The organism is Sphingobium cyanobacteriorum (genome assembly GCF_030580935.1).
Lineage (GTDB): Bacteria > Pseudomonadota > Alphaproteobacteria > Sphingomonadales > Sphingomonadaceae > Sphingobium > Sphingobium cyanobacteriorum.
The window spans coordinates 1-115,343 of sequence record NZ_JAUQOM010000003.1 but is presented as its reverse complement, the minus strand read 5'-3'; the positions used below and the strand labels follow the sequence as shown (position 1 = coordinate 115,343).

General features: G+C 61.4%; 94 protein-coding genes and 3 tRNA genes (1 of these 97 running past the window's edge). 51 read left to right on the top strand and 46 right to left on the bottom strand.

Translation table 11 applies throughout. The annotated features are described in order from the left end of the window. On the top strand, positions 1–296 hold the 3' portion of the coding sequence (locus Q4610_RS08975) for a hypothetical protein (RefSeq protein WP_125974194.1). It extends 250 nt beyond the left edge of the window; 296 of the gene's 546 nt are visible here — the last part of the coding sequence; the start codon falls outside the window, past its left edge; the stop codon is at positions 294–296. 51 nt (positions 297–347) lie between these two features. On the opposite strand, the gene qatD is transcribed toward Q4610_RS08975, so the two are convergent. The 4 genes from qatD to qatA all read right to left on the bottom strand — a co-directional run bounded on the left by qatD (position 348) and on the right by qatA (position 5,297). Then, complete coding sequence (gene qatD / locus Q4610_RS08970) at positions 348–1,100, bottom strand: Qat anti-phage system TatD family nuclease QatD (protein ID WP_125974196.1); 753 nt, start codon at positions 1,098–1,100, stop codon at positions 348–350. An 8-nt stretch (positions 1,101–1,108) separates the two neighbouring features. Beyond that, positions 1,109–2,365, bottom strand: a complete 1,257-nt coding sequence (qatC, locus tag Q4610_RS08965) for a Qat anti-phage system QueC-like protein QatC (RefSeq protein ID WP_304535859.1) — start codon at positions 2,363–2,365, stop codon at positions 1,109–1,111. Between the two features lie 89 nt (positions 2,366–2,454). Continuing rightward, positions 2,455–3,339 carry a Qat anti-phage system associated protein QatB gene (qatB, locus tag Q4610_RS08960; RefSeq protein ID WP_125974200.1) on the bottom strand — a complete coding sequence of 295 codons (885 nt, stop codon included), beginning with the start codon at positions 3,337–3,339 and terminating at the stop codon, positions 2,455–2,457. After that, entirely contained in the window at positions 3,339–5,297 is a 1,959-nt protein-coding gene (qatA, locus tag Q4610_RS08955) for a Qat anti-phage system ATPase QatA (RefSeq protein ID WP_125974202.1), read from the bottom strand. The genes qatB and qatA overlap by 1 nt, the downstream gene beginning before the upstream one ends. 259 nt (positions 5,298–5,556) lie before the next feature. Here qatA and Q4610_RS08950 point away from each other — a divergent pair, with 259 nt between their 5' ends. From Q4610_RS08950 to Q4610_RS08940, 3 genes are all read left to right on the top strand, one after another. Next, positions 5,557–5,883, top strand: a complete 327-nt coding sequence (locus Q4610_RS08950; RefSeq protein WP_125974204.1) for a type II toxin-antitoxin system PrlF family antitoxin — start codon at positions 5,557–5,559, stop codon at positions 5,881–5,883. Beyond that, positions 5,883–6,374 (top strand): type II toxin-antitoxin system YhaV family toxin, encoded by a 492-nt coding sequence (locus Q4610_RS08945; protein WP_125974206.1) that lies wholly within the window; start codon positions 5,883–5,885, stop codon positions 6,372–6,374. The genes Q4610_RS08950 and Q4610_RS08945 overlap by 1 nt, the downstream gene beginning before the upstream one ends. Positions 6,375–6,705: 331 nt before the next feature. Then, on the top strand, positions 6,706–8,406 hold the full coding sequence (locus Q4610_RS08940) for a recombinase family protein (RefSeq protein WP_304535858.1): 1,701 nt from the start codon (positions 6,706–6,708) through the stop codon (positions 8,404–8,406). Here Q4610_RS08940 and Q4610_RS08935 read toward each other — a convergent pair. Together Q4610_RS08935 and Q4610_RS08930 are read right to left on the bottom strand one after the other, a co-directional pair. Next, a tRNA-Arg gene (locus tag Q4610_RS08935) sits at positions 8,362–8,438 on the bottom strand. The genes Q4610_RS08940 and Q4610_RS08935 overlap by 45 nt on opposite strands. A 57-nt stretch (positions 8,439–8,495) precedes the next feature. Further along, a tRNA-Arg gene (locus Q4610_RS08930) sits at positions 8,496–8,572 on the bottom strand. A gap of 117 nt (positions 8,573–8,689) precedes the next feature. Between Q4610_RS08930 and Q4610_RS08925 the strand changes: the two genes are divergently transcribed. Next, positions 8,690–9,196 (top strand): hypothetical protein, encoded by a 507-nt coding sequence (locus Q4610_RS08925; protein ID WP_304535653.1) that lies wholly within the window; start codon positions 8,690–8,692, stop codon positions 9,194–9,196. A 53-nt stretch (positions 9,197–9,249) separates the two neighbouring features. Here Q4610_RS08925 and ppdK read toward each other — a convergent pair whose 3' ends face one another. From ppdK to Q4610_RS08910, 3 genes are all read right to left on the bottom strand, one after another. Then, the gene (gene ppdK / locus Q4610_RS08920) at positions 9,250–11,949 is read right to left on the bottom strand and encodes a pyruvate, phosphate dikinase (RefSeq protein ID WP_304535652.1); all 2,700 of its coding nucleotides are present in this window, start codon (positions 11,947–11,949) and stop codon (positions 9,250–9,252) included. A 137-nt stretch (positions 11,950–12,086) separates the two neighbouring features. Continuing rightward, on the bottom strand, positions 12,087–14,519 hold the full coding sequence (gene glyS, locus Q4610_RS08915; protein ID WP_304535651.1) for a glycine--tRNA ligase subunit beta: 2,433 nt from the start codon (positions 14,517–14,519) through the stop codon (positions 12,087–12,089). Continuing rightward, the gene (locus tag Q4610_RS08910; RefSeq protein WP_304535650.1) at positions 14,519–15,418 is read right to left on the bottom strand and encodes a glycine--tRNA ligase subunit alpha; all 900 of its coding nucleotides are present in this window, start codon (positions 15,416–15,418) and stop codon (positions 14,519–14,521) included. Before Q4610_RS08910 ends, glyS begins: the two co-directional genes overlap by 1 nt. A gap of 152 nt (positions 15,419–15,570) precedes the next feature. On the opposite strand from Q4610_RS08910, the gene Q4610_RS08905 reads away from it, so the two are divergent. From Q4610_RS08905 to Q4610_RS08880, 6 genes are all read left to right on the top strand, one after another. Continuing rightward, complete coding sequence (locus Q4610_RS08905) at positions 15,571–16,470, top strand: TraB/GumN family protein (protein WP_425262549.1); 900 nt, start codon at positions 15,571–15,573, stop codon at positions 16,468–16,470. Between the two features lie 7 nt (positions 16,471–16,477). Further along, positions 16,478–17,359, top strand: a complete 882-nt coding sequence (locus Q4610_RS08900; RefSeq protein ID WP_304535857.1) for a TraB/GumN family protein — start codon at positions 16,478–16,480, stop codon at positions 17,357–17,359. A gap of 111 nt (positions 17,360–17,470) precedes the next feature. Then, on the top strand, positions 17,471–18,088 hold the full coding sequence (locus tag Q4610_RS08895) for a 50S ribosomal protein L25/general stress protein Ctc (RefSeq protein WP_304535648.1): 618 nt from the start codon (positions 17,471–17,473) through the stop codon (positions 18,086–18,088). A gap of 81 nt (positions 18,089–18,169) precedes the next feature. Next, complete coding sequence (pth, locus tag Q4610_RS08890) at positions 18,170–18,739, top strand: aminoacyl-tRNA hydrolase (protein ID WP_304535647.1); 570 nt, start codon at positions 18,170–18,172, stop codon at positions 18,737–18,739. Between the two features lie 98 nt (positions 18,740–18,837). Continuing rightward, the gene (locus Q4610_RS08885; RefSeq protein ID WP_304535646.1) at positions 18,838–20,466 is read left to right on the top strand and encodes an alpha-D-glucose phosphate-specific phosphoglucomutase; all 1,629 of its coding nucleotides are present in this window, start codon (positions 18,838–18,840) and stop codon (positions 20,464–20,466) included. Between the two features lie 104 nt (positions 20,467–20,570). Beyond that, entirely contained in the window at positions 20,571–21,254 is a 684-nt protein-coding gene (locus Q4610_RS08880) for a DUF2490 domain-containing protein (protein ID WP_304535645.1), read from the top strand. A gap of 19 nt (positions 21,255–21,273) precedes the next feature. On the opposite strand, the gene Q4610_RS08875 is transcribed toward Q4610_RS08880, so the two are convergent. Beyond that, positions 21,274–21,717 carry a DUF983 domain-containing protein gene (locus tag Q4610_RS08875; protein ID WP_304535644.1) on the bottom strand — a complete coding sequence of 148 codons (444 nt, stop codon included), beginning with the start codon at positions 21,715–21,717 and terminating at the stop codon, positions 21,274–21,276. 133 nt (positions 21,718–21,850) lie between these two features. On the opposite strand from Q4610_RS08875, the gene ychF reads away from it, so the two are divergent. The 4 genes from ychF to Q4610_RS08855 all read left to right on the top strand — a co-directional run bounded on the left by ychF (position 21,851) and on the right by Q4610_RS08855 (position 25,664). Beyond that, positions 21,851–22,951: a redox-regulated ATPase YchF gene (gene ychF / locus Q4610_RS08870; protein ID WP_304535643.1), complete on the top strand. Its 1,101-nt coding sequence runs from the start codon at positions 21,851–21,853 to the stop codon at positions 22,949–22,951. Between the two features lie 53 nt (positions 22,952–23,004). After that, positions 23,005–23,499 carry a DNA-deoxyinosine glycosylase gene (locus Q4610_RS08865; protein ID WP_304535642.1) on the top strand — a complete coding sequence of 165 codons (495 nt, stop codon included), beginning with the start codon at positions 23,005–23,007 and terminating at the stop codon, positions 23,497–23,499. An 89-nt stretch (positions 23,500–23,588) separates the two neighbouring features. Beyond that, positions 23,589–25,139 (top strand): alkaline phosphatase D family protein, encoded by a 1,551-nt coding sequence (locus Q4610_RS08860; protein WP_304535641.1) that lies wholly within the window; start codon positions 23,589–23,591, stop codon positions 25,137–25,139. Positions 25,140–25,199: 60 nt separating this feature from the next. Beyond that, positions 25,200–25,664, top strand: coding sequence for a MaoC family dehydratase (locus Q4610_RS08855; protein ID WP_304535640.1), 465 nt, complete (start codon positions 25,200–25,202; stop codon positions 25,662–25,664). A gap of 12 nt (positions 25,665–25,676) precedes the next feature. Here the strand turns inward: Q4610_RS08855 and Q4610_RS08850 are convergent, their stop codons facing one another. Together Q4610_RS08850 and mutL are read right to left on the bottom strand one after the other, a co-directional pair. Then, positions 25,677–26,165 (bottom strand): hypothetical protein, encoded by a 489-nt coding sequence (locus tag Q4610_RS08850; protein ID WP_304535639.1) that lies wholly within the window; start codon positions 26,163–26,165, stop codon positions 25,677–25,679. Positions 26,166–26,830: 665 nt separating this feature from the next. Continuing rightward, positions 26,831–28,633, bottom strand: a complete 1,803-nt coding sequence (gene mutL, locus Q4610_RS08845) for a DNA mismatch repair endonuclease MutL (protein WP_304535638.1) — start codon at positions 28,631–28,633, stop codon at positions 26,831–26,833. Positions 28,634–28,791: 158 nt separating this feature from the next. On the opposite strand from mutL, the gene Q4610_RS08840 reads away from it, so the two are divergent. The 6 genes from Q4610_RS08840 (at position 28,792) to Q4610_RS08815 (ending at position 34,656) form a co-directional block, all read left to right on the top strand. Further along, positions 28,792–29,838: a rod shape-determining protein gene (locus Q4610_RS08840; protein ID WP_304535637.1), complete on the top strand. Its 1,047-nt coding sequence runs from the start codon at positions 28,792–28,794 to the stop codon at positions 29,836–29,838. Between the two features lie 17 nt (positions 29,839–29,855). Continuing rightward, the gene (gene mreC / locus Q4610_RS08835; protein WP_304535636.1) at positions 29,856–30,767 is read left to right on the top strand and encodes a rod shape-determining protein MreC; all 912 of its coding nucleotides are present in this window, start codon (positions 29,856–29,858) and stop codon (positions 30,765–30,767) included. Continuing rightward, positions 30,764–31,291 (top strand): rod shape-determining protein MreD, encoded by a 528-nt coding sequence (gene mreD, locus Q4610_RS08830; protein WP_304535635.1) that lies wholly within the window; start codon positions 30,764–30,766, stop codon positions 31,289–31,291. Before mreC ends, mreD begins: the two co-directional genes overlap by 4 nt. After that, positions 31,288–33,366 (top strand): penicillin-binding protein 2, encoded by a 2,079-nt coding sequence (mrdA, locus tag Q4610_RS08825; RefSeq protein WP_304535634.1) that lies wholly within the window; start codon positions 31,288–31,290, stop codon positions 33,364–33,366. Before mreD ends, mrdA begins: the two co-directional genes overlap by 4 nt. Then, the gene (gene rodA / locus Q4610_RS08820; RefSeq protein WP_304535633.1) at positions 33,363–34,475 is read left to right on the top strand and encodes a rod shape-determining protein RodA; all 1,113 of its coding nucleotides are present in this window, start codon (positions 33,363–33,365) and stop codon (positions 34,473–34,475) included. Before mrdA ends, rodA begins: the two co-directional genes overlap by 4 nt. Before the next feature lie 105 nt (positions 34,476–34,580). Further along, a tRNA-Lys gene (locus Q4610_RS08815) sits at positions 34,581–34,656 on the top strand. 298 nt (positions 34,657–34,954) lie between these two features. On the opposite strand, the gene Q4610_RS08810 is transcribed toward Q4610_RS08815, so the two are convergent. Continuing rightward, the gene (locus Q4610_RS08810; protein ID WP_304535632.1) at positions 34,955–35,566 is read right to left on the bottom strand and encodes a S24 family peptidase; all 612 of its coding nucleotides are present in this window, start codon (positions 35,564–35,566) and stop codon (positions 34,955–34,957) included. 119 nt (positions 35,567–35,685) lie between these two features. Here Q4610_RS08810 and Q4610_RS08805 point away from each other — a divergent pair, with 119 nt between their 5' ends. After that, a complete protein-coding gene (locus Q4610_RS08805) occupies positions 35,686–36,798 on the top strand; it encodes an IS110 family RNA-guided transposase (RefSeq protein WP_304535631.1) in 1,113 nt (370 codons plus the stop codon). Between the two features lie 196 nt (positions 36,799–36,994). Here the strand turns inward: Q4610_RS08805 and Q4610_RS08800 are convergent, their stop codons facing one another. The 13 genes from Q4610_RS08800 to Q4610_RS08740 all read right to left on the bottom strand — a co-directional run bounded on the left by Q4610_RS08800 (position 36,995) and on the right by Q4610_RS08740 (position 51,696). Further along, a complete protein-coding gene (locus Q4610_RS08800; protein ID WP_304535630.1) occupies positions 36,995–38,458 on the bottom strand; it encodes an ADP-ribosylglycohydrolase family protein in 1,464 nt (487 codons plus the stop codon). Between the two features lie 120 nt (positions 38,459–38,578). Beyond that, positions 38,579–39,355, bottom strand: coding sequence for an NYN domain-containing protein (locus tag Q4610_RS08795; RefSeq protein ID WP_304535629.1), 777 nt, complete (start codon positions 39,353–39,355; stop codon positions 38,579–38,581). 17 nt (positions 39,356–39,372) lie between these two features. Continuing rightward, a complete protein-coding gene (locus Q4610_RS08790; protein WP_304535628.1) occupies positions 39,373–41,046 on the bottom strand; it encodes a hypothetical protein in 1,674 nt (557 codons plus the stop codon). Then, a complete protein-coding gene (locus tag Q4610_RS08785) occupies positions 41,039–41,509 on the bottom strand; it encodes a hypothetical protein (protein ID WP_304535627.1) in 471 nt (156 codons plus the stop codon). The genes Q4610_RS08790 and Q4610_RS08785 overlap by 8 nt, the downstream gene beginning before the upstream one ends. 378 nt (positions 41,510–41,887) lie before the next feature. Next, positions 41,888–43,318 (bottom strand): ATP-binding protein, encoded by a 1,431-nt coding sequence (locus Q4610_RS08780; RefSeq protein WP_304535626.1) that lies wholly within the window; start codon positions 43,316–43,318, stop codon positions 41,888–41,890. Between the two features lie 2 nt (positions 43,319–43,320). Next, entirely contained in the window at positions 43,321–45,816 is a 2,496-nt protein-coding gene (locus tag Q4610_RS08775) for an Hsp70 family protein (protein ID WP_304535625.1), read from the bottom strand. After that, on the bottom strand, positions 45,813–46,187 hold the full coding sequence (locus Q4610_RS08770) for a hypothetical protein (RefSeq protein ID WP_304535624.1): 375 nt from the start codon (positions 46,185–46,187) through the stop codon (positions 45,813–45,815). Before Q4610_RS08770 ends, Q4610_RS08775 begins: the two co-directional genes overlap by 4 nt. Positions 46,188–46,299: 112 nt before the next feature. Next, a complete protein-coding gene (locus Q4610_RS08765; protein ID WP_304535623.1) occupies positions 46,300–46,959 on the bottom strand; it encodes a hypothetical protein in 660 nt (219 codons plus the stop codon). A 6-nt stretch (positions 46,960–46,965) separates the two neighbouring features. Next, complete coding sequence (locus Q4610_RS08760; protein ID WP_304535622.1) at positions 46,966–48,192, bottom strand: SHOCT domain-containing protein; 1,227 nt, start codon at positions 48,190–48,192, stop codon at positions 46,966–46,968. A gap of 48 nt (positions 48,193–48,240) precedes the next feature. Continuing rightward, a complete protein-coding gene (locus Q4610_RS08755; RefSeq protein ID WP_304535621.1) occupies positions 48,241–48,888 on the bottom strand; it encodes a hypothetical protein in 648 nt (215 codons plus the stop codon). Continuing rightward, positions 48,885–49,889, bottom strand: a complete 1,005-nt coding sequence (locus Q4610_RS08750; protein ID WP_304535620.1) for a helix-turn-helix transcriptional regulator — start codon at positions 49,887–49,889, stop codon at positions 48,885–48,887. The genes Q4610_RS08755 and Q4610_RS08750 overlap by 4 nt, the downstream gene beginning before the upstream one ends. Positions 49,890–49,897: 8 nt before the next feature. Next, positions 49,898–50,914: a hypothetical protein gene (locus tag Q4610_RS08745; RefSeq protein ID WP_304535619.1), complete on the bottom strand. Its 1,017-nt coding sequence runs from the start codon at positions 50,912–50,914 to the stop codon at positions 49,898–49,900. Beyond that, positions 50,911–51,696, bottom strand: coding sequence for a hypothetical protein (locus Q4610_RS08740; protein ID WP_304535618.1), 786 nt, complete (start codon positions 51,694–51,696; stop codon positions 50,911–50,913). Before Q4610_RS08740 ends, Q4610_RS08745 begins: the two co-directional genes overlap by 4 nt. A 205-nt stretch (positions 51,697–51,901) precedes the next feature. Here Q4610_RS08740 and Q4610_RS08735 point away from each other — a divergent pair, with 205 nt between their 5' ends. The 5 genes from Q4610_RS08735 to Q4610_RS08715 are packed head-to-tail and all read left to right on the top strand — an operon-like array spanning position 51,902 to position 64,107. Then, positions 51,902–54,511, top strand: a complete 2,610-nt coding sequence (locus Q4610_RS08735) for a PD-(D/E)XK nuclease family protein (RefSeq protein ID WP_304535617.1) — start codon at positions 51,902–51,904, stop codon at positions 54,509–54,511. Beyond that, positions 54,511–57,906 carry a UvrD-helicase domain-containing protein gene (locus tag Q4610_RS08730; RefSeq protein WP_304535616.1) on the top strand — a complete coding sequence of 1,132 codons (3,396 nt, stop codon included), beginning with the start codon at positions 54,511–54,513 and terminating at the stop codon, positions 57,904–57,906. Before Q4610_RS08735 ends, Q4610_RS08730 begins: the two co-directional genes overlap by 1 nt. A 60-nt stretch (positions 57,907–57,966) precedes the next feature. Beyond that, positions 57,967–59,133 carry a DUF6361 family protein gene (locus Q4610_RS08725; RefSeq protein WP_304535615.1) on the top strand — a complete coding sequence of 389 codons (1,167 nt, stop codon included), beginning with the start codon at positions 57,967–57,969 and terminating at the stop codon, positions 59,131–59,133. Beyond that, complete coding sequence (locus Q4610_RS08720) at positions 59,123–60,985, top strand: phospholipase D family protein (protein ID WP_304535614.1); 1,863 nt, start codon at positions 59,123–59,125, stop codon at positions 60,983–60,985. Before Q4610_RS08725 ends, Q4610_RS08720 begins: the two co-directional genes overlap by 11 nt. After that, on the top strand, positions 60,982–64,107 hold the full coding sequence (locus Q4610_RS08715) for a C-terminal helicase domain-containing protein (protein WP_304535613.1): 3,126 nt from the start codon (positions 60,982–60,984) through the stop codon (positions 64,105–64,107). The genes Q4610_RS08720 and Q4610_RS08715 overlap by 4 nt, the downstream gene beginning before the upstream one ends. Here the strand turns inward: Q4610_RS08715 and Q4610_RS08710 are convergent. The 3 genes from Q4610_RS08710 to Q4610_RS08700 are packed head-to-tail and all read right to left on the bottom strand — an operon-like array spanning position 64,089 to position 65,576. Beyond that, positions 64,089–64,781 (bottom strand): HEPN domain-containing protein, encoded by a 693-nt coding sequence (locus Q4610_RS08710; protein ID WP_304535612.1) that lies wholly within the window; start codon positions 64,779–64,781, stop codon positions 64,089–64,091. The genes Q4610_RS08715 and Q4610_RS08710 overlap by 19 nt on opposite strands. Before the next feature lie 48 nt (positions 64,782–64,829). Further along, complete coding sequence (locus Q4610_RS08705; protein ID WP_237229944.1) at positions 64,830–65,069, bottom strand: AlpA family phage regulatory protein; 240 nt, start codon at positions 65,067–65,069, stop codon at positions 64,830–64,832. 45 nt (positions 65,070–65,114) lie between these two features. After that, positions 65,115–65,576, bottom strand: a complete 462-nt coding sequence (locus Q4610_RS08700) for a hypothetical protein (protein ID WP_030089677.1) — start codon at positions 65,574–65,576, stop codon at positions 65,115–65,117. Positions 65,577–65,926: 350 nt separating this feature from the next. On the opposite strand from Q4610_RS08700, the gene Q4610_RS08695 reads away from it, so the two are divergent. Genes Q4610_RS08695 through Q4610_RS08610 form a run of 18 tightly spaced genes read left to right on the top strand, consistent with a single transcriptional unit; the run spans position 65,927 to position 84,010 of the window. Beyond that, positions 65,927–66,256: a hypothetical protein gene (locus tag Q4610_RS08695; protein WP_011445803.1), complete on the top strand. Its 330-nt coding sequence runs from the start codon at positions 65,927–65,929 to the stop codon at positions 66,254–66,256. A gap of 26 nt (positions 66,257–66,282) precedes the next feature. Further along, positions 66,283–66,570: a type IV conjugative transfer system protein TraL gene (traL, locus tag Q4610_RS08690; protein ID WP_020819170.1), complete on the top strand. Its 288-nt coding sequence runs from the start codon at positions 66,283–66,285 to the stop codon at positions 66,568–66,570. Between the two features lie 11 nt (positions 66,571–66,581). Next, complete coding sequence (locus Q4610_RS08685; RefSeq protein ID WP_066554251.1) at positions 66,582–67,154, top strand: type IV conjugative transfer system protein TraE; 573 nt, start codon at positions 66,582–66,584, stop codon at positions 67,152–67,154. Beyond that, positions 67,154–67,912 (top strand): type-F conjugative transfer system secretin TraK, encoded by a 759-nt coding sequence (locus Q4610_RS08680; protein WP_304535611.1) that lies wholly within the window; start codon positions 67,154–67,156, stop codon positions 67,910–67,912. Before Q4610_RS08685 ends, Q4610_RS08680 begins: the two co-directional genes overlap by 1 nt. After that, entirely contained in the window at positions 67,905–69,245 is a 1,341-nt protein-coding gene (locus Q4610_RS08675; protein WP_304535610.1) for a TraB/VirB10 family protein, read from the top strand. Before Q4610_RS08680 ends, Q4610_RS08675 begins: the two co-directional genes overlap by 8 nt. Further along, positions 69,242–70,156 (top strand): DsbC family protein, encoded by a 915-nt coding sequence (locus Q4610_RS08670; RefSeq protein WP_304535609.1) that lies wholly within the window; start codon positions 69,242–69,244, stop codon positions 70,154–70,156. The genes Q4610_RS08675 and Q4610_RS08670 overlap by 4 nt, the downstream gene beginning before the upstream one ends. Positions 70,157–70,160: 4 nt before the next feature. Further along, positions 70,161–70,970 carry a conjugal transfer protein TraV gene (locus Q4610_RS08665; RefSeq protein WP_304535608.1) on the top strand — a complete coding sequence of 270 codons (810 nt, stop codon included), beginning with the start codon at positions 70,161–70,163 and terminating at the stop codon, positions 70,968–70,970. Continuing rightward, entirely contained in the window at positions 70,970–73,513 is a 2,544-nt protein-coding gene (traC, locus tag Q4610_RS08660; RefSeq protein ID WP_304535607.1) for a type IV secretion system protein TraC, read from the top strand. Before Q4610_RS08665 ends, traC begins: the two co-directional genes overlap by 1 nt. Before the next feature lie 29 nt (positions 73,514–73,542). Continuing rightward, a complete protein-coding gene (locus Q4610_RS08655) occupies positions 73,543–73,935 on the top strand; it encodes a hypothetical protein (protein ID WP_291548993.1) in 393 nt (130 codons plus the stop codon). Next, on the top strand, positions 73,932–74,339 hold the full coding sequence (locus tag Q4610_RS08650) for a type-F conjugative transfer system protein TrbI (protein WP_304535606.1): 408 nt from the start codon (positions 73,932–73,934) through the stop codon (positions 74,337–74,339). Before Q4610_RS08655 ends, Q4610_RS08650 begins: the two co-directional genes overlap by 4 nt. Next, positions 74,326–74,850 carry a S26 family signal peptidase gene (locus tag Q4610_RS08645; protein ID WP_304535605.1) on the top strand — a complete coding sequence of 175 codons (525 nt, stop codon included), beginning with the start codon at positions 74,326–74,328 and terminating at the stop codon, positions 74,848–74,850. The genes Q4610_RS08650 and Q4610_RS08645 overlap by 14 nt, the downstream gene beginning before the upstream one ends. Next, positions 74,847–75,494: a type-F conjugative transfer system protein TraW gene (gene traW, locus Q4610_RS08640; RefSeq protein ID WP_304535604.1), complete on the top strand. Its 648-nt coding sequence runs from the start codon at positions 74,847–74,849 to the stop codon at positions 75,492–75,494. Before Q4610_RS08645 ends, traW begins: the two co-directional genes overlap by 4 nt. Beyond that, positions 75,491–76,519 (top strand): conjugal transfer pilus assembly protein TraU, encoded by a 1,029-nt coding sequence (traU, locus tag Q4610_RS08635; protein ID WP_304535603.1) that lies wholly within the window; start codon positions 75,491–75,493, stop codon positions 76,517–76,519. The genes traW and traU overlap by 4 nt, the downstream gene beginning before the upstream one ends. Continuing rightward, the gene (trbC, locus tag Q4610_RS08630; RefSeq protein WP_304535602.1) at positions 76,516–77,280 is read left to right on the top strand and encodes a type-F conjugative transfer system pilin assembly protein TrbC; all 765 of its coding nucleotides are present in this window, start codon (positions 76,516–76,518) and stop codon (positions 77,278–77,280) included. Before traU ends, trbC begins: the two co-directional genes overlap by 4 nt. Further along, positions 77,277–79,004, top strand: a complete 1,728-nt coding sequence (locus Q4610_RS08625) for a conjugal transfer protein TraN (protein WP_304535601.1) — start codon at positions 77,277–77,279, stop codon at positions 79,002–79,004. The genes trbC and Q4610_RS08625 overlap by 4 nt, the downstream gene beginning before the upstream one ends. Then, the gene (locus Q4610_RS08620) at positions 78,985–79,836 is read left to right on the top strand and encodes a conjugal transfer protein TraF (protein ID WP_030089663.1); all 852 of its coding nucleotides are present in this window, start codon (positions 78,985–78,987) and stop codon (positions 79,834–79,836) included. Before Q4610_RS08625 ends, Q4610_RS08620 begins: the two co-directional genes overlap by 20 nt. Position 79,837: 1 nt before the next feature. After that, positions 79,838–81,274 (top strand): conjugal transfer protein TraH, encoded by a 1,437-nt coding sequence (locus Q4610_RS08615; RefSeq protein ID WP_030089662.1) that lies wholly within the window; start codon positions 79,838–79,840, stop codon positions 81,272–81,274. 33 nt (positions 81,275–81,307) lie between these two features. Further along, the gene (locus tag Q4610_RS08610) at positions 81,308–84,010 is read left to right on the top strand and encodes a conjugal transfer protein TraG N-terminal domain-containing protein (RefSeq protein ID WP_304535600.1); all 2,703 of its coding nucleotides are present in this window, start codon (positions 81,308–81,310) and stop codon (positions 84,008–84,010) included. Positions 84,011–84,013: 3 nt separating this feature from the next. On the opposite strand, the gene Q4610_RS08605 is transcribed toward Q4610_RS08610, so the two are convergent. The 11 genes from Q4610_RS08605 to Q4610_RS08555 form a co-directional block, all read right to left on the bottom strand. Beyond that, positions 84,014–84,232: a hypothetical protein gene (locus tag Q4610_RS08605; RefSeq protein ID WP_030089660.1), complete on the bottom strand. Its 219-nt coding sequence runs from the start codon at positions 84,230–84,232 to the stop codon at positions 84,014–84,016. Positions 84,233–84,379: 147 nt separating this feature from the next. After that, positions 84,380–89,125 (bottom strand): DEAD/DEAH box helicase, encoded by a 4,746-nt coding sequence (locus tag Q4610_RS08600; protein WP_304535599.1) that lies wholly within the window; start codon positions 89,123–89,125, stop codon positions 84,380–84,382. A 110-nt stretch (positions 89,126–89,235) separates the two neighbouring features. Further along, positions 89,236–91,314 carry a BREX system Lon protease-like protein BrxL gene (brxL, locus tag Q4610_RS08595; RefSeq protein WP_304535598.1) on the bottom strand — a complete coding sequence of 693 codons (2,079 nt, stop codon included), beginning with the start codon at positions 91,312–91,314 and terminating at the stop codon, positions 89,236–89,238. A gap of 11 nt (positions 91,315–91,325) precedes the next feature. Beyond that, positions 91,326–93,827, bottom strand: a complete 2,502-nt coding sequence (pglZ, locus tag Q4610_RS08590) for a BREX-1 system phosphatase PglZ type A (protein ID WP_304535597.1) — start codon at positions 93,825–93,827, stop codon at positions 91,326–91,328. A 2-nt stretch (positions 93,828–93,829) separates the two neighbouring features. Beyond that, complete coding sequence (gene pglX / locus Q4610_RS08585) at positions 93,830–97,342, bottom strand: BREX-1 system adenine-specific DNA-methyltransferase PglX (RefSeq protein WP_304535596.1); 3,513 nt, start codon at positions 97,340–97,342, stop codon at positions 93,830–93,832. After that, on the bottom strand, positions 97,342–97,905 hold the full coding sequence (locus Q4610_RS08580) for a hypothetical protein (RefSeq protein WP_304535595.1): 564 nt from the start codon (positions 97,903–97,905) through the stop codon (positions 97,342–97,344). The genes pglX and Q4610_RS08580 overlap by 1 nt, the downstream gene beginning before the upstream one ends. Next, the gene (locus Q4610_RS08575; RefSeq protein WP_304535594.1) at positions 97,902–99,062 is read right to left on the bottom strand and encodes an AAA family ATPase; all 1,161 of its coding nucleotides are present in this window, start codon (positions 99,060–99,062) and stop codon (positions 97,902–97,904) included. Before Q4610_RS08575 ends, Q4610_RS08580 begins: the two co-directional genes overlap by 4 nt. Next, on the bottom strand, positions 99,062–102,631 hold the full coding sequence (gene brxC / locus Q4610_RS08570; protein WP_304535593.1) for a BREX system P-loop protein BrxC: 3,570 nt from the start codon (positions 102,629–102,631) through the stop codon (positions 99,062–99,064). The genes Q4610_RS08575 and brxC overlap by 1 nt, the downstream gene beginning before the upstream one ends. A gap of 10 nt (positions 102,632–102,641) precedes the next feature. Further along, positions 102,642–103,253 (bottom strand): DUF1788 domain-containing protein, encoded by a 612-nt coding sequence (locus tag Q4610_RS08565; protein WP_304535592.1) that lies wholly within the window; start codon positions 103,251–103,253, stop codon positions 102,642–102,644. Beyond that, entirely contained in the window at positions 103,253–103,876 is a 624-nt protein-coding gene (locus Q4610_RS08560) for a DUF1819 family protein (protein WP_304535591.1), read from the bottom strand. The genes Q4610_RS08565 and Q4610_RS08560 overlap by 1 nt, the downstream gene beginning before the upstream one ends. Then, entirely contained in the window at positions 103,873–104,745 is an 873-nt protein-coding gene (locus tag Q4610_RS08555; RefSeq protein ID WP_304535590.1) for a WYL domain-containing protein, read from the bottom strand. The genes Q4610_RS08560 and Q4610_RS08555 overlap by 4 nt, the downstream gene beginning before the upstream one ends. Positions 104,746–105,153: 408 nt before the next feature. Between Q4610_RS08555 and Q4610_RS08550 the strand changes: the two genes are divergently transcribed. Genes Q4610_RS08550 through Q4610_RS08535 form a run of 4 tightly spaced genes read left to right on the top strand, consistent with a single transcriptional unit; the run spans position 105,154 to position 106,732 of the window. Further along, on the top strand, positions 105,154–105,795 hold the full coding sequence (locus Q4610_RS08550; protein WP_007688341.1) for a S24 family peptidase: 642 nt from the start codon (positions 105,154–105,156) through the stop codon (positions 105,793–105,795). A 12-nt stretch (positions 105,796–105,807) separates the two neighbouring features. Beyond that, positions 105,808–106,233, top strand: coding sequence for a thermonuclease family protein (locus tag Q4610_RS08545; protein WP_304535589.1), 426 nt, complete (start codon positions 105,808–105,810; stop codon positions 106,231–106,233). Further along, complete coding sequence (locus tag Q4610_RS08540; protein WP_304535856.1) at positions 106,230–106,535, top strand: DUF5818 domain-containing protein; 306 nt, start codon at positions 106,230–106,232, stop codon at positions 106,533–106,535. The genes Q4610_RS08545 and Q4610_RS08540 overlap by 4 nt, the downstream gene beginning before the upstream one ends. Further along, on the top strand, positions 106,535–106,732 hold the full coding sequence (locus tag Q4610_RS08535; RefSeq protein WP_304535588.1) for a DUF6961 family protein: 198 nt from the start codon (positions 106,535–106,537) through the stop codon (positions 106,730–106,732). The genes Q4610_RS08540 and Q4610_RS08535 overlap by 1 nt, the downstream gene beginning before the upstream one ends. A gap of 23 nt (positions 106,733–106,755) precedes the next feature. Here the strand turns inward: Q4610_RS08535 and Q4610_RS08530 are convergent, their stop codons facing one another. The 4 genes from Q4610_RS08530 to Q4610_RS08515 all read right to left on the bottom strand — a co-directional run bounded on the left by Q4610_RS08530 (position 106,756) and on the right by Q4610_RS08515 (position 112,749). Then, entirely contained in the window at positions 106,756–106,995 is a 240-nt protein-coding gene (locus tag Q4610_RS08530) for a hypothetical protein (RefSeq protein WP_101794613.1), read from the bottom strand. Between the two features lie 70 nt (positions 106,996–107,065). After that, complete coding sequence (mobF, locus tag Q4610_RS08525; protein WP_304535587.1) at positions 107,066–109,993, bottom strand: MobF family relaxase; 2,928 nt, start codon at positions 109,991–109,993, stop codon at positions 107,066–107,068. 37 nt (positions 109,994–110,030) lie between these two features. Then, positions 110,031–112,427: a type IV secretion system DNA-binding domain-containing protein gene (locus Q4610_RS08520; protein WP_304535586.1), complete on the bottom strand. Its 2,397-nt coding sequence runs from the start codon at positions 112,425–112,427 to the stop codon at positions 110,031–110,033. After that, a complete protein-coding gene (locus Q4610_RS08515; protein ID WP_147161120.1) occupies positions 112,417–112,749 on the bottom strand; it encodes a hypothetical protein in 333 nt (110 codons plus the stop codon). The genes Q4610_RS08520 and Q4610_RS08515 overlap by 11 nt, the downstream gene beginning before the upstream one ends. A 440-nt stretch (positions 112,750–113,189) precedes the next feature. Here Q4610_RS08515 and Q4610_RS08510 point away from each other — a divergent pair, with 440 nt between their 5' ends. Beyond that, positions 113,190–113,384, top strand: coding sequence for a hypothetical protein (locus tag Q4610_RS08510; protein WP_196276513.1), 195 nt, complete (start codon positions 113,190–113,192; stop codon positions 113,382–113,384). A 102-nt stretch (positions 113,385–113,486) separates the two neighbouring features. Here Q4610_RS08510 and Q4610_RS08505 read toward each other — a convergent pair whose 3' ends face one another. After that, complete coding sequence (locus Q4610_RS08505) at positions 113,487–113,723, bottom strand: hypothetical protein (protein ID WP_007688359.1); 237 nt, start codon at positions 113,721–113,723, stop codon at positions 113,487–113,489. 323 nt (positions 113,724–114,046) lie between these two features. Here Q4610_RS08505 and Q4610_RS08500 point away from each other — a divergent pair, with 323 nt between their 5' ends. Beyond that, positions 114,047–114,277 carry a DUF6437 family protein gene (locus Q4610_RS08500; protein ID WP_234007349.1) on the top strand — a complete coding sequence of 77 codons (231 nt, stop codon included), beginning with the start codon at positions 114,047–114,049 and terminating at the stop codon, positions 114,275–114,277. A 115-nt stretch (positions 114,278–114,392) separates the two neighbouring features. Here the strand turns inward: Q4610_RS08500 and Q4610_RS08495 are convergent, their stop codons facing one another. Further along, positions 114,393–114,782 carry a single-stranded DNA-binding protein gene (locus Q4610_RS08495; RefSeq protein ID WP_304535585.1) on the bottom strand — a complete coding sequence of 130 codons (390 nt, stop codon included), beginning with the start codon at positions 114,780–114,782 and terminating at the stop codon, positions 114,393–114,395. Between the last annotated feature and the right edge of the window lie 561 nt (positions 114,783–115,343).

Sequence of the window (115,343 nt, the reverse complement as noted above, 5' to 3'; positions counted from 1 at the left end):
TGCCGATCGCGGAACATACAACGCGCAGCGTCCTCTATATAGACGAGGAACTGGGCGCCCATTGCACCGCGCTTTTCATGGGTGTGGAAGACCTGCGCGACCTGCCCGAAAGCGAACGTCAAGCGCGTCTCGCGCAGTTCCAACGGGATTGGAGAGAAACTCGCCGGATGATCCTTGAGGACTCTGGTGTCATCAAGGTCAATCGGCTGTTCCGCGACATCAATCGCCCCACGATCAGCTCACCCGTTATCGAGCGCATTAGAGAATTGCGGCGCGAGCAGGACAACGAAATCTGAGACGACCTCTACCCAGCCAGCGCGATAGAGCTTCGATCCTACGGGTGGCGTCTACGCTTGTTCTACAAGCAGGCTTTTGAGATTCCGCATTATCGTGGCGGACATATCAGCGGGCGGCGTTCCATGCAGACGCGCCATACCTTCGACAGCGATCCAGACATCGCTCGGCGTGGTCGGGCGGGCGTCGGTTTGAGTGAATGGCCCATCAGTCTCCGTCAGAACGCGATCCAACGGGAGCGCCTTGGTTATCGCCGCGCGCTTCTCATTCGCGAGCATCTCCGCGTTCACCGAAAAATAGCAGCCGAGATCGACTGCTCTCTTGGCCTCTGCTGCGGTGCCAGTGAACCAATGAAGCACCACGCGCCCACGCGGGGGCGGCATGTATTGCTCGATCATATCGAGGACGGCCTTGGTCGCGCGGACGCTATGCGTCGTGACGATCTTGTTCCCCGCCGCCGCACACAGCGTTAGCACGCGAGCGAAAATCTCCTTCTGCGTCTCGAACGACCTGTAGAACCGCGGGCCAGCGTCCAGCCCGACCTCGCCGACATAGCGGGTGCGCGGCAGCAATTCCTCCCATAGCCCGATCTCATGAGCGCGTTCGGCGACCAGTTGAGGATGCAGGCCGAGAGCCGCCCGAACATGACGCGTGGCGGACGCCACTTCGTGGTTTCGCGGCCAAGCCTTGGGCGTGGTGGTTACGGTGAGGGTGAAAACGCCATCGCGCTCGCAACGCTCCACCGCGGCCGCGTGGTCGGGGTAGAGATCGAGGTGACAATGAAAATCGACTAGACCCGATCGCATGGAGCCTCTTACGACGGTGCGGCGCGAACGCCAGTCAGCAAGCGCCCAACCTCCTCCAGTCCGCGGCGATAGACATCGGCCAGGCCATCGTGGCGGGTGGGATCATCATAGAGCGGCCCCGGCTTGTGGATGAGGGCTTTGGCGAGTTCCGGACGCTTCGATAGCCGCGCGATCGCGATCTGGAAGGATCGAACCTGCTGACCTTCGGCCTGCCTGGTGTCTAATGTGGCAGTCTTCAGGTCGGGCACGCCGTAAACTGTCGAATCCCTGCCTCGCAGAGAGGCCCGCCGAATGAGACATGGCAGGCAGTAACCGCAGTGCCCCTGCGGCTTCTTGGTCCAACGCCCCTTCGTCGGTGATGAACACGATAGCGACAGCGGGGCGAGCTGCTTCAACAGGGTCGGATTGGCGCACTCGGCGACCATTTCCCCCTTGGTCTTGTCCCAATAGGGATTCTCGACCTTCCCTTCGACACCAAGCGCACCGAGCAATTCGTTCCACCGGGCCATGTAGAAAGGATGCGTCGTTCGGGTGCTGAGCGCACCGAGCCGGAGCCGATCGAGCGGCACGTTGAGCGCGATCAGACCGTTCTCGGGAACCTTGAGCACGAAGGCGCGGCCGAGCGCGGTGCCGGCGGCGACACCCAGCGAGAAGAACAGGAAGGATCGACCGCGTGTGGTGTCCTCCGATCCGACATCCTCGACAAACCCGCTATCGAAGCTCATCCACACCCGCAGCCGATCGAAGGCAGATGCTTTATAAGCGGTTTTCAAACCGTCGAAGCACTGCTCCTGCGACTTGCTCACCAGTCCTTCGCCGGCATGGCTGACCAGAAGCGGCGTCTCGCCGGCATTCAAGCTGTCGATCGCGCCGATCAGGCTGTCCAAGCCACCGGAGAACAGACTCACGCCATCGAACGGGGCTGGAATAAGGGTGGGTGCCGCGACGGGAACCAGCGGCGCATAGCCCTTGGCCCGTTTGCGGAAACCCACATCCCATCTGTCGCCGGTCAGAAAGTTCAGGGCGCGGACCAGGATGGGCGCGGCGGCTGTCCATCGCACCGGATCGCTAACGGGGATGACCAGCCGAATCTCGCGCGTCCAGGCGTCCTGCGATTCCGTGGAGCGGGAGATGCGGGTGTCCGCCGCATGAACATGGGCCGCGACGACGAGCATGTCTGCGCCGATCTCGCTCGGGGTCAGGTGCAGCGCCTTAAGGTCGGACAAGGCGCGGCCGATCCCATGATCGAGACGCTTGCCCGCCACCAACTGCAAGGTCGATACAACCTCGTCGCGCGCCTTCGGGACGCGGGTCTTATCGTCCGGCCCGAAACGGCCGATGATGACATGGCGCCTCATTTCGCTGCCTCCCCGTCGCCCATCGTCTGCAACACGTCGAAGGCGGATTGATAGACGTCGGTCACGAAGCCCATCACCGCATCAGGGGTCAGCGACTGGATGTTGACCCCTGCGGCGTTGATCGCGTCGCTGACACCACGCTGGATGAAATCACGCAGTTGCGCCTGAACCCTCTCGGCCGCGCGCGGATCAGCGGGCAAGGTCACGACCTTGGTGCCGATGTCGTTGCAGATGCGGGCCTCGATCGCGTGGGTGGCGTATAGCTCGAAGACAGTCTGAATCTGGCCCGGCGTGAGAGCGTCGATGTCGGTGATGCCCGCGCCAGCGAGGTCGGCGATCGTCTCTACGAAGGCGTCTCGTGCGATGCCCTCGTCGATCGACCCGCCTTCGGGGCAGATATAGTCGGCGAGGCCGGCGAACACTTCCTCGATCGGCCGCCCGGCGAGGCTTTCCAGATTAAGCGTTCGCAGCGCTTCGCGAACGCCATTGGCGCTAGCGTCGTTGAGGAACCGGACGAGCCCGGCGCCGGCGCCGCGCGATGAGCCCATACGTTGCGCGGCCTGGCGCGAACCGCCTGCCGATTTGGACACATATTGCGAGACCGCGCGACCGAGGCTCCGACGGTCGCTGCCACCCGAGCTTGCGAAGCGAGTGAAATTGTTTCGCGCCGACGTGAACCGATCCGATGCACCTGCTGGCGCGGTGGGCCGAGGCGCTGGTGCTGGAGGAACTGCTGGGGGTGTTCCATCAGGTGACGACGGTAGCGCCCCGTCGCCATCCCCCGCGCCCGCGCCGGACCCGCCGTCGCCGTCACCCTGCAACCAACTCGGAATTAGCGGCGTGCCTCCGCCCGCACCCTCATAGGCGTTCGAGGTGCCCATCAGCGCCCACCTTTCCGCGTGCGAAGCGCGGCGCTCGCCGTCGGCTTCAAGAAGGACGAACCGGAGGTTGACCATCCCTGGAGTAGCTTCTCGAAGCGAACCACGGCGTCGGAATCCTTGACGACGCCCTCCCAACCCGACGCGGGCCACGGCCCGCACCGATCGGCCGGTAAGGCTTCTAGCAGGTCGAGAAGATTGGCTTGAAGCGTCGGATGCGCGCGAACCAGCACCGCGAGTCCGTCGATGCCGGGCGGCACGGTATCAAAGGCGTCTCCGCCCATGACGCGGCCGCGCAGCTCCTCGAAGACCTGCGCGGCCTCAGCCGGAACGAGTTGCTTGAGTTCACCTTCGAACGCCTGGACAGCGAGTTTCGGGCCGAGCAGCTTCTCGACCACAGCGGCGAGACGGCCGAGGACGGAGGCCGCGCCGAAATAGTCCTTTCGATCCTTGGTCACGAACAGATAGGGGCGCAGATCGACTTCGGCCAAGGCCGGTGACAGCCGCGCCCAGGCCCGTATCGCGTCGGCCGCCTTCCATTCCGTCAGGATAGCGCTGTCCTTAGAGTCCGGCACGGCGGTCGGCTTGGCGTCATCGGTGGAACTGATCTTAGGCCCGGCCCGCTTCGCCTTGGGGGCTGGCTTCTCCTCCGACGCAGCGGCTTCAAGCGCCGCCAAATCTACGCAGCGGCCGTCCGGATCGCGGGCGGCGGCGCTGGCGATCTGGTCAAACAATCTAGAGAGGAACCGTTCGGCCAGCATAAGCTTCGCCAGAACGGGCAGCTTCACCTCTTCTCCGAAGCCGCGGGCGAGCGCGGTCTGATGGCGTAGCAGCAGGGTGTTCAGGAAGCGCTTGATCTGCCGCGGATTGCCCTGAGTGCCGCTGGCCAGGATCGGACCGATCTGGTCGCTCAAGGTGAGCGCGTTCTGGACCTTGCTGGCTTTGTCGCCCAAGGCGGTCTTGACCGTCTGCGCGTCGAGCCCGGCTGTTTGCCAAGGCCGTTTGAGCAATTCACGCGCGACGGTGATGAGCGCCGAATAAGCGGGATCGTCCTCGCCCAGCTCGGCACCGATGAGCAACAGGGTGACGTAGATACGGGTTTCGGTCTCGCCCAAAGCCGGAATCCGGAACGGAATCTGGATCAGCTTTTCGAGATAGTTGCGCGCATAGTCGCGGGGTCCGGTCGTGTCCGGCAGTTCGGGGAAATGCTTACGCACCGAATATTCAATCATCGCCTCATCGGCCGCGACGATGAACGCGGTGCGGGCGGTGAAGACGAACAGCCGGACGGCTTCGAGCGTTTCGATCGCCGTGTCCGGCAGGCAGCGGTCGAGATCGTCGATGAGGACGATCAGTTGCTTGATACCCGCCTGCTTGAGCAGATCGTCAAAAGCTTTCCGGAATGCCTCGATCTCTTCCGGCACATTTTTCGACTCTCCTGGCTTCAGCAGACCTTGCACACCGTCGATCGCTTTGTCGTAATTCTCCTGCGTGGCGAGTTTTGAGGGATCGGAGAAGATCCCCTTCAAGGTGCCGACCACCGCGCCGATCTGATCGGCTGTGGGAATGCCAGTGAATGCGGTGAAAGCGAGTCCGCCCCCGTGCCGCGCGATCTTTAGCCAGTCGATCCGCCGGAAGATGTCTTTCACGGCTACGCCGGCTTGAGTGAGCAACGGGCGTTTTTCGATAAGCCCGGTGACGATGCCCTCGATCAGCGCGATTTTGGCGTCTTCGAATCCTTGAAAGCGCCATCCGTTGAATTTGATGCAGAGCACGTCCTCATCCGAACTGAGGCCGTTTTCGATCATCTCCAAAATGCTGGATTTGCCCGCACCCCAGTCGCCGTGAACGCCGATCGTCACGGCGCGCTCGGGCTTTTCGCGTAGCAGCTCGATGATAGTCTTGGCGATCGCCTCATTGTTGAGGAGGTCGACCCTTGTCTCATTGTCAGTGAGAATCATCCCGCCCCCGTCCTCCCCCGCGACTCGCAGCGGTTGTAATAGTGAAGCCCCCGCACGCAACACTGCCGGAAGAAGATAGGCTTCGCCATATGTTCTGCCCGGCCTTGGGCAAGTCCAACGAGACGCAACCAAGCAGTTCCTCTTCTATCGGACCTGCTTCACCGGGAAGGACTTTCAGGAGGATGTGATGCCGGTGGAAGGCTCCACCTTGACAATGTAATGCGTTTTCCTTACATTCAGCGGGCAGAGGAGATGAGCCATGCCCGCGCTGCTCGAAGAAATCAGCACCATCACCGCCAAGGGCCAGACGACGATTCCGAAGTCCGTCCGCCAGGCGCTCGGCGTCGATTACGGCGGCAAGATCGCTTTCCGCGTCGATGAGCATGGCGTGTCGGTGCATCGCGCCGATGCCGAGCATGACGATCCGGCGATCGACAGCTTTCTGACGTTTCTGGCCGAGGATATCAAACGCCGGCCCGAGGCGCTGACGGCGCTATCTCCCGCGCTGGCCCAGCGCATTGCGGCTCTGACGGAAGGCGTGAAGGTCGATCTCGACGCGCCGATCGACGGCGATGTCGATCTCTGATGATGACGGTCAACGGGTGGCAGCTCTTTGCCCATCCGCTGTTTCTCGATCAGTTCGAGAAGCTGGGGACGGCCGTTGCGCGCTCGCGGCAGAAAGACCCGCGCGGTTGGCGCAAGTCGGCCAATGCGAAACTGCTCGCCGCGCTGCGCCAGCTCGTATTCGAGACCATTCCCCAAGACCCCACGCGCCCGGAGTATCGCCAGGGCGGCACGCTTGGCGACGACCGCAAGCATTGGTTCCGGGCGAAGTTTGGCGGCGGCAGGTTCCGCTTGTTCTTCCGCTACAGCACCAGCGCGAAGATCATCATCTTTGCCTGGGTGAACGACGAGACGACCCTGCGCACGTATGGCGCGAAGTCGGACGCCTATGCCGTGTTCCGCAAGATGCTCGACAAGGGCAATCCACCCGATTCGTGGGAAGCGCTGCTGAAGGCGGCGAACGATACGAGCGCGCGCGAACGACTGGAGGCGGCGTCGCCGGACACGCCGTGAGCACTTATCTGCGCTACACCGTGTGGCGTCGTTTGCCCGAAGACCGCTCGTGCTGCACGGTCAGCACATGGCCCTTCCGCGTAAGCTCCGCCGGCGCGCGCCTCGTCGCTGGGCCGAAAGCCCGGATGACCTGCACGACTACATCAACCGCGTCACTCCGCGCCGTGCTTCGCGTCCGGTGCGCGAGGATGATGGGCCGATCGTCGTCACCGACGACTGGCCAGAGCAAGTTCCGATCGGCGACGCCGAGCTGCGCGCGATCGAAGGCCATATGCGGCAAGAGCTGGACAAGCTGTTCGGACCGCTGCCGTGAAGTGAGGAGTGAAGCGTCATGACCAGCGCCGCCCTGCGACGAGATGAGGATGAGGCGCCGGTCGTGGCGATCGCCCGCGCCGCGCTCTATCTCCGGGTCTCGACCGGCCGGCAGGCCGAGAGCGACCTGTCGATTCCCGACCAACGCCGCCAGATCGAAGGCTACTGCCTCTCGCGCGGCTGGGAAGTCGCGGCCGAGTTCGTCGAGCCGGGCAACACCGCGACGGACGATCGCCGACCTGCCTTTCAAGCGATGATCGACGCGGCGATGACGAAGCCGCCGACATTCACCGTCATCGTCGTCCACAGCTTCTCGCGGTTCTTCCGCGACCAGTTCCAGTTCGAGTTCTACGTCCGCAAGCTGGCGAAGAACGGGGTGAAGCTCGTCTCGATCACGCAGGACTTGGGCGACGATCCGATGAGCATCATGATGCGCCAGATCATGACGCTGTTCGACGAATATCAATCGAAGGAGAATGGCAAGCACACGCTGCGTGCGATGAAGGAGAACGCCCGGCAGGGCTTCTGGAACGGGGCGCGGGCGCCGATCGGCTACCGCGTGGTTGCAGCCGGGGAGCGCGGCGCGAAGATCAAGAAGAAGCTGGAGATCGACCCGATCCAGGCCGAGACGGTGCGGCGCATCTACCGCATGGCTTTGAATGGTGTCGGTGACCGGGGACCGATGGGGCTCAAGTCAATCGCGACGTGGCTCAACGAGAACAACATCCGCACGCGCGATGGCGGGCGATGGGGTCTCGGCGCGGTGCATATGGTGCTGACACGCACGACCTATATCGGCCAGCACCGCTTCAACACGCGCGATCACAAGACCAGGACGCCCAAGCCCGAGGCCGAGCACGCCGTCATGGAAGTGCCGGCGATCGTCTCGGAAGCGGAGTTCGAGGCGGTCCAGCGGTCGCTCAAGGCGCGCAGCCCGAAGATGATGGCGCCGATGGCGGTGGGTGGGCCGACGCTGCTCACCGGCATTTGCTTCTGCGCGTGCTGCGGCGGCGCGATGACGCTGCGCACAGGCACCAGCAGCGTCGGCCGGGAATATCGCTATTACACCTGCTCGACGAAGGCGCGGCAGGGCGCGACCGGCTGTCCTGGCATCACCGTGCCGATGGACCAGCTCAACAGGGCCGTGGTCGACCATCTCGAAGCGCGGCTGCTCGACCCGGCGCGGCTCGAAGCTCTGATGGATCAGATCCTCGAACGGCGCGACGAGTGGGTGAACCAGCGCCGCCAGCATGTCGCCGATCTTGAGCGGCGTGCGACCGAGGCGGAAGCGAAGCTCAAGCGGCTTTACGACGCGATCGAGAATGGCGTCATCGACGTAAGCGACCCGTCGCTCAAGGATCGCATCGCCGAGCTGACCGCGACGCGCGACCAGGCCAAGGGGGATGCCGAGCGCGCGGTGGCGCACATCGTAAAGATCGGCCCCGCGATCACGCCGGAAAGCCTGCGCGCCTTTGCGGCCGCCGTGCGCAAGAAGCTGCGGAACGGCGACGGCACGTTCGCCCGCGATCAGGTGCGGGCGGTTGCGCAACGTGTGGAAGTCGTGAGCCGAAAAGAGGTTCGCATCCGTGGGCTGCGGAGCGAGCTGCTCCGAACGCTAACCGCCGCCTCCGGCGTAGAGGCGGCGGTGCTAGGCGTTCGTGCCTTTGAACCGAAATGGCGCACCCGGAGCGATTCGAACGCCCGACCCTCAGATTCGTAGTCTGATGCTCTATCCAGCTGAGCTACGGGTGCGCAGGAAAGACGGTCGATCGCGGCTGCAAGCCAGACCCGATAGTCTTTCTGGAATAATGGTGCACCCGGAGCGATTCGAACGCCCGACCCTCAGATTCGTAGTCTGATGCTCTATCCAGCTGAGCTACGGGTGCGTGGAGACGCGCAGATAGAAGCGTCCGGCAGATTGGGCAAGCCCCTTTTTTTGCACTTTTGCGACCCGGCAACTTTTATCCCCTCTCCCTCGTTCAATCGCGCAGGAGGATGCGGAAATGAGCTTTACGCTGAACGAACTGGTGCTGCTGCTGATCGCGCTGGCGATCGGGTGGCTGCTAGGCCTGATGATGAGCGGGCGAGGCAAATATCGCCGCCTGTGGCGCGACGAACAGATCGCCCATCGCGAAGCGATCAAGGATCGGGACAGCCGGCTGGAGGCGGCCAATGCACGGATCGCCGAACTGGAGCGGCAGTCGGCCGGCCCTATCGGTCCCGGCACCGCCACGGCGGTTGCAGGGGCGGTCCATGGCCGCGACGATCTGAGCCGTATCACTGGCATCAGCCAGCCGCAGGAAATAGCGCTGAACGAGGCGGGCTATCACCGCTATGGCCAGATCGCGAGCCTGAACGCCGAACAGGAAGCGACACTGGAAGCCCGGCTGGGGCTGAAGCCCGGCACGATCGCGCATGAAGATTGGCGCGGTCAGGCCGCCGAACTGGACGCCGAGTTGAACAGGGGCCACAAGCGCGGCCTGTTCGGGCGCGTTACCACCCCGGTCTGACCGGGGCCGACTTGAACCGAAAAGGGCGGGAGTTGCCTCCCGCCCTGCCCGTCTTATTTCTTCGCCAGGGCGGCCTGCGCCGCCGCCAGGCGGGCGATCGGCACGCGATAGGGCGATGCGGATACATAATCGAGGCCGGTCGCTTCGCAGAAAGCGATGGAGGCCGGATCGCCGCCATGTTCGCCGCAGATGCCGAGCTTGATGTCGGGGCGGGTCTTGCGCCCACGTTCGGCGGCGAGCTGGATCAGTTCGCCCACACCCTCCACATCGATGCTGACGAACGGATCGCGGGCGAAAATGCCCTTGTCCACATATTGGGTCAGGAAACGGCCGGCATCGTCGCGGCTGATCCCGATCGTCGTCTGGGTAAGGTCGTTGGTGCCGAAGGAGAAGAATTCGCCGACTTCGGCGATTTCACCGGCCTTGAGCGCCGCACGCGGCAGTTCGATCATGGTGCCGACGAGATATTCGACCGAGGCGCCCTGCTCCGCGAACACTTCCTGCGCCGCCTTGTCGACAATCGCCTTCATCAGTTCCAGTTCCTTGCGCGTGGCAACGAGCGGGATCATGACTTCGGGGATCGGGGCTTCGCCACCCCGCGCCTTGACGATCAGCGCGGCTTCGAAGATCGCGCGCGCCTGCATCTCGTAGATTTCGGGATAGGTGACGCCAAGGCGGCATCCGCGATGGCCCAGCATCGGGTTGAATTCATGCAATTCGGCAGCGCGACGCTTGAGCGTGTCGACGCTGACGCCGGCACCCCTGGCCACTTCCTCGAACTCGGCTTCACCGTGCGGCAGGAATTCATGCAGCGGCGGATCGAGCAGCCGGATGGTGACAGGCAGGCCCGCCATCACCATGAAGATCTGCGCAAAATCGTCCCGCTGTTCGGGTAGCAGCTTGTCGAGCGCGGCACGGCGGCCCTTTTCGCTGTCGGCCAGGATCATTTCGCGCACGGCGGTGATGCGCGCCGCGTCGAAGAACATATGTTCGGTGCGGCACAGGCCGACGCCCTCCGCGCCGAATTCGCGCGCAACCTTGCAATCCTGCGGCGTTTCGGCGTTGGCGCGGACCTTGAGGCGACGGACCTTGTCGGCCCATTCCATCAGCACACCGAAGTCGCCGGCCAGTTCGGGCTGCACGGTCGGCACTTCGCCCGCCATCACTTCGCCGGTGGCGCCGTCGATGGTCAGGATGTCGCCTTCCTTCAACTCGCGATTGCCGATGCGCAAAATCTTGTTGGCATTGTCGATCGACAGGCTGCCCGCGCCGGACACGCAGGGGCGGCCCATGCCGCGCGCCACGACGGCGGCGTGGCTGGTCATGCCGCCACGCGCGGTCAGGATGCCCTTGGCCGCGTGCATACCGTGAATATCTTCGGGGCTGGTTTCGACGCGCACCAAGATGACGGCGTCGCCCAGTTCGTTGCGCCGCTCGGCTGTGTCGGCGTCGAACACGATCAGGCCGCTCGCCGCACCGGGCGAAGCGGGCAGCCCCTTGGTCAGCACGTCGCGCGGTGCCGTGGGATCGAGCGTGGGGTGGAGCAACTGGTCGAGCGCGGCGGGATCGACGCGGGCGACGGCTTCTTCCTGGGTGATCAGACCTTCATTGGCCATGTCGACCGCGATCTTGAGCGCGGCCTTGGCGGTGCGCTTGCCCGACCGGGTCTGGAGCATCCACAGCTTGCCCTGCTGCACCGTGAATTCGATGTCCTGCATGTCGCGATAATGTTTTTCGAGAATGTCGAACACCCGCGCCAGTTCGGCGTAGGTTTCGGGCATCGCCTCTTCCATCGACAGCGGCTTGGCCCCGGCGCGCTCCCGCGCGGCCAGCGTCAGATATTGCGGCGTGCGGATGCCCGCGACGACATCCTCGCCCTGCGCGTTGATCAGAAATTCGCCATAATAGACATTCTCGCCCGTCGCGGGATCGCGGGTGAAGGCAACGCCGGTCGCCGACGTGTCGCCCATGTTGCCGAACACCATCGCCTGCACATTGACGGCGGTGCCCCAGTCGCCGGGGATGGAATTCAGGCGGCGATAGACCTTCGCGCGGTCGGCCTGCCACGATCCGAACACGGCGTTGATCGCGCCCCAGAGCTGGTCATGCACATCCTGCGGGAAGGGCTTGTTCCACAGCTTCTGCACCAGCGCCTTATATTCGGCGACCAGCGCCTTCCAGTCGTCGGCAGTCAGTTCGGTGTCGAGCGTGTAGCCATTATCTTCCTTAGCGATCTCCAGCGCTTCCTCGAACGCGCCATGGTCGAGTTCCAGCACCACGTCCGAATACATCTGGATGAAGCGGCGATAGCTGTCCCAGGCGAACCGCTCGTCGCCGCTGGCGGCGGCCAGGCCCAGCACGGTTTCGTCGTTGAGGCCGAGGTTGAGGACCGTGTCCATCATGCCCGGCATGGAAATGCGCGCGCCCGACCGGACCGACACCAGCAGCGGGTCGGCGGCATCGCCGAATTTCTTGCCGGTCACGCTTTCGATATGGGCGATGCCGTTGGCGACTTCGCCGTTCAGGCTTTCGGGATATTGGCCGCCATCTTCATAATAGCGGGTGCACATTTCGGTCGTGATGGTGAAGCCCGGCGGCACCGGCAGGCCGATCGCGGCCATGCCGTCCAGATTGGCGCCCTTGCCGCCCAGCAGATTCTTGTCGCCCTTCCCTCCGTCATTCACGCCGCCGCCGAAGCGATAGACATAGCGGGTCACACTGCTGTTCATCTGGGCCTCTTCCGTCATAACCATTTACCGGCTCTCCCTGCACTGATTGCCGAATTTGTGCGCTGCAACAATATTGCCGCAATTAGCGGTGAAATGCACGATGGAATAGTTTTATCGCGCCTAACTTCTGATTTTTCGCGCTCAACCGAGGCTATAGCACGTCATCCCGCAATTTTCGAAAAGTCTGCCACATTGTGCACCGCGTCACGCACCCGCGCCAGCAGGGCCAGGCGGGCGGCGCGTTTGGCCGGATCGGCGTCGTTGACCGTCACCGTTTCAAAAAAGGCGTCGATCGGCGCACGCAGGGTCGCCAATGCGGCCATCGCCTCCTCGAACCGCTCGTCCGCCACCGCCTGCGCCGCGCGCGGTTCGGCCGCGTCGAGCGCGACGATCAGCGCGGCTTCGGCGGGTTCCTTCTCATATGTCATGCCAGCGGAGGCTGGCATCGCGAGCGGCGGCGCGTCACCGCCTGCGACCCCAGCCTTCGCTGGGGTGACGGATGTGGCTGTGGCTGGCGCGTCCTTCTTGAGGATATTGGCGGCGCGCTTGTAGCCCGCCAGCAGGTTCGCGCCGTCATCGGTCGCGACGAAGGACTGGAGCGCATGGACGCGGGCGAGCAGGCGGACGAGGTCATCTTCCCCGCCGAGCGCGAACACCGCGTCGATCAGGTCGTGGCGGACACCGGCTTCGCGTTGCTGGACTTTGAGGCGGTCGGCGAAGAAGTCGAGGAGAGAAGCCGCATCGGGTTCATCCCAATCGACCCCGTTATACAGGGCGCTGACGGGAGGGCCAGGGGTTACGTCAATGACCTTATCGCCATAGTATAAGATACGTCCTCGCTTCTCATATTCGACCCGGAAATTGCGATCATCCTCGACTTCCAACCCATATTTTGAATGCCAGTCGATATCACCCATCAAGGCAGTTAGGAAATGCGTGCCTTCGCTTTGGCCCAATGCCTTGTTGAGAGGAAGCCGTAGGTCACTTCTATTCAACAGAGACAATATACTCAAAGCCGCACGTCTCAGAGCGAACGGATCCCGCGAACCAGTCGGAGCCTCGTTGATGAGGAAAAAACCGCATAAAGTATCCAGCTTATCCGCCAAACTCACTGCTACCGTGACCGGCGCGGTCGGCACGTCGTCGCCCTGCCCGACCGGCTTGTAATGGTCGCGAATGGCGTCGGCCACCGCGTCGGGCAGGCCCTCGGCGCGGGCGTAGTAGCCGCCCATGATGCCTTGCAATTCGGGGAATTCACCGACCATTTCGGTGACGAGGTCGGCCTTGCACAGGCGCGCGGCCTGTTCGGCGAGGTCGGTCAATTCCTCTTTCGTCATGCCAGCGACGGCTGGCATCTCAGGCGTTGGCGCGCTGCCGCCTGCGACCCCAGCCTTCGCTGGGGTGACGGGGGTGGCCGGGGTGACGGTAAGGGCTGGGGTGACGGTAAGGGCCGGGGCGACGGTGGGGGAAGGCTTGACGATCCCCTCCTCCACCAGCCAGCGCGCCAGCTTTGCCACCCGCTCCACCTTGTCGGCGACTGTGCCCAGTTTTTCGTGGAAGGTGATGCGTTCCAGCTTGCGGGCGTGATCTTCCAGCCGCGTTTTCTTGTCCTGTTCCCAGAAAAAGCGCGCATCGCTCAGCCGCGCGGCCAGCACCTTGCGGTTGCCCGCGATGATCGCCGCGCCGCCGTCCTTCGCCTCGATATTGGCGGTGCAGATGAAGGCGGGAGCGAGTTTGCCCTCACCGTCCCGCAGCACGAAATATTTCTGGTTGATGCGCAGCGTCAACTGGATGACTTCGGGCGGCACCTCCAGGAAGGCCGGGTCGAAATCGCCCAGCAGCGGCACCGGCCATTCGGTGAGGCCCGCATTTTCCGCGACCAGCCCCTTGTCCTCGATGACGGTGTAGCCATGGGCGGCGGCGGCCTGTGCAGCCCTTTCCGCAATGATCGCCTGCCGCTCCGACGCGCTGACGATGACATGGCAGGCGCGCAGTTTTTCGACATAATCCTGCGCGCTGCCGATGGTGATCTCACCGGGATGGTGGAAGCGATGGCCGAGCGTGGCATAGCCGGACCGCACACCCTCTATCTCGATATCGACCAGTTGTTCGCCCAGAATCGCGACGATGCCCTGGAGCGGGCGGACCCAGCGCAGGCTTTCGGTGGTCTGGCTGGCGGCGCCCCAGCGCATCGACTTGGGCCAGGGGAAAGCGCGAACAACGAGTGGGACAGCTTGCGCCAGTACATCGGCGGTGGCGCGGCCGGGCTTGCTGACGACGCCGAACCAGACGCCGTCGCGGTCCTCCAACTGGTCCTGAGTCAGGCCGGTCTTGCGCAGGAAGCCGTCGAGCGCCTGCGCCGGGGCGCTGGTGCGCGGGCCTTTATGCTCCTCGCTCACCGCCGCGGTTTCCAGCGGCAGGCCGCGCGCGATCAGCGCGAGCCGGCGGGGCGTCACGAAACTGTCGATCGCGGCTGGCTTGAGGCCGGCCTTCGCCAGTTCCTCGGTGAAAAGCCGGGCAAGGTCGTCGGACGCTTTTAGCTGCATCCGCGCGGGAATCTCTTCGCACCGCAGTTCGAGGAGGAAGTCAGTCATTATGCGGTCCACCCCGGAAATTTCTCGCTCCAATCATCGGCGTTGCTGGCGATCCACGCTTCGCAACTGCCCTTCGCCATGTCGCGGACCTGGCCCATATAGCTGGCGCGTTCCTGCACGGAAATGACGCCGCGCGCCTGGAGCAGGTTGAAGGTGTGCGACGCCTTGATCGCCTGTTCGAACGCGGCGAGCGGCACATCATTGGCGATGCACTGGTCGTACTCAGCCTTGCAATCCTTGAACCAGCGGAACAGCTTTTCGGTATCTGCGACTTCGAAATTCCATTTCGACATCTGCCGCTCATTTTCATGGAACACGTCGCCATAGGTGACGCCCGCATCATTGAATTTCAGGTCATAGACGCTGTCGACGCCCTGAATATACATGGCGAGCCGTTCAAGCCCGTAGGTCAGTTCGCCCGCGACCGGCTTGCAGTCATAACCGCCCATCTGCTGGAAATAGGTGAACTGCGTGACTTCCATGCCGTCGCACCAGACCTCCCAGCCAAGCCCCCAGGCGCCCAGGGTCGGGCTTTCCCAGTCATCCTCGACAAAGCGTATGTCGTGGACCAGCGGGTCGATGCCGATTTCCACAAGGCTCCCCAGATAGAGTTCCTGAAGGTTCGCCGGGCTGGGCTTCATGATTACCTGATATTGGTAATAATGCTGGAGCCGGTTGGGGTTTTCGCCATAGCGGCCGTCCGTGGGCCGGCGGCTGGGCTGGACATAGGCGGCGTTCCAGGCGTTCGGCCCCAGCGCGCGCAGGGTGGTCGCGGGGTGGAAGGTGCCAGCGCCCACTTCCATGTCGAGCGGCTGGAGGATGACGCAGCCCTGCTTCCCCCAATAGGCATGGAGGGTCAGGATCAAGTCCTGGAAGGAAAGCATTTTGCCTTCGGCCACGGATAGTCCCTGTCAAATGATGGTGTCCAGATGTCGCGCGCCTTGGCGCATGGCACTGTCATGGTCAAGGGCATGGTCAAGGGAAAGCGGCGGAAAACAGGGTTAAGCGGCTTGCTCTTGGCCTCCACGCTCCCCATGGAAGGGGTATGACGATGCTTCCCGCCCTGTTTCGCGCGCTCGCGCCCGCTTTTGGCGCTGCCCTGCTGCTGCTCGGCGGCGCGGCGCAGGCCCGCCCCGCCCCGGTCGCCACCCCTGCCCTGTGGCACGTGAAGGACGCCGACACGACCATCTATCTGTTCGGCACCGTCCATGTGATGAAGCCGGGCGTCGACTGGTTCAACGGCAAGGTGAAGCGCGCCTTCGACAGGTCGGACGAGCTGGTGCTGGAGATCATCGAGCCGGACGATCCCAAGGCGATGGGCGCTACGCTGGCTCAGATGGCGCTGGCGAAGGACGGCGTTAAGCTGTCCGACCGGCTGACCCCGGAGGTGCGGGCGAAATATCAGGCGGCGATGGCGGCCAATGGCCTGCCCTGGCAGACGTTCGAGCCATTCAACCCGTGGATGGGCGGTATGGCGCTGTCGGTCGCGCCGCTGGAACGGCTGGGGTACAGGAGCGACATCGGCGCGGAAAAAATATTGCGCGCCGCCGCACAATCCGCCGGAAAGCGGGTCGAAGCGCTGGAGACGGTGGAACAGCAACTCGGCTTCTTCGCCAGCCTGCCGATGGCGCAGCAGGTACAGTTCCTGAACGCCACGGTCGACGGCCTGCCGGAGATGGAGAGCGAATTCGCCAAGCTGCTCACCTATTGGCAAGCCGGCCAGCCCGACAAGCTGGCCGCCATGATGAACGAATCGCTGGAGGCGACGCCGGAACTGGCGCAGGTGCTGCTGACCGGGCGCAATGCCAACTGGGCGAAATGGATCAGGGCGCGGCTGGACCGGCCCGGCACCGTCTTTGTCGCCGTGGGCGCGGGCCATCTGGCCGGCAAGGGCAGCGTGCAGGATCAGTTGAAGGCGCTGGGCATCGCCACGCGCCGTGTGAAGGAGTGACGTCGTGATGCGCAAGATAACCCGCTTTCTCGCTCTCCTCACCATCACAATCGCCGCTGCTTGCAGCAAGGCCCCCGAAGCACCGCCCGCGCAAAGCGGCCCGGCGCTGTGGCAGGTTCAGCGTGGCGCGATGAAAGGATGGCTGTTCGGCACGATCCATGTCCTGCCCAAGGGCGTCGCCTGGGACACCCCGGCGCTCAGGCAGGCGATGGCGGGCGCTGACCGGCTGATCCTGGAGGCCGCCGATTTGCAGGACGAGCAAAAGACGCTCGGCCTGTTTGAAAAAATGGGCCGCAGCCCCGGCCTGCCGCCGCTGGAACGGCGCGTGCCGGAAGAAGAGAAGGCCGCGCTCGACAAGGCGATGGCCGATGGCGGCACCAACAGCCAGTTGCTGTCGGGCTATGAAAGCTGGGCCGCGGCGATGCTGTTGTCCGCCGCCAGCCAGCAGAGCCTGGGCGTCAGCCAGGATGACGGCGTGGAGCCGGTGCTGATCGAAACATTCAAGGCCGCGAAAAAGCCGATCGGCGGGCTGGAAACGGTCGAGCGCCAGTTCGGCGCGTTCGACACGCTTCCCGAAGCCGCGCAATCGCGCCTGCTGGTCCAGACCGTGCATGAGGCCAAGGGGATGAAGGCCCTGTACGACCGCATCCTCAAAGCCTGGCTGAAGGGCGACATGGACGCGATCGCCAAGGAGGACGAGGTTGGCGAGCAGCCCGACCCGATGGTGGAGGAAGCCGTTCTGGTCGCGCGCAACCGCGACTGGGTGAAGGCGATCGAGCCGATGAAGGGCAAACCCTTCATCGCGGTGGGCGCGGGGCATCTGACGGGACGCGAAAATCTGATCGACCTGCTGGAGGCCAGGGGGTTTACGGTGACGCGGGTGCAGTGATGCAGCCTTCTTGCATTCCCGCCCTTTTCTGCTAAAGGGCCGCCTTCCCGCGATGGTCATCCCTGGAGGCGTGGCGGGAAAGTATATCAATTTTGCTTTTGGAGACACGCAATGAGCGAGCAGCTTACGCTGTCGGCCGAGGCACGCGATCGGGCAGGCAAGGGAGCCTCCCGCGCCCTCCGCCGTGAGGGCCGCGTACCCGCCGTCATCTATGGAATGAATGAAGAACCCCTGTCGATCCATGTCGAGGAAAAGCTCCTCAACAAGCAGCTTGGCACCGGCCACTTCTTCAATTCGGTCATCATGGTCGAAGTCGGCGGCAAGACCGTCCGCACGCTCGCCAAGGACGTGGCCTTCCACCCCGTCACCGACCGTCCGCTGCACGCCGATTTCCTGCGCGTTTCGGAACATGCCACCGTTCACGTCCATGTGCCTGTGCGCTTCGAAAATGAAGATGCCTCGCCGGGCCTGAAGAAGGGCGGCGTGCTGAACGTCGTGGCGCACGACATCGAACTGGTCGTCGACGCCGCCAACATTCCCGACGAAGTCGTGGTCGACCTGACCGGCCTGGAAGTCGGCGATTCGCTGCACATCAGCGCTGTCACCCTGCCAAAGGGCACGACTGCCCTGCACGCGGACACGGACTTCTCCATCGCGACCGTCGTTGCACCCTCCGCGCTCAAGAGCGCCGAAGGCGAAGCGGAAGCCGGGGCGGCCGAAGGCGAGTAAATCCCGCTTTCGCCTTCCGGGCTGGAAATTTCGATCCCGTCCGCCTACCCGGCGGGCGGGATTTTCTTTGGAGCGTGAACGATGCAAATCTGGGCCGGCCTGGGCAATCCGGGGCTGCAATATGCAATGCACCGGCACAATGTCGGCTTCATGGCGGCCGACCTGATCGCGGACCTGTATCGCTTCTCCCCGCCCAAAAAGCAGTTCCAGGGCTGGGTACAGGAAGGACGGATCGGCCCGGAGAAGATCCTGCTGATCAAGCCTGCCACCTTCATGAACGAAAGCGGCCGGTCGATCGGCGAGGCGATGCGCTTCTACAAGCTGACTCCGCAGGACGTCACGGTCTTTCACGACGAACTCGACCTTGTCCCCATGAAGGTCAAGGTGAAGCGCGGCGGCGGCAATGCGGGGCATAATGGCCTGCGCTCGACCGACGCCCATATCGGCAATGACTTTCGCCGCGTGCGGATCGGCATTGGCCATCCGGGGCACAAGGACAAGGTTCATGGCTATGTTCTGGGCAATTACGCCAAGAGCGAGATGGACCCGCTGGCCGACATGCTGGCCGCGATCGGTGCGGAAGCGGAATGGCTGGCGAAGAATGACGAGGCCCGCTTCATGAACGAGGTCGCTCTGCGGCTGGCGGACTGAACCAGCTCCCGGCTTAAGCGTTGTCCCCATCATGACGGCACGCCATAACAGGTGGGGCCATAACAGGTGGGGGCGTACAGCATGTCAGGGGCCTTTGCGTGATTTCAACTGTAAGCACGACGCCATTTTCGGACCAGCAGCCCGGCACATCGGGCCTGCGCAAGAAGGTTCGGGTCTTTCAGCAGCCCCATTATGCCGAAAATTTCGTCCAGTCGGTGTTCGACAGCCTGGACGGCCATGCGGGGCAGACGCTGGTGGTGGGCGGGGACGGCCGTTACCTGAACCGCGAAGTCATCCAGATCGTCCTTAAAATGGCGGCCGCCAACGGCTTTGGCCGGGCGCTGGTGGGTCAGGGCGGCATCCTGTCCACCCCCGCCGCCTCGCACCTGATCCGCACGTCCGGCGCATTCGGCGGCCTGATCCTGTCGGCCAGCCACAATCCGGGCGGGCCGGACGAGGATTTCGGGATCAAATATAATGTCGGCAATGGCGGCCCCGCGCCGGAGAAGGTGACGGACGCGATCGCCGCGCACGCGCTGGTCATCGACCGCTATAAAATCCTCGATGCGCGGGATGTGGACATAGACGCAATCGGAACGAGCCGGTTGGGCGACATGGCGATCGAAGTGGTCGATCCAGTGGCCGCCTATGCCGACCTGATGGAAAGCCTGTTCGACTTTCCCGCGATCCGCGCGCAGATCGCGGGCGGCTTCACCCTCGCCTTAGACAGCATGAGCGCTGTCACAGGCCCCTATGCGGTGGAGATTTTCGAGCGGCGTCTGGGCGCGCCCGCCGGCACGGTGCTGAACGGCACGCCACTCCCGGACTTCGGCCATCATCATCCCGATCCCAACCTGGTCCATGCCAGGGCGCTCCATGACCGGATGATGGCCCCCGACGCGCCCGATTTCGGCGCAGCGTCGGATGGCGATGGCGACCGCAACCTCATCATCGGGCGGCATTGCTATGTGACGCCTTCCGATTCGCTGGCCGTGCTGGCGGCCAACGCCCATCTCGCGCCGGGCTATGCCGCAGGATTGAAAGGCATCGCCCGGTCCATGCCGACCAGCGGCGCGGCCGACCGGGTCGCGGAAAAGCTGGGCATCCCGCTCTACGAAACGCCCACGGGTTGGAAATTCTTCGGCAATCTGCTCGACGCCGGCATGGCGACGATCTGCGGCGAGGAGAGCGCGGGGACCGGCTCCGACCATGTGCGCGAAAAGGACGGCATCTGGGCGGTGCTCTTGTGGCTCAACATCCTGGCCGTGCGCAAACAGAGCGTCGCGGCGATCATGGCGGACCATTGGGCGACCTATGGCCGCAACTATTATGCCCGTCACGATTATGAGGGGATAGACAAGGATTGCGCCGACGCGCTGATGGTGGCGCTGCGCGGAAAACTGGGCGCATTGCCGGGCACGCCCAACAGCGGCGGCACAGTGAAAAGCGCAGACGATTTCGCCTATGTCGATCCCACCGATCAGTCGGTCAGCCGCCAGCAGGGCATCCGCATCCTTTTCGACGACGGTTCGCGCATCATATTCCGCCTGTCGGGCACCGGCACGCAGGGGGCCACGTTGCGGGTCTATATCGAACGCTATGTCGGGCCGAAGGGCGAACTGGCACTGGCGACAGGCGACGCGCTCGCTCCCCTGATCGCGGCGGCGCAGGAGGTAGCGGACATTGCGGGACATACGGGCATGGACCGGCCGAGCGTCATCACCTGACATGTTGCCAAGGGGCAGGCGGGATATAAACTCACAACCGGGCAACAAGGCGGACATGCACCGGCGATAGGAAGGCCGCCTGTCCTTCCATCGCCGGGAACCCCATGCGCCGCCTTGCCCTCTGCCTGTCCGCCTGCCTCGCTATGCTTGCCCTGCCCGCGCGCGCCGCTACCCGTGAGGATGAGCAGCTCTGGATCAACCTGACCGCGATGGGATCGGTCAAAGGCAAGATCGTCTATTTCGCGGAAATCCAGCCGCGCATCGGCGATGGCGTGTCGCGGGTGGATCAGGCGCTGTTCCGTGGCGCGGTCGGCTGGAAATTCTCGCCCGCCATCACCCTCTATCAGGGTTTCGCCCATGTCGTCGTGCCGACCCAGGGCGGCAGGGATGTCAATGAAGAGCGCAGTTTCCAGCAACTCAACTGGACGCTGGGCAAGCCCTGGGGCGGCGAACTGTCATCGCGCACCCGGCTGGAGCAGCGCTGGCGATCGGACGGCGATGACATGGGCTGGCGGCTGCGGGAAATGCTGCGCTACGAAAAGCCGCTGACGGCTGGCAGCGATGCCGTCAATGCGCTGGTCTATGCCGAAGGGTTCGCGGCCCTGAACGATACCGATTGGGGGGCACGGGCCGGCTTCGACCAGCTACGCAGCTTCGTCGGCGCAGAGCTCGCCCTGCCCGGCGCATCGACCATCGAGGTCGGCTATCTCAACCAGGTCATCAACCAGCGCGCGGGCAACAGCCGCGTCAACCATGTCGCGTCGGTGACGCTTTTCTTCCGCCATTGATGGGCGGTCCAGGTCCGCCCTATTCCCGCCGGTCGTCCCCATGCAGCTTGGCCCAGAGCGCACTGGTCCCCGCCTCCTGCGCGCGGGTGGTGAACTGGGTGGCGATCAGCCAGCCCTTGATCGGGCGCATCGGCAGCAAGGTGGTCAGGATCAGCACCGGCACGCCGACCGCCAGATGGACCCAGAGCGGCGGCCGCGCCATGATTTCCAGCATCAGGATGAAGATGACGCCCGGCACGCAGGCGAACAGTTGGACGAACACGGCCGGGCCGTCGGCCGGATCGGCAAAGCTGTAATCCAGCCCGCAGACCTCGCAATGGTCGCGCATCGTCAGGAATCCGGTGAAGATATGCCCCTGGCCACAGCGCGGGCAGCGGCCGCGAACGCCCGTCTCATAGGCAGGACGCCTGGGCCAGCGGCGACCGGCCTGGTCAGTCCAGCATGCATCTTTCGGTTCGTCCATATCGCCTCCTGTTTCCCCGCCCCTGCGCCGTTCCGGCGTCCATGTCGATGGCGCCTTTTGTCCAAGGCTGGCCTTTGCGCGCACAAAGCGCTATCGGGCGCGCCAATCCTTCCGATCTTCATAAGGCAGTCAAATGGGTTTTCGTTGCGGTATCGTCGGCCTTCCCAATGTGGGCAAGTCCACCCTGTTCAATGCGCTCACCGAAACGCAGGCGGCGCAGGCGGCCAATTATCCCTTCTGCACGATCGAGCCGAATGAAGGCCGCGTCGCCGTACCCGACGAACGGCTCCAGACCATCGCGAAGATCGGCGGCAGCGCGAAGATCATCGAAACGCAGCTCAGCTTCGTCGACATTGCCGGCCTGGTGCGCGGCGCATCGAAGGGCGAAGGGCTGGGCAACCAGTTCCTCGCCAATATCCGCGAAACCGATGCCATCGTCCATGTGCTGCGCTGTTTCGAGGATGGCGACATCACCCATGTCGAGGGCAAGGTCGATCCGATTGCCGACGCCGAGACGGTCGAGACCGAATTGATGCTGGCGGATCTGGAAAGCCTTGAAAAGCGCGTGCCCAATCTCGCCAAGAAGGCGGCGCAGGGCGACAAGGAGGCCAAGGCGGCCGCCGCCGTGCTCGGCCAGGCGCTCGACCTGCTGCGCGATGGCAAGCCCGCCCGCCTGACCGTTCCGCGCGACGTGGAGGAAGAACGCCTGTTCGCGCAGGCGCAGTTGCTCACCGCCAAGCCGGTCCTTTACGTCTGCAATGTCGAGGAGGACAGCGCCTCCACCGGCAACGCCCATTCGGCCCGCGTGTTCGAAAAGGCGGCCGCCGAAAATGCCAAGGCGGTGATCGTGTCCGCCGCGATCGAGGCGGAACTTGTTACCATGCCGGTCGAGGAACGCGCCGAATATCTTGACGCGCTGGGCCTGACCGAAGCCGGTCTCGCCCGCATCATCCGCGCCGGCTACGAACTGCTGGGCCTCATCACCTTCTTCACCGTCGGGCCGAAGGAAGCCCGCGCCTGGACCGTGCACAAGGGGTCCAAGGCGCCCCAGGCCGCCGGCGCGATCCACACCGATTTCGAAAAGGGCTTCATCCGCGCCGAAACCATGGCCTATGCCGACTATGTCCAGTTCAATGGCGAGGCCGGGGCCAAGGAAGCGGGCAAGTGGCGTTCGGAAGGCAAGGATTATGTGACGCAGGACGGCGATATCATGCTGTTCCGGTTCAACGTCTGACTATCGCCGCCTGAGATGCCAGCCTGCGCTGGCATGACCTGCAAGGAGGCCATTTGCCGCTCAAATCCGCCTTCCCGCCCAGCGTCGACGCGAACACGCGATTGCTGATCCTGGGCAGCCTGCCGGGCGATGCGTCGATCCGGCAGGGCGAATATTATGCCCATCGCGGCAATGCGTTCTGGGACTTGCTGGGCGATGTGCTGGACGAGAATCTGCGCGGCCAGCCCTATGCCATGCGGCTGAAACGGCTGCGCGTGCTGGGCATCGGGCTGTGGGACGTGATCGAAAGCGCGGAACGGCCCGGCAGTCTGGACAGCAGCATCCGGGGCGCTGAACTGCGTGATCTGGGCCTCTTCGTCGGGCGGCTCCCCATGCTCCGGGCGGTCGCCTTCAACGGCAAGACCGCCGCACGGCACGGCCGGCGGCAACTGGGCGATCGGCCGGGGCTGACCCTCATCGACCTGCCCTCCTCCAGCGGCGCCTATGCCAGCCTGTCGCGGGAGAAGAAGGTGGAAGCGTGGCGCGCCCTGCGCGCCTGTATCACCTGACCGCGTGCGTCGTCCTGTCATATTGCACCGCTAGAGCAGGTGACTAAGAGACTATTGTACAACCGCCCGATTACAAGGTCGCCGCCGTCATGCTCACCCGTCGCCAGATCCTGACCACTGCTCTTGCCACCCCTATGATCGGTGCGCCCGCCATCGTGTCGGCGCAACGCTGGTTCGCGGCTTATCCCTTCGCGCTGGGCGTCACGTCCGGCGACCCTGCGGCCGATGGCTTCGTCATCTGGACCAAGCTCGCCCCTCAACCGTTCGAGCCGCACGGCGGGATGCCGATGACGCCGTTGCCGGTGAAATGGGATGTCGCCAGCGACGATCGTTTCAAGACCATCGTTGCCAGCGGAGACGCGATCGCGCGCCCGGAAGTGGGCCATAGTGTCCATGTCGAGGTGACGGGGCTTCAGCCTGATCGCCCCTATTGGTATCGCTTCACGCTGGGCAGCGACCAGTCGCCGCGCGGCCGCGCCCGCACCCTGCCACTGGCGTCCGCCAGCCCGGTTGCGCTGAAATTCGGCGTTGCGGGCTGCCAGAATTATGAGGACGGCCTGTTCACCGCTTTCCGCCACCTTGCGCGGGAGGAGGACCTGGCCTTTGTCTATCATTATGGCGACTTCATCTACGAATATAAGCAGCGCGGCCCGGATCATGACAAGGACGGCCTGCCCGTGCCGCAGGTGCGCCAGCATATCGGCCAGGATTGTTTCGACCTGGCCGACTATCGCCTGCGCTACGCCCAGTATCTGAGCGACCATGACCTTCAGGCCGCGCGCGCGCAGCACACATGGTTCCCGACCTTTGACGATCATGAGGTAGAAAATAACTGGGTCGGCGATGCCAACTGGAAAAATGTGCCGGCGGAGATTTTCCGCCTGCGTCGCCAGGCGGGGTTGCAGGCCTGGTATGAATATATGCCGGTCCGCGCCGCCATGCTGCCCCGCAACGGCATCATCACCGACATGTATCGCGAAGCGCGCTTCGGCGATCTTCTGTCGATCGATTTCCTCGACACCCGCTCTTTCCGATCCGACCAGCCGTGCGACGACGGGTTCAAACCCTATTGCACCGGCATTGACGATCCCAAGGCGCAGGTCATATCGCCGCAGGAGGAAAGCTGGCTGGCGCGCAACCTGGCGCGCGGGCAGACGAAATGGAATTGCGTGGCGCAGCAGGTGATGATGATGTCGCTCGACCGTCGCCGCTATGCCGACGAAAAGCAGAAAATCTATAATCTCGACAGTTGGGCCGGCTATGCGGCGCAGCGGAACCGCCTGCTCGCAAAGATGCGCGGGCTGGACAATGTCGTCGTGCTGACCGGCGACGAGCATCAGAATTTCGCCGGGCTGCTGGAAAGCGAGGGCAAGCCGGTGGCTGTCGAGTTCGTGTCGACCTCCATCGCATCGGGCGGCGATGGGTCGGACCTGCGCACCGGCAGCGACGTGATGATGCAGAACAGCCCGGAACTGAAGTTCATCAACGACCAGCGCGGCTATCTGGTCTGTGACGTGACGCCCGATGCCTGGACCACGCGCTTCCGCGTGATGGATCAGGTATCGACGCCGGGCGGCACGATCAGCACCCGCGCCAGCATCACCGTGCCGCGCGGCCAGCCGTCGCTCAGCATCGCCTGACATTGACGTAAACGGAAACCATGCCTACAGCTATACCGTTGCAATAGGAGACGGATAGCGATGGAAGAAATTGTCTATTTCGAGGACATCGCGATCGGCGACAGCTTCGACTTCGGACCGCTGACCGTTTCGCGCGAAGAGACGGTCGCCTTTGCGGCGGAATTCGACCCCCAGCCCTTCCACCTGTCCGACGAAGCGGCCGCGACCACGCATTTCGGCACCATCTCTGGCAGCGGCTGGCACACGACCGCCCTGTTCATGAAGATGTTCGTCGCCAAAATGCAGCAGCATCCCGGCCGCCAGGCGGCCAGCCTGGGCGCGATGGGCGTTGACGAACTGCGCTGGCTGCGCCCGCTTCGCCCCGGCGACACGCTGCGGGGCAAGAGCGAAGTGATCGACAAGAAGGCGTCGCAGAGCCGCCCGGAAATGGGCATCGTGCGTAGCAAGGTGACGATCCTGAACCAGGACGACCAGCCGGTGCTGACGATGATCCCGATCGCCATGTGGCGGACACGGCCGCAGTAGTTGCGGGCTTCGTTACAGCGGCTGGTTCGCCGTTGCGTCCGCCGCCATGATATGGATGCTCCGGTCTTTCGCGCCAGCCACCTGAACGATGTGCCGCCCAGCAGGCAGGTCGAACCAGACGATCTTGCGGATGCCCGAACAGTCCGGCCCATGGCCATGCGCGACCGAGGCGACGACAGCATTGCCCGTTACGACATCCACCCAGGCCGGCCCCGACAGCGCGATGCCCACGCGCGCCGCCTGTTTGAGCGACAGGCTGAACAGCCCGCCATGGCCTTCCTTGGCGCCCTTGCCTAGCACAACCGGAAACTGGACATGGGCGGCGGGGGTCAGATCGGCGGTCAGGGGCTTGCCCAGGATCAGCGCCGGCGCGCCCTGCGCCAATATGCCGGCCTTCGCCTGCCCGCTCTGGCGCCAACTGGTCCAGGGTTCGGCCAGGGGCGCGGGGGCGGCGCAGACGGGATTGGCGGCCGCCAGCAACAGCGCGGCAAGGGTTATCATCGGCTCATTTCCTTCCGAACAGTTTCTCTATGTCGCCATGGCCAAGTTTCACCAAGGTTGAGTCACAAAACAACCGCAGAAAGCGGACGTTTCGAACCTCCACGTCAATGTCTGGCATGGATAGCTAGCTGCCGTTCGGCTCTGCCACCCGGAATGGATGGTGCGGGTTGCGCCGGATAAAGTCCTCGACCTCCCTCAGACGCTCTGGAAATGCCTCAGCGTCTCGCCAGCGTGTGTGGTTCACGAATCGAAAGCCAGCAAACCAAAGGGCACGGACTTTGGCCCACTGCTCGCTATCTGACTTCTTGGGCACTTTGAACGCGCGCCCCATCGAATGAAGAGGGCCGCTACATTCCGGGCATTTACCTGTGGCTTCGTCGGGCAGCTTCCATGATTTTCGGCAATCAAAACAGGCGTGCGGCCAAAGGCAGGCTGGCCCGCGATGATAAGCCACCGATGTCATCACAGGTAACGATCTGGTCCCCGTTGCGCGACGAAGTTCCATTCGGTCTGACTTGGACGGAGGCTGAGACATCTTCACGTTATGCGACCGCGCAGCGAGTGTTCGCAAGTGGTCGTTCGATGATATTGCCGTTTGTGCACCAACCTACTGGATTGCTCAGAAAAGTTCACCGCCGCCAATATATTTTATCTATACATTTTAATTATTTACGTCCAAAAAGTTTCTCGATTTCTGGATGCGATAGTTTCACCCAGGTCGGTCGCCCATGATTGCACTGGCCCGATCGCGGCGTGACTTCCATCTCGCGCAGCAGGGCGTTCATCTCGGCGACGCTCAGCACCCGGCCCGCGCGGACCGATCCGTGGCAGGCCATCGTCGCGGCGACGAGATCGAGCCGTTCCTTGAGCGACAATGCACTGTCATAGGCGGCGAGATCGTCGGCCAGGTCCGTCACCAGTCCCTGCGCGTCCGCCTGCCCCAGCATCGCCGGGACCGACCGGACCAGCATCGCCGACGGACCGAACCGCTCCAGTTCCAGCCCGAAGTCGCGCAGTTCGGCGATCCGCGCCTCCAGCCGGTCGCAGGCCGGTTCGTCCAGTTCCACCACTTCGGGCAACAGCAGCGCCTGACTTGCGACACGATTGCCGTTGTCCTGGCCCTCCATCGCACGGCGCATCCGCTCCAGCGTCAGCCGTTCATGCGCCGCGTGCTGGTCCACGATCACCAGCCCATCCTCCGCTTCCGCCACGATATAGGTGCGCGCCACCTGCCCCCGCGCGACGCCCAGCGGAAAGCTGTTGCCCTCCGGCGCCGGGGCGGCGGCCGGTTCGGCGCGGGCCTGCGGCGGGGGCGTGAGGAAAGAGGCGCGGCGATCGGCGAGCGCGGACGGCGCGAACTGACTGTAGCTTGCGGGCGTGGCCGCCACCGCGTCGAAGATCGGCATCGCCCCGATCGGGGTGGGCGACACCGGCTCCGGCCGCCATGCCGCCAATCCGGCGGCATCGGCATGCTGCACCGCACGAAAGCCTTCGGCATCCAGCGCGCGGCGCAGGCCGGACACGATCATGCCGCGGATCAGCGCCGGATCGCGGAAGCGCACCTCGGTCTTGGCGGGGTGGACATTCACGTCCACCTCCTGCGCGGGCACGTCCAGGAACAGCGCCACGACCGGATGCCGGTCGCGCGCGAGCATGTCGGCATAGGCGCCGCGCAGTGCGCCGATCAGCAGCCGGTCCTTCACCGGGCGGCCATTGACGAACAGATATTGATGATCGCCAACGCCCCGGTTGTAGGTCGGCAGCGATGCGACGCCCGACAGGCGGATGCCTTCGCGTTCCAGCGACACGATGACATGATTGTCGGCCAATTGCCGGTCGGTCAGCGCGGCGACCCGGTCCTCGCGCGCTTCGTCCCCCTGCACGCCCAGCACCCGCCGCCCGTCATGCTCGACCGAGAAAGCCACGGCAGGATGTGCCATTGCGAGACGCCGGACGATGTCGAGGCAGGCGGCATATTCAGCCTTGGCCGAGCGCAGGAATTTGCGGCGCGCGGGCACTTTGGCGAACAGTTGCTCCACGGTGACGCGGGTGCCGGGGGGCAGCGCCGCCGGCCCCTCCGCCACCAGCCGGCCATTGTCGACCGTGCGGTTCCAGCCATCGGCCCCGCGCACGCGACTGTCGATCGACAGGCGCGCGACGCTGGCGATCGATGGCAGCGCTTCCCCCCGAAACCCCAATGTCGCCACATTTTCAATCGCATCGTCGGGCAGCTTGGACGTGGCATGGCGTTCCAGCGCCAGCGCCATGTCGGCCGAATCCATGCCACAGCCATCGTCACTCACCTCGATCCGGTCCAGCCCGCCATTCGACAGGCGGATCGCGATGCGAGTCGCGCCCGCATCCAAAGCGTTTTCGACAATCTCCTTGAGCGCGCTGGCGGGTCTTTCGACCACTTCACCGGCAGCGATACGATTGACCAGATGTTCGGGCAGGCGGCGTATTGACATTGATTAGGGACTAGCCCAAGCGAGCGCTTTCCGCGAGCCGCGAACCCGATATTTTTTGCGCTGCAAGGGGCAAGGAAGAAGGAAGCAACGGACGGGCAAAACCGCTTTCCGACGATCCCCATCGCGTCGCGGGGACGGCGGGCGAAACAGGATAAGGCATGTCGATCTTCTCGCGTCTCTTCAAATTCTCCTCGCAGGATATGGCCATCGACCTCGGCACCGCCAACACGGTGGTCTATGTGCGCGGTCGCGGCATCGTGCTGAACGAACCGTCGGTGGTCGCCGTCGAGACGATCAACGGTGTCAAGCGGGTGAAGGCGGTCGGCGTCGACGCGAAGCTGATGATGGGCAAGACCCCGGATTCGATCGAGGCCATCCGCCCGCTGCGGGACGGCGTGATCGCCGACATCGATGTCGCCGAACAGATGATCAAGCATTTCATTACCAAGGTGCATGGCGGCAAGCACAGCCCCTGGCGCGCGCCTGAAATCGTGATCTGCGTGCCCAGCGGCTCCACCAGCGTCGAACGCCGCGCCATCCGCGACGCCGCCAGCAATGCCGGCGCCAGCCAGGTGTTCCTGATCGAGGAACCGATGGCCGCCGCGATCGGCGCCGACATGCCCGTGACGGAGCCGATCGGTTCGATGGTGGTCGACATTGGCGGCGGCACCACCGAAGTCGCCGTGCTCTCGCTGCGCGGCCTTGCCTACACCACCTCCGTCCGCGTCGGCGGCGACAAGATGGACGAGGCGATCGTCTCCTTCGTCCGCCGCCACCACAATCTGCTGATCGGCGAAGCGACGGCCGAGCGGATCAAGAAGCAATATGGCGTCGCCCAGCCGCCCGAAGATGGCGTCGGCGAAACCATCCATATCAAGGGCCGCGACCTGGTGAACGGGGTGCCCAAGGAAATCTCGATCAACCAGGGCCAGATTGCGGACGCGCTGGCCGAACCGATCAGCACCATCGTCGAAGGCGTGCGGATCGCGCTGGAAAATACCGCGCCCGAACTGGCGGCCGACATTGTCGACCAGGGCATCGTCCTGACCGGCGGCGGTGCCCTGCTCAAGGGGCTGGACGATGAGCTGCGCGACGAAACCGGCCTGCCCGTCACCATCGCCGAAGATCCGCTGACCTGCGTGGCCATCGGCACCGGCCGCGCGATGGAAGACCCGATCTTCCGGGGCGTGCTGCAAACCGCCTGATCGAGAAGGACGATTAGATGGCGCGGCCACCCAGCCGACGCCCCGGCATCAACCGGAGGGCGCAATATAGCCTGTTCGCCAGCTATGTCGTGGCGGTTGCCGGCGCGGCCATAGGCTTGTTGCTGGTGGTGGTCGCCATGTTCGATCCCACCGGCTTTGCCGCCCTGCGCATCGCCGCGTCCGAAATCAGCCGCCCGATGTCCGTCACCATGAAATCGATGGTCAGCGGCGTCGGCTCTGTCGATGAAGTGCTGGCCGCCTACTGGCGTGCGGGATCGCAGAATGTCAGCCTGCGCCGCCAGGTGGAGGCCGACCGCAACCGCATCATCGAAGCCAAGGCCGTCGCGCAGGAAAATCTGCGCCTCAAGAAACTGCTGAAGCTGGTGGATGAGGACAGCAGCGACCTGCTGACCGCCCGGCTGATCGCCTCCTCCGCCAGCAGCGCGCGGCGCTTTGCGCGCCTGAACGCCGGCCGTTGGCAGGGGGTGCGGCCGGGGATGCCGGTGCGCGCGCCCGAAGGGCTGATCGGCCGCATCCATATCACCAGCCCCAACAGCGCCGACGTGCTGCTGCTGACCGACACCAGCAATATCGTGCCGGTGCGCCGCGCGAATGACAATATCCCGGCCATCTCGACCGGGCTGGGCGACGGATCCGTGGAAATCCGCGCGCTGACCGCAGGCCGCAATCCCTTCAAGCCGGGCGACCTGCTCGTCACATCGGGGATTGGCGGCGTCTATCAGCCCAATATCCCGGTCGCGGTCGTGGTCCGCGCGCAAGGCGAGATCGCCTATGGCGTGCCCCTCGCCAACCCCGCCCGCGTCGACGCCGTGGTGGTGGAGCGCATTTTCGAGGAAGCCGTGACCCGGCCCGGCCCGGTCGCCCCTGTCGGCGAAGAGGCGCAGGCCGGCAACGCCGTCGCGCCATGATCGACCCGCATCTGCATCATGTGCCGCGGCTGGGGCGCTATCCCTCTCGCTTCCGGCTGGCCGGCACGCCGGTCGCCACCGTGATGCTGGGGTCTTTCCTGACGGCGCTGCCGGTCATTGCCCAGACCGCGATCCTGCCGCCCTTCGGCCTGCTGATCCTGTTGTCCTGGCGATTGTTGCGGCCCGAATTGTGGCGCGCATGGATCGGCCTGCCGCTCGGCCTGTTCGACGACATGATGAGCGGCCAGCCGATCGGCTCTGCCATGTTCCTGTGGACCGTCGCGCTGATCGGCATCGACTGGATCGAACATCGGATGGTGTGGCGCAGCTACCGGCAGGACTGGCTAATCGCCGCACTCGCCATTATCTTCTGCATTTCCGGTGGCCTGTTCTTCGCCCGGATCACCGGCGGAGGTTCCGTGCGCTTCATCCTGGTCACGCCCCAGATCGTCTGGACGATCCTGCTGTTTCCGTTCGTTGTCCGCCAGTGCGCGCGGATCGACCGCTGGCGCGTCATGGCATGAAATTCCTGTTCCCCAAGCGCAAGATCGTCACCGAAGCCACCCAGTCCTTCACCTTTTCGCGGCGCGCGATGGTGGTCGGCGGGTTGCAGGGCGCGATCGGCGCGGTGCTGGTCGGGCGGATGGCGTGGATCAGTATCGTCCAGAATGAGAAATACAGCCTCCTTTCGGAAAGCAATCGTGTCAACCTGACGCTGATCCCGCCACGCCGGGGCTGGATCATCGATCGCAACGGGCGGCCGCTGGCCAACAACCGCACCGATTTCCGCGTTGACCTGATCCCGCAACGGGTGATCGACCCTGAAGGCACCATCACGCGCCTCGCCCAACTTTTGAAGCTGGAACCGGACGAGGTGGATCGCATACGCGAGGATCTGGAAAAGTCCGCTGGCTTCCGCCCGGTACAGGTTGCCGACAAGCTGACCTATGACCAATATGCCGCCATCAGCGTGCGTCTGCCCGACCTGCCGGGTGTTGCGCCCAGCCAGGGCTTTTCGCGCTACTACCCCGCTGGCGCCACGGTCGGCCATCTGCTGGGCTATGTCGGCCCGGCGACGGCGGAGGACTATAAGGCGCGCAAAGACCCGCTGCTCATCACACCGGGTTTCAAGGTCGGCAAGGATGGCCTTGAAAAGGCGTTCGATCGCCCCTTGACCGGCAAGCCCGGCGCCAAGCGTGTGGAAGTCACCGCGCGCGGCAAGATCATGCAGGAACTGACGACGCGCCAGGACACGCCCGGTCGCTCGATCAAGCTCACCATCGACGCGGGCCTTCAGGAATATGCCGGGCGGCGGCTGGCGACCCAGAGCGGATCGGTGGTGGTGATCGACTGCCATAATGGCGATGTGCTGGCGCTCGCCTCCATGCCCAGCTTCGATCCCAACAGCTTTTCCGACGGCATCAGCCATCTGGAATATGAAATGCTGTCGAAGGACGATCATGTCCCCCTGCGCAACAAGACGTTGCAGGGCCTTTATCCGCCCGGATCGACCGTGAAGCCCATGGTGGCGCTGGCGCTGCTGGAAGCGGGCATATCACCCGCCGAAACGGTCAGTTGCGGCGGCGCGATCCGGGTAGGCAACACGCTGTTCCATTGCCACAAGCGGCGTGGCCATGGCCCGCTCAACATGCGCGGCGCGATCGCGCAGAGCTGCGATATCTATTTTTACCAGATGGCCCAGCGGATCGGCATGGACCGGATCGCCAGCATGGCGCACCGCGTCGGCATGGGCCAGAAATTCGATCTGCCCTTCCCCAGCCAGAGTTATGGCACTGTACCAGACCCGGCGTGGAAGGAACGGAAATATAACCAGAAATGGCAGGTGTACGATACCGTGAATGCCACCATCGGTCAGGGCTATATGCTCATCAACCCGCTACAAATGGCGGTGATGGCGGCGCGGCTGGCGACCGGCAAGCAGTTGATGCCGAACTTCATCTTCGGTGCGCCACGGGCGGAACCCGCGCCGGTCGGGTCGACCGAGGAGCATCTGGTCGTCATCCGCGACGCGATGAACGCAGTGGTCAATGGCGGCGGCACCGGCGGCGCGGCGCGCAGTTCGATCCCTGGCGTCATGATCGCGGGCAAGACCGGCACGGCGCAGGTCCGCCGCATCACCATGGCGGAACGTGCGGGCGGCGTGCGCGGCAATGCCGGCCTGCCCTTCAAGCTGCGCGACCACGCCCTGTTCCAGGGTTTCGCCCCGTTCGACAATCCCCGCTACGCCATCGCCTGTATCATCGAACATGGTGGCCACACCATCCGCAACGAGGACGCGCCGATGATCGCCAGCGATACGCTGTCCTACCTGTTCGATCCGGCCAAGGCGATGGAGAAGCTGGAAACGCTGGAAAAGGGCTGGGGCGGCCCCCCGGCCGAGCGGCAGGCGCGGCAGATGGCCGCTTTCCGCCTGGCCAAGGCGATCGAAAAGGGCGAAGTCGCTCCACCCGCCGACAATGCGGCGGACAATGCCGCCAATGCGTCAGCCCCCGCGCCACCTGCCCCTGCCCCTCCCCCGCCGTCACCAGCCGAGGAGGAGGATGTTCCGCCGCCCGCCAACCGCGCGAGCGCGCCATGAGCGTCGTGCCCAAAGCCCTGACCGAATTTCCCTGGCGCATCCTGGGCCTTCTGCTGGCGATCGCGGGATTCGGGACGATCGTCCTCTACAGCGCGGCAAACGGCCACATCTTCCCCTGGGCGGTCAACCAGAGCGTCCGCTTCGTCATCTTCTCCGCCATGGCGCTGGCGCTCAGCCGTGTGCCTATCGAGATATTCGCCCGCTTCGCCTTTCCCGCCTATGGCGCGGTCCTGGCGGCCCTGTTCCTGGTCGAACTGATCGGTGGTGTCGCGGGGGGCAGCCAGCGCTGGATCAACCTCGGCTTCATGCAGCTTCAGCCATCGGAATTCATGAAGCCCATCATCGTTCTGACGGTCGCCCGCTTTTACGCGATGCTGCCGGTGGGGGAAATACGGCGCTGGAACGCGGTCTGGCCTGCGCTGGTGCTGATCGGCGTGCCATGGGCGCTGGTCCTGATCCAGCCGGACCTGGGCACCGCAACGATGATCGCGGCGGGTGGTGTCACCGTGATGTTCCTTGCCGGGCTGCCGCTGCGCCTTTTCGTCGGCACGGGCCTGGCCGGTTGCGCGATCATTCCGATCGCCTTCAGTTTCCTGCACGATTATCAGAAAAATCGTGTCCTCATCTTCCTTGATCCCGAAAGCGATCCGCTGGGTGCGGGCTATCATATCAGCCAGTCGAAGATCGCGATCGGTTCCGGCGGCCTGTGGGGCAAGGGCTTCCTCAACGGCACCCAGAGCCATCTCGACTATCTGCCCGAAGGCCATACCGATTTCGTATTCGCCACCATGGCGGAGGAATGGGGACTGCTGGGCGGTACGCTGCTGATCCTGGCCTTCATGCTGCTGTTCCGCTGGGGCATCCGCGTGGCGATGCGGACGCAGGACAAATTTGCCCGCATGGCGGCGGCGGGGCTGACCACCACCATCTTCTTCTATGTCGCGATCAACCTGATGATGGTGATGGGCCTGGCCCCGGTGGTCGGCATCCCCCTGCCCTTCATGTCCTATGGCGGATCGTCGATGCTGACGGTGATGCTGTGCGTGGGCATCATCATGGCAATCGACCGCGCCGGCAAGCGCCAGTCGGGGCCACGAAACTGGGCGTGAAATCCCGGTTTTTAGAAAAAATGCCGGCCGGGATGATTTCCTGTTTGCAAAGTCTCGGCCGACTGCTAACAGCCCGCCCACGCCGGATCCGTTTCCAACCGGCATGGACGCATAGCTCAGTTGGTAGAGCAGCTGACTCTTAATCAGCGGGTCCTAGGTTCGAGCCCTAGTGCGTCCACCACTTTCTCCCCATTTTTCAAATGGTTAAAGATCTGACAAAGTGCGGCGGATGCCGGGATCTGCGTGCTAGGTAGCTCTCTAGGTAGCAGCACGCGATTCCACCATCGAGCATGGTCAAGCGCTACGCTCCAGCGCCCCAGGAGCCGGACTGCGGGCGAGCGAGGGGGACCTCAGGACTTAAGCGAGTCGTGACCACACCTGCCGACCATTGCGACGGCTAATTCCACTCTGCTTCGAACCAGCATGCTACCTTTGAATGGCCACCACGAGCCTCTGGCTCCGCAGGGATGTAGGGGCCGCTAGGGCACACGAGCTCCGATCCAGATCACCCGCCCTACAACGTCGACGCCCTTACGTTGAATACCGTGCCAGCTTGGATATGCGGGATGGTCGGTGAGAACGGTCAAACGGTTCTTCGTGGGGTCGAGTGCTATCCGCCTCACGAAAATCTCAGACGAGCCTCGGATGGCATAAAGGCCTTCACGCAAGCCCTCCTGGTTTCGCATTCGTCCAATCATCACCTCGTCGCCATTGCAGAGAGCGGGCTCCATAGCCTCGCCGACTATTGGAAGGATTGCGACGCTGGCTGGTTGATCACTCAACCGAGCTAACCAATCCGCATCGACTAGGCGCCATGATGGGCGTGAGCCACTATCCTTCCCGCTCAGCACAGGGACTTTGACGATGGAACGCTGCCCGACTGTCGGCCCGTCCCTTCCGCCAAGCACTTCCGGGGGAACGTCAAAATGCGACGCCAGCAGAGCTATATCACTTTGCTCAAGGCGGACCGGTGAGCCTCGTTTGATGAACTGTTGGATGTATGCCGAGTTTCTTCCGAGAAGCCGCGATATCGACGCGTAGGTCTCGCCTCGCTCGGCAATCAAGCCATCCAACGCATCACGCGGCTCCATCCTATCATCTCCTTCGATTTCCTACGGCTATATCACGTTGGTGAGGACGATTCCTAGTCGGCCAGCGCACGGAAGCTCATTACGAGAGCCGAGAGAAACGAAATTCGCATTGGAATAGAATGCCACGGTACCAGCGCTACTGGGTCGGCCTCGACGCCGGACACCTCGAGACCGCCATCTGCCTTGTTAATTCCGATGGCCACGCTTTCTTCGAGGCTAAGACTGAAACCCGCGCCGCTCCCATCCGGGACATCCTTCGGCGGTTTGGCGTCGAGCCAGTCCAGTCCGTTACAATCGAGGCCGGTGTCGGCACTCAGATGGTTCGGGATCTCCGTTCGTACGGCTTTCCTGTTCAAGTCGTGGACGTACGCAAATCAAGCAAGTTCCTCGCGATCCGACGGCAGAAGACTGATGCAAATGACGCCAAAGGTCTCGCTGACCTTGGCCGACTGGCCCAGGCAACTGGCACTCAGGTTTACGTCAAGCCTATAGAGCATCAGGACATCCGGATCATGATCAACATCCGTCGAACCCTGCTGAAGCACCGAGCCAAGATAGATGCCCTGCTCCAGTCCATATTCAGATTACATGGCGGCAGCCTCAAACTCCTGAACGGGCGAGGCTCGCTTGCGGCTGAGGTCGCGAAGCAACAGAGGCTCTTACGCATGAGTGGTGTGACCATTGGTATCGACCTGGATCCTTTGGTCAGCATGGGCGAAGCCCTGCGATCACATATTGCAGATATGGACCGCGAGATGCGCACGATGGCCGCTACCATCCCGGCATGCGCTGGATTTCAGACAATTCCTGGCGTTGGCCCAATCACGTCGCTGTCGTTTTACAGCGCTGTCGGAGACCCATACCGTTTCAAGCACAACAGGGATGTTGGGCCTTATCTCGGCCTCACGCCAACGCTCTATCAGTCCGGCGTCACCGCGCGCCGCGGCCGGATCAGCCGACACGGGAATAAACTGACCAGAACGCATCTAGTCACAGCCGCCACTGTGCTGCTTTGTAGCATTCAAGCCGAAAGTTCATTGCGCTCCTGGGGGCTTCAGCTGGCAACAAAGATCGGGTTCCTCAAGGCTCGGGTTGCCGTTGCAAGGAAACTCGCCGTCCTCATGATAACCATGTGGAAGACTGGCGAGCCGTTTGCGCCAGACTATCGCAGACCTCGGTTCCTCCAACCGGAGGAGGCAGGCTTGGACCCCGTGCAGATTTCTGGGGCCTAGATCCCGTTGTAGGTAATTGGGCCAAGCCTGCCGTCAGGTTTCACACTCACTCCCGGCAGTTGCTCATAATGTTGCAAATTCAGATCATTATCCGCCATTTCAGAGTTAGGGGGTCAAAAATGAGACATTATGGACCCATGCAGCGCATGGCGGACCCGCGACAACGCTGGTTTTCCGTGGAGTGCATCGGCCGAAGTTAGTTTGAGAGCGCGACTGCCGGGAAAGCCAGATTGCGTGCTAGAGCCTCGATTTCGTCACGCCAAGCCAGCTTTTCTAGCCATGATCGGCGGATCGAGGATGCTCCGTAAATTGCACCAGCCAACTGCCCGGCAATTGCGGCAGTATTGTCGGCATCGTCACCGAGGTTTGCAGCCAGCAGGACCGCATCATCAAAGCTAGCCGTGTTTGCCACAGACCAGATCGCTGCTTCGAGGCTGTGTGCTACGAAACCGCTGCTAGAAATCTGATCACGGGTCTTGCCGCGCCAGCTACCGGCAATGATTGGCCCGATTTCAGGTCCATATCCGCCCGGAGCAACTGCCAGGGCTTCGTCAAGGTCGGCACCTAAGATGGCAGCCCGCAAGACCAGTGCGTATGCTTCACAGGCGTCAAGGCACGCGTCTGCAGCGTGCGTGGTCATGCTCTGTCGGCGGGCAACTCGCGTTACTACGGCGGGATTCTCCCGGATCCCCCAGATTGCGACAGGCGCAAGTCTCATCAATGAACCGTTCCCTGCTGAGTACGGGTCGGTCGATCCTGCGATCGGGTCGCCGGTCTCTTCGAACCGGGAAAGGGCTTGGCGGGTTGCCATCCCGATATCGAAACAACTGCCTGTTGGACTGAAGGCGCCGTTTCTCCACCAATCGACGAAGCGTCGCTGTGCTTCTTCCGGCTCAAAGGCCGAGCCCCTGGCTGCGCTGGCAAGGAGAGCTTCTCCAAGCGCGAGAGCCATCGAGGTGTCATCGGTCCAGGTACCCGCATCCAAACTGAACGGCCCTCCCCCGACCATGTCAGTGATGTGGGGATAAGTGTCGCGGGGCTTGAACTCGAGTGTCGTCCCCAACGCGTCACCGACCGCCAGACCAACGAGACATCCACGGGACCGATCGTAAATGCGCTCGATCTCTCGAAGGTGATCCTCCTGTGCCTTTGTCTCGATAGCGCCCGGCCTGACCTCTCGCACTTGGGCGATTGCGCTATTGGCGTCCGTGACGCCGAGTTCGATGAGTAGTCTCGCTGCTACTGTGCCAGCTCGGCCCAGCCCTCCTCGGCAATGGATAAAGAAGCTTTGCCCGCTAGTGAGCAGGCCGCGCAGCCGAGTTCCGGCCGTGCGCCATCTTTGTTCAAATTCTTCCCCCGGAGCCGCGCCGTCAGGGATCGGTAGATGAAGCCATTCCATCCCGCGTGCAGCAACCGCAGTCTCTAGATCTGATACCCCCAGCATATTGATCTCATGCGTCTCAATCAGAGAAACAACGGCAGTTGCCCCCCATTCACGCACGGCGTTCAAGTCGACCGAGATATCACGCTTCCACTCGAAACCTGCGAGCGCAGGTCCCTGCTTACCGGGACAGAACGAGATTCCGATCCGGCCTGGGTTAGCCGAAAGTGTTGGGATCTGGATCGGGTCAGTTATGCTGGTTCGAAGGTTTCTGCTCATCGTGCTTGAATATGCCCCACCTACGACATTAACGGTCGCATGCCATGCCGCCGCGGCTCGCCCATAAACGATCAGTTTTCTTTCTTTGGCCGTTTGGTGAGCCGGAGCGATTCTGGACTATCATCCGTTCTTTGCCGGTTTAGCTTTTGCGAGGCTTGCCTTTCCAGACGGAATATCGCGGATCTGCAAGTGACCGGTTTCGGTTCTCCGAGATTCGAAGCCTCCAGCTTTGTCGACCAAGTCGCTCAGCTTTGCTTGACCGTAGGTGCGAGGATCAAAGTCAGACGCGAGTGCTGCAAGACGTTGGCCCACTCGCCCAAGTGGCACCCAACCTCCTTCATCATCAAGCTGTGAGATAGCAGTTCGGATCAGTGGCGCCGCAGCGGTCGGCGGCTTCGTGACGTTAGCTGGACGGGCGTCCTGTCGCTCTGGCTCATCTGGAGTTGGTGCTTCTGGCAGCAGGTTCTCAGTATAGATGAAACGGCGACAAGCTTGCCGGAAGCTCTCGGGCGTTTTCTGCTCTCCGAAACCGTAGACATCAACGCCCTGCTCACGGATTCGCGAGGCCAGCCCAGTAAAATCGCTATCGGAAGACACAAGGCAAAACCCGTCGAAACGACCGGTATGCAGAAGGTCCATCGCGTCAATGACCAAAGCGATGTCCGAGGCATTCTTGCCGCTCGTATAGGCAAAGTTCTGATGCGCCTTGATCGCATGGGTTGCGAGAACGTCTGCCCAAGATTTCAAGCGAGAACCTGAAAAGTCGCCATAAATGCGACGAACGCTGGCCTCGCCGATTTTGGCGATTTCCTCAAATAGGCGAGTAGCAATGCGCGACGATGCATTATCCGCATCAATCAGGACGGCAAGGCGCGGAGTTCGCGGATCGGCAGCCATATTCGGATTGAGCCCTGTCAGTTCATGTTGAAGATGAGCAGTGCAATAAGGCAAAGGGAAATTCCAATATGCCACTTGTCAAAATCGCGCAGAGGACCTTTGCCAAGGAATTGATATCGCGTTCCATCGCTTGTGACCCTGTATCTCGAGATTGGGAATATCGGTAGGAACAGGAAGACGAAGTAATAGGTCGCCATGTAGGACCCATCGTGCCGGGCGTCAGTTGATCCATAAAGCTTGAACCCGATACCGTTGATGGTCGAAAGAGATGGGGCCGAATTGATAGGCTCAAGATCCCCAAGCCTTTCGTCGTTGGATTTGACGATCTCCAAGTTCTTTTGAATGCGCTGGGTCAGCTCCTCATCGCTCGCAAGTTGCCTCGCCTGCTGCAGCAAAGTCAGGCACGTCTTCCACTTCGAAGTAGCATTGCCATATGCCACCGCACATTGCATGACCGTCGCGGCCATGAGATCGCGCGCGTCCTGGTAGGTAGGCGATGTCCGTTGGATAGGTGCCCCGTTGAGAAGAACTGCGCCATCCTTCAACAGCCTTGAGGCCTCCTGATCTGCCCGAGCAGGCTGTCGCTCAATGACCCTGGAGATCTCCCGACACAATTCGCGGACAGGATCGATAGCTGCGGATTCTTCACGGCGTTGCGAAATTTCCGACAATGCGTGATTGTCCTCTTGCACCCGATCATGCACATCGGGGATCTCGGAGAAGAGGTCGAGCAGTAGTTTTGTCAGTCTCTCGGATTGCTCGAGGAGGTCATGCTCATTGAACAACTCGATCGCGAGGCTACGAATCTTGAATGCTACCGAGCGGCTGGGCTCATGATCAAGACCGCGTGCTTTTGCACTGAGCTGAATAGGCTGAGCAGCCATGTCCCAGTTTCGCGCAACGATTTCAATCTTGTCGATCAGAGGAAGTATCGCACTTTCGCCGCTGTGAGCGGCATTGAGGGCCGCATCCACGAGGCGAGCGATGTTGTCGGCCTCCTTGTCGAGAAATCCCTTGGTCTCAACTTCGTATGAATCGACAAGATCGTCTATCAGTTCAGGAGCATGCGCCTGCCCCGCGCTCGTTGCTGTTTCGACTGCAATCGTCATCGCTGTCACCAGCTTGTCAGCGGGCATCCGATCGAGCGCATCCCGAATACAGTTGCGGACATGCCGCTTACGCTCGGCAAGTTCCGCTTCAACTTGATCAAGAGCCCGCACTTCCGCGAATCCCGATACTGCCCGATCTTCGTTGATATCGCGCGCCACATCCGCTGGATCGAGCCGCTCGACCAAATTCGAGATCTCGATGATGAAATCGGCAATATCGGCAGGATCGATGACTTCGCCAGCGCTAGCAAAAGCCGCTACTGCGAGGTTCAAGTTCGCCAGAGTAGGCAGGCCCGATGCTCGTCGAAGCGAAAGCGGAGCCCTCTCCAACGTACTGAGAAGGTCGGCCGCCTTACGCGGCGAAATGCCAGGAAGCCAAGCGATCTCAGCGGTCAAGCGTTGACGCGGGGACGTCAACTGGGAGCGAGCCTTCTGGCAAGCATCGTCATCGATCTCCAATGATCGCTGATCGGCCAGCTCAAGGATTTTTCGGCGATCATCTCGGGTCGATGCGCCGAGAACAAAGAAAGGATTTTGGTGGATTTGCGTCGCTGTCGCACCAACGGTCACGGTCTCAGTCATCTTGGCCCCCGCCATCCTCAGTCACCCCACTCTCGTCGCCGGACGCCGATCCATCGGCTCCAGCATTGAGCGGGTCGGACGCGTCCAGTCCTCTATATGGCACCACGCCAGGATTCGACCCGGTGATAGTGCTGCTCGTATCGGTTGAAACACTCGGCTGAGCGATACCGCCGACACTTTTGATGAGGTCACGTCCCGCTTGCTCCAGTTCCGCTCGATGCGCCTCCACATCACTGCGCGCGAGATTCATTGAACTATCGAGATAGCGATACTGACCGCATCGACTGTTGTAGTCCGACACCATTGCATTGAAGCGGTCGACCTGAGCTGAGTTGTAGCCATTGACGACAGGCTCGGCTGCCGAAATTCGGATCTTCTCAGCAAGGCAGTACCTGATCTGCCCGACGCTGTGTTCCAGACCGTAGCCGACCGGCGGCCGCTCTTCGCTCAGCGCTTGGGACACCGCGGGAGCTTGACCCTCAACGGTTATCTCTGGGGGCGATTGCTCATCTGCATATTCCGCTGGAGGCGAAGAGCTGGCAGGGCCTGTTCCTGATTGGCTGGCGAACCATATGACACCGAGAATTGCTGCGCCGATCCCCCACCAAACAACCGGTTTGACAGAACTTGCGGAGTTTGCTGGCGATTGGTCCTCGGGCTGCTGGTCTAGCCGCAATGGCCGTTCGGAACGCCCAGCACCCTGCACAACAGGGCTCGGGACCGGAGCCAAACTATTGGCATGAGCGATCTCAGCATCGATGTCTGAGACTTGGCTCGACAAGCCAGCGAATCCCTTGTGCGACCGGTCGTTGCCACTTTTTTCATCTGAAGACATGCGGAATCAGTTCCAGACAAAGCCAATGCGCCGCTCATGATCGCCATCTCCACTGCGCGACGGAGTAGCCTTGAGAGCCGCGGTCAGATGTTCTTGCTCGATGCGGTCCTTGCCGCCGCGGGCTGCCAGGCGGGCCCCTTCCCTGATAACGAATGCGACGTCGGACAATGGTCGCCCGCTCAGCTCCTTCGCCAAGGTCGTGCCATCGACATCTTCGGCGGTCGGCAGCTTCATCAGCAAGGTTGCGACAAGGGCCAGGATTTCCGCTTCGCTCGCATGCGTCACTTCAACCACGTGATCAAAGCGTCCGCGCCGCAAGATTGCCGGGTCGATCATCTCGATCCGATTGGTCATCCCGATTACCAGGACTTCATGCTGAGCGGCTTCGGGGATCCTTCTCAAGAACTCCGCCATTTCCTCGACGCGGTGATGGCCGGACCCCATTTCTCGATCTGCAAGAAATGCCTCCATCTCATCGATCACGATCACTGACGGGCCATTCTGCATGGCCTTGTCAAAGACCTCCGCAACCTTCTTGCTCGTTTCGTGAATATACGGGCTTGCGACACTCGAGGCGTCAACCTGAAAGCTCGGCCAGCCCAGAAAATCGATCAAGCGCTCGACCGCGAAAGTCTTGCCGCATCCTGGGGGGCCATGGAGGATGACCGCTGAAGGAAAGTCGATGCCGAGAGCCTTGTAGCGCTCCCGGTGATTCACGATGTCAACCACATGCTCGTTGAAGAAGGCAGCCAGAACCGGCCTTCCTGGCAACTCAAAGACCTTCCCGCCTGGATCCTCGGCGGATTTACCATTTTCGGCACCGTTCTCTCCCAACTGTCGGGCTGCTTCCCGTTTCCTGGACGAGGGAACCACTTCGGAAACGGCGAATCCTGCGGCTTCGATGACTTCCTTCAGGTCTGTTGGCGCGAGCCAGCCCATGGCCTGGCGCATACGGCGAAATGATGAGGCCGAGATCTCGATACCCCCGGTCAACCAGAACCCAGCCACCATCTCGGCCGGCGTTTCGGGACCAAGCATATAGGTGGGAAGCAACCTGCTGATCTTCTCCACATAGATCGCGTCCTGGAGTGGCAGGGAATCGGCGACCTCCCTCGTCGAACGCATAGCGATCGCAAAAGCGATAGCTTCGGCCTTGTTCTTCGGGGCTGGTCCGTCTCCGATCGGGCAAAGCAGTTGGCTGGCGCCCGATGACATTTGGCCGAGACGCCGATTGTCGAACTCGAAGCCCTGGAAGAGCCCATCCGTGATCAGGCCATCGTCCAGCCATTTTTGGATCAGCCGCTCTTCCGCAACGAGAACCCGGCCACCCCCGATTGACTCAAGGATTTGCCATTCGCGGCCAGCGTGGAGCACTGTCCTCGTCTTCGCCCCGTCTGGCATCTTGAACCCAATCGGGAGCCAAGCCTCCTTCACCATGATCAGCTCCCACGAAGAATGTTTGCGCCTGCCAGCATCTCGTCTTCGCCACTTGTCGCAAAGCGAATGCTATCCATTAGCGCGACAACATCGCGAAGGTTGTCTATTTCGTTCGTTTTGAGCGCCTCGCTGCCGAGCACGACAAGTCTGGCGTGCTCATGCCCGTCAGAGAAAAGGTGACTCGCGCTGGCGAGCCATTTGAAACGCTCGACGACGAACCAATCCTGACGCCAAAGGATGGCAAAGTTTTTGCCGCGCAGCTCGTCAAGGTGGGCTTCAAAATCGGCGGAATTGCTGTCGATCGAGCGCTGCGCTGTGCGGGTGAGATTGTCGAAAACAGTCGCCTCGGTCGGCCGTGCGAACTCTCTGATGTATGTGTTAAAATGCGCAACCAGCCGATCGAGCTCAATCTGACGGATGATTTTGAGGTGATCCTTGCGGGCCAATGCCAGCAATCGTTTCGCTTCTTGAACCTTGTCCAAGGCCTGCTTTGCAACTTCAGGATCCGTTTCGCCCGCATGGACCATGTCCGCTTGGTCAAGCTTTTCACGCGCCTGGTCGAGCCGTGGATCATCGACGTGCGCCTCGATCTCCTCCAATCGGCTTCGGGCGGCCGAGGACTGTTCCTCCACCAGTTGGGCCGCCTTGGAATAGTCAATCTGCCCTTCTTGGCGAGAATAGAAGTTTCGGCCCGAGTGGAACGATCCGCCGATGGACGGCACGGAGACCTCGAGAATGATATTGCCCGAATCCAGCACTTCATACTCGCAGATGAGATCCGCGCCGGCAGCGATCACCCCGTCCTCGATATCGGAACCACTGATTTTCAGCGTACCGATTGGACGATTGTCGTGAACGGGATCCTGGATGTCTCCCTCCCAGAGTTTGATCCGGATAGCTCCTGGGCTCCCCGCCTTGAGGGATTCTGCGGCCTTGTAGGTCTTCTTTCCCTTCTTGGGCAGTTGGTCACCTTCTTTGACCAAGTAATCAATCGCCGATTTACCGCCAATCCTGTCCAGGACTTCGACAAAAACGGAGTGGGATGCGGGTATGGCATCGATGCTCGCTGCCGTCCGGGAAATTGTAATCTTGTCCTCGGCAAGCCTGATCGCTCCACCAGCACCATCGAAAACGAAAACCTTGAAGACGTTTTCTCCCGGCTTCAGGAGCGAAACCTCGACCGAAGCTCCATTTCGCAATGCGATCCGCCCTGAGGACCAGCCCGTGTCGAGGCTATCAATCTGAAATTCGCTTCCAGGGTTTGGTTCGCCACCGAGATTAATAAGAACCTTCGCTTTGGAATCCGGGGTGCGCGCGATGTAATTGAGGGACACATCCAGCGCCCCTCCAGCGCTAATGGAACCGCGCGAACTTTTCCGACCACGACTTTGCGACGCCCAGTCGATCGATTCAGCAAACACTGCTGCACCTTCGGCCACGGCCGTCATCGGATTGACATCCGTCGAGGCAGCAATCCCAAGTTCGAACGCTACCTTGTCACGCAGGGGGCGGTAATGCGTCGGCCCACCAACAAAGACGATTCGCTCGACATCGTGAGGGCCCAGGCCGGCCTTTTCCAAGGTCTCCCTTGTAGCTTGTATAGACTCATCGAGCTTCGCTGCGATCAAAGCGTTGAACTGGTCGCGGCTTATCTCAATGTCGAGATAGATGTCCTCGCCCGAACGATCCCGGACTCCCAAGAGGGAGTCATCCAGACTGATGACAGCGTCGTCGCGTTGTGAAAGTTCAATTTTGGCCTTCTCGGCGGCCCATTCGCTGATGCGTTTCAGCTTCTGAAACTGAGGAAATTCATTGAGATTCTCAGGAAGGTCGAAATGCTCGAGCAGCCAAGGCTTGATCACATTGTCGAACAGCATCCTATCAAAGTCCCGCCCGCCGCACATAGCGATGCCGCCATGCGCGAGCAGACTCACACGGCCAGCAGTGCTCTCCGCAATGGCAATGTCCAAGGTGCCGCCGCCAAGGTCGTAGATCAGGAAAATGCCGTCGCTCTTTCGCAACCGCATCACGCTCATGACCGCAGCTACCGGCTCTTGCATGAGGGCTACACGACCTATGCCGGCGCCAATGGCCGCCGCCATCGTAGCATCTTTCTGCATCTGATTGAACGCGGCCGGCACCGTGATGACGGCGCCGGTCTCCTCGTCATTCCGAATTTCCTCGGGCAGATAGGAGTAGAGCACCCTGAGCACCTCGGTCGAGCACTCCTCCGGCGTCATCACGAGATCGACGGCGGCCAACTTGATCGGGGTACTCGTGCCCATGTGCCGCTTGAACAGCGTCGCGACATTCTCGGGATTCCGGGCAGAATCATTATATGCCCTCGCTCCCACATATTTCTTCCCGCGCTTATCCATAAAAATTGCGGATGGCGTTACATCGTGCTGTTCCGGGCTCTTATAGAGACGGACATTTTCACCGTCGAAAGAGCAGATTGCACTGTTGGTGGTTCCGAGATCGATGCCAACGTATTTCACAGATTCACCTTGCCGACCATCACGGTTCCCTGGCGCTTCAAACCTTCCGGACCCATGATAATGGGCTCAATCATCTGACTTATGATCAACTTATCTTCCGCATCGAAGTCAGCAATATTCAAAGCGGTCGCGGCCATCCCCTGATCGAAGACCTGACCTTCCACGTTTACAAGCTTCATATCCAGGCGCTCCAGATTCTCTTCGATGCGCTTTTGAAAATACCGCAGCTGATTGACATACCGATTGGCTTCGCCCGCATCCAACTTGGAGATGACCCGAGAAAACAGCCGCGAAAATCGCCAACCCTCGACTGCCATGTCGATCACCGACTGCTCGTAACCAGAAAAGTCATCTTCCATAGAACCACTCATCAGGACCTCTTAAAGCCGACATGTAGCATCAATTCGCATTATTTTTCTGTTATTCCCGTGCCGTTTAGGCTAACAATCTGGTGATCGTCCAGAAGCGTCGCAGTAGGGCAGTTTACGGCGCGCGAAATATCCCCAGCCGCCGAGCGACAACGGCCTGGTCCTCAGACGTTCTCAGGAGACGCTTGGCCCTGTCATGGGCAAATTCATCCACCTCGAGAATGACGAACGCGTAGCCGTGCTTCGGCAACAAATCGCGGCGGCGCTCGTCATATCGCCTGCGTTGCTCTCCGCGGGGCACTACGGAAACCGTCGGCTTGTCATCAAAAAATCCGACGCGTTCGCGATGCTGGCGCTCATGATATTCCACGACAAGGTTGAGACCCGGATAAAAACCATCGACAGGCAAAGGCTTCCGGCACCCGCGCCGATCGGGATCTCCGGTCAGAAACGGAAAGCAATGCTGGCGGACGGCCTTCAATTCGAGAAACTCGTCGCAGAGATCGAGAATATAGTGCTCGTCGCGTCCCGAAGCCCTCGGATCGGCGCGTGCAGGCTTCATGGCCGACCGCAGGTTGAAGCCCCCTCCGCCAAGCCGGGCCATGACCATTTCCATGTCCTTATGCTGACTACTCCCGCGCAGGACCTCCCAACGGCCATTGTGCGGATGCCAACCCAAGCCAGCAGCGCGGAGGGCCGCGCGAAAACGCTTTGGATCAATTCCGCTCGCGATCGCCATATCGACGGCGGTGATAAGCTGGCTTGGAACCGTCATGGTCTACTACTGCCCTGAGGTGCCAAGCAGTCGCTGTTTGGCAGCCTGAAATTCCGCTTCGCTCAGGGCACCGCTATTCTTGAGATCGACCAGCTTTCTCAACTCGTCGGCGATTGACGCCGCTTGCGCAGGCTGGGATACCCCTGCTCCGGCAAGCTCGCGCTGCGGCGGAGGCAGATACTTGACGGAACCATTGCACTGGCTCGTGACAAAGTCGAAGTCCCGCGCTTCGCCCATGTCCACGAACTGGACAAAACCGTTAGCGTCAAGGACGACCACAAACGACGTGCTGCCGGTATAGCCTCCCATGCGATTGCGAGCATTGATCGAGCCGCAGGTCCAGTAACCTTCGACACGCTTCGACAGGATCGGCTTCCAGGTCCCATAGGTAAAGCCATAGGGCCACTCGATCCGCGCAGAATCCGGATCGATCAGCCTCGCGCGAAGCGAAGCCTCGGAATTGCGTCGAAACAAGGCCCAATCAGGGGCCGATGCCTCGAACATGCGCTCGCCCCCAGGCCAAGACCGTGTCACAGCGACCAGCTCCTGAAAACGTGCAATTCCCAGCCCCTGGGTAATGAGGCTCTCGCTCGCGCGCAGTCGCCGGATGACGTCGGATCGCATCGACGGCGCCCACCGCGCATCTTCGACCAGCGACTGCATGGCCTCGAAGGTAAATTGCGCAAGATTATACCGCCCGGGATTGCGTGAGAGGGCGGCGCACTGGACCTTGATCGTGGCGCCATAGGTCCCGAGATCATCGCGTTGCCCAAAGGCGGAGACGCATTCGTCGAACTTGCCATTGGCAGCAAGGTTGAGGCCGCTCATCAAAGCTTCCGTGGCGGGGCGAGCGTTCGAGCAGCTCACATCCACATCCATGGGCTGCCCACCCCGCTCGACGCGCACCGGGATCACTGCCGTCGGGCCAGTCCCGCGCAAGACTGCAATGATGTCTTCGGCCCGCTTGCCAGATACGTCCACACGATTGATTGAGATGAGATGGTCTCCCGGTTTGAGAGCAGAGCCCGAGAAAGTGCGCGTCACGAGACCGCCTTCCCCGACAAAGGCTCCCATCGAACACCGATCTCTGGGCTCGCCCTGGCCCTGAAGCTGGGCGGTTGAGGCCTTGGCCTGATTGCGAAACGCATCCTTGTCCTGGGCATAGGCGATGGACGGCAGAGTCAGCGCGCTCGATACGATGACGGCGAATGCCCGAAGGCGCGAATGCTTCATAGTCCCCCTACTTTCTAATGATATGCAGCGCGAATGCCCGATGCCCATTCAGGCAAGCCCGCGGACCATTGCTCCCTCGATGCCAGCCCAATCCTGCTCGTGTGATCCGGAATTGTTCGGCATGCCTACCTTGGTCAAACAGCCCTTCGGATAGGTATAGCTGTCGATTCGTCGTTCCGGCTCCTCGCACCAAGCAATGTTCACGGCCCAGAATTTCGGGAAGAAATAGAGACTCGAATAGGGCAGGTGATCGTGGATCCACCAGGCAAGCTTTCGCCAATCCCCCTCTGCCTGGAATGCGTCCCAGAATGCCGGGATCACGACGCAGGCCGTGGCCCCCATCCGGCCTTTGGCATCGCGTCGATCCCAAATATGCCCGCCGAAATTGGCTTCGTTCGAAGCACAATTGTACCCGCTCTTCCCCGCCGCTTGCATCTCGTTGCCCAGCCCGTTCACTTCGCACGAGCGAAACGCGGAGCGGACGGCGATGCGACCGAACCTATCCTGCAAAGGCTCGAGCAGTTCCTCGCAAAGCCTGGTTCCTGCAGCGATCGCCAGATCAGGGTCGTCGGGCACGTTGCTCAGGCCATGTACCGCTGCAATGTCGGAGAACAGGAAATCGCGCATGAAGAACGACTTCGACAACCGAACGCGGCCGAAATCAGCGAGCGCAGCAACAGAATCGGGTTTTCTCATGTTTCTGCCCTAACGTCGCGCTGCGTCAAAAGCGGTCGTAGGCATGCGCTGGCCGCCTCCAGTCGCTCCCGCATAACCGCTTGGAGCGCGTCGGGGCCTTCGATCACAACCTCCCCGCCCCATGTAAAAAGATGCTCGGCAATTTCTCGGAGACCGCCAGCCCTGAACCTTACGATTAGGCCGTCAGCCATTTCTTCCAGCTCCTGAGCGGGATGGAAGCGCCATTGCCTTGCGCGTTCGACGGAGGATGGGAGTACGCGCAACACGACTGCGTGATCTTCCTCCCGCCAGATGCCAAAGCTCTGTGACAGCCACCGGTCGAGGTCCCAGTCTTCTGGAGGCAGTCCCGACGTGTTGGCCGCACGCACGTTTTTCATCCGATCCAGACGGAAGGGCACAGGGTCGGCATCTCGATCGGGCATTTTGCCGATCAAGTATGTGATCGGACCATGCACAAGGCCAAAGGGTATCACGCGGCGCCATCGTGAGATATCAGCCCCGTCAGCGCGATAATCGAATTCCACACATTGCCCTGCCATGATGGCGCCCTGGATAGCGGCCAGATTTTCCGGGTCGGCGACGACGGCCGGCCCGGCGGGAACCCTGCTGCGCTGAAGGCGGACCAAGGCTTCCAGGTCCGGATCGACCCTTCGCTTCTCGCGATCATCCAATGCAGCTTTTGTCTTGTCGAGCAGGCTGGAGAGCAGTGCTGCCTGAGGTGCCATCTCGCGATTGCGAGCGTCGGCTTCAGCCTGGAGTGCCGCGATCTCGGCAGCCGTGGGACGCGTGTACACCCGCCTCAGCGCGTCTCGAATGCGAAACCGTTTGGTTCGTCCATCGCTGTCCTCGACGACATCGAAATGAAGCGCGATCACGTCGCGCAAGCGCTCGGCGGTTCGCCTGGTAACCCCAAGCCCGGCAGCCATCTCGTCCAGGGTCAGGCCTTCCCCGCTGTCGCACAGCATATGAACGAGCTTCAGCGTGCGATCGAGCTTGGCCATCCTCGGGGTCACTGTGTTTCCCCCTGCAGTTCGAAGGGCCCTACCGGCAGGAACAGCAGAGGACTGCTGTCCTCGGATCGCGACGCTTCCAGCCAGTCGCGTCCGGAGATCTCCTGCCTTGCCAATTCTTCCAGCGTCTCCACGCTGGCGGCCGCGGCGAGTTCGCGTTCGCGCACTGATTTGACGATCGTGCGAAAGTCTTCGGTTCGCCGATCCATTCGCTCTTGCCACTGCGGCGTAGCCGCCAGGTCAGCCTCTGGCTCAGCGGCGAGGGCTAACCGGGCGAGCCGCACGGGCTCGCCAAGTGCAAGAAGCGTATGGGTACGAGCCGTCGCAGCCTGACGCGCCATGTCATCCTGGCCGGCGGCCAACCTCGCGGTGATGCGAAGTCCCGAGGCCAATGCGTATGCATCCGCGAAGGGTTCGCCACAAAGACGATCACCGGCATCGCCAAGGTCACGGGCACGGCGTTCGAAGCTGTCTGCGAGAAAGTGGGAATCACGGGCAATAGCCATCCATTCGGTGTTGGTGGCAGATGGTAGCCACGCTTCCTCGACCTGGTCGGCCAGAGTGCGAAGCCGCGTGAAATCTTCCGCAATTCGCTCGGTTCGCAAACCCTCAATCCCTCGTGCAATTGCTGCTAGACCGGGAAGGATGGCATCGACCTTCTGCTCAACGCGTGCGATCCGACGAGCAAGCAGGGCGGTTCCCGCAATCGACACCCCAATCGATATGCCGCTCAATGCAAGGTTGGCGACCTGCAGCGACTGAACCACCGCGATCGCAGCCTTGATCTGTTCGTTCTGGACGACGCTCACAGCCTCGAACGCCAACTGGGGCAACGCCAGGGGGCCGGAGCTCAGCAACGAAGAGAGCGCCGAGGTCTCTTGCAAATGCCCGACGATCCTTCCCGAGGTGACGGACTGGATGATGGAGCCGGAGACGCGGTATTCGCCCGAGGCAACACCGGCCAGAAGGTGACCGGGGATCTCGCGCAGCAGCGTGTTGGCAAGCGAGCCGATCATAGGGACTTCGCTCGCTTGGCGGCTCGGTTAAATTCGGTCGCGAGTTGCTGCAGGATTGCAGGAGACTGTTCGCTTCCGTCGATCAGCGAGGCGACGATGAACCCTCGCACCCGCTTTCGCAGACGGACTAACGTGCGATCGCGTATCTTAGCTGTGTTGAAAACGCCGGTAGCAAGACCCAATCCGGCAAGGGCACCGCCACCCAGCACCACCGGCCAACTTATTGCTGTGGTGGTCACCAACCCGAGCCACGCCGTTGTGGTCGTCACGGCTGCGAATGGAAGGGCAGCAGCGGTAGCCACCCCCGCGGCCAACGGAACCGCGGCCGCCGCGACATCCCTTGCCCCCTCGAAGGCACCTTCCGGTTCCTCCTCGTGCTCTGGCCCCCGCACCCAAACGGCCTGCTCCTCAACCAGTTCAAGGAGAGCCGTGTTCGCCTCGTCGAGGATCTCGATGGCGACGGGTTCCGCCACCGACCGCACCATTGGCGCAATACGCTCCTGGATGAAGGTCGCTTGGTTGAACAGCCCGTCCTTCAGACTGACCTTGGCGATCTCTTCTTCGGCAGACACGATTAGGTCGGCCGCAACTTGATTTAGCGTTCTCGCAGCGACAAGGGCGTAATTGGACGCCCACTCGTCGATCCGTTGACCGGCAAAGACTCGGTTAAACAATCCCATGAATATCTCCGCCGCCCCTCGGTCGAATCTGAAACTGCTGCAAAGACCTTGCTCTACACCTTCTACGACAGAACCGGTCGCAGCAAGCGTGGAGTAGATCATAAGGTGACCGCGATGTCTTGCATCCGATCATCAAAACGCTTGTATAGACTGAGCTCGACGGGGGCTGCGAATAGTCACTAGCTTCATGATTCTTTTCGCCAAGTGGGCGTCAACAGATCGTGCAGGCTGCTGACTCCTTGCAAGAGGGAAATGGATTGTGACTGCCGCATCGCGCTCAACTATCGTGTGCCACGGAAGACATGCCATGCGCTGCGAGCGTCTGCACGCTGCACGCGATCGGCATCATGGCACCCAGATCATGTCCTTCGAGCAGGCAGCTGTGCGGTTGGCCGGAGGCTTCATCAAGCCAATTGACGACGAAACGCTTCGTTCGACGTTGCAGTCAGTGCTTCCCAATACGCCGCTCGGTGAGTTGGAAAACATCAAGTCACTCCCCGGTATGGTCAACGCTGCGGCCGATACTCTTCACAAGGTTTGGCGGGCTGGGATCGACCTTTCCGCACGCGCAGGAGACCATCCCAGGCTAGAGGCGCTGGCCCACCTCGAAGCTGCTGTTTTGGCCGAACTTCCCGCGGGAATGCTAAGGCCAATGGATATCGTCGCCTGCGCGCGGAGCCGGATTCATCATTCTCAGAAGGTGCTCGGCGCCCTGACCGTTGAGGGATTGACCGAGCTATCGCCGTGCTGGCGCCCATTGCTGATCGAGCTCGCGACCGAGATTCCCGTGACGTGGAGTGCCGGGCCGCGCCGGATTCCGGCCTGGTTGGTGGGATCCGCGATAAAGGTAGTTGAAGTTCCGGCCCAGCATCCCGAGGTCAGAGTCGCAAGCGCCGCCTCGGGTCTCCACGAGGCTATCGAGGCGTTGCGCTGGGTACGATCCCTTCTGGCATCCGGCGATGTCGCCCCGCACGAAATCGCAATCGCAGCGGCTTCGACTGCTGAATATGACGATCATTTCCTGGCGCTGCGGTCTGATGCGAACATCGACCTGCACTTTGTCCATGGCGTTCCGACAGTCACGACCCGCGATGGTCAGGCCGCTGCGGCATTGGCCGACATTCTCGTTCGCGGCCTTTCGCAGACCCGTATACGGCGCCTCGCCGCACTCTGTTCTGATGGGGCCGCGTTCTCAGCCCTGCCCGAAGGTTGGCTGCGCGTCTTGCCGACTGATGCGCCAATGGCGACGTCCGCTGCGTGGAACCGGCTGTTGTCGGGTCTCGCAGCCGAAGATTGGCCGGATGGAAGCGACCATTCACCTGCTCTGAAGTTCGCGATCGAACTGCTCGCGAAAGGAGCCGACGCTGCCGATGAAATCGGCCCGGCCTTTCTTTCAGGCCGCGCGCTCGCGATTTGGCGCAAGGCACTCATGGCCGGCCCGGCCGCATCGATTGACACTTCGCTGGAAAACCTGAAGCAGGATGACGGCCTCGACTCCTGCGTCTCGGTTGCGTGGATGCCAGCAAGTGCCCTTGCCGCCTCACCGCGCCGGTTTGTCCGGCTAATTGGCCTGAATTCCTCGCGTTGGCCGCGTGGCATTTCTGAAGACCGCTTGATCCCCGATCACATCATCCCAACCCATGTGCTCGATCCACTTCCGATCAACCAGGCGGATAGGCGCGATTTCGAGACTATTATGGCAACGACATCCGGCCAGCTCGTACTTTCTCGTGCCCGCCGCGACAGCGATGGCCGGCTCCTCGGACGTAGTCCGCTGCTCGCCGGACTTGGCACCGAGATGTATCTTCGTCGCAATGCGGTTCCGCTTCATGCTTTCAGCGAGACCGATCGGTTGATGGCAAGAACGCAAGAGTTTGGCACCAATCCCCAAGCGGTCAGCGCCTTGGCCTGCTGGCGAGATTGGAAGCGAGAGGAGATTACCGCCCACGATGGTAAGGTGCGGCCAGACCATCCCCTGATTCAAGCCGTTCTTGGTCGAACGCAGTCGGCCAGTTCGCTGCGACGCTTGCTTCGCAACCCCCTCGGCTTTGTCTGGGTTTATGGACTCCACTGGAGCGCCCCTAACGCAGGGGCCGAACCGTTGGTACTCGATCCCTTGGAAATGGGCGACCTTGTCCACATGGTACTCGACTTCGCGCTTCAGAGCATCGAGGCCGCGGGCGGCCTCGGCGGCGCAACCGCGCAAGTCATCGACGAGCTGGTCTATAATGCCGCAGCCCGAGTGGCGGCCGATTGGGAAAGTGAACGTCCGGTGCCGCCGGCGATCATCTGGACGCGCACGCTCTCAGATGCTCGAGTGACCGCAAGCAATGCGCTGTCCTATGGCAATCAGGAACTGGCGGGAGCGCAAAGCTATGCCGAGGTGCCGTTCGGTGGTTCTACGCCGAAATCGGACGGGGCCATTCCTTGGGATCCAAGCAGAAGGGTCGAAATTCCTGGCGCAGGGTTTGCGATCAAGGGCTACATCGACCGCCTCGACATTCTCGACGATGGCAAGCGCGCCATTGTGCGAGACTATAAAACGGGACGCGCACCAAGGTCAGCCATTCGCCTCAACGGGGGCAAAGAGCTGCAGCGCTGTCTCTATGGCTTCGCCGTTAAATCCTTGCTGGGCGAGGATGTAAGCATAACAGCTTCACTGTTGTATCCCCGGGAGAACCTAGACCTCCAGCTCGACGATCCGGACGCCGTCTTGTCCGAGGTCGCCGGCTATCTCGTCGCCGCCCGGTCAAACCTGCAATCGGGGCTGGCGATTCCTGGCCCCGATACCGGCGATGATTACGACGATCTCGCCTTCGCCCTGCCCGCAAACGCCGGCCCAACCTACTGCAAACGCAAGCGTCCAATCGCGGCAGCAATGCTCGGCGATGCGGCTCAGGTGTGGGAGGCGGAGTGATGACGACCATGTCTGCTCAACTGAAGGACGACGGTGCCCGCTTCGATGCAATTGGTCGGCATACCCGCTCGATCCTTGTCGAGGCCGGCGCAGGCTCGGGAAAAACCGCGGTAATGGCGGGGCGTATCGCCGTAATGCTCGCGGAGGGAACCTCTCCGCGCGCCATCGCGGCGGTGACATTTACCGAACTTGCGGCAAGCGAATTGGTGTCGCGGGTCAGGGAGTTTGTCGCCGAGTTGAGCGAAGGCCGGATCGCGCCAGAGCTGAAAGTCGCGCTTCCCGATGGCCTCAGCGATGCCCAGCGCAACAATCTCGTTACCGCGAGCGCGGCGATCGATGAAGTCACCTGCTCCACGATTCACGGCTTCTGCCAGCGCCTCATCAAGCCCTACCCGGCTGAGGCAGACATCGATCCTGGCGCGACGGTCATGGATCGGAATCTGGCTGACCTTGCGTTTCTCGAAATCGTTGATGGCTGGCTGCGAGAGCGGCTATCCGGTGAGCACGGCGGCATCATTGCCGAAATGGTGCTCTACAATCCGAAGAGCACGGTCGAGCTGCTTCACAAGATCGCGGCCAATTTGCGGAGTAGGCGAACTCTCAAGGCACCAGCGCCCTCCCCGTTTGCTCCACTCATGGATGAATTCCAACAGGCGGCCACGGCCTTGGGCGACTTCATCGACAATGCTTCGGCCCACGAGCCCGAGACGGCCACCTATGCAGCAGGCTTCGCACAGATGGCAGAAGCGGTAGCCGCGGTTGCCGAACCCCAATCACCCGCGGGCCTTGTTCAGTTGCTGGTTGCGCGCCCCCATCCGGACGTTTGCACCAAGACCGGTGGATTTGCCGCTTATCGCAAGAAAGGGAAGTGGGTCGAAGCGGCGAAGCAGGCCGGTTTGTCCAAAGCCGATGGTGAGCAGCTCAACATCGCCGCTGACGATCTCTACGCGAAATGCTGCGCGACGTGGGCTGCGATGCAGCAGGCGATTGCCGGCCACGTTCTGGCTGCGCTTGTCTCAGAAGCCGCTCCAATCCTCGAGCGTTACCGCAATTACAAGCGTTCCAGCGCGCAGCTCGATTTCGACGATCTGATCTATGCCGCGCGTGACCTGTTGCGCAGTCATGAGGCGGTACGCCAGGCGCTGGGCAAGCGTTTTGCCCACGTCCTCGTCGATGAGTTCCAGGACACCGATCCGCTCCAGACCGAGATCTTCTGGCGGCTGTGCGGTGATCCGCAGCATGACGGCGACGATTGGGCGGCTTTCCGAATCCGTCCTGGCGCGCTGTTTCTCGTGGGCGATCCGAAGCAGGCGATCTACCGCTTTCGCGGCGCCGACGTCGGTGCCTACGTACAGGCTCGCAGCGCGTTCATCGCGCACGGTCAGGACAGCTTGCTTTCCATCTCGACCAACTTCCGGTCGTGCGCTTCCATTCTGACTTTCGTCAACGCGCGCTTCGAAGCGGTACTGTCTGCCGATGGTCAGCCGGGCTTCACGGCCCTCGATGCCTTCCACTCCGATCCCGCCGAAGGCATTTGCGTAGCCGCCCTCGACGTCGCGGTTGCAGGCGAGGATGGTAAAGCGAAGGTGGAGCAGCAACGAGACGGTGAAGCCGAAGCTGTTGCCGACCTTTGCGCCCGGCTGATCGGCGGGCAGGAAATTGTCGACCGCCGGACAGGTACTCCGCGCGTCTGCCAACCGGGGGACATCGCCTTGCTCGCGCCGACAGGCGCCGAACTTTGGCGATACGAAGAAGCTTTGGAACGCCGCGGTATCCCGGTTGCGACCCAAGCCGGGAAAGGGCTCTTCCGTCGTCAGGAAATCCAGGATTTGATCGCGGTCACTCGTGTCCTTGCTGATCGTCGCGACACCTTGGCGCTGGGCGCACTGCTCCGTGGGCCATTGGTCGGCCTTACGGATGAAGAATTGCTCGATATTGTCTGGGCGCTCCCGCGCAATGAGAGCGAACCCGACCGTATCCCGCGTCTGACCCTGTCAGTCGATGCTGACACCGTCACGCACGATCTGGCGCGCGCGGTCCTGGTGAAACTCCAAGCTCTTGCGCGGCGCGCAAACAGCACCACGCCGCATGAGCTCCTGTCACAGGCCATTGATGTCCTGCGCATCAGGCCCATTCTCGTCGAGCGCCATCGCGGTCAGGCGGAACGCGCGCTCGCCAATGTCGACCTCTACCTCAATCTCGCGACCGCATATGCGGTGCGCGGCCTGCGGTCATTTTCTGAGGCGATGACGACTGCGTGGGAGGATGAGGCCCGAGCCGTCGAAGGTCGGCCCGACGCGCAAGAGGAAGCCATTTCGCTGTTCACGATGCACGCGGCGAAGGGCCTCGAATGGCCTATTGTCATTCCAATCAACACCATGACGGGCGTCATGGGTCCCGATAGCGCGGTGACAGATCGCCAGTCGGACACATTCTATTGCCCGATCTTCGGCGTGCCCCCCGAGGGCCATGAAGCGGCGATCGAGGCTGAGAAGCTGGAGCTGGATCGGGAACGGATACGTCTGTGGTACGTGGCGGCCACGCGGGCACGGCAATTGCTGATTCTTCCTCGTCTTGATGTCTCACCATCGAAGTCGGCATGGATAAGCCTGCTCGACCTTTCGCTTGCCGAGCTTCCATCCATCGATCCCGGCGAATTGCCAGAGCGCGTGCCATCACCAGCAGAGGAAGCGGGCAATACGCAGACGCGAGAGACATTCGCGGCGGAAGCTGACCAAATCTTGCGGCGAAAGGTGCAGCTGACCTGGCTCACCCCAAGCCGCAGCGAAGAGATCTCCGGCCCCGTCATCGTCGCGGAGGAACCAGATCTCTGGACAGATGCCGAAGACCAGCAGCAGCAGGAACTCCCGCCGAAGCTCGCTATTCAAGGCAGCCGCGAACGGGGCCTGATCCTCCACAAGTTGATGGAAGAGGTTCTGACGGGCGAAACTTTCGACAACCTCGGTTCGCTGACCGAGCGAGCGAAGGAATTGATCGTTCAGTTCGGCCGAACTGCGGTTAGCGATCCCGCGACGGGCCTATCCGCCGAAGAGCTGGCGAGTTGCATCGACAAGACACTCAGACTTGATCCGATTGCCGCAGTACGCGGCGAGCTGATAGCCGAATTCCCGGTGTTTGCGTGCCACACCACGGACGGGCATGAATATGCAACCTCCGGAATTGCTGACGCCCTCACCCTGACGCCCGAGGGCAAGCCGGGTACGATTGTGGATTGGAAGAGCGATGTAGCGCCCGATGCCGCGTCGCTCGAGCACTACAGAGGTCAGGTGCAGGCCTATCTCGACATGACTGGTGCCGAACGGGGCATGATCGTCCTGATGACGAGGGGTGAGATCATCGAGGTCTCACCATCCAGCGTCGGAGCGTCGCCGTGATGAGGTGGAGGATCTGACCTCTCTGCCCCGCCCCACCAAGCACGTCCCGAAGATGCATTCATGTCTTATCTCGCCTGGATTGATTTTGACCCCGAAGAGCGTCGCCGCGCTCAAACCCTGATCGACCTGTTCAAACAGCCTGAGGCGCGCGACGAACTCGGCCTCGGCACGGTTCGTGACGGACTGGCCGATCTGCTCTTTCCCGGTACCAGCACAATCCAGACGCGGCTGCGCTACATGCTTTTCATCCCGTGGATCTATCTGGAGGCGCAGGGGCGCAAGGCTACACAGGCAGAACGTATTGTAATCGCTCGTGATCTGGAATTCCAGTTGAGCGAAGCGCTGCTACGGGGAGGAGAGACGATCGGGGTGATCGGTCGAGACGCGGGCCAAAACCTCAAGCGCCTTGCATCAAGCGTCTATTGGGCCGGCCTGAACACTTTGGGGATCCGAACATTGGCGGGAAGCCATTCGACATTCATGTCCTATGGACCGGAGAGCTTGAAGGACCACGATCTCAAACTTTGGTCGTCGAACCTGCCAAAGCCGCCCGCAGATTTCTTGGTCGAAACGTGTTTTGCCTTAACTGAAGGCGAAGCCGCCTTTCTGCGGGACCGCATCGAAAGTCATGCAGGCGCAAGTCTGCTCAATGAGCTGGCTCGCAAGGGCAAAACGTTCACGGAGGATTGGCCTTGGCAGGTCAGCGAAGACACAATCTCAGACGCCAATCGTGCGATACTGCGCCACGCTGAACGATTTTCCGGCGTCATGTACGGAGCAAGCCTGTTCTATAATCTCCTGCTGGCACTTCGTGCTGCAGATCGGCCAAATGCCAAGAAACATGCCGATGCGGGCAGCTTGGCGGCTGACTATCGCTCACGCCTAGAGGTTTGGAAGGCGGAGCTCGATCACCTGGCGTTGGGCGACTGGGATCTCGACGACCTTTTTGGGCTGATTGGCAGGACTAGCCACAACCTCACCAAGTCATCGCGGGATTTCATTCGGGGGTGGGTAACAATCGCCCGAGATGGCACTGGTCCGGTTGAGGCTGATCACCACGCCATAGAACTGCTCAAGCAGCGGGAGCATGGGCTGAAACGCATGAAGGCACGGCTCCTTCACGATGCGCCGCTTGAACGCTGGTCAGGGGCTTCTGGGGACGCGCGGCTCGATTTCAGATGGGGCATCGCCAGCCGCTATCTCGGGGAGCTTGCCGATGCCGGTTGACCCCGCCTTCGACCCTGAAAATCGCGAACTATACACGTCGCTCATGCGCTCGCCGGACGGCTATAAGTTCGACCACGCCGTAGCTACCACCTATTCGCTCGATTTCGAAACCGCCCTCGCGATCCCGATCGCCATCGTATTTCGCGATGCGGAGAATCGCGACGAGATGCTGCGCAGCCCCCTGGCTCTGTTGCAAAGCGTCGAACGGATGGCGGGCCGGATGGCCATTTACTGCGATCGGGGCCGCATCAAGGAGGCGCGCCCGAATGCAGCGCGCCTGATGGCCCTCTATGAGAAAACCATTACCGAAGTTGCGGCGCCGGGAGGCGGAGCGTTTCATCCTAAATTGTGGTGCATTCGCTTCCAACCGGAACGCAAGGGCATGCCCATCCGCATGCGGCTGGCGATTCTTTCGCGTAACCTGACCAATGATCGGTGCTGGGATTTGGCGCTTTGCCTCGATGGCACGGTCGCCGACGATATTTGCGAAGGTAATGAGCCCGTCGTCGGGCTCTTACGCGCTCTTCCGGGACTGGCGAACGCGGCCAATCGGCCGACGGCGCCAAAGTTTCTCCCGTCACTGCTGCGCGATCTCGCCTGCTGCTGGTGGGACGATCTTCCCGCCGGGGCAACCAAGATCCGCTTCGCCGTCAATGGCCTGGAAGCGGGCGCTTGGACGCCGCAAAAGGGGGAGCGCCTCGCTATCCTGTCCCCCTTTGTAAGCGGGGATGCGCTCAAGCAACTGGCTTCGGGATACGACGATCCCGCATCTTGCCAGCTCGTCGCCCGGGCCGAGGAACTCGACTGCATCAAACCGGCCATCCGCAGTATGTTTGAGATACAAACGCTCGACGAGCGCGCCACCGAATACGAGCAAGAAGATCGCGAGGAGGCATGCTCGGCCGATCTCGAGGGACTTCATGCCAAAGCCTATGTCGTCGAGCGCGGCTCGCGCCTGCATATCCACCTCGGTTCAGCCAATGCGACGACGGCTGCGCTTGTGCCGACGCGCGGAGGACGGACGCAAAACGTAGAGATCATGGCCACGCTCGATGGCCCGAAATCCCGGATGGGAACGATTGAGGATGCGGTGTTCTCGGAAGGATTTCGCCGCCTCCTGGCTCCTTATACACCATCCGAGCCGCCCGACCAGGACGCTGCGGCGGCAGCCGAAAAGGCGCTGGAGAAACTGCGCATCAAAATCGCGGCGCTCGCGCTCGACCTTCATTGCACCCAACTGACGGATACCATCGCGCTGGAGGTCGAGATTGCCGGCAAAGCCCCATCCCTCGATCTACCGGAGGGCATAAGCTGTTTCATGCGCGCAATCACCGTTGCGAACGAACGGGGATACGATGCTGCGGAGTTGCTCTCGAAAGCACAGTCTCGAATGACGCTTGGTTCGGTGCCATTGAGCGATGTCACCCGCTGGTTGGGTATCCGCCTTCGCGACGAGCAGACTGGCGTGGAAGTTGCCTTCACCCTTGGTGCGCGGCTTGTCGGGGTCCCTGATGGGCGCGACGCCGCCGTGCTGCGAGCGCACATTGCGAATGTCGAGAATTTCTTTCGATATTTGAGCTTGCTCCTCGGAAGTCTGGGCGAAGGTAGTTTCCTCGAGAGCGAGGCCGCCGGCGAAGGGCAATGGCTGCGCCGGCTCGGTCAGGGCGGAACATCGCTTCTCGAACCGATGGTCCGTGCTCTAAGTCTCGATGGCGGCGAGCTCGCCGAGATCGATCAGCTCATCAAGCGCCTCGAAGATCCGGATGGCGGCGCGAACATAGTGCCGCCAGAGTTTCTCGCGCTTTGGGCAAGTTTTGCGCCGCTCCTGACCACCAAGGGAGCGCGGCAGTGACCTATCGGGCGAACGACCATCTGGAACTCCTGAAGCCCTTCCAGCGCGCCACGGTCGACTATGTCTTCCAGCGCCTGTTCACGGATACCTCGCCCACGCGTCAGTTCCTTGTTGCCGACGAAGTCGGCTTGGGAAAGACCATGGTTGCGCGCGGCGTTATCGCCAAGACGATCGAACAACTTGCAGGAAAGGTTGACCGGATTGACGTGGTTTACATCTGCTCGAACCAGGCGATAGCCGAGCAAAATATCAAGTCACTCAATGTTATCGGATCAGCAACCAAACCACTGAACACCCGCCTCACGCTCCTGCCGCTTGAGATCGAGCAGGAAGGAGGGATCGCATTCAGGCCCATAAATCTCATCAGCCTGACACCGGGAACGGCGCTCGATCTCAAGTCATCGTTGGGCACGGCAAAAGAGCGCGCTCTCATTTATGAAATGCTGAGAAAAAGGCTCGGCATCCGGCATGGTGGCGTGCAGCGCATTTTTCGCGGCGGAGTTACGCCTGAGAACTGGCCCGGCTGGACAGACTGGATGCGCAGCCAGTCGATTTCGAAGGAGATATCCGAGAAATTCAACGAAGCTATCGGGGATGACTTCATCCAGCGCATTCGCGCGGCATCGGAGCTGGCACGGAACAAGAAAAGTCCGGACTACCCACCCGACCAGCGCCCGGCCTCGATAATCGGGGAACTTCGCCGCATCCTGGCACGGATATGCGTCGACGCACTTACCCCGGATCTCATCATCCTGGACGAGTTCCAGCGGTTTGCCGAATTGCTGCATGAGCACGATGAGAGTCTTGCGCCCGAAAAAGCAGCGGCTGCGGAGCTTGCCCGGGCCCTGTTTTCCTACTCCGGCCCGGATGGTTCGTCGGCACGCCTGCTGTTGCTGTCCGCTACGCCATACCGAATGCTCACCTTGAGCAGCGACGATCCGGAAGAAGGCGATCACTACAGCGATTTCCTGCGAACCATGCGCTTCCTCTTCGGCGACGTGGACGGCGAGGCGCGTGTCAGGGAACTCGAGAATGAGCTCTCGCAATTCCGGCGTGCGTTGCAGGCGATGCCTGCGTCAAGATCCGCCGCGCGTATCCAGCGGGACCGCGTGCATCACATCCTCAGCCAGGTCATAGCCCGGACGGAGCGCGTAGACTCCACTGCGGACCGCAATTCTCTTGTGAGGGAATTGAAGCCCCCGCTGACGATTGCAACGGACGATCTAAGGGAGGCGAAAGCGGTCTCGCAGGTGGCCGAACTCGTCAGTGCGCCTGGCATTGTCGAATATTGGAAGTCGTCGCCGTACCTTCTCAATTTCATGCGTGGGTACAAGCTGCGAGAACGCCTGCAGGCAGTCAAATTGCGGCCGGCCAAGGAGTTGCGCACCGCGATTAGAGCCGCGGCTCCGTACATCATCGACAAGGCACAGGTCGAAAACTTCGCAGAGATTCCACTTCGCAACGGACGAATGCGCGCGCTCGCTGAAACAGCCTTCCAACACGGCCTTGATCGTGCGCTGTGGATCCCGCCTTCCCGTCCTTCATTCGGAGAGCCTGTTCCGGCGACCAAGACGCTGGTCTTCTCGGACTGGTCGATGGTCCCGGACGCGATTGCGGCACTCCTCTCGCACGAGGCGAGCCGGCGCATGAATATGTCACCGGATCTGGTGGGGCGCACAAGCCGTCCAATCGGCGTCGAGGAAATGATGCCGATGTTGTGTCCATCTCCGACCCTTGCCGGTTGGGTGGATCCCTTGCAGTTAGAACAGCGCCACGGACGAGCGACCACTTATGCTGAACTGCTTGTCCAGGTTCGTCAGGTTCTTGGGGAACGCCTCGATCCGGCGTGTCTTTCCCGACTTGCCGAGCGATCCGACCGTCTGCTGCCCCTTACCATCGAGGCCGAACTGGGCCGAGGTGTGGATTGGGGCCGCGTCGGCGCCATCGAGCACGAGGCGCATGACGAACATGGCGCGATGGCACGGACGATCGAAGCGATTGGGCAAGCATTGGCTTCCGACGATCAACACGGCGACCCCGATCCAAGGGACATAGTCGACAAGCTGGCGGAATTTGCGCTCGGCTCGCCTGCGACCTGCGCGCTTCGCGCTCTTGCTCGCCTTTGCCCCGAGTTACAGATCGATGATCCGGCACTTATTGGCGCGGCGATCGTAATCGCCCTTGGGTTTCGTAGCCTGTACAACCAACCGGAGAGCCGCGCTCTACTGAAAGAAGCCTCGCCCCTGAACTATTGGCGCCAGGTCAATGCACACTCGGCGCAACACGATCTTGCCGCGGTGCTGGATGAGTATCTCCATCTCGTCCTGGAAAGTGAACGCGCCGAGCAAGTCGATGCGGTCGAACGAGCACGGCTCATCGCCATGAAGGTGGTCGAGGTTGTCGCACTGCGGCCCGCTCAGATAACGCTGGATCACTGGACGGCCGGCCGAGCGCGATTGCAGGACCAGACTTTCGAAATCCGTGCGCGGTTCGCCATGCGCTTCGCGACCAAAGCCGAAGAGGAAAAGGGCGTTCGCCGAACCACTCTCGTCCAGGCTGCTTTCAAATCGCCATTTCGCCCATTCGTCCTGGCATCCACGTCAATCGGACAGGAGGGCCTTGATTTTCACCCATACTGCTCGCGTATCGTCCACTGGAATCTTCCGCGCAATCCGGTCGACATCGAGCAGCGCGAAGGACGCGTCCATCGCTTTAAAAATCATGCTGTGCGCCGAAATATCGCGGCGGATTTTGGCAATCGCGCTTCAGCGCTTGTGGGCATCGAAGCACCTTGGACCGCAATGTTCAAAGCCGCGGAGGATCTGCAAACTGTCAATGGGTGTGACGGCGATATCGTGCCCTACTGGATCTATCCTGGTGAGGCGAAAATCGAACGTATGGTGCTCATGCTTCCTTTCAGCCGTGAGCTCGAACGCTACGAGAACCTGAAGAAATCGCTCGCGACCTACCGACTTGCCTTTGGGCAGCCACGACAGGACGAACTGATCGAACTTTTCTCGGGGATGAGCGAAGACATCGTGAGCGAGCTGGCCGAGTTTCAGATTTCGCTCAGACCCGTCGCACGCTCAAGGGCATTACCAGATCATTCAACGACGGGATAATTTGGCATTGGCCATTCGTACCCAGGATTATCCATCATCAGGTCAATGAATATGGGCAGCAGGCATCCGAGCAGCGACGCCCCATCCCTCACTTGGTCGCGATTGACATCGCTGTTCCAGGTGGCGCCGCCATGTACCAACTGATTCCTCAGAACATAGAGCCGATCGAACAAGATCGAGAGGATCCGGGCGGTGTCATGATCGCGCAAGGCATGCTTGATCGCGGTTCGGCTGCGTTCAAGCTTCTGCTCCCAATCCGCATTGCCAGCGACCCCATTCTGGTGCTGCCAGAACGGGTGATAGACATAGCGATTGTCCAGCAACAGCCGTATTTCCTGGCTGAACCGCTCCCAAACAGCATCGTAGACCCGATGGCGCGCGTCGAACTTTACCAAGGTCGAGAAGAATGCCTGGAACAGTCCGCGTTCGCCTTCCGGTGCAGAGCTACTGGCTGAAGCCTCAACATCACCGGCATAGGCCGCGTTGAACCCGATCCAGAGAAGAATGAAGCGGACGTCATGGTCCTGATCCTCGGCTTCCGCTCGCCGAAGCCAGGATAGCGCGCGATGAACGCGCAGTGCCAAGGGGGTCTGAAAGCCCTCGCGCAGCGAGCGCTGCTTCTCTTTCAAGGCTTCGGGATGGAGAGAATTGCCAAGGGGGTAACGGTAAACCATTGGCACAGCTTAGCGCTGGAAATCCTAACCGAATAGATCACAGCGACATCAGCTTGGAATTTGGGAGACGGCGCGGATCCATTCATCGATCTCGGCTTCAACCCAAACTGCGCATTTCGGCCCCAGCGATCGCGATCTCGGGAACCGCCCCTCGCTCATACGCTGATAGATGGCGGAGCGGCGCAGTCCGACGCGGGCTATCACTTCCGGCAGGCGCAAAAGCCTCGCCGGCGGCGCTGCTTCGGGCGGTTGAGGCATGTGCATTTCATCTGGTGTTGCATGCGGCATTGTTGATCTCATTTGCTTGGGTTCGGTCCCCTCCGAACTCTCAGGCTACCGCGACAGTGACATCGTGATGTCTCGGCCCACGAAATCATCGATGTGCTTGGCAAGCATTCGTGCCACGAGCTGTGAGGTGCCGTTGGCCCACCGAGGCCGCAGATCCTCAATCCGCCGCCCCAGGGTCCGCTGAAGATGGACTGGGAGGCTGGTGAAGAACTCTTCGAGAAATTCGCCCATCTCGCCATGCATCCACTCGCAAGCGAGCTCTTCTTGCCCGGCAAGAGCAAGGATAATGGTCGCGCGGGGGTGCGCTCCACAGGCGGCGAGCACTAGTGCCGCTTCGTCGAGCCCGATAGGCCGCTCGCCACGCGCTACGCGAAGCAGGGTCTCGCGGTGCATCCCGCATTCACTGGCAATCCTGTGGCGGGGTTTGCCGCCGGCATCGATCGCATGGGCGAGCACGCGAGCCAGACTTTGATTAGCCGGTCTGGCAACGGTGGTTGGATGGTGCATGGCTGTCTCCTTGCATCTGCACTGATGCGATTCGCAGGCATATCGCGAAGCATCCCATGTAGGAAAATGAAAAGAACATACATGGAACATCTCGTTTAGAGGCGAATCAGTTCCTCTATCCGAGTCGTCGCCAAATCCCGGCTGCCGTGACGGCGTTCACCGACACAAAAAGACTGATTTTACGTCCTTATCGTCGATTTTATGCGTTGAGCTGGAAAAGATGCGTCCGCATCCTTCCACCTCCAGACGGTATTGCTGCTGAACACTTTCCTACCAACATTTCCTAGATGCATGTGGAACACACAGCGAACGCAAGAACGCTGTGACCACCCCTCCAACCGGAGCTTCACATGCAGTCTCTCACCCTCCCCCGGCGCGCCAGCGTCAAGGGTCTCGGCAAGACCCTCAACATTGCCATCCCGGTCGCAATCGCGGCGCTTGCGGCGAGCGCCGCCTATGCCGGCGCTGACACGACCTTCACCCCTGCCCTCACGAAGTTCACCGACTTTCTGGAAGGCTCGGGCGGCAAGATCATCACGGTTCTCAGCCTCGCTGGCGGCCTGATCGGTCTGGCATCCGGGCGTTTTTCGCTCGGCCAGGTCGCCGTTCCGGTGGGTGTCGGCATCGGTGTCGGCACGGGTGTTCCGATCGTCACCTCGGTTGTGACCGCGGTCATCTGAGCGCGGCAAGGGAAGGCGGCGTCGCCATGGCAGACCCTTACATCATTCCTCGGCGGCTCGATGACCCGGAGCTTATCGGCTTCTGGACCATCGACGAGTTCGCGGGAATGCTGGCCCCCTTCACCTGGGGAATCCTCACCCAGCATATCTTTATCGGCATCATAGTCGCCTTCGGCGCCTGGTTCGCATTGCGAAAGGCAAAAGCAGGACGCGCCAGCTCCTGGGTAGCCCACGCCGCATACTGGTATCTGCCTGCAGGATTTCTGGGCCTCAAGGCAACGCCGCCTTCTCACTGCCGACTACTCGCCGGTTGAGGGGCACTTCCATGTATTCCGACATATCCCACGAACGGCAGCAATCGCTGCTGCGCCAGCGGAACCTCTTTGCGCTCACCAGTGCCGGCCTTGGCCTTGCACTGGTCGTCGCCGGGAGCCTTGCCGCCACCCGCGACCGCGAAGTGGTGCTGGTTCCGACCGTTCCCAAAGCGCTCACCGTGAGCAGTGCCGGGGTCGAGGCCGATTATCTCGAGCTCGTCACCCGCGATGCGGCCCTTGTTCTTCTCAATCGCAGTCCGGAAGGCCTCGATTACTGGATGAACGAGATCCTGAAGCTCGCTGATCCTGCAAGCTATGGCCGCCTCAAGGCCGAGCTCGTCCGGATCGTCGAAGAGCAGCGGGGCTCGGATGTCACCCAGGCATTCGTGATCCGGTCAATGACGGTCGATCCCAATGGCCTCACCTCGGATGTGACCGGCACGCTCAAGACCTTCGTCGGCGCGCAGGTGATTGCCAGTGACGAACGCCGCTTCCGTTTCAGCTGGACTTACCGCGGCCTGCGCCTCGCGCTCTCCGGGTTTGCGCAGCTCCCCCCACAGGACAAATCCAAGGAGGCCCAGTGATGGCTTACCGACCAGCGGCCCACGCACGGGTCCTACTTCTGAGCGCGGCCGCGCTGCTCGCCGTAGCAACTACCTCCGCCCATGCGGCCGACCAGTTCAAACAGGGCGCCGATGGCGCGGCGATCGAATGCAGCGTTTCAGCGCGCGAGCTGACCCGCTTCGCCTTGGTCGACGACCAGTTCGCCAGCGTCTCGAAGATCTCGACCGGCACTCCGTACAATGACTTTGCCGTGACGAACGAGCCGGTGCGCGGCGACATATACGTGTCCGTGCCCGAAACCTACGCGGCGCGGGCCATCAGCTTCTTCGCCACCACCAAAAGGGGTTTCGTCTACAAGGTTGCGTGCCGGGTCGAGCAGATCCCGGCAGCGCAGATCTTTGTGACCAACCCGGCGATCGCGAAAACCAAAGCCGCTGACTGGGAAAGCCAGACCCCGCTCGAGACAAGCGCCGTCCGGCTCATCCAGGCGATGGCCAATGACCGTTCGGTCGATGGCTTCGAGGTCCGCCAGGCTACCGCAATGCCCGCACGGGTCGGCGATCTCGAGCTCCAGCTCATCGCCGATTATCGCGGCGCCAGCCTCACTGGGAAGGTCGTCCGCATCCACAATCGCGGATTGAAGAGCGTGACGCTCGCCGAACGCGATCTCGCACCACGCGACACGCTCGCTGTCTCGATCACCGAGCCAAAGCTCGAACCCGGGGCCAGCACCACGGCCTTTGTTGTCGGCGCAAGCGGGGAGACCGGCCATGACTGATGCAACCCATACGCCAGGCACTGCCCCTTTGCAGGCCGAGAGCGCGGCTTCGTCCGAACTTTCCGGGCTCAACGCTCGCACCGCGCGCCGTCAGAAGCTGCTGCTGGGGGCGCTGGGAGCACTCGCCCTCATCGGCGGAAGCTGGTTCATCCTTGGCGGCGACGACAAGGACAAGACCGGCGATCCCAATGCGGCGCAGACGATCGACACGGCAGGCCTGGTCAACCGCGACCTGTCGCAGCGCGAGTTCGTCGCGACCTACGGCAACAGGCTCGATGCGGTCACCCGCGAGCAAAAGGCGCTGAAGGATGGGAGCATCCCGCGGACGGAGATCGAGGCGCAGCTGGCGGCTCTCAAGGCCGAGAACCAGGCCATGCGTGTCGATGGACAGGCTGCGATCGATGCTATCTCGGCAGAGAACGCCGAGCTCAAGACCCGGCTTGCCGCGCAGCCTGCATCACCGGCACCGGCTGTGCCGCCACCGGCTTATGGGCCGCAGGCAGGCGGCTATGACGCAAGGGCCCGGTCACCTCAAACCAGTACCGGCGCCGCAGCAGGCGATCCGCAGGGCGGCATGATCCCTTCGCCTGGCGAGGTGAAGCTGATGAGCTTCAGCTCCGACAAGGCAGCGACCAATGGCCTCCGTGTGGGCCGACCCGATGCGCCACCGGTCGTCGTCGAGGATTCGCCCGATTATCTGCCGCCCAACTCCTACGCTCCGGCACGAGTAATCGTCGGCGTCGATGCCTCGGCAGGTGTCGCCAGCCAGACCGATCCGCTGCCTGTGGTGCTTCGGATTACCGGCCCTGCTCGTTCGGTGATGCAGAACGGAAGGGTTCTGACCACCCGGATCCAGGGCTGCGTCGTCAACGGCGCGGCACGCGGGGATCTCAGCAGTGAGAAGGTCTATGTGAAGCTCGCCCGGATGACCTGCGATCAGCCTGGCGGCAGGGTTGCAGTGAGCGAGGTCAAAGGCTTCATCAGCTTCGCTGGCAAGTCCGGGGTCCGCGGCCGCGTCGTAAGCCGCGAAGGCAGCCTCGTCAGCCAGGCCCTGCTGGCCGGGATCGTCGGCGGCTTCGGGCGCGGCTTCTCGGCCAATGCCAACAGCGTCTTTTCCGGCGTCACGACCAACCCCGACGGCAGTCGCTCCAAGCTATCGGCGGGCGACATTCTCGGTGGCGGGCTTGGCCAAGGCGCCGCCGACGCTGCCGACACGGTCAGCAAATACCTGATCGAACGCGCCGAACAGTACCAACCCGTCGTCGAGATGCCGACCGGCATCGATGTCGAGATCGTGTTTCTCGACGGCGTCTACGTGAGGAACTCCCAATGATCGAAAATACTCTCCTCGAGCAGGACATTGGTCGGCGCCGCTGGTTGCGTGCCAGCGCCGGACTGACGGCGATCATCGCCGTGTCGGCCGCGACGGGATGGGGTGTGGCAAGCCTTGCAGCCCCTGCTGCCGCTCCGGACACGGCGAAAGTTCGAGATGCGCTCAAGCTGCGCCTGCCCAAGACGCCGATCGACGCGATCAACTGCAAGGGCCTTGGTGGCCTGTGCGAGGTCGCGTCCAAATCGACGCTCTTCTACGTCGACCGGGCCGCAAAGTATCTGGTGATCGGCCGGGTCTACGACATGGAAGCCCGTCAGGATCTGACGGCTGCCCGGTTGCTTGCCCTCAATCCGGACCTGCTGGCAGCAGGGGCAGCGCGGCGCAGCAATCCCGAGACGCAATCGGAAGGCGGTCCGAGCGCAGCCGCAGCTTCAGATCGAAACGCGGCACCGCGACATGTCCCGCTCGGCAATCTTCCCGCCAAAGGCGCGATCACCTGGGGGCCGGCCGATGGTCCGCGTGTCGTCGTCTTTTCGGACTTCCACTGCGGCTATTGCAAGAAGCTCGAGGCCGAATTGAAGGCGATCGGGGCGCGGGTTGAAGAGCGGCCGATCTCGATCTTCGGGGCCGAAAGCCGGCGCGATGCCGAACGGGTGCTGTGCTCGCCGCGGCCTAAGCTGGCGCTGCATATGGCCTATTCGGGTCTGGCGCTCGCCAATCCCAAACCCTGCGACACAAGCGGGCTCGATGCCAACGAGGCCTTCGCGCGCGCCCACGGCTTTGGCGGCACACCTGTGATCGTGCGCCCCGCCGATGGCGCTGTTCTCGAAGGCTTCCGGCCTGCCGCCGTGCTCCGGGACTTCCTGCGCGCTGGCCCCAACCGGGCCCCCACCCCTGCTCCCAAAGGATAGACCCATGCGTTTTCCGACACGTCTCCTTGCCTGCGCCTGTCTGGCCGGTCTTGCCAGTGGCTGCGCCACGTTCGGCACCAACGTCGAGGGCGATTTCACCTGCCGCGCGCCGAAGGGCGACTGCGCACCGGCTCACGTCATCGATGCCAAGGCGACGGACAATCTGTCGAACGGCACGCTGCTCCATGCTGACGCGCGGCAGAAGTCAGGCGTCGTGGATGCCGACACCAGCCGCACAGCGGAACGCACCTTGCGCGTCGTCTTCCCCGCTCATGTCGATGAAGCTGGAACGCTGCATGACGAAGCGGTCGCCTGGACCGTCGTCGAAAATCCGCGCTGGGCCACCGAGCTGCGCCGCAAGGCGGGCGAGGGCCAGGGCGGATCCCTGATGCGCCAGGTCCGTCGGCAGCTGAAGGCCGCTCAGAGAGCCCCAGCACCGGACGGCGCGGAGGGAGGCCCGAACGCACCTGACGAGGCGTCGCCCTTCTCGTCTGCACGCGACGACGCGGGTCAGGCTGGCGTCATCTCGGACGCCGATGCCCCCAGTCCCTTCAACGAAACTTCAGATGCCTCGCCGCTGGTCCTCCCCTCCACGGCGCGCGAGGCCGTTGCCGGTGCCAAGGCACCGGCGGTCGAGGGGTTCGACACGTCGCCTCCCCCGCGTGATCGAGCCCCTCGGCCTGAGGCGGGGCAGAGCGCTCCGCTGTTCCCGAGCGCAGCGGCGATTGAAGCCGCGAAAGCTGCAATCCGCCCGGCAGTCAGAACCGGCGAACAGCCCATCGTCAGCACCTCCCAGCCGAAGGAGCCCAAGTGATGGCCGAACAACTCAAGACCGTCGTCGATCGGCTGCTCAGTGGATTGCTGGGTGATGCCGAGCACGCCGACAGAGCCCGCCCGCAGCTCATGGTCGACATGCTCTCCGACTGGCTCCCCTACCGGGTCTACGATCCGGCAACCCGCCTTTACTTCAACGCACGCTCGAAGGGCTTTGTCCTTTCGGTTACGCCGCTGATCGGAGCCGACGAGCGCACCGGGGAAATCCTGGGACAGTTCTTCTCGGAAGGACTGCCAGCAGGCGCCTGCCTTCAGGTACTCCACCTTGCAAGCCCGCGCATCAGTAGGATCATCGCCCCGTGGTTCGCCCCACGATACATCCAGGGCGGCGTGTACGAGGCAATTGCCCGGCACCGGGCGCGGCGGCTCTATTCGCTCGTATGGGAGTCCGGCTCGCCGGACGCGCCCTTCCATGCGCGGCATCACCAGGTGATCGTCTCGGTCGGGGTGCCGACCTCCAAGTCGGTCAGCAATGAGGATCTCAAGCAGACCCGCGATGGCCTGGTGGCGATGCTCAAGTCGCTCAATCTCGGCGTGGTCGAAGTCGGGCCGGAAGCGCTCATCGCTGTCATCGATGATCTGACTTCGCCCACCACCGCTCCGCAGGACGATGCGGTGCCCTACAACCCGAATGATCCAATCGCATCCCAGGCGATCCGCCACGACATCGAACTGGTGGTGGCTGAAGACCGCATGCGGCTCGTCACCGAGCGTTTCCGTCCCACTGGCAAGGTCAATGACGGCGTGCCCGAGATCGGGACCGTCTATCCCGATGCCTTCGATGTCCGGCATTTTGCCGTACGCAACATGCCATCGCGCTGGGCCCCGTGGGAATGCGCGCGGCTGATCGGCGACCTGTTCACCGACAAGCTGCGCTTCCCCTGCCCCGCCGCCACCATGCTGTGTCTCGTCTATCCGGACCAGGAGGCTGCATCGGCGAAGGCCGGATTCAAGTTCATGCGGACGACCAGCCTCGCCGGGACCCGCAGCGCGCGGTTCCTGCCTCGGATCGGCGAACAGGCCGCCGAGTGGCAGCATGTTCAGGCCGAGCTCCAGGAAGGCCGCCGTCTCGTGCGGGTCTTCTACGGTGTCACGACCTATTCACCGCTGGGCCAGGGAGATCGCCACGAACGCGCGATCAAATCGATCTACAAGGCGGCGGGCTGGGACCTTACCGACGAGCGCTACCTCCAGATCCAGGGATTGCTCGCCGCGATGCCGCTCACCCTGGCTGACGGGCTCGGCACCGACATGGAGCGGCTGAAGCGGTTCAAGACTGTGTTGTCGACGACCGCAGCTAATATCGCGCCCATGCAGGGCGAGTATCTCGGCAGCGCCCACCCCCACCTGCTGTTCGTCGGGCGGCGCGGCCAGCCCTTCTTCTGGTCCCCGTTCGAGAACGAGGCCGGCAACCACAATGTCGCGATCTGCGGCAAGTCGGGATCGGGCAAGTCGGTGCTGCTCCAGGAGATGTGCGCCGCGCTGCGCGGTGCCGGCGCACAGGTTGTCGTGATCGACGATGGCCGCAGCTTCGAGCATTCGGTCAAGCTGCAGGGCGGCCGCTTTGTCGAGTTCACGATTGCAGCGGGCTTCTGCCTCAACCCGTTCTCGATGATCGATGCGACCCGCGCCGCCGAAGACGAGGACTACCGCCTCGACTGCTTCGGGATGATCAAGGCCATCGTCGGGCAAATGGCTCGCCACAGCGCGAAGCTGACGGATACCGAGCGCGGATTGATCGACCGGGCGGTCAACCTCGTCTGGGCGCAGCACGGCGCGGCTGCCACAGTTACGACTGTAGGCGAGATGCTGGCCAGTCTCGGCCATGACACTGCCGCTGATATCGCAACCGCGCTTGCCCCCTACATGGCGGGCGGAACTTACGGCGCCTTCTTCGAAGGCCAGGCAAGCCTCGACCTCGATGCGGACTTCACGGTCTTCGAGATGTCCGACCTTGCGAGCCGGGAGGATCTGCGCAGCGTCGTGCTCTCAGCCATCATGTTCATGACCAGCCAAGCCATGACGCGAAGCCCAAGGTCACTGCGCAAGCTTCTGCTGATCGATGAAGCCTGGTCGATGCTCAAGGGCGGTTCGATGGGTGAATTCGTCGAAACCTACGCCCGCACCTGCCGCAAGTATGGCGGCGCGCTGGCGACCGCTACCCAGTCGCTCAACGACTACTACAAGTCCGACGGGGCAACGGCGGCGCTCGAGAACAGCGACTGGATGCTGATCCTGCAGCAGAAGCCGGAGACGATCGCCGATTTCAAGGCGAGCAAGCGCCTCGATATGGACGATCGCACCGAGACGCTGATCCGCAGTCTCAAGCGCTCCGGGAGCGACTATTCCGAGGTGTTCATCAAGGGGCCGGAGACCGAGGCGATCGGGCGGCTCGTGCTCGATGACTATTCGGCAACGCTCTTCTCGAGTTCGCCCCAAACCTTCGCCGCCATCGATGCCGAGATCGCGCGCGGGCACCAGCTCGCCGATGCCATCGAGCGCATCGCTCATCCCAACCGCTGACACCCCATCACCAAAGGATCCCTATCTCCATGCCTCTCCATCTCGTCACCCCGTTCGACCGGACCGACCCGTCCGAAGACGAACAGCCCGTCAGCCCGCAGGTGCAGACCTTGCGCTCGCGCATGGCCGATGGCTGCTACATCCTGCTTCGCGGCTGCCTGTTTCTCGGCTCATCCTACCTGATGGCGCTGGGTCTGCCGCTGCTGTTCTTCCTGCTGTTGTCAGGCGGCAGTCCCGATGCCTTCTTCGCCCATGTCGCCAATCTCGGTGACCGCTTCCTGGCGGCCGACCTCGCACGGCGCGTGACATTCCTCGGCCAGTGCAAGTTCGTTCTGATCGGTCTCGCGACGCTCGTCGTCGTGTGGCGCATGCCGCGCTTCATCCGTGATCTCGACCGCGAACTTTCGGGAGAAAAGCTGTGAAGAACATTCTGGCAACATCAAGCCTGCGCGGGCGGCTTTCAGCGATCAATCTCACCACTGTCGTGGTCGGCGCCGGCATGATCGGTCAGGTGCTGTGGGGTGTCTGGGCGACGGACAAGCTGCTCACCCTGGAAAAACGCGAGGTCGTCACGGTCCAGCTGAGTCGGATCATGGGCGACTTCATCGAAGCCGAAGCACGTGCCGGTCGGCCGCCTGAAGAAACCAGACTGCGCGTCCAGGCCTACCTCAAGGCCGTGGAAGCCTCGGTGCAGAAGCTCGGCCGCGAAGGCCGGACAGTTCTGGTTGCCGAAGCTGTGGTCGCCGGAAGCACGCCCGACCTGACGCAATCTGTGCGTGCCGACGTCGTGCGCCGCATGGGAGCCATTCCCAATGCAGCCCGCTGATCTCTTGATCCGCTCAGCTTTGGCGCGCCGGCTCGTGCTTTGGGGCGGGCTCGGTGCTGGGGCGCTGGCGCTCTCCTCGCTTGCCGCCTTTGCGCAGGGCCATGCATTCATGATCAACGTGAGTCCCAGCCTGCCCTACTGGGCCATCTGGGTCACCCGGGGGGCACCCGTGCACCGCGGGGACATCATCCTGTTCGACCCGCCCACCTCGCCTTTGTTATCCAAACATTTCGGGGCGAAGCCCAAGCCGTTCGGCAAGCGGGTGAGCGGTGTTCCGGGCGACATCATCACCGAGCAAAACCGCATCTACTTCGTCAACGGTGAGGCCGTAGCCAAGGCCAAGCTTGAGAGCCGCTTCGGCGAACCGCTGGCGCTTGGACCTACGGGGCGCGTGCCGCAAGGCTGCTATTTCGTCACCAGCGAACACAAGGATGGCTTCGACAGTCGCTATGCCGCGATCGGTTGGATCTGTGGACCGCGCATACTCGGGGTCGGGAGGCCAATCCTGTGAGGCTCCTCACTTTGCCCGTATGCGCCACTTCGCTGGCGCTGGCCATCGCACCACAGGCAATGGCTCGCGATTACGGCCAGCACGGCGCGGTATGGCCGGTCATCGAACCGGACCTGCTTCAGCAGATCCATGCGAGGCTCACCCAGCTTGAGAAGACCGGCGAAACGGCCCGTCTCAACGAAGAGCTGAAGCGGCGGACAATCGCCCGGGTCAACCGGCCAGAACCGGTCGCGGGCGTTACCCTCGCAGCGGCGCTGCGCAGCTGGCGCTTCGATCCGACGATCACCGCCCCGCGCGATATTGCCGACGACAAAGGCCGGGTCATCATTGCCGCAGGCACGCGGGTCAATCCGCTCGATACCGTGCCGCTCCGGGCTCCGCTCGTCTTTCTCGATGGGGACGACCCGGCACAGCTCGCCTGGGCCACCCGTCGCTATGCCAGCACCAAGGCAAAGCTCATCCTCGTGCGGGGTGCGCCGCTCGAACTCATGAAGGCCCGTCAGCGGCGCTTCTACTTCGATCAGGGCGGCACGCTGGTGAAACACTTCGGCATTCGCGCGGTGCCCACAACCGTCGAGCAGCAGGGCCGCGCGCTCCTCATCACCGAACAGCCCGTGCCTCCCAAGGAGCGTGCGCCGTCATGAGCAAGAAAAAACGCCTTCTTTCATGGCTTTGCGGAGCACTTCTGCTCACCAGCCTGAGCGTCGTGTCCATTGCTCCAGCCCAGGCTGCGGCCGGCCCCGGGCGCTGCACTGGCAAGTTCGTCAATCCGATCACGGACATCTGCTGGTCGTGCCTGTTTCCGATCTCGATCGGTGGCCTGAAGATCTGGCCGTCGAGCCGTCCCGATACCAGCAACCCGGCTCTCCCCGTTTGCCTCTGCGGTTTGCGGCCCGGCATCGCGATGGGGTTCTGGGAGCCGGTGCGGCTCGCCGATGTCAGCATGAAGCCATGGTGCTTCGTCAATCTCGGCGGGATGAAGCTCGATCCGGGGTTCGACATCGGCTTCAAGTCGATGGCGGGGCCATCGGCCGTCGGCGGCGCCACGCAGTACAACTCGCAGTGGCATGTCCACTGGTATGCCTATCCGCTGATCTACTGGATGGAGATCGTCGCCGATTTCCTGTGCCTCGAGTCCGGCTCGATCGACATCCTCTACATCACCGAGATTGATCCGCTGTGGCAGGACAGCGAGCTAACCGCGATCATCAATCCCGAGGCGGTCCTCTTCGCCAATCCCTTGGCGCTTGCCGCCTGTGCAGCGGACTGCGTGGCGGCAACGGCCAAGCTGCCGACCGATGAACTGTTCTGGTGCGCGGGCTGCCAGGGCACGATGTATCCGCTCAACGGCAATGTCTCGGCAACGATCGGCCATGTGCAGGCATCGCGGCTCGCGCTCGCTCGCTTCTCCTACAAGCTCCACCGCGAGCTCGTCGCCTGGGGGACGATGGGCAGCAAAGGGCTTTGCGGCAAGTACCTGATGCCGGTGATGCGCAAGCAGCAGTACCGCTTCCAGGCCACCAATCCCAATCCGCAGACCAAGGGCCGCTACGCCTGCGCAGCCCTCGGTGCCTCCACCACCTTCATGTCGGCAGGCCAGGTCTATCCCGCCATTGGCGAGGACATGGGCTACCTGGTCTGGCGCAAGCGGAATTGCTGCGCGCTATGAACAAACTTCCTCATCTTCTTGTAGTCGCATCGCTTTCTAGCCTTGCTGCTTTGGCTGGCGCCTCGGCGCAGACGGCCGAACCGGACCTTGATCTGGCCGCTATTCGGGCTCGGGCCAGTGCTGGTGCCCCCGATGCCGACGCGCTGTCTGCCAATGCCCGCGCCAGAGCCGAAGCCCTCGCGCGGGAAGCGAGGACCAGCTCCGACGAGGCCGAGGCGCACGCCCGCCGCTACAACCGTGAGGCTGCAGCGAACGCGAAGCCTGGTGAGGCCAGCACGTTCGATTTTGACCGGATGGTGGCCGATGCCGGCGCCATGACCAGCGAAGGCATGGGCGAGGCGCCGAGGTTCATCGCCTTTGCTTCACTATCGATGCCGCCTGCAGCGCTGCGTGCGATGATCGACGACGTGACCAAGGCTGGCGGTGTTGTTGCATTGCGCGGGCTGCCCGGCAACAGCGCCAAGGCTCTCACGGCGGCATTGGCCAAAGTTGCCAAGCCCGGCGAGCAGCTGGACGGCGTCGGTATCGACCCGCGGCTGTTCCGCGCCTTCGGGATCGAGGCGGTGCCCACCTACGTCGTCACCAGCAGCGACTTCGATCTGTGCGACGGGTTCGATTGCCGGACGCAGGTTCCGCCGCACGACCGGATGAGCGGCAATGTCAGCGCAGCTTACGCGCTCGAGACCTTCGCGCGCGGAGGCGGCCCCGGTGCTTTGCTCGCCGCCCAGCACCTCGCCCGTCTTGAAAGGCAGGTTCCATGAAACGATCGGTCCTCTCTCTCGCTGGCGTGGGCGCGCTTCTACTCACCCTCGTCGGCCCGCTCCACGCCCAAACCACAACCGATGCTGCCAAGGCCGACGGCAAGGCTTTCGGGCGGGACAAGGCAGCCTCGGCGCAAAGCGCGGCAACGACGAACCCGGATGCGAGCCGCATTCCCAATTTCGGCAGCACGCCAAGCCAGTCGAGTTACTTCGACGATCCTGACCGGATGAGCCGCGAAGCGGCGAGCCAGGCGACGACCAACACAGGCTACAAGGCCATGCGGGATTCGATGGATCGGCGCGCCCGGTTTGCGCCGCAGGATCTCGACGCAACGATCGCGCGCAGCAATGTGATCAGCGATGACCCGCTCGCCTATACGAGCGGAATGGCCATCGGCGGTTCACAAGGGCGGTGCGTGCCCTTGCCGCCGGCCAGCGGAACCGCGGCGCGCTACATGGCGACCTGCAATGTCGGCTATACGGCGACACAGGAAACGCGGACCTGCCCCGTGACGTTGACCGCGCGTGTCGAGCAGCGGCAGGTCTACGGCTACTATTGCGTAGGCGGCAGCGGGGTCGATCCGGCTTCGGTCTACAACTGCAACCGCTACCCCGCGCCGCAATGCACGGTCACGCAGTCCTATCCGATCAACCTGTGCGATCCTTATTTCGGGATCTACTGGGGCTGTAACTCGGGCGATCTCAGGGTCGATCTCGTCAGTTGCACGGCGCCGGTCGATGGCGCGACGCCCTACACGGTGACAGGCGAGAACGTCGTCACGACCACGCGCGATGAAAGCCAGTGTGCTGGTCTTGCGGCTGATACCTCGTGCCAGCAGGACACCGAGACATGCACGGACAGCGATCCCGTGACCCGCATCGTCGATGGCATCGCCGTGACGCAGCCTTGCTGGGCATGGAGCCGCAGTTACAGCTGCGCGCAGTTCACCGAGGCACAGGACTGTCAGACACTTGAGGCCACTCCGGGCTGCAAGCTCGTGCGCGAAGACTGCCTCGCGGGGGAGCCCTGCCGCACCTGGGAGCGGGTCTATGATTGCCCGGTTCCAGACCAGCCTGCAACGACCGGCCAGTTCATCTGCGACGGCGACGTCTACTGCATCGATGGCTCGTGCGAGACCATCCAGCGCGAGGCCAACGACGAGTTCAAGGACGCGGCCGTCGCCTTGAACGCGATGAACCAGGCGCGCCGCGAATTCGATCCAGACAACCTCACTCTGTTCAAGGGGACCCGAGAAAGCTGCTCGTCCAAGGTCTTCGGCGTGCTCAACTGCTGCAAGGGCAAGGGCTTCCCGCTTATCCCGGGCATCCAGCTGCTCGTGGCGCTGGGCTGCAGCCGCGAGGAGATGCTGCTGCATCAGAAGGATGCGCAGGGTCTGTGCGCCTACGTCGGCACCTATTGCTCGTCCTCGTTCCTTGGCGTGTGCCTGACCAAGCGCAAGGTCTACTGCTGCTTTGAATCCAAGCTTTCGCGGATCCTGCAGGAACAGGGCCGCCAGCAGCTGAACAAGCCCTGGGGCAAGCCGAAGACCGAGCAATGCCAGGGTTTCACCATCGACGAGTTTGCCCGGCTCGACCTCTCGAAAATGGACTTCAGCGAGGTCTACGCCGAGTTTACCGACGCCGCCCGCCTGCCTGACGAGCTGCAGGCAACTCAAGACATCCAACAGAAGATCGAGGACTACTATGCCCGCGCCCGCCAGTAAGGTCGCGTGGCGGCTGCTTGCCGCCTGCGCGATTGCCAATTCCGTTTGCCAGTTGTCTCCGGCGACCGCCCAGTCGGTCGCAAGCCGGACCGATGCGCCGCCCAGCGCACAATCGGCCGAGCGCCAAGATAGCTTCTATTGCGAGGAACGGCGGCTCGGATACTGGTTTTACTGCGAGCGGCCCAAGACGCCGGGCCAGAATTCGCCCTCGCCAGCACCTACGTCCAGCGCGACCAGCCAACTTGACGCGATCACGGCGACGTTGCGCGAACTGAAGGCCAAGGCGATCCTCGAGCCGACGCCAGCAAATGTGACGGCCTATATTCGGTTCCAGCGCGCCCAGCTCGACCGGGCATCGCTCTTCAGCGACGTCTGGCAGCGGGCGATCTGGCAGGATCCCGAGCTCGACTACACGCTGCAGCGCCCGGTCTCGACGCTTGGCAAGCGCCAGTGGCAGGATTCGCGAAGCGCGGAACGGAACGCCGCGATGGCCCAGCTTTCCGAGCGTTACGGGCTCTTCTACTTCTTCGCCCAGAGCTGCGGCGCTTGCGAAGTCATGTCGCCGATCGTGCAGAGCGTTGCCTCGACCTGGCATATCGCGGTGCGCGCGATTTCGACCGATGGCGGCCCGTCGCGGCATTTCCCGAACTACACGGTCGAGACCAACCAGCGCAGCCGCATGGGGCTCGAGCCCAAGATCACGCCAGCGGTCGTGCTCTGGGACGCGCGGACCGGCCGCCCCATTCCGATCGGCTACGGCGTCATGAGCGCCGACGAGCTTCAGGACCGGATTTACCTCCTCACATCGAAGGAAGCTGGACGTGACTACTAGGATGAAAAGAGCCGTCGCTGCGCTTCTTGCAGCCGCCCTCCCCTTCGCCCTCCCTCTGTCTGGCGCATCGGCCGACGTCGGCAGTTCGATGGACTCGTTTCTGAACGACGTCGGGGGCGCTGCCAACGTCAACGGACCGACCGCATTCCAGGGGCAATCTGCCGGCTATTACAGCCTCGGCAATGTCTGGACGCGGTTCCCGCAGAAGACCACCAACATCGCCAATCTACAGCTGCCGCGCGCCCGCGCCGGTTGCGGCGGCATCGACATCTTTGCCGGGTCCTTCAGCTTCATCAACGCGAGCGAGATCGTCGCGATGCTGAAGGCAGTCGCGAACAACGCTGTCGGTTTTGCCTTCAGCCTGGCGATCGACACGGTCTGCCCGGAATGCTCGAAGATCATGCAGGAGTTCAGCCAGAAGGCTCAGCTCATGAACAACCTCAACATCAACTCCTGCGAAATGGCGCAGGGTCTGGTGGGCGGGATCTGGCCGAAGGGCGACCTTGCCGACAAGGCGATCTGCGAAGCGATCGGCAACTCCGAAGGGATTTTCACCGACTATGCCGCGGCCAAGCATGGTTGCGGTACAAGGGGGCAGCGATCGAGCACGACCGCGCAAGGCTCGGGCAAGTATGACGACGTCAATCCCGGGGTGCCGCGAAACTACACCTGGACGATCCTCAAGAAGTCGGCGTTCTTCTCGCCAGGCGGCCGGTTCGACGAAGAGCTCGCCGAATATGCGATGACGCTGCTCGGCACGATAATATACGTGCCCCCAAAGGACGATGAGCCGGGCAAGTTCGTGCCAATCGTCGGCGAAGCCTCGTCCACCCTCGTGACTTCGCTGCTGGATGGCACGGCGAATGGCAATGTCCTCATTTTCGACTGCGACGAGCCGGAAAAGTGCCTCAACCCGGGCTTCAAGTCGCTGAGCCTGCCGGCATCGAAAGCGCTGCGGCCGCGCGTGGCTGCGCTCATCGGCGGTATGGTTCAGGCCATCCGGGACGACACCGCGATCAGCGAAGAGCAAAAGGAACTGCTGCAAGTCGCGTCTATCCCGCTCTACAAGATCCTGACCGTCCAGGCGGCCTATGGCCGGGGCATGCCGACCGACGACCGGGAGACCCTGGCCGAGATCGCCAGTGTCGACCTGTTGTTTGCCGTGCTCGACCGGATCGTGAGCGAGGCGGGCCGCTCGATGTCGAGCTTCATCGGGGCCGACGAAGCCAAGATCGCCATGTGGCAGAATCAGGTCAATGTCGTGCGTCAGGCGCTCGCTGACCGGCAGGCCAACACGCATCTCAAGGTCAATGCGGTGCTCCAGATCATCGAGAAGACGGCGTTCATCGAGAACGTGCTGGCCGCCTCGATGTCGCCCGGAATGGCCGCATCGCTGGACTGGTCGCGCGGCGTCCAGAGCCGCGCCCTTACCCACTGACCGGGCCAACCACATCAAGGCGGGACAACAGACATGGTCGAGATTTTCACGGTCGGTGGCGGGGACTATCTGGTCAACGTCTTCCAGGCGGTCGCCGCCTGGACCGGCAACGGGGGCTACAAGAGCCTGCTCCAGGTGGTGATGGTAATGGGGCTTGGCCTGTCCGCCCTGACCCTTGCGTTCAATCAGGACTGGCGCGCCTGGATCAACTGGTTCCTGGGCGCAACGCTCATCTACTCCTGCCTCATGGTGCCGCGGCTCGATGTCCATGTGACCGACCGGCTCAATCCGAGCCTTGCCCCGGCCAATGTCAGCAACGTGCCGTTGGGTCTTGCGTTGATGGCGAGCTTTACCAGCCAGGTCGGCGACTACCTGACGGGCTCGGCTGAAGTGGTGTTTGGCCTGCCCGGTGATCTCAACTATTCGAAAAACGGGATGATCTACGGCGCGCGGCTCTACGATGCGACCCGGTCCTTGCGGATTTCCGATCCGGAGTTTGCTGCCAATCTCGACGAGCACTTCCGGCAATGCGTGTTCTACGACGTTCTGCTCGGCCGCTACTCGATGAAGGAGCTCGCGGAAACCGGCGACATCTGGGCGACGATCGCGCCGGGAAGCCAGGCGCGCGCGCAGCGGTTCCTGACCCGGGATGCCGCTTCGGGCCAGGTGAGCTCGAACATCGTGACCTGCCGCGAGGCCTATGACACGCTCAATGCGCAGTGGGCTGGCCTCGTCGATGCGATGGGATCGGTGTTTGGCCGTCAACTTTACCCCAACCAGACGGCCGCGCTCGCCAAGGCGAAGCTCTTTGCCGACCTGCCGGTGGCCTATCAGTACCTGACCGGCGTCTCGGCCAACGCGACCGAAATCTTCAAGCAGACGCTGACTATCAATGCGATGAGCCAGGCCATGCATTCGATGTCCGGCACCAGCGGCGCGGGCAATGTCGACGTCTACGCCCAGACCCGCGCCGACATTCAGACCGAGCGGACCTATGGTTCGATTGCGAGCAACGCCATGAAGTGGGTCCCGCTCCTGAACGTCGTGCTGACCGTGCTGTTCTACGCCCTCTTCCCTGTGCTGTTCCCGCTGTTCTTGCTCCCCAAGACGGGACCTGTCGCACTTAAGGGCTATGTGACGGGCTTCTTCTATCTCGCTGCCTGGGGACCGCTGTTTGTGATCCTCCACATGATGCTGATGTACAAGGGCGCGGCTGACATGAGCGCGGTCACGGGCAGTAACGGCCTAAGCCTGGCGAGCTTTACCGGCATGGCCGACGTCAACAGCGACATCGGTCTGCTGGCAGGCTATCTCATCGCATCGGTGCCGTTCCTGGCAGGCGGTGTGGCCAAGGGCGCCATGGCGATTTCCCACCATGCCACGAGCTACCTCAACCCGAGCCAGAACGCGGCCGAGGAAGCTGCCCGGGAGGCAAGTACCGGCAACGTCTCGCTCGGCAACACCAGCTTCGAAAACTCGAGTGTCCTCACCCGCCAGTTCGCACAAGGCACGATCGCGCCGAGCTTCACCTATGGCGCGCCGCAGACGCGGACCTTCAGCGACACCGGGGCAATGACCACGAGCTTTCCGGACGGCAGCTACGACCAGATCCCGACATCCAGCTATCCTTTCACGCCGACGCTGGGCCAGGAGTTCACGGCGCGCCTTTCGACGATGGCATCGCAGGCCCGCGCCAATAGCGAGACCTATGCGAATGTCGCAACGGAATCGACGACCAGCGCGGTCACGAAGTTCCGCGAGCTCAGGGACCAGTTCAGCCGCGGCGCATCCTTCGAGAGCGCGACCGGCACCTCGAATTCCGACAGCATCCAGACCGCGTTCAGCGAGGTCGATCAGGCATCAACCAATCTGCAGCGGCAATTCGGGCTATCGCGCAGAGCGGCCGATGACATCACTGTTTCCTGGTTTCTAAATGGAGAGGCTGGCGCAAGTGCCGGCATTACCAATGGAGTGGCATCGGCGAATATCGGAGCCAAGGGTGGTCGTAACCAAGCATGGACCGACAGCGACATCGGCATCGCGTCCGAAGACCGTTCCCGGATCTTTGGGAGCCTGTCCCAGATGTCTGACAGCCGCAATTGGTCGAGCACCCGCGATGGTTTCGTTCGCTCAGTGAGCACCTCAAGCAGCTCGTCGATCACGAGCACCGCGAGCGGCATGAACGCATCTCTGACAGAAGCGCAGAGCTTCACTATCGAGGCTCGCCGAGCTGAGGAGCTCGCCAATCGCCTCGAAAGCCAGGCGTCTTTCTTCGAAGGAAACAGCGCCGCTGGCAGCCTCAATCTGTCGCAGGCCTACCGAGAATGGGGTCTCGCCGAGATCGAAAGCAACCGCGATTTTTATGGTAATGCGCGGTTCGACGATGTCACTTTCCAGCTCAGCCCTGAAGGCCAAGCATTGCAGGCAAAGTTCATTGAAAGCTATGCCGAGCAGCTTCGCGACGGAATCGACGATCGTCTCGTACTCGTCCCCGGACAGCCCGTATCTCGACCGGCTATCTCAAGCGCAGGCTCAGTGCGCGGCCGGGCACAAACCGGCGGCGGCGGGGCCGGTTCAGTGCCCCGCGTAGGTGCCGGCGATCTGCATGAAGAGGTGCAAAGGGCTCAGGGGGCCGGTCGCCAGAAAGTTTCCGGCTCTAGGGGGCGTCTGGACGCGATCACAAAGGGGGCACAAGGCGCGAGTGCGGAGGCTGCCGATGACGTCAAAGAATGGTAGGCGTCAGGCCCTCAGAAAGTCCCAATAAATCACGAAACCAGCGAAAAGGACCAGGATAAGAACGACGGTGATACTCAGGGTCCGAGACCACGGATCAGCCCAGGCTTTCTTGATCCGATACTGCATCAGACGATTCTCACGGATCGCCTGATCTATCTCGGAAAAGCCAGCAAACGCTTTTTCAGGTTTCCGGTTAGCCTCTTCGGTTTGATTGTCAGTCATGGCTGCACTCACTCTTAATTGGAGAGAACATACCAGAAACATGCGCAGCGCATAGTGCAATATCATCGTCATCGGCGGCACTCGCGAGCGGTCCGACCCAGTCCCCCTTCTTTGGTGCCAAAAGCAGCCAACTTGCTGTCGGCAAGATCACTGTGAATGAAAAAACCGGCGACAATAGTGATATGCCAGCCGATCACGATAGCTGAGAATGTTGTCCTCGACGGTAGATATCAGGCAGCTTTCCGTGCCGCCATTTGCGGGCCCTCGCAGCCCTCGTCCCACCATTTGCATATATCTGACAGGGCTGAACACGGGCCTAGAAATCAGGATCATGTCCGCCTTTGGCGCGTCGAACCCCGTTGTTAAGACGCTATGATTGCACAGGACCTTCAGCTCCCCGCTTTTGAAACGTCTGATGAAGTGCTGACGTGCCAATCGGTCCGTTTCCCCGCTCACTGCCGCAGCTGAACAGCCCGCCAGGTGGAGACGTGCGGCTAGATACTGGGCGTGCTTGACCGAGTTCGCAAAGAGGAGGATCGACGACGCGTCGCTTTTGAGGACGCATTCCAGAATGCGTTCGTTCCGATCGGGATCGTTGCCGATTTCCTCGATCAAGCTGTCTGGGAGCTCCCCATACTGATCGAAATATTTGATTTGCTCGGGTGTTAGGCTGATCTGCCGATTATACCGGATCGGTGAGTAATGCAGGGCGGAGAGGACGCGTCTACGGCGTAAACGCTCATACAAGGCTTCCTGGTCATGCGGCATCCAGCGCCGATCGAATCTCGCAGCCAGCCGTTGCGATTCATCGTCATCGCGGCCACGCCACGGAGTTGCGCTGAGTCCAATCACCGGGGGCTCGTTCTCACGCTCGCTTTCGCTGCCGGTCTGGACATCGAGCCATCGCAGCAACGAGCTATAACTTGGTGCAATTGCATGGTGGCATTCATCGATCACGACGACGCCCGGCTTTGCCAGCCACGAAAGGTGAGCAACCTCTAGACGCGCATTCAAAGTCTGGATGCTGGCCACGACTACAACAGGTTCATTGCCTTCGGGCGGAGCCGGATTGCTTTGTCCTCCCCATAGCCTGACAATTCGGAGGTCTTCGCCGGGCGTACCGACATTCACCCACAGCTGACGGAAGCATTGCACCGCTTGCTCGCACAGCTCGTCGGTCTGCGCCACCCATAAGGCAGTTCGCTTCTCGGAACTGTTCAGGACCAGTTTGACGACTGCTTCTGCGGCCACACGGGTCTTGCCACCGCCAGTTGGCAAGCTGACGACTGCACGGCGACGTCCTGATCTGGAATCCAACAGCTCCCTCAGGCCTTCCAGAATTTCGTCCTGATAATCATGTAGGTCGGGAAGATCTATCGGGCCGCTGATCGTGAGTTCAGGCTCGCGCCTGACGCTGGCACTGGCTGCGAACTCAGCGGGAAAACCCAGGTCAAGAACGAATAACCGGGCAGGCTCTCCGCCCCACCTTTGCGGGGGCGCCAACCCCTGCGCAGCCAAGCTGTCGGTCAGCTTGGCGAGAATACTTGGTCCGACAACAGCAAGCGCCAATCGCGCCCAGTCGAGGTTAGATATCCGGCTTCCTGCGGCCTGACGCGCCGGCGCAGGCAGGACAGCGATCAAAGCATCAGCCGAACCCCCGACTGCACAAAGTAGCCGCTCTTCGATGGTAGGCTGACTACGAACGTGAGCCCGAGCATCGTCAACGCGCGTGGTCGCCAGCCGATCCATGAGGCTTGGTACATCGGTGAGAAGCATTCCGTGGCGGTCGAGCATGGTCAGCACGGCCAAGATCCGGTCGTTCCAGTTCAAGCCTTCGAAACGCTCTCTGTCGAGCAGAAACAGGCCTGTCGCGTCACGGGCAATCACAGGGCGCCCTTCGATTGGGCCCGTGGTTTCAGAAAGACCCGCAACCCAAACCGCATCCGCTTTGCGCGCATGCGCGTTCGCCAGTTCCTTGTTGCCAATGATCTTTCCAAGCTCCGGGAAAATCTCGCGAAGCTTGAGAGGATCGCTCAACCGCTCGGAGAAATTGATCTCAGCTTTCTTCTCCAATGAGCGCGCACCGGCATTCATCCATGCCTGCAGCGCTGCGGGTCCGAGACACACGACGCGGCCATCTGCTGAAACCGCGTCAACAGCGACGGGATCATCTGTGACGTAGATTTGACTGAGTGGCATCGCGCCTTGCGAAGTCGGCACCATCTCGGGGACCTGCCCAAAGCTGGCACCGAGCTCCCAAGCCGGCACTAATTCCCGAAAATCGCCTTCGTAAGAGGCAAGGATTGCGAATAGGTTCGGCCAAAATATCGAAGCTGTCGCGCTATCCATTTCGGTCTTGTTGAAACCGATTTTCAGATCAACGGGGACGTCCAGCCACTCGTAGAACGCAGCAGTAGCCGCTGCCGCAGGGCCGCCGGCCAAGGATAAGACCGCAGAAAGCTCGCGGGAAATCAGCTTCAATGGATAAACGGTTTGTCCGATCTGAATTCGGCCAAATTCGTTCAGCCAATACAGAAACGGATGTCGCGAAGAGAGTTTCGGATAGCTTTCCGAGCGTGTAGTATGGGCATAGGTGATTGTGCTCGCAAAGAGACGTTCGTCCCTTGCGCATTCAATTAGCTGGAGCGTCAACTCGGCTGCCAAGCGCCCGTCGAGGGATGGGAGCAGTCTCCATCCCAATGGCATTTCGATTCCTCGCCAAGATTCCAGCTCAAGGATATCCAGCAAATGATGCCTGGGATTGCCGGGCATCTTCCGCCAACCGGCAGACTTTACGGCGGCAAAAAACGGCGCCATTCGCTTGGCGAGAGGCTCGGTCCAGTCCGTGACGGTCACTGTTTGAGATGACGGGAACCTCTCCCGCAAGTGCCCTGGTATCCGTGGCCAGTGCCCCGCGTGCCACTGCTGGTCCAACTGCAGAAGCCCCGGAGCGGCTTGGCGCTCCTGCTCTCCGAGAAGAAGCAATTCGCCACGAGGCACGAAGGAGCCGGCCAGATTGCGCAGGCAGATCTCTTCGTCGCCATGGATATCGAAGAACTCCTCGACTGCGTCGTTGGGGGCAGCCTCGATGTTCAGCCAGAAATTTTCCCAACTGTTGTCATCCTCGGCCCTCGAGAATGCGCTGCTAAGCAAGTCCTCCCAATCTGCATCGGCCATTGAACTGACGCCGAGGTGACGCGTCAGGACATCTCGAGATTTAGGATTGGATGCGACAGCTGGCAGCACTGGAGCCCGTCCCGCTGGCGCTTCAGATGGCGTCGCGATGATTGCCCTGCTCGGACTTACCAAGCCGTCACGCAGGCTCGGGACTACGACTGGATCATGAAGTTGCCAATTGTTCAGCTGGCGTGCTTCGAAGAGATCACCTACGAACGCGAAGAAAGCGGTCGCGCCATCCACGTCTTCGCGAGCTATCAGCTCCAGCCAGCTCTTCTTGCTCACCTGCTGCAGCGCGGCCATGCCCCGGTTCAGCTTCAGACGCTCCATTCCCGTCAGGCGCTCGGCAAGTTCTCGCTGAAGCGCCTCCAGCCGCGAAGCACGAGGTTTGCTCGAATAACAACTGGGATGGACCAGGTTGGCATGGCAATTAGGGCCTGCCAGCGCGACCCAGCGCTCGACCACTTCGACTTCCTCTATCGGATGGCGATAGAGGTCACGCGCAGTTTTCAGTTGCCCTGATGTATCCGGAATGATTTCCAGATTAACAAGCTTTTCCCAAAGTGCCTCGACTAGGGGAACCGCTGGATCGTTTTGGCGATCTGGTTTGCGTGGGAGCGCCGAGATCGGTGCCCCAGGATCCTCTTCCGTGGCCAAGTAGCCTATATTCGCCGCAATGAGATCAGCGGCTGCCAGCATTAGGCACTCATTCCATGGGCCGGGTATAATGTTGGTCCGGTCGCTGTTGAGCTTCCAGGGAGCATTCAATATCCCACTCGCCAAGGTAGGCGTGTTTGTCGGGAAAAATGCCCAAAACCGGCCCTGGCTTTCCCGCGCTCCTAGAGGGACAGCCCACGCCAATGGCACCTTGTCGCGAGCCTGAAGGTGCTGAGCGTCGGACAATGCATCAGGATCGGGGATTGCTACGGTCTCGTTGAAGACCCGCCAGCGCTCGTCCTTTGTACCGTCGGAAGTGACGATTTCGTCATTCTCGCGCCGTTTGCTGATGTTTCGGACTTTGCCAAACCCGAATTCGAGGGTCAGTTCAACATCTGCGCCGAGGAAGAGAACGAACTCCTGCGGGAAGTCTTCCATTTCCTTGGTCAGGCGCTCGTACGCTTTTTCATCTGTAATGGTCGCCGACACCACAGTCGTCGCCCAAGCGAAATCGCCGTACTTCCAGAGAGGGCTATCCTCAGCGTTTGGATCGAGAACCTGCGCCAGTCGCATGCCTGGAGCGCGGGCATTGGCTGGCAATCCCAGATGTTCTCGGATCTTCGCTCGGCACCAATCCGGATCAAACCGAAGCCCGATCGAACGGCTGACAATATCAACGATTCCGCCAAGTTTCAGTAGTGATTTGAAGCCGATACCGAACCGGCCGATCTGCCCCGCCCGCTTGGCCGAGCTTCGAGCATTCAACAGTGCGACGATGCCGTCTTGGTCCAACGGCGCCCCGGTGTTGGCCGCCAATAGCCGTGAAGGTTCCAAACGAACATGAATGCGCCCGGATGCCTCCCCTGACTCTTGAATGGCATCGGCTGCGTTCTGAACGAGCTCGAACAGTTGGCGATAGGCATAACCGCCGGAAAGGACCTCAATTTCCGTTTCAAAATGTTCATTCGCATCGCGAGGCTGCGCTTCATAGGCACGCAGCCGTCGGTTACATTCATCATCTACAAAATCGGCAAGCTTCGATCGATCGCAATCCAACACAGACCCACCCCTCGGCCACTGTTCATAACAATGCAGCAAAAAATTCTATCTCACACCTTCTTTGAGATCTAACCGCAATACCCGACTCTGCTTCCTTTGAGATTGAAATATCAAACAGAGTTATTCTTCAGGTAGATAACTTCGAAAGCCTTTACAGAACGGAACTGCTGCAGCCGATTGGCGAAGCTGAAGGCATCGTTGAGCTCGTACTGTTGGAAAATGTCCAAACCCCGGTCGAGGGCGATTTTCCAACCAGTGTCGGTCACGATGTGTCGCGCGTGGATCGTGTTGGTCTCGTCAAACTCCCAAGTGAACGTGATGCCGACGCCTTCGCAAGATGCGGCGATCGCACCAAGGTTCTCGGCTTGCTTTTCGGGACGTATCCCGTCCACGCATGTGACGAGGTGTACCTCGACCTCATCTGCGGGTGACTTGGCTTTCGCAAGCGTTTCGATGAACTCCATCACATTTCGAACCTGATGAAAGGCTCGGATGTAAGGATCGGTGATCGTGATCTTCTGAACTCCGACCAGATAGGGGCCGAACAGATTGTCGAAGGTCACGCCTCTCTGGTTTTCGTTGTATGTGAAATGGCCAGTCTTCGGGCCCTCTGAAACCGAGGTGACAGCTGTTGCGCCTGCGTCGAGCTGGGGCGCTGCTGCGGCTTCAGACGCGTCATCGCCTGTAGGCTCGGTTGTCGGGAGGCCAAGCCCTCCAGCGCGCCGGTAGTAAAAGCTCGGAAACTCGTTTTCCTCGAGCGTTGCCACTTTCACCTTTTCGCCATTCTTGCGCGCAAATGAGAAATCCACGTCCGGGTAGGTGGCGTCGAGCCGCATGAGCTGATCTTTGACCCGCTTGCGACCCTCCAAGGCGAGCTTGAGGATCTCCTCCATTTCATCCGGCGTCGCTTCACCAGATGGGAAGAGGATCTTCATCAGGCCGGAAAAGGTCTTGTGAACCCCATCCCGATCGCGGGTCGAGATATCCGACGACAACTCAAAGTTCGACCGGTAGCGGTCCGAATAGTCGTCGTTGCGCAGATGGCGAAGGATCTCGGCAAGGTAATCGACGACAAAGCCGTATCCGTTGGAAAACATCTCGCCGCGGATCACACCGACCTCCCAGCCTGGGATGTAGGTGTGCAGTCGGTCAATGAAGGCGGAATCGTAGTACTTGTCGGGTAACTCGTCGAACAGATCCGTGTTCTTGAGCATGTAGGGAACCGTATGCTTGGTGTTCCCGACAAAGACCATGGAGGCCTCGGCACCCAGCGGTTCAACACCGCGAGAGAAGGTCTTGTTGGCCATGTAGTTCTTGAGGATGTCGACCAGTGCTTTGTCGACCTTCTTCTGCTTGCCCGCGAACTCGTCGAGAGCCACCACATCCCAGTAGCCGACAAGGCCCAACTTGCCGGAACTGTTGCTAACGAACAGCTTCGGCACCGTAACCTCGCCCCCCGAGATCAGGATCCCGTGCGGTGAGAATTCTGAGTATATGTGCGATTTGCCGGTGCCCTTCGGGCCCAGCTCGATCAGGTTGTAATTGCGTTCAACGAACGGGATCAGACGCATCAACTGGATTAGCTTGGACCGACGACCGAACATCTCCGGGTCGAAGCCGACGGTCTGGAAGAGAAGGTCAATCCATTCATCGGTTGTGAAGCCGTTGCGGGCTGCCAAATAAGCTTCGTAGTCAAAATGCGACAGCTGGATGGGCTTCATCGTGCCTAAGATCCAGGGGGTCACATTCTTGTCTTCGGTGTAGTCGTACTCGATGTCGGCGATGCACCAGACCCCGCCAACCAGAAGCTTGGGATGGGTCTTTACCGTTCCGGAATCGATCAGGACCTTGGATATGCCAAGATTGGCAAAGCTTGCTTCGTAGGTATCGCTCTTTTCATTGAGGGCGACGCTGATCCGATCAATGATCTTCCAGCGACCTTTTTCTCGGATATTGGACTTGATAAGCCCGGCCTCATTGCGATGGACGTAGTGCTTTCGCAGGATCTCCCGAACCGTCTCGATGCCTGATTGGATCGACGCCTCATCGTTGGTCGCGCAATACTGGCCCAGCAGATATTCCAACACGTAGGTCGGAACGATCGCGTTGCCCTTGACCGCCTTCACCAAGTCCTTGCGGACCACAAGGCCAGGAAAGCGTTCGTTGATCTTGTCATCAAGTGCGGTCATGCGCCGGGCCCTCAGAAATCAAAGTCGTTGGTGAAGCTGCGACGCAGGATGTAGCGCGCACTTCGATATTCGCTGTAGTGCGATGTGTCCCCGTGCTGCTCTTCCAGGCGCAGAACCACCTCCTGGCCGTTGCACTCGTCAGCCTTGCGAGACAGCAGGAAGCGGACCGGGTGCTCGCGCTCCCGCGGATTTTCAGACCGGAAATCGAAGACGAGTTCGTGGCTGTCTGAAATCAGTTCACCCGATTGCGAGAATATTCCGGCGCGCAAGCGGCGTGCCTGCGTCTTCTCAGTCGCCGGAACGGACTGGTAGAATCTGACCGATATCTGGCTGGCCGTAATGACCTGATTTGTGCTGCCAATGATTTCGACATCGACAATGGACGTGTCACTCTGACGCTTCTTGTTGATCCGGACGACTGGAACCACCGCCTCCTGCAGCGTGGCGCCGCCGTGCACGAAGCGGCTACCTGAGCCCTTAAGACGCAGGCGATTGATCGACTTGGGGATCAGGATTTCAACATCACCCTGCAACCTCGCCTCTCCCGGCTTGTAGAGCTTGAGCCCCTGTTGGGGTTTCAGACCATGGCCAAGCACAAACCGGCGGTTTCGGAACAGGATGGTTTCGCCAACCACTTCCGAACCCGAAAAGTCGCTCTCATCGATAGGCCGGTGCTGGTAAATGAAACCATGGTCTGCGGTAATCAGCAGATTGTTGGCATTGGCGGCCGCCAGCTTTTTGACCAACTGAACCAGCTCGTCGAGCGTCTTCTCAGCAGCCTCGAATACTCGATCCTCCGTGGCCGGTTTGTCGCCGGTTGCATCGATGAGATTGTGGTAAACATAGATCACGTCGTGATCGCGAAACAGCGCCCGGTAGTCATCTCGCTGCATTTTAAGGAGGTCGTCGGCCAGCAATGCAGTCGTCCGGTCGCCCTCGCGTCCTTGGGCGAGGATCTTCCTACGGTTTTCGGTGCCCTGCGAGCTCTGCCCATCCACGATCACCGCGCTGGTATCGTTGTCAGCGATACGCATGTCGCGGTTGGGAAGCAACGAGGCCATGCCGAGTTGGGTATAGGTCGGCAGTGATCCCAGCATCGGCTCGATCTCTGCGTCATAACGATCGAGCCCACGGACACGAGCCAATAGCTCCTCCGCCACCTCATACCGCATGGCGTCCGAGATGATGACGCAGATCTTCTGGTCCTTCTGCCGATAAGGAGCTACCTGGGTGGCGTAAAAAGTCCGCTGGGCCGGCACAGGCGTGGCATCCCACATCGGTGCTGCATCGACATGGACCTGCCAGCTGTCATTGAGGCGCAGCAGGTAGCTATTCACATAGTGGTTCTCTACCTGCTCATAGAGTTCGGCCATCAGGCTGGCCTGGCCCGATTTCTGCATGTGGTAGATGAACTTGCGGTATAGCTGATCGATGCGGAACCAGCTCCCGGCATAGCGGCTGACGCCTTCAGCCAGACTGGTCATGCCAAGGTTTACCTGCGCCATCGCCGCGTGGAAGTCAGCCGCGAAGCCGACCGCCTCATAGAGATCGCGGAAACGGTCGTACCAATAGCTTTGGCGGCGCTGGCGGATCCAGCTTGCGACATCACCTGCGGCAAGCGTTCGCGCCGCGACCCCGCGCACGAGTGCGACGATGATCGCCCGATCGATGTCCTCGAAATAGTCGAGCTCGATGAGGTGCCGGAAATCGCGTGTTTCCAGATCCGTCCGTACGCCCAGCACACTGGCATAGGAGGAGGATAGCGCCTCGAAGGCCTGAGCCGCGTGACGGTTGTTCTTCCAGCGGCGGAAGAAGACCAGCGCCTCGGGAGAGAGGCCTCCTGCCTCTCCTAGCCCCATGGCATAGCAGGCCTTGAACAACGAGACTGCGAAGTCCTCGATGCTGGGCTGCACGGCCGTATAGCCATAATGGCGGCCCATCTGGTCCCACAGGAACGGGCCAAGGCTAGAGCGCTCGATCAGGCGCATTGTCTCGTCGGTGTCCACCGCCAGGTCGGCCAGCAGTCTCTCTACAACGGAATCGAACCCGCCCTCGCCACCGGCGCAGACGCTTAGCATCTTCAGGCGCAACGCGCTGGCCGTGTCGTCGTTGCGGGCAAGTCGCTTTAGCTGTTCGAGCCTGCGGGCCGAGCGGAAGAACTCCGCATGGGCGCGCACCACATCCTCAAGTCCCAGCCCGAGGCCCAGTTCGGACAGCCACAGGGCTGCCTGGTCGGCCTTGAACGTACCGTGGGCCAGCTGCACATCGAGTAGCCAATTGTGAATCTGGACCGGCTCAGGCCCTTCGCGGTAGATCAGGAAGCGCCCCTGCGGCACCTCGCGCAGGATCCTGTGCTTCACCGCGAACTCGTTGTTGGCGAGCTGGATCTTCTCGACACCGGGCAGCTCCAGTGTCTCGAATGTCTCGCGCAACTCCCTCGCCGCATCGGTCCAGAACACGATACGGTGACGGTCGAAAGCCGCTTCCAGCCCTTTTGCGATGCGATCATTCATGCTCAGTCATCCGCATCCGACAAGCCCTTGATGGGTTTGAGCGCCGCGCCGAACTTCGGGTAGTTGGCCTTCACGCCGTCATCGAGATCGATCTCGATTTTTTGCGTGGCAAGCGGATAGAGCACGTCGCGCTCGTATGCATCGAGCTCCTCGATCACCTTGGTCGCCTCGTTGACCTCCTTTAGCGCCTTGGTTCGCTGGGCGGGCGTGGCTTCGGGGTTGATGCTCTGCGCCTCCTGGGCCTTGCGGTGTGCTTCCAGCTTGTTGCGGTACTCACGCAGATAGTCGTTCAGCACCACGCTGACCGTGTCCGGCCGGTAGCGGTGCATGTAGATCAGCGCCTGGAAGCTGCCCTTGGGGCTAGCGAACATCCAGTAGATCGGGCGTTTTTTGAAACGCCGGACATGGTAGTCGAAGAAGTCCTTCGTGAACCACTTGCGGATGTCCTTGCCCAGTGCGCTTTCAATGAAGGCCAGGTTTTGCTGAAACTTCGCCTCGCCGAAGGTCACGCGTAGGAACCTGCGGAAGCGCTCGGCGATGTCGTCGGCGAACCAGTCCCCGTCCAGAACCGGGATGACGTTGTCGGCATCCGGCTCGAAAGTGGGCTGCGGCACGCGAGCAAGATAATCAGCCAGTCCTTCGCCCTGATTGGCCAGAATCAGGCCGGGCGCGTCAAGGCTGTAGCGGCCAAACATGCAGCCCACGGCGTAGTGCAGGAATTCCGCAATGGTATCGGCCAGCAGCCGTGTTTCCAACTCCTCCGCAGTGGATTTGCCCCCATAACGGTAGGCAGGATTGCAGGTGAGGGTGATTTCCTCCAGTGGCACCTCGGGAGTCAATTCATCCTGCAGGCCATAGGCGTCAATGAAGATGCGGTTGTTCTCTTCCTCCAGCCGTCGCATCTCGTTTGTCATGTCGGCCCAACAGGCACGTAGTTGGGCATAACTAAGCTCAAACGTTTCTGCCCGGAAATCGACTGAGAGAAGTGGCAGCGTTGTGAAATCCCATGAAACCTCTTGTGCATCCCAATCAGCTCGAGAGAGCACAACGCAGCGGAGCGCATTGTCCCCTACGCTTGATAACGAAATGTAGGGAACATCTGCCAATGTTCCTGGATTGAGGTTCATCGTAGGATTAAGGGATGCTATCGCTGAATACACAACTGGGGCATTGAGAAATGCCGCTACGCTGTAGAATTCGTTTTTATCCTTTACCGCACACAATCCGGAGGCGTCATCAAATAAAAATCCATTTCCGTTTACTCGAAATCCATTTTTGCCCGATGTCACCTTTGTCCATGTTATCGCTGGATAAAATATATAATCTAAATTGTGATTAGTTGATCCTACTTTGTACCCATTACCCTTCATATTTAATAGTTCTGATCCATCGTTTTTCCAGTTTACAACACATTCTTGATTCCCGTACCAGCGCCTAAATTGCCCTCCTTTAAGATACGGAAACCATTTAGCCCTCGATTCTTTCGCATCTTCGCGACTGCTCGCGGACCGGCAAGTACGGTTATTGGAAATTTCGCTCCAGTTACGAATAAAGCGCGGATTGTCGGCTGTAACCATGCCCTTGCGTGGCTCAGCAATCTCCCCAAGCCGAGGATTGTTTGCAAATGTCGCACGAAGACCTTCGCTGGCCCAATATGCGATCGGTGCCCCTGGCATTTCAGCAAATATCGAACCTGGAACGGTAGAAAAGCGTTCATTTCTTGGGGGGAACTGCAAGGGGACCCCGTTATCGTCCGCCTCATAATATCGGAGGCAGCAGTATGTACCGACGGCAGCTTGACTTCCATTTTCATGCAATAAGAATGCAGTTGTTCCAAAATTAATTCCCATGCTTGTCCCGCCTTTTCCAATATAAGGCATATGGACCATTGAATTAATGGAAGAATTTTTGAGTATTTTTTGCCTTAATTCTTTAAACGACGAGAGAAACATCCAGCTTTCCATCGTAACCATCGCAACGTAGCCATTCCGGCTGCACATCATCAAATTGCGTTGGATAAAAGCTGAAAATAGATCCGACTTCCCGTCGGGGTAGTTCGCCTTTATCCATTCGGTTAGGCGATCGTTCATTCCGCCACCGCCCATGTATGGAGGGTTGGCGACGACGACATGGTACTTTGGCGAGAGAGCCTCAGCCATCTCCAAAACCTTCAGCACACGTTCCTGCACCTCGCGCAGCAGCAGGTCGCCGCCGAAATCCTGCAACCGCACAATCCGGGAAACCTCCGCAGGATCACGCAAGTTCGGCACGATCAGCGAGCCAAAGTTCTTGGCCTGCTCGAACTGCCCCATCGTCTTGCGAAAATCGGCGGTGAACAGATCGCTGCCCACCACGGCGGCAACGTCCTGCATCTCGGATGAGGTGAAACGCACATCCTGCAGCACGCAGATGTTCGGCTGCACCGCTTGCCTCAGAAACCGCCGCCGTCCGAGCTTTGTCGCCGCCTTCATCGTCAGCGCAAACGCCGCCAAGGCGCCCGCGCGGTCATCGATCTCGATCCCGTACAGGTTGTGCGTCAGGATCAGCCCGGGGATCTCGGCCGCTTCATACCCTTCTTCCTCATAGATCGCGTAAAGCAGATCAAAGGCATAGGTCAGCATATGGCCCGACCCGCAGGCCGGGTCGCAGATGCGGATATCCTCAGGCCGCGAAATGCGCAGGAAATCCGTCTCTGGCTCTTCCGGCGCGATGTAATAATCCATCTTCGCCGCCAGCTTTGAGTTCGGGCGGTTCAGCAACCACAGCCGCCCCAGTGAGTTTTCCACCAGATAGCGCACGATCCAGTGCGGGGTGAAAAGCTGGGTCGCCGCCGGAATATTTTCTGCGGTGATCTTCTTGTTCTTCTTCAGCCCGGCGAAAACCTCGTCCTTCTTCTCCGAGATGTAGAACTGGTAGAGCCAGCCGATAACCTCGACATCCTCGCAGACGTCCGGCGTCATGGCCTCGCGCACATAGGCGAGGATCGAGGCGTTCGACAGAAGGTCGTCGGGCAGAAGAAGCTCTGTGTAGTCGTCGATCCGTTCGAACAGGAACGGCATTGCCTTGTGCAGATCATTGCAAATGGCGACGATAAGCAGCCGGTAGGCCTCGGTCTGGGCATCCGCACTGGGCGTGCGGCCATCCAGCAGGCTGCGGACCTGTTCGCGGATCCTGTCGGGCACGCGGCCCTCGTCTATATGCCCAGCCTTGGCCTCGGCCAGGATCTCTGGCTGAAACTGGCCTGCGACAGGCGAGACGATGCGGACGGGGTTCAGTTCATTCACGTCCATGAAGCGAAGGGCGCAGAAGCGATTGAACCAGGTGTAGGCGACGCGCTCAACCACCTGATCCTTTCCGTCCTTGGCGATAGCTGTCTCCAACTTCCGCATTGCATCGGGATGCTCTCGCCGGCCCGCCGAGTTTTCGGCAACGACGGATTCAAGCTTGGCGCTGACCTGCGTGATCAGGGTGCGGCGGGCAAACTGCGCGAATTTCTTGAGCTTTGAGGTATCCATCAGGCAGCTGCCCCTTCACTTGCGGCCGCTGCGGAAACCCGGGTCACGGGCCAGTCGGCGAATATTTTGTTCCAGATGTCCACGGAAAGGACGACGCAATCCGCAATGTGTTGACGCCGCCACGGCAGGTGCCCTTCACATCGAATGTCAGCCAGCAGGCGATCTTTGAAGCCCGTCAGCAGCGCCTTTTGTCGATCAGGGTCGAAAGCTTCCAGCCCTAGCAAGACAACGTATTTCATCGGCTTGCTATCTCGTTCCATCAAATGGAGGAACGTATAGGAGTCCCTGGCCTTAGGCGTCAGTTCCTGCGTCAGGATCGAATTGTCCGTGAGGCGCTTGAAATACTTCTGACGCTCCTTTTCGGGGCATTTGACGTTCGAAGGATCCTTGATCTCGACGAGCAAGACATCCTCTTCCCTCTCTATAACGATGTCGACAAATTTCATCTGGACCGGCAGCTTAATGCCGTGAATGTCCAGCTCATCCCAGCGGAGGCTCTCGGGGAACGCGAATTCCAAATCCGCTTCTTTTTCGGCCCGATACATTTTCACGACGTTGCTCATGCCAAAGCCCTGGCCAAGTCTTCGTCGAATAGCTCGGCGAAGGTGTCAGAAATTGCCGTCTTGGAGATCAGAGAGTAGTTCTCAGACGTCTCGACAGTGATCCTGTCATTTCCAACATTACGACAAAGAGCGTGAAACCGGATGTGATCTTCCTTGCCGCGGTCTATGAGCAAATCGAACCATTTCAGCAGGACATAATCGTGCGTAGCCAGAATAATCTGCTGGCCGTTGCGCGATAGCTCGAGGAGTACCTGAACCACCTCTTTCATGAGCGCGGGATTCAGGTTTGCCTCGGGCTCATCCCACAAGAGGATGCCGGTGCTCCCCGGGTTGATCGAGCCATTGCAGAGCAGGCGATGCAGGACACCAATTTTCCGGTACCCTTCGGCCGTCATGCTGCTTGACAGCGGCTCCCCGCCTTTGGATTTGAAGCGAAGGACCGTGGAGTCCTGATACATTTGCGCGGTTTTGGAGCGCGAGCGGTCCGGGTCGGCCCTTTCCTCATATTCCCCGGGTTCAAACTGAAATCCGCCTTCATTCGCCCACCGGTAACGCCCCCCGACGAGGGCGACCAGTTCGCGAACGATGTTCGAGAGCCTAGGATCCTCTGAAAGGGTTGCGGCCTCATCCTCAAAGCCGGGATTTGCCAAGAGCGCGGCCAGATCGAGGTAGGTATCGTCGAAAATCATCTCGACGGTCGCGCGATCATGGGTTGCGTCCTGCATTGCACGAACCAGCGAAAGGACTTCCTTCGTCGGGATGAACACGGGTCGGGACTGCACTTCGGAGCGAGCGCCCCCCTCCAATTGAACGCCTTTGGAATTAGCGCTGAATGAAAGGGCAACACGGGTGTCATCGCTGCCCTGCAGACACAGCCTGGCGCGTCCAGGCGCTCCCCGGGCCCGCAATGCCCCAATTCTGCTCTCACCGGGAGAAAATACCCGCAGAAGCTTGTTCGTCAGCTGCGGGTTTGCGTCCTTCTCTGAGCCCTCGACCGCCGATGCCGGCTGGCTTGCGATTGCAAGTGCGTAGATTGCCTTCAGCAGGTGCGTTTTCCCGGTTCCGTTCGAACCGATGATCACGTTGATGCGCGGCGAGAACGGGATGTCCAGGTTCCCGAACGCGGTGAAATTCTCGATTTGAATGCCCGCAATCATCAGACCGTGATCCTCTTGCCGCTGCGAATTTCGGCGAGCAGGGTTTCGCGGTAGGATTGCAAATACGTCTCGACGTCCGCCTCGCTGGCGAGATACGGGCTGGCGAAGCTGACCTTGAGATTGGCAGTCGAAACATACTCCACTGGCGAAGGAGGCGGAACTGGCTGCGGCGTGATCCCTCCTGCGGGCGCTTCTTGCACCGCGCTTTCCTCCGACTGGTGCGGTTCGTTGGCGGGAGGTGCTGGCGGCGCCGTTGGCGTGGCCAGCCGGGCGACCTTTCCAAGCAATGCTGGATAGGTTTCCGAGCGGAAATTGGCGGTACGCTCGCGGATCATAGCCACCAGTTTGGCATTGCGGACGCTGGTCTCAGCGGCCTCGCACTCGCTGAGGATCCCAGCCTTGGCTGCGGCATCCAGCTGCTTGAATTCTGGTACGGCTTCGATCTTGGCCTTAAGCTCGGCCAGACCCTTAAGAGCACTATCCCGCTCCTGCACCAGCAAGGCATCGACACTGGCACGCAGCTTGTCGAGCTCTGCCTTTACCTGCTGGATCGCATTGCCCTTGTAGCAGAGCGGATCGGCCAGAACTGACCGGATGGCCTCGGCCTGAGTGCTGCCGGTGTAGGACAGGTTCGTTACCTGCTCGGCAAGGAAGTTCCGGGCCTCATCATAGATCTTACGCTGGGCCCCGCCCATAAAGCGTCGGATAGGGTCAATGACCTGCTCCTTCGCATCGAGCAATGCGTCTGCATGGCGAGGGAGGTCGGTGAAGTACCAGCCATATGCCTTGCCCTCCACCTCGCGCAGTTTTGCAATGACCGGTGTGATCGCCGCGAGGAACGGGTAGTCCTTGAGCCGTTCCTCAAGCGCTACCAGCTCAGCCACCAGCTTCGTGATAGCCTCTCCCGTTTCCTTGCCGAGGGCCTTTGCCTCTGAAGCGACAGGCTGGCTGTCGAACATTTCGGCATGGAATTCCCGCAGGGTGCGCACTTGGTTAGCGGTGAACTCTACCTGCAGATCGAGAACTATGTTCGCCAGTGCATGCGCATTCTTCAGCGCCTTTTCCAGCGCATCCCCTTCCAGCGGAGCGCCATCCGAGCGGGCTTCCAGCTTGCCGTGGGCAAATAGGCTGGCGACAGTGCAGAGGATCGCGGCATTGGACCAGCCATAGGGCTTGACTTCGAACTTCTCGACGATCGCCTTGACCGACGTGCGAACACCGGTGCGGACGTTGCCTTGTGCAAAGTTCAGGATTTCCTGCTCGGCTTCGGTCAGGTTGCTGGCACCCGAGATCAGCGCACCGTCATTGGTCTGCCTCAGGAAGCGGCCGATATCGGTTTCGGCATAGGTCGCACCGCGCAGCATCGGCAGATTGGTGTAGACCTTGTCGACCAGCATCTGGAATGCGCGCCGGACTCGCGCCTGTGGATCTTCGCCGCGCAAATCCAGTTCCTCACCGCGGACGAACAGCTGCGCGTCCGCAACCAGCGTTCTCGCCCGAGTTGAAATATCTCTGTAGCGGTTCGCGTTCTGTTGCCCCTTCTCGCTGATGATCCGTTCAATCGAGGCTTGGGGAGCGGTCGCCCGGGTCTGGCGGACATACTTCTCTGTCTGCTTGTACATCACCAGGTCACGGGCGAAGCGGTCGTCTGCCTTGAGCAGGATCACCAGTTCGTCGTTTGACATGCTGCCCATACGCAGCGCCTCGGCGTTGCCGCTATGCTCGTGGAAAGGCGTGACCACATTGATCGAAAGCTCGTAATCCCGTCCTTGAAGGCGGTCGTCGAGCTTGCGGGCAAATGAGTAGTCATGGGCCGCCCCGTCATGACGGATCTTACGGTCCTTGATGACTCCATCAAAGATCAGCGCTTCCAATTCCCGAGCGACCTCGGTGGCATCGACATCGACGTTTTTGATCTCCTGTTCGACATCCTTTTCCTCGTCGGTCAGGAATTCGAAGAGGTCGCCATTGCGCTGGATGTAGGTGTTTTGCTCGAGCAGGCTCAGAGCCGCCTCGACCCGGCGTTTGAGCGCGGTCTCATCCTCGTCAAACTTCTCGCGCATGAGGATCGCGATATTGCGGGCCGTCGGCTTGAAGGGCTTCACATATTTGACGAGAAACAGGGCCTTCAGAATGCGCGTGGCGAAATCGTCCCCAAGGTTTCGTTCGGCAATCTGGATGGATTGCTGAACGCTGGATTTGAGTGCCGTTCGGATCCCCTCAAACATGAGATCGAAGGTCGCAATCTGGCCAAGCTCCAGTTCAGCCAGATGAATGGCGACCTCCTGAAACACGCCCAGCATCGAACGCTCGCCGACCGAACTGTGCCGGCCTTCAAACGCGTTGTGCTGCGACAGCCCCTGGATGGCCATCTGGAACAGTGGGTACTGATACGGGATGAATGGGTAGCTGTGGATGAAGTGGTCGCGGTCCTCGAAGTTCTTCAGATGGATCGAACCATCCGCAAAATCGAACAACGTACGCATGTTGTTGCTCTCGCGGCGGTACAGATCCGAGAGGCTCCCAACCCCTAGTTCAGTCTTTTTCAGCAGGCGTTTCTGGATCACCTCTGCCACGTCCGCGCTGTTGAGCGGCATCCGGTTGGCAAAACGCGCCTGGATCTTGGAAAAGTCGTTTTCCTGCCGCTCGTTCATGTCGCCGATGACGGCATTCATGTCCTGCTGCGCGGTAACGATGATCCATGCCCGCCCGCGGCATTTGGTGTTCAGACTCTCGGCGATTGTCTGGAGATTGGTCATCAGCTTGACGTTGTCAGCGATGTACTGGCCGACCTCGTCAACGAAGAAATTGAGGCGAAAATCCTTGCCTTGAGCATCGATGTAAGCCTTCACCTTGTCGGCGAAATCTTCGATCGAAACCTTGTAATCCGAGCGGTACTTGGTGAGAATCCCGGCTGCCTCTGACGCATCGGCGCCGGTCGCCTTTGCATAAGCATTGGCGATGTTGCTGCCCTCAAGCAGGGCTTGCTCCCGCCCGCGCTCCCACGGCTTGCCGGCAATCGCCTGATAGGCCTCTCTAAAGGCGCTGAAGACATTGCGGCTGTCGAGATCGCGCTCGAACTGGGCAATATGAGCCTGCTTGCCATAGTAGCCGCAGGCCTCGTCAAAGACCTTCTGGAAGACCGATAGCAGCGCGTCGATCTGGTCCTTGGAAATGACATCGGCCTTCTGGTCGATGTTGAACAGGATGCTCCTCGACGGGATCGAAACTGCACGCTTCAGGTCGGCTGAGAGGATTTCGTTATCCGCGCATTTGTCCTTGAACAGCTCATAGGCCGTTGCTCCGTCGACCTTGCGGTTCTCGAGGACCATCGCCAGCATCTTGAGAAGGTGCGATTTGCCAGAACCGAAAAAGCCGGAGATCCAGACGCCATTGGCGGTTGTGTAGTTTTTGTAGGCGTCGAGAAACTTCTCGATCTGCTTCTCGATCTCGTTGGTGAGAACGTATTCCTCGAGCTCAATCCGCAGGCTCGCGTCATCGTCTGCCTTGATGACGCCTTCAATCGGACGGTCGACGGGCTTTTCAAATATGTCGCGCAAAATGGTCATATCAGCCCCCTCAGACCTCGTAATTGAAGATGTTGAATGCACGATAATATTTGTCGTCGTGCAGAATTCCGAACAGATCCAGCGAAGCCCCGCTGGCCAACGCGTGTGTGTAGTTTCCAGGGAAAAACATCAGCGTTGGCTTTTCCTTGGCCGTGCTCTGCAGATTGTTCAGCACGTTATGCGAACGGATATAGGGGAAGACTTCGCCCACGCCGGAAAGGAACAGGACGTCAAACGTCTGGCTTGCCAGCCTCTTGCCGATTTCGGGGATGAGGTGGGTCTCGGGATCAAGGACATTCTGCAAAAGCTCTTGCAGCTCGTCCTTTGTTACCCCCGGTTCGGCATCGATCAGCTCATCCCAGATCCCGCGCTCGCGGAGTATATCGATAGCCAGATCATAGAGATTGACGTCCAGTGCCGTGACGCCGCGATTAGCGAGCTGTCTGACCAGCTGGCCCCGCACCTGTTCCATGTCCACAGCGTCGCTGGCCGGGAAAGGGCAGATGAAGAAAGGAACCTCGTTCCCCAGGCCCAGCTTCCTGAGAAAACGCTGGCTTGAAACGACTTCCAGCAAATGGTCCTGACGCTCTCGAGGCGTCATCGTGTTTGTATCTCTTGTCATCAGGCGTCCCTTTGCCTGCCGAGCTCCGCGCCCGGGAAATATCGCAGTTCATGCGGGTCAGATTGAGCCATCAGGGCCGTGAAGCTCGGCGAGAGCAGCGCCCGACAAATGTGATCCTCCTGGTTAAGGATCCCCGCCTCTCTCATGAGCCTAAACAGGATCTGACGCAGTTTTTCGCGGGTCGAACTGCTGATCGCTTCGATTTCTGGCTCCCATTCAGCCTTGGCCGCGTAGAACGCATCGAAGTCGTCGTAGGTGATGTGGGTGCGGAAACTTAGAAAACGCTCGGACAGGAGTTCAACCGCGAACTCACCGATGAACCGATAGCCCCGGCACAGTGCCAGCCAGAGGACCGAAAGCTGATCCGCGTAATCACCATGACAAAGCAGATCGATCTCATCCGCCTTGAGAACTTCGAGGCGATTGGCGATCTCCCGGACCGAGCGGGTCACCGATGACTGTTTGCGGAATGGAATGACGCCCTTTGCTCCCGCAGCCTTCTTGACCGCAGTCCAGTCTCCTAGCTCTTGATAGAGGCGTGCGATCGCAACGCTCTCGTTCAGGAACAGGCCGCCGGTGCCGAAGGACATCCGATATTTTGAGGTATTTGCCTTCTGAGTCATAAGTTGGCGCCGTTCCCGAGCGAGAGCGCCACCTCGGCCGCGTTCAAGAGCACAATCTGCTGGTCCTGGGGCCTACGGGCTGCCGGATCGGTGTCCAACCCAAGGCGCTTCAGTGCGTAGTAGAGGAGAGCCCTTCGAACCGGGATGGTCGTCACGCCCCTTTCCATTCCGTAGTCGAGCTCGATCGCCTTGCGCTGACCAGCACTCAATTCGGGATGAGGCGCGATCTGCAGCTCAACCTGCTCTTCCCATTCGCTATCGCCTGAAGGCCTAGCATCTGCCGGCTTCGATGAGCGCGTATCGGTGATGCGCGAGAGAACAAAGTCCTTGAAGGCGCTGCTGCGTGGGCAATGCGCGCGAGCATGCCATCTGAAGCCGTCAAACACCAAGGCATGAGGTTCGATCCACCGCCAAGCAGGCTCAAGGGAAGACATCGATTGGTAGAAGACTTCGATCGCCTCGTGCCGCTTGATCGCCGTTACGATGGCCCTCAGAGTTTTGGGCGATACACCCCGGGCGGGCGTCGGGGCACAGGCGAAACTGGGCAAGCCTCCGATCCAGCTGTCGTCGGCGCTAATGATTCCGTCAGAGAGCGATCTGAGCTGGGAGAGATACTGAGCTGCGTCGGGCTGGTGGAATACGGGGGTGAACGACGAGCTACGAACGTAAGTCCTAGCGCTCTTGTCGTAGACCATGTTCGCTTCAGCCAAGCCGAGATATCTGTTCAGATCCGTCGAAGCCTGGTTGATCGAAACGCCGAAAACTTCGATCAGGTCACTCCGGTTGACATGCCCTTCCCAGAAGAGCCTGAATTCGATGAATTCAAGGCGGCTCTCAACCCCGCGCCTCAATCCCGAATCGCTTTCCATTCCCAGATCCCCCAAGAAACTGGGCTAAACCAGTTTCTGTATGGGTAAGCGTAATGGATGCTTGATGTCGAGGCAACGAGATTCGGAAAGCTGCTGGCCCTGATTTCGCTAATCTACCTGCGGCTAACTGCCTCTGAGCTCGCAAGGAATTCCGACACTTTCTGGCAGGTCTTCCGGCGCGGCCTGCGCCCGTCCCGAAGGTCCTGAACGAAACGAGGATCTGCCACGACGTGCCGACCGAAGGTGCTCGGCGACGTCCGTGTTTGCGCCAGATATGCCTCGATCTGCTCCAGTAGCTCCATCGCCATAGACTCGCTTTAAGCTTGCGTTCTTGTTATGTTCTTACTAGGAAGGCTTCCTAGAGTCTAGGATCGATTTTCCTAGGTGCCCGCGATAGGACTGGCAGTCATGGACGACGCACGGAGAGCCCTGGACGAACTGATCCAGCAACGAGGGGTGAATTACTCCTCGGTTTCGCGCCTGCTGGGGCGCAATGCCGCTTACATCCAGCAGTACATTCGGCGCGGCAGTCCGAGGCAGCTGGACGAGCAGGATCGCTCGGTTCTGGCACGATTTTTCGGAGTCGATGAGAAGGTTCTTGGAGCCCCTGCCCGCCGCTCAGGCCCGGTGGTCGAGCTCGTCCATGTGCCTTTGCTCAATGTCGAGGCATCAGCCGGCCACGGCGCTCTGGCCGAAATGGAAGCCAAATCCGCGCAGTTCGGCTTCGACGAGAAGTGGCTGCGCCGACTGACCGCGAGCAAGGCATCGAGCCTCTCGATTATCGCGGTCCATGGCGACTCCATGGAGCCAACCCTCCACGATGGCGACGAGGTTATGGTCGATCTCGGGGATGGCCAGTCGCGGCTGAGAGACGGGATCTATGTCCTGCGGATGGACGACATGTTGAGCGTAAAGCGCATTGCCCTCGAACCGCAGGGCAAGCGGGCGTCGGTTCTGAGCGACAACCCGGCCTATCCAAGCTGGCGCGGCCTCGAGAAACGCACGCTCAATATCGTCGGACGGGTTCTCTGGTTCGGACGGGCGCTCTAAGGTGGCATTCTGATGCTTACCCTGGTTGCCGCTTCGATCGTCGCTTCCGGGCAGACATTTACCTGCACGCCCACTCATGTCTGGGATGGTGATGGTCCGGTCTGGTGTGCGGAAGGCCCTCACCTGAGGATCGCGGGCATCGCGGCCCGGGAAATGGACGGCACATGCCGCACCAATCAACCCTGCCCCGCTGCCACGGCGCTTGAGGCACGCGATGCGCTGGTACGGCTGATGGGCGGCGCGAAGGGCACGATCTCAACCGGCCACGTGGTAGTCAGAGGTCCGCGGCTGACATGCCGATCCGAGGGGGCCGCTGGCGGAAACAGGACCGCTGCCTGGTGCCGTCTGCCGTCAGGTGCTGATCTGTCATGCGCCATGATCAAGACCGGCACGGTCCTGCGCTGGGATCGCTATTGGAAAGGCCCGGCTTGCCGGTGACCAGTGCCTTGCATCTGGCCGGCGTCGTCGAACGGGCGGCCAACGGACCGGTGCTGCGAACTCACGGTGGCGGGATCTGGGAACTCGACAACACCCGCCAGGTACGCAAATTCATTGGCTCTCGCGTTGAAGTGGTCGGGGAGCTTTCGGGGTTCAACGGGTTTGTCTGTGACCAGATATGGCCAGCCGGACAGCCTCGACCGTCTGTCTTCAAATTCCGCCTCGAATTGCTCCTTGCCGCAGCCTTCGTCGCCTACGGTCTCTACGCGGCGGTTAGCGGTGTTGTCAGCGTGCTGGGCTGATGCTGAGCGACTGGGAGCTTTGGGCCTGCGCCAACCATGTCCTGCAAACTCATGGGGACAAGGCTCCCTTGCACGTCGCCGAGCAGATTGGGGCGCTCGCACTTGCTGGCGACGAGGAAGGCATTCGGACATGGCAGGCTATTGCGGAGCGAATTGTCCAGCTGAGCTCCAACGCCCCGGACCGGCCACTACAGTAACCCTCCTCGGGAAGACTACCAGTTCATCCGATCGGCGACAGATCGCCCGGAAACAGGCACGGCTGCGCGCCTGGACCGCCATGGCTGTCGCCTTCGATGGTGAAACCGCGCATGCGCTCGACCAGATGACGAGCCAGATCAACCCTGGCGCTGCGCTGGGCGCGTGGATCATCGGCATTGAGACGGACGAGCGTGTGCTCCGGCGCAACGGCCAGCGCGACTTCGAGATGGGTGAGGAGGATATCGTCGGAGATTCGGGGCATGGGCTAATGAGAACAAATAAAGAACTTCTCGTCAACCGGCCATGTGCGGACGCATGGGGACAGCAGGACGCTAGATGCCGATTTCGAAGGGCTTGGTGATCGACCGATCAAGCTCTGGCGGTTTACGTGTCTGCTCAGGAGCCACACGATCTTTAGCCTGCCCATTGGATGCCGCATCGCGGAGGAGATCGACCGTTTCCAGCGCCGAGCGCTTCATGCCGGCATTGCGCTCGACCGCCGCTTCGAGCTTGCCAGCATTATCGACATAGAGGGTGAGGCCATCGCGCAGCCGCGTGATTGTCACCAGGAATGTATGCTGGTTGGCGAGATTGCGCTCGCGGCTATCCATTACCGCAATACCGCGATCCGATGTGAGCCCCTGAGCCATATGGGCATTGAGAGCATAGGCGAGATCGAGACGGCGGAGCATCGGGTCGCCCTGCTCCAGCCTGTGTTCTGCGCCCAAGGATGTCTTCACCACGACAGCCTCTTTGTCGACTGCAACAATCCGGGCCTGGTCGGCATTGAGCAGGCCCCGCTGGTGATCGGTCTCGGTCCACCGGATCTTGTCGCCGGTGTAAATGTCGAGGGCGCGGACTTCAAAAAGGCGCAGCGGATCCTGCTCACCTTGCGGCCTGATCTGACCGGGACGAAACTCGAACTGGCGGCCACGCCCGTTCTGCAGCGTGACCCGCTCGCATGCCACATCGGTTCCGACCACACGGTATTCGCCTGCTGCTAGGCCTTGGCTGCGCTGACGCCGCGCGACATCGACCACCATGCCGGGCGCATAGGTGCTCGCATAGCGCAGCTCCTCGCGGGTTGCATTGACGCGCGAGAGGGTCTGGAGCCGCATCGTTTCAGGACCAAGCTCGCCGCTCGCTTGAAGGCCAGTCTGCACCGCTTCGTTCACGGCGCTGCGCAAATTGCGGCCTGACGCATAGATTGCGGTTGCCTCGCGCTCGGCGGTCGAGAGCGACAGCCAGGCTGCGGCGGCTTCGACAGCAGCATCGTTCCCCACCTCGATCACCTGGGGTGCCAAATGGCGCATGGCATCCTCAATGCGCCCCTCTTGCGCTGCCTGCTGTGCATCTCGAAGGCCCTCTGTCCGTGCGCGGAGATTGGTGCTCATGACGGCCGTCTCAATCCCGGCTTGCTGCATCACATCGAACGGCTTTCCTGCATCGACGGCACCCAGCTGCTTGCGGTCACCAATGCTCGCAAAGCGGCCGAGCTCGAGCAGGTTGGCCAGCCGCACAAGCTTCTCCTTGTCGGCATTGCCGACCATTGATGCCTCATCGAGCAGCACGACACTGCCGCGCATGTCGGCCCGCGCCTCGGCGAGACGGTCCGCATCGGCCCCTTCAAGGAGATCGCGGTGCCGGGCGAGAAACCGCGACACCGTCATCGATGGAATGCCGGTATCGCGCTCGAGCATCTGGACCAGGGTGTTCTGCACCGCGAGCCCGAGCACGGCCCTTCCCTCCTCGCGCAGGATATCAGCGACGGGTTTGAGGACCGTGCTCTTGCCTGCGCCCGCGACGCCTTGGATCGCGACGATCCGATTGTTCGAGCCAAGTAGCAGACGCCCTGCCCCTTCCTGTCCAGCGTTTAAGGTCAGGCCATATTTGATCTGGGACAGGGCCTGCAGACGGGACCCAGCAAGGTCGGGAAAAACAATCGCCGGCGCAGCCCCGCGCCCCTTTTCAACCCCGGCAATGATGCGCTGTTCGAGGCTTATGGCATCGCGTGTCGTCAGCAATTCCCGGTCGGCACCCCTGCCCTTCTCCAGATGACCCTGGCGAAGCAGCTGGTCGACGCGCTGCTCGATGTCTGCAAGTGAAGTCGGGAGCGCAAAGCCAAGCGCTGCGCGGTAGATCTCGGCCCGAGTGAAGGCAGCTTCCCGCTCGCCGAGATGCCGGACAGCCGAGGCGACTGCATGAATTGCGGCGACTTGCTCGACGCTGCGATTGGTCAGCCTGCTAGGTATCAGTTGGTCACCTTCCCGCAGGCCAAGGCGCTCGGCAAAGGAGGCTGCAAGGGCCTGAACATTGCGGACAAGCGCGCGCATCGTGGGCCCAACACCGCTCACATTGCCAAGATCCTGCGCGCTGCGAGCATTGGCTCTGGCAATGACCATAGCGGGTTCAAACCCCAGGGTGGCGGAGGTCTCCTGCCACTGCTGCGTCAGCGCATCGCGGTCTTCGATCCGCCCCTTGTCGGCCCGGGTCATCAGGGTTGCGGCGTCGAGCACGCTTGGCCCTGAGAAGTTCATCTGGGCAGCCGCTTCCAGGATTTCCGCTCGCCGCGAACTGAAGGCATCGCGGACCGGCTTGGGCACCCCGACGGCCTCGAAATTGCCGTGCTTGCCGAACTCACCGACCTCGTAGCCGAGCTTTTCGACGCTCAGACGAAACCGCGCCATCGTCATGGCATTGAGGAGGGTATTGTGCTGCCAGAGCTTGTCGTTGCGCAATGCCCGCCATTTGCCATCGGCCCCTCTCGTCACATTGGCAATGACGGCATGGAAGTGAGCGTTGGGCTCCTGGTTGCGATTGGTGTCGTGCTGGAACAGCGCGATCGCAAGGTTGCCGGTCTGAACGGCTCGCTCCCTGCCGCGAACCTCCATCCGGGTCTCGGCGAGGTTCTTCTCGGCCCAGCGCAGGGTTTCCCGGACGGCCGCAGCGTAGACGTCGAGGATCCGTTTGTCGCCGCCCACCAGAGCGAGGACCGACCAGCTTTTCGGCATCGAAAAAGTGAGATCGGTCCCCGCCCGGTGCGCCCGGTTGTCACTGCCGACGCGGCTACCATCGGGCAGCAGTCCTTTAAGGACCGCCTCGAACTGCCGCGCGTCTACGGAACCAGTAAGCCCGAGCGCCGCAGCGCCCTTGCCCAGCCATTCACCCGAGCGATCGGCATCAGCCCGCGTGTAGTAATTGTCGGCAGCGAAGTAGTTGGCCGCGCCGCCTGCTGTGCGGACATTGGCTACCGACAGCATGGGTCGGTCCCCGATACCGAGGAGCTCAGCGACATGCTCACATCTCCATGTCGCCAAGATCGGGACCAGTGATCGGCGGAGGCTCATGCTCCCGCAGACCATCCTTGAGCATCAGCTTGCGCGCGGCGGCATCGCTGGAGCCTCGGCTCTTCGGGGTGTCCGGCTTGTCCTCTTGCAGCGCCTTAGTGTCGGGCGCACCGGGCCGGGCTGCACCCTTGGCAGAAGCTGGCTGATCCGGAATCGCTGCGGCTTCGCCCGTCGGGAGAAGTGGGCGGGCGGAAGGTCCAGTCTTTCGCGGCGGAGCATCGGTTCTGGTATTCGACCGGTCCGTCTTGGCCTTGCCCGCCTTGTCTTGCCCGGAACGAGTTGCCGGTTCTCGCTCCTTCGACGTCTTGCCGGGTGTGCGTTCCACTGCTCGCCTAAGATCCTTGGCAGGCGCTTCAGGCTCCTTTTTCGAGGCAGCTCGCGCACCCTGGTCGAAGGCGAGCTCGCCCTGCTTCGGGACGACCGGCTTGCCGGCGCCGTCGTCGTTCGACGAGGGATGCTCGCCGCCTGTCGGCGCTGCCTTCTGCTCTGCCTGCTCCGCCGCCGGATGGATCTCCGTGACCCTTGCCTTCGGGCTGTCCTTGACCCTGGCGATAAAGGTTTCCGCCCGCTTGGGTCGGTCGACGGGCTTCAGCTTGACCGGTGCGGCGGGAAAGCCATCAGGGAACTTGATGTACCCCGAAAGGCGCGGAAGGTTCATCAGCTGGTCGGGCAGCAAGAGCGGCTCGATGTGCTTGCGCGGGGTGAGGCTGACCGCATCACGGGCATTGTTGTAGCCATAGGTGTAGCCCTCTTCCATGTCCCTGACCTGGCGATGGCCGATGAAGTCGGAGCACCAGGTGGCCGTCTCGCGGTCGGCGGTTCCAAGGATCAGTTTGGTCCGGGCGAGCGATGCCAGCGTCATCGCCATGTTCTCGCCGTAGACCTCCTTGAGCTTGGCATAGGCGTGAAGGCCAAGGACAATCGCGCCGCCGAAATTGCGCGCTGTCTGCAAGCCTTTCTCGAGCGCCGGCAGGCGGTGCAATGCACCCAGCTCATCGACGAAGAACCAGCACTTGAGATCGCGGGTGCGGGGCATCGTCATCAGCGTATTCATGGCGGTATCGAGCCAGAGCGTGAGCAGCTGCGCGCAGACGCTCATGTCGACATAGCGAGCCGAAATGAACAGGATCGAGCCTTCGCCTCTGGCGCTAGCGGTCCCGTCCTCGATCCATTGGCGGACCGAGAAACGAGGTCCGGCAGTGGGCAGCAGCTTGAGCGCCTTGGCGTTCACGTTGAAGACGGCGCGGATCGATTCCGCCATGCGTGCGGCTTCCGGCGCGGTCAGCGGATCGGCGATCGTTCCGCGCATCATGGCATGAACGCGCGAGAGGTCCGCGGTCATCAGCTCCCGCGCCAGGGCATCGTTGGTCGCTCTGCCTTCGGCCACAAGTTTGAGGCAGAATTCGACGAACAGCGCACGAGCAGCGATCACCCAGAACTGGGCTTCTCCGCCCCCGTCATGGGGGACGAGGGCGTCCGCGGCGGCCCAGAACTCACCTTCGGAGCGGCATTCGTCAAACAGGCTCCACTGGGGGCAGCGCGCATCGAGCGGGTTCAGAATGATGTCGCAATGGGCAGCATGGAAGTGCTCGATAAAGGCCCCGGTCAGATCGAAGACCACGCAGCGCTGACCCTTGGCTCTTGCTTCCGCGATCATGTCGGAGATCGCCACGGTCTTGCCCATACCGGTGGTGCCAATGAGCATCGCATGGCTTTGTTCGAGCCGCCAGGGATAGGAGACCGTGGCGATGTGCGATGGCCGATAAGGAAAGACCCGGGCGATCTCTCGCGGCAGACTGAGGCGCCATTTCCAGCCCAGCGCGGTATCCAGCTCACGGGAGCGCTCGCGCCGGTTGTGTGCGGTCAATTCATCGACGAGTTCAGGGAGCGTAACGAGCATCGCGCCGCGCTCGTGTTTGCGTTCTTTGGAGCGGCCACCGAACCGCTCGGCGAACCAGTAGAAGGCGGCAAATGCGGGGACCAACAAGAACCCGGAACGCCACAAGGCACTGGTCAGAAGCGCCATCAGCTTCTCCCACGCATGGACCACCGGGGGGTAGTGCTCGAGCTGGGCAATCGGAAACTGGATGGTCGCGCCGAAGGCGGTTTCCAAGGTGATCCGTTTGGCGGGATCGAACTCCATGAAGCCGTAGATGGCAGCGTAGATCCGCATCCAGACCAGATAGACTTCGTGATCGGTGAGCCCTGCCGAAATGGTCCACCAGGAGGTCCATGAGATCACGAGAGCGGCAACGATCAGTGGGCCCTTGAGACCCGCCGCGAACATGAAGCTGAAGTGTCCGAGCAGCTGGCTGCCGCGCGTGAAATTGACGAGGTTACGCTTCATCGGAACCTCCCTCGCCGCTAGCGGCGGAAAGGCCGAGCTCCTTGCATTTGCGCATGTAAGCCTGGTGCGCCCGGCCGCGCAGCGCGTGATCGGGGTGACCTGCCAGCAGCGCATCCACACCGACCATGAGGAACACCGAGCGGCGGGAAATGCGCTCAATGGAAGCGTCGAGCCGCGAGGCAAGCTCGTCCTCGGTGCAGGCATTGGCGAGCAGGGCGCGAACCCACTCGCTCATGCTGATCCCCTTGGCCTTGGCAGCCTTGCGGATCAGCGAGCTGAGCTCGCTGGAGATGTAAACCTGGAGACAGATTGGCCGTGTCATGCACGGACTCCTTGTGGTCAGGAGCCCGGTTCACACTGCGAAAGGCACGATCGAAGCTAAGTCAGATTCAAGAACATGTCAAGAACATCAAGGGCTGCGGAATCCCGCCATTTTTGACCTGACCTTGGTCAAATCCACGTAACTCCCCTCGCCCCCGTCAATTTTGACGGAGAAGCTGCCATTTCACAAAACTCGATCTATTCCTTTGTGGTTGCATATTTTTTTCGCCCACCTTTCCTGCGACCTGTCGCGTAGGGTGTGCTCTTAAGTCCCCAGCTGCGAGCACAGGAACCAGCTATTGAGCCTGTAACGGATGATGCGGTTTGTGACCGCGAGAAGCGGCGGCGCTTAACAGGCTGCCGTCGCCCGGATCCTGATAGGCATCGGCAGGATCGGCGCCTATGATGCCGGCATTAATGAGGGCGGAAAGGAAGCGCCGCATGGGCCAGGTTACATTGAGCGCGACACCGAAGGGCAACGGCTTCCAGGCGACAGTCACTTACCCGAACGGGGTGTCGATCAGTTCTTCCGAGGCTTTCCCGACGCAGGCAGAGGCAATCGAGGCCGCGGCATTGAAGGTCCTGGATATGCCGGAGCGGCTTACCGATCTCGACCGTCCCGATATCGCCGAGTGACGCTGGCGCCGCGCCTTCCCGGACCGGCTGGGATATGCCGCAGCGGTCTGCGAGCAAAAAGAAAGGAGGAAGCCCTGATGGACTTCCTCCCAAACCGGCGGGTCAGAATTCATCGCTGAGACGGCCCGGCACGGTGTCAATAACCCGGTCCAGCATGGCCTTGGGCAAGGCACCGTAATCGCCTTCATCGACCGCGATATAGCCTGCCTCGTCATCGGTCAGGACGTACTGCGTGAAGTAGCTGTGAAAGGACCGGGCATGGGCCTGATCCAGTGCAGCAACGAAGGCTGCCTGATCGGCGGCGGGACCAGCAGCGGCAATGTTCAGTGAAGCGTACATGATCTTTCCTCCTGATGTTCGATGCGTCGCATCAGGAGCTGCGAAGGATGTGGGTGACGGGCTGGGTCAGGGACCGCGATAGCGGCCGCGAAGCGGCGATGGGGGCAACGATTTTTGCCGGGCTTGCCCGGTAAAAATGGTGGGGCCCCGTCGTCCTTGACGCAGCCCCAAAACCCGCATCACACTTGGTCTTTCTGCGAGAGAGACCTCTCCCACGCCTGCGCAGAAGCGCGACGCCTGCCCCACAAACCATTTTCCTACATGCCCCCGCAGTGCCAAGATCGTCAGCGGAGGGGACCAACGGCCAGCGAGAAGGAAGCACTATGGCCAGGTCCAAACCCACTGCACGAGATGCCTTGAAGAAGCTGCGTGAACAGCGTGCCCAACTTGAGAACGAGGAGGCACGTCTCCGCGAAGAAGCAGCGACCGAACTCGGAAAGCTGCTGATCGAGTGCGGCGCGGAGATGATCGAACCGGCACAGTTACGCCAGATCGTTCGCGCATCGATGGCGCTCGGGATCGAGGAAACGCTGAAGCGGATTGCTCCCGCGTAAAGCCCATCCCGCGGCGGCAAGGGGTTCGATGCCCGGCGCCGCCGCATCGCCGGCGTGCAATAGAAAAGGCCCCGATGGCGTCTGCCACCGGGGCCTTGTCGTGAGGCAAGGACATTCAGTCCTCGTCGATATCGGGAGCACCCTCGTTGCTGCCGGAGCGGCCCTTGGTGAGGAAGTCGACCTTGTCGGCGATGATCTCGCAGCCGTAGCGCTTGGCGCCGCTCTGATCTTCCCACTGGGTGTAGTGGATGCGCCCTTCGACCGTCACGAGCTGACCCTTGGTGCAATACTTGGCGACGTTCTGACCCAGGCCGTTGAAGCAGGTGATCCGGTGGAATTCCTTGTCCTTGGCGGTGTAGCCGTTTTCGTCCTTGTAGGTCTTGCCATCCTTGCGGGCGGGACGGTCGGTCACGACCGAGATCGAGGTGATGCTGGTTCCACCCTGGGTGGTGCGGGTTTCGGGGTCGCGAGCGATGCGGCCAACGAGGATAACGAGGTTGGTCATGGGCTTTCTCCTGATCGAGCAGTCCGGGTCCATCCCGGCTGCAAACCCGAGCAGAAGCGCCCCATGGCGAAGCGCACCGAAGGGGAACCCGGAACTGGTTCGGGTGGTGCGGGCGGCCGGGCACAGCCCGGCAACTCGGCCGGACCTGATCCGGGTTGCGCGTCTCGACGGGGGGTGATTCAGGGACAGGTTTGCATCGAAGCCGGGTGGAGCTGGATGCCTTGAACAGGTCAGCCCTGACTCGTTTCCCTCCGGTCTTGACTGGATCATCCCTGCCCGACCTTCCAACGGAGAACCCCTTCCTAGATCACGATACTGACCGATCCTCCAACCGGTGGCTCACTCCTGGACGAAACTGCTTCACCGGAGAGAGGCATATCGATCGTCACCCCTTCAGCGCCGTCCAGAGGGTTGCCTCGAAGCATCCAGGCCTGCGGCGTGAGAACGGCGGAGCAATATTCGACCACGGTAGCGGCGGGATAGTCCTGCTGCGGGCGGCGTAAAAGTCGTCCACCTTGAAGCCTTTCTGCCGAGTCAGGGAGGTGTGGGGATCTACAGCGT

Bases quoted from the DNA above. Each gene is read 5' to 3' on its own strand.
- Q4610_RS08860 (WP_304535641.1), top strand. From the start codon at position 23,589: ATGCTCACCCGTCGCCAGATCCTGACCACTGCTCTTGCCACCCCTATG.
- Q4610_RS08800 (WP_304535630.1), bottom strand. From the start codon at position 38,458: ATGAGCAGAAACCTTCGAACCAGCATAACTGACCCGATCCAGATCCCA.
- Q4610_RS08675 (WP_304535610.1), top strand. From the start codon at position 67,905: ATGACTGATGCAACCCATACGCCAGGCACTGCCCCTTTGCAGGCCGAG.
- brxL (WP_304535598.1), bottom strand. From the start codon at position 91,314: ATGACCGCACTTGATGACAAGATCAACGAACGCTTTCCTGGCCTTGTG.
- trbC (WP_304535602.1), top strand. From the start codon at position 76,516: ATGAACAAACTTCCTCATCTTCTTGTAGTCGCATCGCTTTCTAGCCTT.
- Q4610_RS08645 (WP_304535605.1), top strand. From the start codon at position 74,326: ATGCAGCCCGCTGATCTCTTGATCCGCTCAGCTTTGGCGCGCCGGCTC.
- Q4610_RS08705 (WP_237229944.1), bottom strand. From the start codon at position 65,069: ATGCCGCATGCAACACCAGATGAAATGCACATGCCTCAACCGCCCGAA.
- Q4610_RS08945 (WP_125974206.1), top strand. From the start codon at position 5,883: ATGATGACGGTCAACGGGTGGCAGCTCTTTGCCCATCCGCTGTTTCTC.
- Q4610_RS08515 (WP_147161120.1), bottom strand. From the start codon at position 112,749: ATGACACGGCCAATCTGTCTCCAGGTTTACATCTCCAGCGAGCTCAGC.
- mreC (WP_304535636.1), top strand. From the start codon at position 29,856: ATGGCGCGGCCACCCAGCCGACGCCCCGGCATCAACCGGAGGGCGCAA.
- Q4610_RS08875 (WP_304535644.1), bottom strand. From the start codon at position 21,717: ATGGACGAACCGAAAGATGCATGCTGGACTGACCAGGCCGGTCGCCGC.
- Q4610_RS08580 (WP_304535595.1), bottom strand. From the start codon at position 97,905: ATGAGCAACGTCGTGAAAATGTATCGGGCCGAAAAAGAAGCGGATTTG.
- qatD (WP_125974196.1), bottom strand. From the start codon at position 1,100: ATGCGATCGGGTCTAGTCGATTTTCATTGTCACCTCGATCTCTACCCC.
- Q4610_RS08925 (WP_304535653.1), top strand. From the start codon at position 8,690: ATGAGCTTTACGCTGAACGAACTGGTGCTGCTGCTGATCGCGCTGGCG.
- pglZ (WP_304535597.1), bottom strand. From the start codon at position 93,827: ATGAATGATCGCATCGCAAAAGGGCTGGAAGCGGCTTTCGACCGTCAC.
- mobF (WP_304535587.1), bottom strand. From the start codon at position 109,993: ATGCTGTCGGTAGCCAATGTCCGCACAGCAGGCGGCGCGGCCAACTAC.
- Q4610_RS08670 (WP_304535609.1), top strand. From the start codon at position 69,242: ATGATCGAAAATACTCTCCTCGAGCAGGACATTGGTCGGCGCCGCTGG.
- rodA (WP_304535633.1), top strand. From the start codon at position 33,363: ATGAGCGTCGTGCCCAAAGCCCTGACCGAATTTCCCTGGCGCATCCTG.
- Q4610_RS08545 (WP_304535589.1), top strand. From the start codon at position 105,808: ATGCTTACCCTGGTTGCCGCTTCGATCGTCGCTTCCGGGCAGACATTT.
- Q4610_RS08665 (WP_304535608.1), top strand. From the start codon at position 70,161: ATGCGTTTTCCGACACGTCTCCTTGCCTGCGCCTGTCTGGCCGGTCTT.
- Q4610_RS08730 (WP_304535616.1), top strand. From the start codon at position 54,511: ATGACGACCATGTCTGCTCAACTGAAGGACGACGGTGCCCGCTTCGAT.
- Q4610_RS08850 (WP_304535639.1), bottom strand. From the start codon at position 26,165: ATGATAACCCTTGCCGCGCTGTTGCTGGCGGCCGCCAATCCCGTCTGC.
- Q4610_RS08725 (WP_304535615.1), top strand. From the start codon at position 57,967: ATGTCTTATCTCGCCTGGATTGATTTTGACCCCGAAGAGCGTCGCCGC.
- Q4610_RS08695 (WP_011445803.1), top strand. From the start codon at position 65,927: ATGCAGTCTCTCACCCTCCCCCGGCGCGCCAGCGTCAAGGGTCTCGGC.
- Q4610_RS08535 (WP_304535588.1), top strand. From the start codon at position 106,535: ATGCTGAGCGACTGGGAGCTTTGGGCCTGCGCCAACCATGTCCTGCAA.
- mrdA (WP_304535634.1), top strand. From the start codon at position 31,288: ATGAAATTCCTGTTCCCCAAGCGCAAGATCGTCACCGAAGCCACCCAG.
- Q4610_RS08790 (WP_304535628.1), bottom strand. From the start codon at position 41,046: ATGACTGAGACCGTGACCGTTGGTGCGACAGCGACGCAAATCCACCAA.
- Q4610_RS08685 (WP_066554251.1), top strand. From the start codon at position 66,582: ATGTATTCCGACATATCCCACGAACGGCAGCAATCGCTGCTGCGCCAG.
- Q4610_RS08940 (WP_304535858.1), top strand. From the start codon at position 6,706: ATGACCAGCGCCGCCCTGCGACGAGATGAGGATGAGGCGCCGGTCGTG.
- pglX (WP_304535596.1), bottom strand. From the start codon at position 97,342: ATGGATACCTCAAAGCTCAAGAAATTCGCGCAGTTTGCCCGCCGCACC.
- Q4610_RS08755 (WP_304535621.1), bottom strand. From the start codon at position 48,888: ATGAGAAAACCCGATTCTGTTGCTGCGCTCGCTGATTTCGGCCGCGTT.
- Q4610_RS08740 (WP_304535618.1), bottom strand. From the start codon at position 51,696: ATGATCTACTCCACGCTTGCTGCGACCGGTTCTGTCGTAGAAGGTGTA.
- Q4610_RS08610 (WP_304535600.1), top strand. From the start codon at position 81,308: ATGGTCGAGATTTTCACGGTCGGTGGCGGGGACTATCTGGTCAACGTC.
- Q4610_RS08550 (WP_007688341.1), top strand. From the start codon at position 105,154: ATGGACGACGCACGGAGAGCCCTGGACGAACTGATCCAGCAACGAGGG.
- Q4610_RS08735 (WP_304535617.1), top strand. From the start codon at position 51,902: ATGCGCTGCGAGCGTCTGCACGCTGCACGCGATCGGCATCATGGCACC.
- Q4610_RS08575 (WP_304535594.1), bottom strand. From the start codon at position 99,062: ATGATTGCGGGCATTCAAATCGAGAATTTCACCGCGTTCGGGAACCTG.
- traU (WP_304535603.1), top strand. From the start codon at position 75,491: ATGAGCAAGAAAAAACGCCTTCTTTCATGGCTTTGCGGAGCACTTCTG.
- Q4610_RS08840 (WP_304535637.1), top strand. From the start codon at position 28,792: ATGTCGATCTTCTCGCGTCTCTTCAAATTCTCCTCGCAGGATATGGCC.
- Q4610_RS08880 (WP_304535645.1), top strand. From the start codon at position 20,571: ATGCGCCGCCTTGCCCTCTGCCTGTCCGCCTGCCTCGCTATGCTTGCC.
- Q4610_RS08795 (WP_304535629.1), bottom strand. From the start codon at position 39,355: ATGGCTGCCGATCCGCGAACTCCGCGCCTTGCCGTCCTGATTGATGCG.
- Q4610_RS08750 (WP_304535620.1), bottom strand. From the start codon at position 49,889: ATGGCCAAGCTCGATCGCACGCTGAAGCTCGTTCATATGCTGTGCGAC.
- Q4610_RS08565 (WP_304535592.1), bottom strand. From the start codon at position 103,253: ATGACAAGAGATACAAACACGATGACGCCTCGAGAGCGTCAGGACCAT.
- Q4610_RS08780 (WP_304535626.1), bottom strand. From the start codon at position 43,318: ATGGTGAAGGAGGCTTGGCTCCCGATTGGGTTCAAGATGCCAGACGGG.
- Q4610_RS08510 (WP_196276513.1), top strand. From the start codon at position 113,190: ATGGGCCAGGTTACATTGAGCGCGACACCGAAGGGCAACGGCTTCCAG.
- ychF (WP_304535643.1), top strand. From the start codon at position 21,851: ATGGGTTTTCGTTGCGGTATCGTCGGCCTTCCCAATGTGGGCAAGTCC.
- Q4610_RS08530 (WP_101794613.1), bottom strand. From the start codon at position 106,995: ATGCCCCGAATCTCCGACGATATCCTCCTCACCCATCTCGAAGTCGCG.
- Q4610_RS08770 (WP_304535624.1), bottom strand. From the start codon at position 46,187: ATGAGTGGTTCTATGGAAGATGACTTTTCTGGTTACGAGCAGTCGGTG.
- traL (WP_020819170.1), top strand. From the start codon at position 66,283: ATGGCAGACCCTTACATCATTCCTCGGCGGCTCGATGACCCGGAGCTT.
- qatB (WP_125974200.1), bottom strand. From the start codon at position 3,339: ATGGGCACCTCGAACGCCTATGAGGGTGCGGGCGGAGGCACGCCGCTA.
- Q4610_RS08720 (WP_304535614.1), top strand. From the start codon at position 59,123: ATGCCGGTTGACCCCGCCTTCGACCCTGAAAATCGCGAACTATACACG.
- Q4610_RS08950 (WP_125974204.1), top strand. From the start codon at position 5,557: ATGCCCGCGCTGCTCGAAGAAATCAGCACCATCACCGCCAAGGGCCAG.
- pth (WP_304535647.1), top strand. From the start codon at position 18,170: ATGCAAATCTGGGCCGGCCTGGGCAATCCGGGGCTGCAATATGCAATG.
- Q4610_RS08620 (WP_030089663.1), top strand. From the start codon at position 78,985: ATGCCCGCGCCCGCCAGTAAGGTCGCGTGGCGGCTGCTTGCCGCCTGC.
- Q4610_RS08810 (WP_304535632.1), bottom strand. From the start codon at position 35,566: ATGGAGCCGCGTGATGCGTTGGATGGCTTGATTGCCGAGCGAGGCGAG.
- Q4610_RS08855 (WP_304535640.1), top strand. From the start codon at position 25,200: ATGGAAGAAATTGTCTATTTCGAGGACATCGCGATCGGCGACAGCTTC.
- Q4610_RS08555 (WP_304535590.1), bottom strand. From the start codon at position 104,745: ATGGAAAGCGATTCGGGATTGAGGCGCGGGGTTGAGAGCCGCCTTGAA.
- Q4610_RS08745 (WP_304535619.1), bottom strand. From the start codon at position 50,914: ATGATCGGCTCGCTTGCCAACACGCTGCTGCGCGAGATCCCCGGTCAC.
- qatA (WP_125974202.1), bottom strand. From the start codon at position 5,297: ATGATTCTCACTGACAATGAGACAAGGGTCGACCTCCTCAACAATGAG.
- Q4610_RS08710 (WP_304535612.1), bottom strand. From the start codon at position 64,781: ATGGTTTACCGTTACCCCCTTGGCAATTCTCTCCATCCCGAAGCCTTG.
- Q4610_RS08905 (WP_425262549.1), top strand. From the start codon at position 15,571: ATGCTTCCCGCCCTGTTTCGCGCGCTCGCGCCCGCTTTTGGCGCTGCC.
- brxC (WP_304535593.1), bottom strand. From the start codon at position 102,631: ATGACCATTTTGCGCGACATATTTGAAAAGCCCGTCGACCGTCCGATT.
- Q4610_RS08500 (WP_234007349.1), top strand. From the start codon at position 114,047: ATGGCCAGGTCCAAACCCACTGCACGAGATGCCTTGAAGAAGCTGCGT.
- Q4610_RS08615 (WP_030089662.1), top strand. From the start codon at position 79,838: ATGAAAAGAGCCGTCGCTGCGCTTCTTGCAGCCGCCCTCCCCTTCGCC.
- mutL (WP_304535638.1), bottom strand. From the start codon at position 28,633: ATGTCAATACGCCGCCTGCCCGAACATCTGGTCAATCGTATCGCTGCC.
- ppdK (WP_304535652.1), bottom strand. From the start codon at position 11,949: ATGGTTATGACGGAAGAGGCCCAGATGAACAGCAGTGTGACCCGCTAT.
- Q4610_RS08505 (WP_007688359.1), bottom strand. From the start codon at position 113,723: ATGTACGCTTCACTGAACATTGCCGCTGCTGGTCCCGCCGCCGATCAG.
- Q4610_RS08765 (WP_304535623.1), bottom strand. From the start codon at position 46,959: ATGACGGTTCCAAGCCAGCTTATCACCGCCGTCGATATGGCGATCGCG.
- Q4610_RS08805 (WP_304535631.1), top strand. From the start codon at position 35,686: ATGCCACGGTACCAGCGCTACTGGGTCGGCCTCGACGCCGGACACCTC.
- Q4610_RS08625 (WP_304535601.1), top strand. From the start codon at position 77,277: ATGAAACGATCGGTCCTCTCTCTCGCTGGCGTGGGCGCGCTTCTACTC.
- Q4610_RS08895 (WP_304535648.1), top strand. From the start codon at position 17,471: ATGAGCGAGCAGCTTACGCTGTCGGCCGAGGCACGCGATCGGGCAGGC.
- mreD (WP_304535635.1), top strand. From the start codon at position 30,764: ATGATCGACCCGCATCTGCATCATGTGCCGCGGCTGGGGCGCTATCCC.
- traC (WP_304535607.1), top strand. From the start codon at position 70,970: ATGGCCGAACAACTCAAGACCGTCGTCGATCGGCTGCTCAGTGGATTG.
- Q4610_RS08560 (WP_304535591.1), bottom strand. From the start codon at position 103,876: ATGACTCAGAAGGCAAATACCTCAAAATATCGGATGTCCTTCGGCACC.
- Q4610_RS08655 (WP_291548993.1), top strand. From the start codon at position 73,543: ATGCCTCTCCATCTCGTCACCCCGTTCGACCGGACCGACCCGTCCGAA.
- Q4610_RS08680 (WP_304535611.1), top strand. From the start codon at position 67,154: ATGGCTTACCGACCAGCGGCCCACGCACGGGTCCTACTTCTGAGCGCG.
- Q4610_RS08605 (WP_030089660.1), bottom strand. From the start codon at position 84,232: ATGACTGACAATCAAACCGAAGAGGCTAACCGGAAACCTGAAAAAGCG.
- Q4610_RS08900 (WP_304535857.1), top strand. From the start codon at position 16,478: ATGCGCAAGATAACCCGCTTTCTCGCTCTCCTCACCATCACAATCGCC.
- Q4610_RS08700 (WP_030089677.1), bottom strand. From the start codon at position 65,576: ATGCACCATCCAACCACCGTTGCCAGACCGGCTAATCAAAGTCTGGCT.
- Q4610_RS08520 (WP_304535586.1), bottom strand. From the start codon at position 112,427: ATGAAGCGTAACCTCGTCAATTTCACGCGCGGCAGCCAGCTGCTCGGA.
- glyS (WP_304535651.1), bottom strand. From the start codon at position 14,519: ATGACTGACTTCCTCCTCGAACTGCGGTGCGAAGAGATTCCCGCGCGG.
- Q4610_RS08760 (WP_304535622.1), bottom strand. From the start codon at position 48,192: ATGAAGCATTCGCGCCTTCGGGCATTCGCCGTCATCGTATCGAGCGCG.
- Q4610_RS08495 (WP_304535585.1), bottom strand. From the start codon at position 114,782: ATGACCAACCTCGTTATCCTCGTTGGCCGCATCGCTCGCGACCCCGAA.